This is a genomic window from Plantactinospora sp. B5E13 (assembly GCF_039871775.1).
GTDB lineage: Bacteria > Actinomycetota > Actinomycetes > Mycobacteriales > Micromonosporaceae > Plantactinospora.
Genome location: NZ_JBDPLT010000031.1, coordinates 1 through 87,781, shown reverse-complemented (window position 1 = coordinate 87,781; position 87,781 = coordinate 1). Strand labels below are relative to the sequence as shown.

Sequence of the window (87,781 nt, the reverse complement as noted above, 5' to 3'; positions counted from 1 at the left end):
GCCCTACCTGGCACCGCGACGCACCGGCGTTCCGGAGATTCTTCCGGATCCGCCTCAGCGGAGGTAGACCGCCGGGGTCGGCGGGGCGGACATGCCGTTGCCGATGAAGAAGCTCGGGTGCGGCGGCTGGTTGTAGGCGGTGTTCTGCCAGGCGATCGCCACCCGGTACATCGGGTCGTGCATCAGGGTGTGGATCCGGACGTCCGTCGGGTTCGGCGTGCTGTAGATCCGCAACGCCCGGTTGTCGCTGGTCCGCCAGACCACCTCCTCGCGCCAGTCACCGAGGAGGTCGGCCGAGAGCGCCGGGGTGGCCTTGGTGCCGTTGTTCGACGCCACCCCGCTGCCGGTGAGCAGTCGGGTGTCACCACTCGTGCCGTACTTGTCGATCCGGGTCTGGTCGAGCAGCTCGCGGACCGGATCGCCGTCCCACCAGATCAGGAAGTTCGCCGACGACGGCTTGCGGCCGACGTTCGTGCCGGAGGGGCTGCGTAGTCCGTCGGCCGCCGACGACCATGCCTCGGCGCCCGGGCTGCCGGCGTGGACGTCGCCGGCCACGCCCCGGCCGTTGTCCCCGGCCGGGCCGGTGGACCAGTAGACCTGTCCGGTACGGGCGTTGGCGAACCAGGACGACGGCTTCGAGGAGTCCTCGCTGACCTTGAAGTACTCCAGCCCGGCCCGGGCCGGGTCGAGGTCGCCGAGGTGCGCCGCGTCGCCGTGCCCGTGTCCGGTGTTCCACAGCGGCGCGCCGTTGTCGTCGACGGTCATCGCGCCGTACACGATCTCGTCGCGGCCGTCGGCGTCCACGTCGCCGACGGTCAGCGCGTGGTTGCCCTGGCCGGCGTACTGGGAGCCGGCCGAGTTGGAGTCGAACGTCCAGCGCCGGGTCAGGCTGCCGTTGCGGAAGTCCCAGGCGACGATGACGGACCGGGTGTAGTAGCCCCGGGCCATGATCAGCGAGGGCCGCTGGCCGTCCAGGTACGCCGTACCGGCGAGGAACCGGTCGACCCGGTTGCCGTAGTTGTCACCCCAGGAGGAGACGGTGCCCCGGGCCGGCAGGTAGTCGACGGTGGAGAGGGCGGCGCCGGTCCGGCCGTCGAACATGGTCAGGAACTCGGGCCCGGCCAGCACGTACCCGGACGAGTTGCGGTGGTCCGCCGAGGCGTTGCCGATCACCTGACCGGTGCCGGAGCGGCTGCCGTCGGCGGTCTTCATCGCCACCTCGGCGTCCCCGTCGCCGTCGTAGTCGTAGACCTGGAACTGGGTGTAGTGCGCGCCGGCCCGGATGTTGCGGCCCAGGTCGATCCGCCACAGCCGGGTGCCGGTCAGGGTGTACGCGTCGACGTAGACGTTGCCGGTGTAGCCGGACTGCGAGTTGTCCTTGGCGTTGGACGGGTCCCACTTGAGGACGATCTCGTACCGGCCGTCGCCGTCCAGGTCACCGACGGAGGCGTCGTTGGCCGAGTAGGTGTACGCCTCGCCGGAGGGGGTGGTGCCGCCGGCCGGGATCTGCAGCGGTACGTCGAGATAGCCCGAACCGAACTGCAGCGCGGGTGCCGAGGCGGCCTGTTCCGTCCCGTTCACCACCGCCCGGACGGTGTACGCGGCACCGGCCGCCGCGCCGGAGTCGAGATAGTTGGTGGCCCCGGTGATCGGGCTCGGGTTGACCCGGGTCGAGCCCCGGTAGAGGTTGAACGCCACTCCCGAGGTTTCGGTGCCGAGCAGTCGCCAGGAGACCAGGTTTCCGTTGCCGGAGCGGACGCTGACCAGTCCCCGGTCCAGCTCCTCGACCTGTTTCGCGCCGGCCGGCGGGTTCGGTGGCGGCGTGGTGACCGGTGGGGTGGTCGGCGGCGGGGTGGTCGCGGGCGGGGTGGTGGCCGGGGGCGGTACGGTCGACCCGCCGGTGGTCGGGGCGATCGTGCCGGTGCAGGTGGTGCCGTTCATCGCGAAACCGCTCGGCACCGGGTTGCTGCCGGTCCACGAGCCGTTGAAGCCGAATCCGACGCTGGTGTTGGTGCCGAGCGTGCCGTTGTAGCCGACGTTGGCGGCGGTGACCTGGGTGCCGGACTGGGTGACGGTGGCGTTCCAGGCCTGGGTGACCTGCTGCCCGGCCGGGTACGACCAGGTCACCGTCCAGCTGGTGACCGGGTCGCCGAGGTTGGTGAGGTTGACGCTGGCGCCGAAGCCGCCCTGCCACTGGTTCGTGACCTGGTAGTCGACCCGGCAGCCGGCGGCAGCGGCCGAGGCGACCACCGCGCCGAGGGCGACACTGGCGGCGAGGGTGCCGACAGTGCCGGCGGCGAGCAGGGTGGTGCGTTGTCGCGACGTGCGCATGACGGTTCCTCCGTGACGAGGCGGGGCTGCGGTGACGACGCCTGGCCGGTCGGGCCGGCCGACGGGCCGCACCGGTCCTGCCCTCGACCGGATGGCGCGTACCGCAGGCGGCGACCGTGACTGGAACAGTTCAACGGTTACCGGGGACGGGGGTGGCTCCCTTGTGACGAAAATGCTAGGACAAGCGCTTTCCCAAACACAACATCGGAGCGGGTTGATTTAAAGGTTTCAGTATCCGGCGTCCGGGGTTATCCGGTGGCTGGTCAGACCGGCGCCTGACTAGGCTCGGCCGGTGGCTCCGATCATGATCCAGGTCCGTCCGCTCGAGGTCGGCGAACTCGAGGCGGCCTGGCAACTCGGCCGTCTGGCCTTCGGCTCCGCCCCGACCCCGGCACCCAGCGCGCTAACCCCACTGGTCGGGCTGACCCGGTACGGCGCGTTCGACTCCGCCGGCCGGCTGCTCGGCAAGGCCGTCGACCTGCACCACGAACAGTGGTGGGCGGGCCGGCGGGTGACCGCCGCCGACGTCGCCGGGGTGGCGGTGGCCGCCGAGGCACGCGGGCGCGGGGTCGCCCGGGCCCTGCTGCGGACCCTGCTCGCCGACGCCCGGGAACGGGGTGCGGCGATCAGTGCCCTCTACCCGACGGTCACCGGCCCGTACCGCAGCTGTGGCTGGGAGGTGGCCGGCGCACAGCGCGCCGTCGAACTGCCCACAATCGCGCTACCGGCACACCGGCCGGCTCCGGAGCTGACCGTACGGGCCGGCGGGGCCGCCGACCTGCCGGCGGTTGCCGACCTCTACGAGCGGGTCGCCCGGCACCGCGGCGGCCTGCTCACCCGCAAGGACGTCTACGCCCCGGAGCCGTCGACCGGGCTGCCGAACGGGATCGACGGACTCACCCTGGTCGAACAGGACGGCCAACTGGTTGGGTACGCGGCCTGGGCGCGGGGCCCGGGCTACGACCGGCACGCCGTGTTCACCGTGGAGGACGTCTTCGCCACCACCGCGGCGGCGGCCCGGGAACTGGTCGGTTTCCTGGCCGGCTGGCGCAGCGTCACCCCGACCGTGCGGCTCTGGCCGCTGGCGCACGACGCGGTCGCCGCCCAGTTGCCACTGGAGCACGTCCGGGTGCGCGAGGAGCGGATCTGGATGCACCGGCCGGTCGACGTGACCCGGGCGGTCGCCGACCGGGGCTGGCGGACCGGCGTACGCGGCCGGGTCGACTTCGCGCTGACCGACGCCGACGCGCCGTGGAACTCCGGCTTCTGGCGGCTGGAGGTCGACGGTGGCGAGGCACACCTGCACCGGATCCCGGACGAGCCGGCCCTCTCCCTCGACGTACGCGGGTTCGCCCTGCTCTACACGGGTGCGGCCGACGCGTACGCGGTCGCCGAGGCCGGTCTGCTCCGTGCCGGCGGCGGTGCCGACCCGGGCCCGCTCGACCTGCTCGGCTCCGGACCGCGCGCCGAGGCGATCGACTACTTCTGACGCGGCAGGGCCCTGCCTGTGGTTGCCGTACGCGGCACCTGCGGTGACTACCTGTCGTCGGGCCCCAGCCGCCAGACCGCCACGCCTTCGATGTCCTCCAGTGGGACGAATCCCCAGCGGCGCGAGTCGAGGCTCTCCGGATGCTCACCGAGTAGTACCGTCATGCCGGCGGGCACGTGTCGGAAGCGACCGCCGACGGCGTGGACCACCGGTTCCGGGACGGTGTCGCCCGGCAGCGCCGCCAGCCGCTTGACGAGCCATGCCGACGCGGCGGATCCGGTCGGGACGGTCCGGCGCCCGCCCTCCTGATGGTGTGCGATCACGATGTTCCCCACCCGGAGTCGACGTGTTCGACGGACCAGGAGCCGGTCGCCGGGGGCCAGGCCGGGACGCATACTGTCACCCACCACCTTAATGATCATGAATTGTCGGCGTGCCGCGACCACCCCACCCACCACAATCGCCGCGACCACGGCGGCTCCGATCACCACGGCAAGCAGAAACACAGCCCTGTCGGCCATACCCGTCCTTCAATGACCTTTGCGTGACCCATGAGATCGACCCGTTGACTGCCTTGGATGTTAACGCTAACGTCCAGGATGCCCAGACAGTCGACACGGGCACCGACTGACATGTGGGACATGGGGGAAAGTCGTGAGCGCTGTGGTAGTCGCGGCAATACTGACCACCTCCGGCGCACTGGCGATATCTGTTGTCGGCAAGGTGCGCACACGATCGGCTTTCGCCGCGTTCGCTGACGCGATCACCGGTCTACGGGTGTTACCCCCACCCTGGTCCCGGCCCGCGGCCGCCGCCTCGATCGCGGCCGAGATGTTGGTGCTGGCGTTGCTCTTCTGGCCGGGCGGGGCGAGCGTGGGCCTGGCTGCCGCCGTGTTGCTGTTCGGCGCGTTCGCCCTCGTGCTGGCGCTGGCCATCCGGCGGGGAGCCACCGTCGGCTGCCACTGTTTCGGGCCGACGGGCGCGCCCGTCTCCCGGCGACACGTCATCCGCAGCGGGTTCCTCTCGGCTGTCTCGTTCGGCGCTCTCGTCGGCACCATCGCCCAACCGGCGACATCGCTCAGCAGGCTCGATCCACCGCAGCTTGTGTTGGCGTGCGTCGCGGCGGGACTCGTGGTTGCCGCGCTGGTCTGGCTCGACGATCTGGTATGGCTCCTGCGGGGGCCGACCCACGCGCGCTGACCGCGGAACTCCCGACTGCCCGCCGTTGTGCGCCCCGGCACTGAGCCAAGGAGAACCGGTGCTACTTCTCTCCGTCGTTGTTGCCGCACTGGCGGCACTCGTCCTCGTCGACCTCGTGCTGAGCGCCGCGATCATCAGGCGTCTGCGCGAGACGGAGGCGAAACTCCTCGAGATGACGACGCCACCCGCGTCGGGGCTGCCGATCGGCGCCGCCCTGCCGGAGTTCGCGTCGCCCGACGGTCAGGTCTCCCGCGCCGATGTCGCGGGCAACCCGGTTCTGGTCGGGTTCTTCTCGTCCAGCTGTCGGCACTGCCCGGCCCAGGCGGAACAGTTGGCCGACCGCGCAGAGGAGCTCGCCACCACGGGCGTCCGGGTGGTCAGCGTCCTCACCACGGGCGAGGGCCAGACCGACGAACTCGCTCCGACCCTGGGAAAGGCCGGCCTCGTCGTCACCGAGGACAGCCCGAGCACGCTCATGGCGACCTTCCAGGTGCAGGGCACCCCGTCGTTCGTGATGTTCGGGGCCGACGGACGGCTGTCGGCACGCGGCCACGACCTGGGCGAGGTATTGAACAGCCAATGAGGCGATCGGCATGGTTGCTGGGCCGCGCGTTCGGGATCTATTTCGGCGCCGCGCCCCTGGCCGCCGCCATCAGCATGGTCGTCATGGTGGTGGGCGGTCTGGCGGCGGTGGCCACCGCCTGGTCCACCCGTGCGCTCATCGACGGACTGTCCGCCGACGACAGTGCCAAGCTCTGGTTCGGCGTCGCCGGTTTCGGCCTGCTGGCGATCGTGTCGCCGGTCATCCTGCACGTCTCCCAGTACGCCCAGCGGGATGCGGAACGCCGGGTGACGATTCGCACGCAGCAGGAGTTGTTCGCCGCGGTGTCGGCGCATCCGGGTCTGAAGGAGTTGGAGGACAGCTCGTTCCATGACCGGCTGCGGCTCGCCCACGAGGCGAGTCGCTTCGCACCGACCCAACTCAACAGTCTGGTCCTGGCCGTCGGCCAGGAGACGATCACCGTGGTCGCCTTCGGTGTCACGCTGGTGCGCTGGTCTCCTCTGGTGGGCGCACTGGTGCTGCTGGCCGCCGTACCCACACTTCTCGCCCAGATCCGGCTGGCGCGGATGCGGGGGGCGATGCTGGAACGCACCGTGCCGATGATCCGCAGGCAGGCCTTCTACGCCGCACTGCTGCTCGACATGCGGGCGGCGAAGGAGATCCGGCTGTTCGGACTCGGCGCGTTCTTCCAGGGCCGGCTCCTCGACGAACTGCGGGCGGCCCAGGCGCAGGAGCGTCACCAGGACCGTCTGGCACTGTGGGTGGACAGCGTGCTGGCGGCGCTGACCGGCCTCGTGTCGCTGGTGGCGCTGACGGTCTTCGTTGTGCGCGTCGCGGACGGGCGCGGCACCGTCGGCGACCTGGTGCTCGTGATCGCGGCACTGGCCGCGCTCCAGATGTCCGCCTCGGGTCTGGTCCGCCAGATAGCGATGCTCGGCGAGACGTTCATCATGTTCGGCCACTACGTCGACATCACGGCGGTGACCCGTGAGGTGCGCAAGACCGGGCCACTACCTCCCGCGCCGCCGCTCGCGCAGGGCCTGGAGTTCGACGACGTGTGGTTCCGCTACGCGCCCGACCACGACTGGGTGTTGCGCGGTCTGACCTTACGAATTCCCCGCGGTTCCTCTCTCGCGATGGTCGGCGACAACGGCGCCGGCAAGTCCACGGTGGTGAAGCTGCTCTGCGGCTTCCACACCCCGAGCCGGGGCGTCATCCGATGGGACGGCGTCGACATCACCACCCTCGACCCGGCATCCCTGCGTGCCCGCATCGGGGCGACGTTCCAGGACTTCATGACCTATGAGCTGTCCGCCCACGACAACATCGCGATCGGAGACATCAGCGCGCGCGACGACCGTTCACGCATCCGCGCGGCGGCGGTCACCGCCGACCTGGACTCGGTGTTGTCCGGCCTCCCCCGCGGCTATGACACGATGCTGACGCGGGCCTTCAGGGACGGTGACACGGCCGATGCCGGCGTGGTGCTGTCCGGCGGCCAGTGGCAGCGTCTGGCGCTTGCCCGGGCCGTCCTGCGGGAAGGCACCGACCTGCTGATCCTCGACGAGCCGTCCTCGGGGCTCGACGTGGCGACCGAGTACGAGATCAGCCGGCGGCTGGTGTCGTTGCGCCGTACCCGCACCAGCCTGCTCATCTCCCACCGCCTCAATACCGTCCGCGGGGCCACCAGCATTGCGGTGCTGTCCGGCGGTCGCATTCTCGAGCAGGGCAGCCACGACGAGCTGATCGCATCGGGGGGCCGCTATGCCGAGTTGTTTCGCCTCCAGGCATCCGGTTATGACGACGCTCGTGCACCAGAGGTAGCGCTGTGAACGCTAACACGCTCTTACAGGTGTCGTTGCTGGGCCCGCTCGAGGTGAATGTCCGGGGGCGGCCGATGCCGATCGGCAGCTCCGGAAGACGAGCACTGCTGGTGGCGCTCGCGTTGAATCTGGGCACCGTGGTCAGCGTCCACCATCTCGTCGCCGTCATCTGGGACGGTAGCCCGCCGAGGACGGCAACCACCAAGCTGCAGGGGCATGTCTCGGCTCTGCGGCAGAGCCTGGTGCGGCTCGGTGGCCCGGACGCCGTGAACGTGCTGCAGACCCGTCCACCGGGTTACCTGCTGTGCCCACACCTCGCGTCGACCGATCTCGCACGCTTCGACGAGTTGACCCGCCGGGGCGCCAACACACGCCTCCCGGACGAGGCCGAACAGCGGGCTGCCGTACTCGACGCGGCGCTGCGGCTGTGGCGGGGAACCGCCTGCGTCGACGTCACGTCCGCCGGACTGACGGTCGAAGCCTCCGCGCTCGACGAGCGGCGGTGGCGGGCGATGGAGGACCTCGCCGAGGCGCGGCTCGTACTCGGGGACCACAACGCCGTCATCGACGCGATGGAGCCCCTGGTACGCCAGTGCCCCTACCGCGAGCGAGCCTGGGAACATCTCATCGAAGCACACATGGGGCGGGGCGACATCGCGTCGGCCCTGGCGGCCCATGACGAGCTGTGCGACCTTCTCGCCGCAGGTCTCGGCATCGTACCCGGCCAACGGATCCGCCGGCTGGTCAGCACGATTCGCGCGAGCGTCCGGCGTTAGCGCGGCGTTAGTGACACGTAAGCGAGCGATGACATCGTTGACGCACCGCCACATCGTCGGACGACGACACGAAGGAGAACGCGCAGATGGTCATCATCAACAGACTGGGCGACAAACTGCTGGCCGCTCTGCTGCCCAAGGCCAAGGCCTCCGCGTGCAACGTCTGCACCCGCGCCTATGTCGGGTGCGGTGGCCCGTTCTGCTACTACTACTACAACAAGGTGGTGGCGGGCCAGGTCCGCTGCTACGCCAACACGGCCGACTACTGCGACGCGCCGAACGTGAGCTACCGCGTCGGTTGCTGCTGATCGCCGGTCCAGCGCCGCCGGCCGGGCCCCATCCGGCCGGCGGCAGCATGTCGGGCCCGAACCGGTGCTGGTCGCGGACGGACGGTGAGCTAGTTGCTGGGCATGGTCGTTTCGCAGTGGCGGGTACGGGCGCGTCGCTCGTTGGCGTTGTTGTCGATGATCGCCGTGGCGGTGGCGGGATTCACCCTGCTCACCGGAACCGCGGTGACCTCCCGTCTGGACGCCGTCGGCACGATCGCCGCCAACTACCGCCCCGTGTACGACCTCCTGGTGCGCCCCGGCGAGGCGGTGCTGCCGCTGGAGCGGCAACGCAATCTGGTGCAGTCGGGTCAGTTGGCGGGAATGCGCGGCGGAATCTCCGTCGCGCAGTGGCGGGAAATCCAGGCGGTACGCGGTGTTTCCGTCGCGGCGCCGGTCGCCGTCATCGGATACGTGATGCGGACCGTACCCGTGACGATCGACCTCTCGGACGAACTGGACCCGACCGCGGAGCGTCAGGTGCTGCGGGTGCAGCCGACCTGGGTGACGGACGCGGGGTTGAGTCGGATCCCGGACGGGCCGGCGTATCTCTACGTCACCCGCAACCGGGTGGACGTGGTGCCGAACAGCGAACTCGACAGTGGCGGGGGGCTGCCGCCGCCGGAGGAGATCGACGCCGACGGAAAGCGGGTGGAGATCTGCCCCGTGGTCCCGTTCATCGGCGAGCGGGACGGGCTCCAACCGACGGATCCCCGGGCCCGGTCGTCGTTGACGTGCGTCGGCGGACCGGGTTCGACGGACCGGGAGGGCAAGCCGACGCGCCCGGCCGTCACCCTCGTGTGGACGGTGCCGTTCCTGATGGCCGCGGTCGACCCCGACTCGGAGGCCGCGCTGGCGGGGCTCGACCAGGCCGTCACCTCGGGGCGGTACTTCACCCCGGCGGAGGCGCCGACCACCCACCGCCTGGACGGGATGCCGTACCCGTACTCGGTGCTGCCGGTCCTGATCGCCGACCGACCGCAGGTCGACGGGACGCTCCAGGTCGACGTCGAGCGGCTGGACCCCGGCGCGGTCGAGTTGGTCCGGACCTCCGCCGACGACCAGCGGCTACGCGCCGCCCTGGGCACCGAGCCCGGCACCCCCGTGGCGCGGTGGTCGACACCGGTCGACGACCCGTACCAGGACATGGTCGACCGGATGCTGCACCCCGGCGAGCTGGGCATCGAATACGACACGGCCACGACGAACACCATGTGGCTCCACTCCTTCTGGACCGTCGGAGCGACGGACACCGTGCCGGAGGCGGACGGGTTGCGGGCCCGGCCCGCACCGTACGACCTGAGGATCTGGGGCCAGGGAGCCGACGACGGGGGATCGTCCCGGCACGTCCCGATGGAGTTCGCCGACACCAGCGTGCGGGGCGGCGTCGCCGTGCATCGCAACACCGCCCGCGGGTACGTCGTCCAGGCTGGCGAGGTCCAGATGCCTGACGTCGCGCTGGGCGCGGTGGGCACCTTCGACCCGGCCGAGGTCTCGCTCGGCGGCGCGTTGTCGGCGGTGCCCATGGACACCTATTTCAACCCGGGCGCCGACGGTGCCGACGAGGCGTCCCGGCGGGCGTTGGGCGGCCGGCGACTCGCGCCGAACGCGAACGTCACCGGTCTGCTCAGCCAACCACCGCTGCTGCTCACCTCGATCGCGGCCCTGCCGGCCATCTTCGACCCCGGCGCCTACACCACCGAACCGGCCTACCCCGAGTACCAACTGAACACCGCCGCACCGATCAGCGTGGTGCGGGTCCGGCTGGCCGGCGAGGTCGGCATCGACGCGGTCTCCCGGGAGCGGGTACGGGTGATCGCGGAGGAGATCGCCCACCGTACCGGCCTGCAGGTCGACATCACGCTGGGCTCGTCGCCCACCCCGGTCACCGTGCACTACCCCGCCGGTGACTACGGGCGACCCGATCTCGCCGTGGCCGAGCCGTGGGTGCAGAAGGGCGTCGCGGCCGTCCTCGTCCGCGCCGCCGACCGCAAGAGCGTCCTGCTGTCGATCCTGGTGCTGGCGGTGTGCGCGCTGGCGGTGCTCAACGCCAACACGGCCGCCATCCGGGCCAGACGCACCGAGTTCGGCATCCTCGCCTGCCTGGGCTGGAGCCGGCGACACCTGGCCCGACTGATGTTCACCGAGATCGCCGGAGTCGGCCTCGCCGCCGGCGTGGTCGGCACCCTGCTCGCCCTGGCCTTCGCCTCCGCCTTCGGCCTGCGCATCGCCTGGAGCCACACCCTGCTCGCCGTTCCCGCGGCCGTGGCCATCGCCCTGGTCGCCGGCGGCTGGCCGATCTGGCGTGCCGCCCGCCCCGACCCCGGTGAGACCGTCCGCCCGGCCGTGTCCGGCGCCGCCGTGCGCCTGCGGGCACCGCACCGGGTGGTCACCCTCGCCCTCGCCAACCTGGCCCGCACCCCCGGCCGCACGGTGCTCGGCGCGACGAGCCTGATGATCGGGGTCGCGGCACTGACCATGCTGCTGGCGATCACGATCGCCTTCCATGGGGCGGTCACCGGCACCCTGCTCGGTGACGCCGTCACCCTCCAGGCCCGCACCGTCGACTATCTCGCGGTGGCGGTCACGATCGTGCTGGGCGTCGTCTCCGTCGCCGACGTGCTCTACCTCAACATCTCCGAACGCGCCGCCGAGCTCGCCCTGCTCCGCGCCGTCGGCTGGACCGACGGCGTGCTCAACCGGCTGGTCGTCCTCGAGGCGATCGGCATGGGTGCCCTGGGCGGTACGCTCGGCGCCGCTGCCGGCCTCGGTGCGGCGGCGGCCTTCGCCGGTGGGGTCACCGCACCGATCGTCTGGTGTGCCGTGGCCGCCCTGGTCTCCGGCATCGCGGTAGCCGCCGTGTCGGTGGTGGTGCCGATCGTCATGCTCCGTCGGCTGCCCACCGCCCAGGTACTCGCCGACGGGTGACGGACAAGGAGCGCAGACCTGATGGAACGGACCTCACCCCCGGCGCCGGTCACGGCCACCGCGCCGCCCCCGTTGGTCAGCCTCGACGGCGTACGGAAGAGTTTTCCACTGCCCGCCGGCGCGCCGCTGGTGGCCGTCAACGACGTCAGTCTGACCCTCACCGCCGGCACCGCGGTCGCGTTGACCGGGCCGAGCGGCTCCGGCAAGTCCACACTCCTGCACCTCGTCGGGGCGATCGAAAAAGCCGACAGTGGGAGCATCGACGTCGCTGGCCAACGGGTGACCGACCTGTCGGGCCGTGCGTTGGCGGCGTACCGACGGAGCGTCGGATTCGTGTTCCAACGGTTCCACCTGCTGCCCACGCTCACCGCCCTGGACAACGTCATGGCACCGCTGATCCCGTTCCACACCGAATTCGACAAGGCCGCCCGCGCACGTGAACTGCTGGCGATGGTCGGGCTCGCCGACCGGGCCTCCGCCCTGCCGTCGCGGCTGTCCGGTGGTCAACAACAGCGGGTGGCCATCGCCCGCGCCCTCGTCAACCGACCGGCGTTGCTGCTGGCTGACGAACCCACCGGCAACCTCGACAGCCACACCGGCACGGCCATCGTCGACCTGCTGCTCGGCCTGCGCGACGAGCCGGGCACCACCCTCGTCATCGCCACCCACGACGCCGGCATCGCCGCCCGCTGCGACCGTGCCGTGCAGATGCGGGACGGGCGCCTCTCCAGTCTGGACTGATCAATGGGTGCCGTGAAAGGGCGCCAGCTCCTGCTGACCCCCTGGGTGACGGCGGCCAGGCCCGCGCCGTCAAGCGGATCTGCGCCCAGACCAGCAGCACCCGGGTGCTGATCCTCACCACCTTCGACGTCGACGAGTACGTCTACGGCGCGCTACGCGCGGGTGCGAGCGGTTTCCTTCTCAAGGACACCACCGCAGCCGACTCTCCTTGCCGCCATACGAGTGGTCGCCGCCGGCGAAGCGATCGACTACTTCTAGCGGGTCCACACCGCCAGCACGCTGCAGCCGCAGCAGACGGCCAACACCACTGCGACCTCGATGATCGATACCAGGTGGTTCGACCACATGCCGAACCTCGTCACGTCGGCGCCCTGCCCGTCGTGCACCCGGTTGCGCCACACCCCGAACCGGAAGTCCAGGATGGTCGCGGCACCCGGCTGGACCACCACACTTGTCGTCACCAGCGGCACACCGATGAAGTCGGTGAACTTGATCTGGTGCGGCCCGGCCGGGACCGGGATGTGCCAGGTGCCCGCGCCCGGGATCGGCACGTGTCGGCCGTCGACGCGCAGCTTCGCCGTCTTCGGCACCGGGACCATGTACGGCCCCCGGTTGACGGTGACAACCAGGGCGCCGGCGCCCGTCGGCAGCGCCACCGGATGCGGGTACGCGGCGGGTTTCGCGGGCTGGCCGGGGTCGGTCATGGCACAGGATCTTGACACATTGACCCTGGCGGCGGGTGCCCCTGCCTGCCCGCAGCTCAGCCGAGCGTGCAGGGCGTCCCGTTGAGGGTGAACGAGGACGGGCTGCCGGTGCCACCGGTGTGGGTGGCCACGAACCCGATGGCGATCGCGGCGCCCGGCCCGATGATGACGTGGTCGTCCAGGCCACGGGCGGTGACCTCGCCGCTGAGCGGCGAATACACCGCGTTCCAGCCGGTGGTGATCTGCTGTCCGGCAGGCAGCGGGAACTCCAGCAGCCAGGCGGTGATCGTGGTCGCGCCGGTGTTGGTGATGGTGATGCTGCTCGTGAGGTAGGTGTCCCAGGTGTAGGCCGAATAACGGACGTTGCAGGCGGCCCCGGTCGGCGGCGAACTGGTCGGCACAGCGGTGCTGGCCGACGGGGCGCCGCTGGGCGGCAGAGCCGTGCTGGGCGGCAGAGCCGTGCTGGGCGGCAGAGCCGTGCTGGGCGGCAGAGCCGTGCTGGGCGGCAGAGCCGTGCTGGGCGGCAGAGCCGTGCTGGGCAACGCCGTGCTGGCCGACACGGTGGCCGGCGCGCTGACGGCGGCCAGCATTACGGCCGCCGTGGCGACACCGAGAAGGCTGCTCTTCAGTCTCATGGGACTGCGATTCCTCCCGAAGTCGGGCCACGGCAATGCGGCGAAACGAGGAGTGCCGTTGCCGCCGACTGTCCGGTCCACCGCGCAAGCACCAACGCTAATCGATGTTGTTCGATTGTCAAGCCGCAGTACGAGCTGCGGTCGTAGAGCCGCATCCGGGCGCCATTGGTACGGACGCGTCGGGAACGTGGGCACACCGACCCGACCACGCCCCGACGATCTCACTGGCCAGCGGGCTGGCAGCAGCAGCGAGGCCGACCGGACGCGCGCCGGTCAGGGGTTGTTCAGGGCGCCGAGCCCGCCGAGCAGCGCGACGCCGCCGCAGCAGAGCACGAGGACCGCAACGAACGTGACGATCCCGACCAGGTAGTTCGACCACATGCCGAACTTCGTGATGTCGGTGCCCTGACCGTCGTGGACCCGGTTGCGCCACACCCCGAACCGGAAGTCCAGGACGCTCGCAGCACCCGGCGGGACCACCACCGCGCGGGTCGTCACCATCGGGATGCCGATGAAGTCGGTGTACCTGACCTCGTGCGGCCCGGCCGGCAGCGGGATGTGCCAGGTGCCCTCACCGCTGATCGGGACGTGTCGACCGTCGATCTGCAGCTTCGCCACCGTCGGCACCGGAATCAGGTACGGCCCCCGGTTGACCGTCACGACGAGCGCGCCGAAGCCGGCCGGCAGGGCCACCGGTTGCGGGTACGCGACCGGCGCCGAGGGGATACCGGGGCCATAGGGGTAGGTCATGGCACGAGATCCTGGCACATCCACGATGGCGACGGTGCCCCCGGCCTGGCCGGCTCAGCCCCGCCGGGTCACGTTTCCGACCGGCCGGGAACCGGGACGGCGGAGCGGCTCAGGCCGGGGCGGGGAAGTCGAACTCGCCGGCCTTCACGCCGGCGACAAAGGCGTCCCACTCGGCCCGGGTGTAGACGATGGTCCCACCGTCCGGAGCCTTGCTGTGCCGCAACGCCACCCGGCCCGAGCCGTCGACCAGCGGTCCCGCCTCGACGCAGCTCCCTCCGGCATCACTGCTGTAGGTGCTGATGTGCCAGGCCACCGCCGGCAGGGTCTCGCTCATCACAACTCCTCCGCGATCGTCGCGACCAGTTTCACCGACTCGTGCGGGTCGAGGGCGACCTTCCGCAGTCGATCGTACGCACGGCGGAACCGCTCGGACTTCGGCGCCTCGAGATAGAGCCGGCCGCCGAGGTTCTCGATGTAGGCGACCTCGGGGTAGGGCCGGGGCATGGTGAACAGCACGAACGGGCCGTTCAGCGCGGAATGCGTACCGAGACCGGTGGGGAGTACCCGGATTTCCACGTTGGACCGCCGGGCGACCTCGGCCAGGTGCCGCAACTGCGCCGCCATCACCGCGCGACCCCCCCACCGGTCGGCGCAGCGCGGCCTCCTCGACGACGGTGGAGACGGAGATGTCCCGCCGGCCCTCGAAGACCCGCTGCCGCTGCATCCGGAGGTCGATCCAGCGGGCGACCAGGTCGTCCGGCGCGTCCGGCTCCTCGACGCTCCTGATCACCGCTTCCGCGTAGGCACGGGTCTGGAACAGCCCCGGTAGCAGCAGCGGGTTGTAGGAGGAGATCCGTGCGGCCCGGGACTCCAACCACGGGAAGTCGATGAAGGAGGCGTCGACCACGTCGCCGTAGTCCTCGTCCCAGCGGTCGGTCCGCCACACCTCCTCGGCGAGACTGAGCAGTTGCTGCCGCTCCTGGGCCCGGTGAAAACCGTAGAGGTCCAGCAGGGCGTAGACGTCGTTGCGTTGGATCGGCCACTCGGCCCGCTCGTAGCGGCCGAGCGCCGACCGGTCCCGGTTCAGGTGCTCGGCCACCGTCTCCAGGGTCATGCCGCGCTCCTCGCGCAGCTCCCGGAGCCGCTGGCCGAGCCACTGTGCGCGCAGCGTACGGATGAAAGGCTTGTGCGCCATCGTCCACCTCAGCATCAGCAGAAGGAATCGGAATGGTGGGCGGGAACCCTTACTCCCGCTCCCCGGGCGCTGGAACCATCTCCAGCGCGCTACCCGGGGCCGGGCAGGGCACACCGCCGGCCAGGCGACAAGCCGGTGGGTCACGAGGTGGGACGCTCGGGTGGGCGGTGCGGCCGCCGACCCTCACAGGGCACTCGGAAAGGAGTGATGCTTCCCGAACCGACTCGACCATCTATTTACCACGCGGGGCGGAACGATGGCGACCCGGCGCGGCCCACGTCCGGGAGCGCGCTGGCTATCCGAAGCCTGCCGCGCCCTCCCGCCGCCGGGCGGCCACGAACTCGTCGATCTCCGCCTTGATCGCGGGCATCGGCCCGGACAGCGGGCCGGGGTGCTGGTCCAGGATGTACTGGGCGTTGACGATGTGCTGGCCGAACGAACGATCCCCGAGCTGGAGCTTGCTCCGGCCGATGATGTACTCGACATAGCCGAGTTCCTCGATGCGCTGTCCCTGGTCCGCGCCGGGATGGACCGGAAGGCCGACCCGGAGCAGTTGCGCGGCTTGGCGCAGGAAGTCGGCGCCGGCGTCCCGGGCCGCCTCGTCGTCCTCATTGAGCTGGGCGACCGCGTGGGTGAACGCGGTCTGGGCGAAGTTTCGGCGCTCGGGCAGGTCGAGCCGGTTGTCCCGACTCCGGTAGAACTCGAGCGCCGCCGCCTCGACCGCCAACGCCGCCGCCTCGACCGCCGGGTCCGGCTCACCGTCGACGGCGACGGCGACATCGAGCAGCCGGAACGCCCGCGCGGACAGCGCCAGGGCCCGGCCGAGCCGCTCGTCCGCGTCCCGCCCACCGATCCGCCGAATCGCCTCGACTCCGGCGAGGGCGTGCCGCCGGACCACCTCCAACGGTTCGGGTCCGGTGAACCGGTCGCCGAAGTCGGCCACCGTGCCCGCCAGGGCCACCGCGAACCGCACCTGGGCGTCCGCCGCGTCCGCCGCGAACGGTGTCGGCGGCGCGGACGCCTCCTCGGAGCAGAGCAGGTCGAACAGTTCCAGCGCGGATCCGCCGTCGGCGGCCGCGTCGACAAACCTCGACATTTCGATCAGGCACATCAACCGGTTGCCGGTGGTCATGGCGAGGGCACGGATCGCCCGGGCGTCCCCGGGCATCGCCACGTACCACTCGTCGACCACCTCCAGCGCACGGTCGAAGTACCGACATGCCGCGTCGAAGTCGTCCCGGGCGTACCTCCGGCGCCCCTCCAGGTCGAGCTCGTACGAGGTGTCGTCGATCTCGGCCCGCCGGCGCTCGGGCAGCGCCTGCCCATCGACCGCCGCGCGCAGCGCGGGGCGGGCAGCCTCGGCCGCGAGCCGGACACCCTCCCGAATCGCCCGGTCGATGCGACGGGAGCCGGCCAGTTGGCCGAGCGCCGTGTCGACCGCAGCCGTCGCCTCGACGAACCGGCCACCCCGGGCATAGTGTGCGGCCCTGAGCAGCGACGCGACCGGCCTCCACGGCCGGAACGCACGGTCGCGGCCGGCAGCCGCCTCGGCCGCCTTACCGAAATGGTCGGCGACGTCCTGCTGGCGGGGTTCGGACGAAGCCATGGTCGAGAACAGGTAGACGTACTCGGGTTGGACCAGGTCCCGCAGCTCGGCGGCGCGAAGGCCCGCGACGGAGTCGACGATGGTGTGCGGACGAATCTGGTGCAACTGGTAGAGCCGGTCCGCCGCAGGGACCTCATGCGGCGGGGGTGGTGGGTCGGGGCTGACGAGCCGGTGCGCGGTCAGGACCGCCCGGATCAGCGCCCGCTCCACCTCCGGCCGGTCGTCGAGAGCGGCCGTCCACTCTGCGGACAGCGCCGGCTCGTACGGCGGAGTGACATCGCGGCGCAGTCTCACATCAGCCTCCCGACGTAGACGCTACATCCGGTCCGCCAGGCCCTGGTCCCGGCGAGCGGACGACCGGCGGGCCGGACAGCGCGTCACGACTGCCGGAGCACCGCGCAGCCGCCGGCGGGCAGGGTCACCGGGTCGACGTACCCGCCGGTGAGCAGGTCGAGGCCCGCGACCGGCAGGGTCTGGGCGGTGTCGGTGTGGTTGAGCAGGAAGAGCCAGCTCCGCCCGTCGGCGGACCGACGCCGGACCGCCTCCACCCCGTCCGGCGCCACCGGACAGGTCGGCGTCACCCCGGCCGCCCGGGCGACGTCGGCCGCCAGCCGCCGGTACGTGTCGTCGTCCAGCCGGGTCGAGACGTACCAGGCGACGCCGGCGCCGTACGCGTGCCGGGTCACCGCCGGTCCCCCGGCCAGCCGCCCGTCGGTGTACGTGGTCACCGCCGTCGCCCCGGCCAACTCGACCGGCTCGGACCAGAGTCGACCCGTGCCGCCGTCCGACAGGGACAGCCGGGTCGCCGGGTCGAGCGGCTGGAACTCGTCGACCCGGATGCCGAGCAGGTCCCGCAACGCGCCCGGGTGACCGCCGAGCCGGATCCGGCCGTACTCGTCGGCGACGCCGCTGAGGTAGCTGACCAGCAGGTGACCGCCACTGGCCAGGTAGTCCCGCAGCCGGGCGGCGTACCCGTCGTCGACGAGGTAGAGCATCGGCAGCACCACCAGGGCGTACCCGGAGAGGTCGTCGCCCGGCTCGACCACGTCGCAGCCGAGACCGGCCCGCCACAGCGCCCGGTAGACCGCCGCGACCTCGTCTGCGTGGTCGACCTCCGCCGACGGCAGCACACTGGCCTGCAGCGCCCACCACGAGCCGGCGTCCCGGACGACCGCGACCGACGTCGACACCGTACCGACGTCCACCTCGGCGAGCCGGTCCAGGGTTTCGCCCAGTTCGACCGTCTCCCGGAATCCCCGGCTGCGCGGGCCGGCGTGCGGCAGCAGCGCGGAGTGGAACAGTTCGGCGCCGCCCCGGGAGGCCCGCCACTGGAAGAACATCGCGCCCCGGGAGCCCCGGGCGACGTACGACAGGCTGTGCCGGAGCAGCCGCCCGGGTTCCTTGCCGTGCATCCGGCCGGGGGTCAGGATCAGGTTCGGCGCGGTCTCCATCAGCAGCCAGCCCGGACCGCCAGGGCTGTGCCGGGCCCAGCCCCGGGCCAGGTCGGCGGCGAACGCGGTCTGCTCCTCCGCGCCCGGTCCGGCCTCGGTCGGGTAGTGGTCGATCGCCACCAGGTCCAGCTCGGTCGACCAGCGGGCGTGGTCGACCGGCACCCAGCCCCCGAGTACAAAATTGGTGGTCACCGGTACGTCCGGGGTGGCGGCCCGGAGCAGGTCCCGCTGGGCGAGGTACGCGCCGAGCAGTTCGTCGGAGCCGAACCGGCGGAAGTCCAGCAGCTGGGCCGGGTTGCCGAGGTACCGGGTGGCGACCGGGGTACGGATCTGCGCCCAGTCGGAGTAGTGCTGGCTCCAGAAGCTGGTCGTCCAGGCGTCGTTCAGTGCGTCGAGTCCGCCGTACCGGGTCCGCAGCCAGCGGCGGAACGCCTCGGTGGCGTGGTCGCAGTGGCAGGTGGTGCCGTACTCGTTGTGCACGTGCCAGAGTGCCAGCGCCGGGTGGTCGGCGTACCGGGCGGCCAGCGCGGCGGTGATCTCCCCCGCCGCCCTGCGGTACGCCGGGGCGCTGACGCAGTAGGTGTCCCGGCTGCCGTGCTGCAGCCGTACGCCGTCGGCGGTGACCGGCAGCGCGTCCGGGTGGCGCAGGGAGAACCACGGCGGCGGGGAGGCGGTGGGGGTGGCCAGCGCCACCCGGATGCCGCCGGCGTGCAGCAGGTCGAGGACCCGGTCCAGCCAGTCGAAGTCGTACCGGCCGGGTTGTGGTTCGAGCCGGGACCAGGCGAAGACGCCGACGGTGACCAGGTTGACCCGGGCCCGGCGCATCAGCGCCACGTCCTCCGTCCAGACCTCCGGCGGCCACTGTTCGGGGTTGTGGTCACCGCCGTAGCAGAGCCCGTCCAGCCCTTTCGGCCACCGCATCCGGCACCCTCTCCTGTGGACTTTAGTTGGGTATCCCGTCAAAGTAGGCGGACCGGATCACCACGTCAACGGGCGACTCCGGGCCGGAAGTCCGTGATTGACAGTTTGTTGGGTTACCAAAGAAACTAATGGGGGTCGATGACCCCCGCCGGCAGCCGAGGAGACCGCATGCCGTACCGACCGCCCCTGGTCCCGCACGAGACGTTCGTCGCCGACCCGCCCGAGCTACCGGTCCGGGCCCCCGGCGAGCAGGGCCTCTCCGCGCTGACCCGGGCCGAGGTGCTCGGCACCGACCCCTCCGGCGTCACCCTCAAGGCCGGCACCTCCGACGGCGGCTCGCTCGCGGTCCGGATCACCGCCGCCGCCGAGGGCGTCATCCGGGTACGCCTCAGCGAGGACCCGCTGGCCCGGGGGCGGGCCGCCCGGGCGCTGCCGCTGGTGCACCCGGGGTCGTACCCGGCCGAGGTCCGGCTCGACGGCGACACGGTCCGGGTCGACGCCGGACCGGTCGTCGCCGAACTGCGCCTCGACCCCTGGCACCTGCGTTTCGTCGACGCCTCGGGCACCCTGCTCGTCGAGCAGAGCCGGGGCGAGCAGGACATCAGCGGCCGACTCCGCACCCTGCCGTTCGGCCGGTCGCTTGTCGACGGCGCGGTCGCCGCGTACCACGAGAGTTTCCTCGCCCCCGGCGACGAACGCTTCGTCGGCTTCGGCGAGAAGTTCACCCCGCTGGACAAGCGCGGCCAGCGGCCCCTGATGTGGAACTTCGACGCCTTCGGCAGCGAGTCCGACCGGTCACACAAGAACGTCCCGTTCTACCTGTCGAACCGGGGGTACGGGATCCTGGTCGACAGCGGACTACCGGTCGAGTTCGACGTCTGCCAGTCGACGCACAGCTGCGTACAGATCCTGGTCCCGGACGACGTGCTCGACTACTACGTACTGGCCGGCCCGACCCCGGCCGAGATCCTCGACCGGTACGACGACCTGACCAGCCGTCCCACCCTGCCCCCGAAGTGGGCCTTCGGCACCTGGCTCTCCTCCGGCTTCTTCGTCGACAGCCAGCAGCGGGTGCTGGACCGGGCCCGCCGGATCCGCGACCGGGGCATCCCCTGCGACGTACTGCACCTGGACTGCTACTGGCAGGTCGCCGGGGCCTGGTCGGACCTGCGCTGGGACGCCGAGCAGTTCCCCGACCCGGCCGGGATGCTGGCCGCCCTCGCCGAGGACGGCTTCCGGGTCTGTCTCTGGATGAACCCGTACCTGATGACCGGCAGCGCCCGGTACGCCGAGGCGGCCGAGGCCGGCTACTTCCTGCGCCGCGCCGACGGCTCGGTCTACGTCGCCGACACCTGGCACGGCACCCACCCGGCCGGCGGCATCGTCGACTTCACCAACCCGGCGGCGGTCGACTGGTTCAGCGGACTGCTCCGGCCACTGCTGGCCCAGGGGGTCAGCGTCTTCAAGACCGACTTCGCCGAGGGAGTGCCGGCCGACGCGGTGGCGTACAACGGGATGACCGGCGTCGAGCTGCACAACGTCTACAGCCTCCTGTTCAACGACGTCGTCTCGGCGGTCACCGAACAGGTCGCCGGGCACGGCATGGTCTGGGCTCGCTCGTCGTACCTGGGCGGGCAACGGCACTCGGCACAGTGGAGCGGGGACGTCAACACGACGTACCCGGCGATGGCCAGCACGCTGCGTGGCGGGCTGAGCCACGGCCTCTCCGGAGTGCCGTTCTGGAGCCACGACACCGGCGGCTTCCACGGCACCCCCACCCCCGACCTGTACGTCCGCTGGGCCCAGTTCGGCGCGCTGTCGCCGCTGATCCGGTTCCACGGTACGACCAGCCGCCTGCCCTGGGACTTCCCGGCCGAGGCCGAACGGGACGCGGTCGACGCACTCCGGCTGCGGTACCGGCTGATGCCGTACCTCTACTCGGCGGCGGTGACCGCGGCCCGGACCGGCGCGCCGATGCTGCGGGCCCTGCTGGTCGACTCCCCCGACGACCCGGCCGCGTGGCAGGCGGAGCTGGAGTACCGGCTCGGGACCGACCTGCTGGTCGCGCCGATGACCAACCCGGACGGCCGGCGGCACGTCTATCTGCCGGCCGGTGACTGGGTGGACTTCTGGTCCGGTGAGGTGCGTGCCGGCGGCCGGCATCTGCGGGTGCACCAGCCGCTGCACCGGATTCCGCTCTTCGTCCGGTACGGCGCGCTGCTGCCGGTGGCCCCGCCGGCCGACCGGGTCGGCGCCGGGCCGTTTCCCGAGGTCACCGTGCTCAGTTGGGGCGCGGTCGACGCCGAGGTGACGATCCACGACGTCGACGGCGACACGATTGTCCGGGCCCGTCGCTCCGGGGACGAGTTCCGGGTCGAGAGCGACGGGCCGTTGACGGTCAGCGGTGTCGCGTTCGCCCGGATGGACGGTGCCCGGCTCCCCGCCCGGCTGGTCTGCGACGGCGAGGTCACCACCCCCGTGCACCTCGACGGGCTGCCCACCGTGCGGGGCTGAAGGTCGGGGCGGGGTGCCCAGGTGGGGGGCGCCCCGTCCCCCTTCGCCCTGCCCGTGGCGCCGGCCGGCGCCACGGGCCGTGGGTGGATCAGGCGGCGGCGCTCGGGGTGGACTCTCGGGTGCCAGCCTCTGACACCGGGGTCTCGGCCGGTCGCGGCGGCTGCCGCAGCACCACGGCCGCGACCACGAAAGCGACAACGAGCAGGCCGGTCGCGGCGGCGAAGGCCAGTCGGTAGCCGCTGGTCAGTGCCGCCGCCGTGGACTCCCCGGCCGTACGCAGGCGCTCGGTCCGGGCCGCCGCGAGGGTGCCGAGCACCGCGACGCCGACCGCCATACCGACCTGCTGGGTCGTGTTGAACAGGCCGGAGGCGAGTCCGGCGTCGTCGGCCCGGGCGCCGGACATGCCGAGCGCGGTCAGTGCCGGCAGGGCGAGTCCGAACCCGGCGGTCAAGAGCATCGCCGGCAGGACGTCGGCCGGGTAGCTGCCGTTCACCGGCAACCGGCTGAGCAGGCCCAGTACGCCGGTCAGCAGGAGCAGCCCGGTCAACAGGACCCGCCGCTCGCCGAACCGGTTGATCAGCCGGGCGGAGACACCGAGCGAGACGGTGCCGATGACCACGGCCGCCGGCAGCATGGCGAGACCGGTCTCGGCGGCACCGTAGCCGAGGACCCGCTGCAGATAGAGGGTGAGCAGCACCTGGAAGGTGAAGCAGGCCGCGACCATCAGGATCTGCACCAGGTTGGCTCCGGCCACGCTGCGGGAGCGGAGGATCCGCAGCGGCATGAGCGGCTGCCGGGCGGTGGCCTGCCGGATCACGAACGCGGCGAGCAGGGCGAACGCGAGGGCGAGCAGGCCGAGGGTGGAGCCCGAGGTCCAACCGTGCGTCTCGGCCCGGACCACCGTCCAGATGCCCAGCACCAGGCCGGAGGTGACCAGAAGCGCGCCGGCCAGGTCGGCCCCGGCGGCCGGGCCGAGGCCACGATCCGCCGGTAGTACCGGCAGCGCGACCGCCAGCACCGCGAGTCCGATCGGCAGGTTGATGAAGAAGATCCAGTGCCAGCCGAACCCGTCGGTGATCACGCCGCCGAGGACCTGGCCGAGCATCGCGCCGGCGGCGCCGGTGAAGCTGAAGACCCCGATCGCCCGGGCCCGTTCCCGGGGCTCGGTGAAGACCGTGACCAGGATGCCGAGACTGACCGCGGTCGCCGCCGCGCTGCCGACGCCCTGGAGGAACCGGGCGGCGATCAGCAGAGCCGGGGACCCGGCGACGCCGGCCAGCAGGGAGGCGGCGGTGAAGACCACCGTGCCGACCAGGAAGACCCGTTTGCGGCCGAGCAGGTCGCCGAGGCGTCCGGCCAGCAGGAGCAGGCTGCCGAAGGCGAGCAGGTAGGCGTTCACCACCCAACTCAGGCCGGCCGGGGAGAAGCCAAGGTCGTCCTGGATCGCCGGCATCGCGACGGTGACGATGCTGCCGTCGAGGATGGTCATCAGGGTCGTCGAGGCGATGACGGCGAGGGCGAGCCAGCGGGATCGGGGCGACAAACAGGTTGGATCGGACACGACGTCCTCCTGTCGAGCGGATGCGACCGGAGGGACGCTAGCAGATCGTTTTGTTGCAGACTATCTGCTTCGGGTTCAGTTTTCCCGCTGCCGGGCCCGGCGTACCGGTTGCGGACCCTCCACCGGATCGGCCAGGTGGCCGGTCGCCAGCCGGTTCAGGGCCCGGACCAGCACCTCCCGCTCCTCGGCCGGCAACGAGTCCAGCGCCTCCCGGTGCACCCGGTCGACGATCTCCTGGCTCCGTCCGGCCACCCGGGCACCCTCCGGAGTGACCGCGACGATCCGGGCCCGGCGGTCCGTACCCGACTGGCGCCGCTGGGCCAACCCCGCCTTCTCCAACGCGTCGACCGTGACCACCATGGTGGTCTTGTCCATGTCGCCGAGTTCGGCGAGCTGGGCCTGGGTCCGCTCCTCCGGCAACGCGTGCACCAGCACACAGTGCATCCGCGCGGTCAGCCCGATCTCGGCCAGCGCCGCCGCCATCCGGGTCCGCAACACGTGGCTGGTGTGGTCCAGCAGGAACGACAGGTCCGGTTCGGTACGGGTCGGCGCCATCGCGGTCATGCCCCGAGTTTAGGCCGGCCCGGCGGGTCAGCCCTTGACCGCGCCGACGATCACGCCCTTGACGAAGTGCCGCTGCACGAACGGGTAGACCAGTACGATCGGCGCCACCGTGACCACCACCACCGCCATCTTGATCGCCAGCGTCGGCGGCATCGAGACGCCGACCGCCGTACCGGAGGTGTTCGGGGACTGGCCAGCCAGGATGAAGCTCTGCAGCACCCGCTGGCTCGGGAACTTGTTGTTGTCGTCGATGTAGAGCAGCGCGGTGAACCAGACGTTCCAGTAGCCGACCGCGTAGAAGAGCCCGACCACGGCGATCACCGCCCGGGACAGCGGGAGCATGATCCGGCCCAGGATCCGGAACTCCCCCGCCCCGTCGATCCGGGCGCTGTCCAGCAGCTCACCCGGGATGTTCTGGAAGAACGCCCGGAGCACGACCAGGTTGAAGACGCTGATCGCGCTCGGCAGGATCAGCGCCCAGAGGCTGTCCTTGAGCCCCAGCCCGGTGACCACCAGATAACTCGGCACCATGCCGGGATAGATCAGGAAGGTCAGCAGAAAGTAGAGCAGCAGGAACCGGTGCCCAACCGAATTCGGCCGGGACAGCCCGTACGCGGCCAGCACGGTCAGGACGAGGCTGACCGCCGTACCCAACACGGTGACCACGGCGCTGACCCAGAGCGCCCGGCTGATCTGTCCACCGGAGAAGATCGTCACGTACGCCGAGACGTCGATCTCCCTCGGCACCAGCACCAGTCCGCCAGCCGCGTTGATGGTCTCCCGGGACGACAGGCTGGTGACCAGGACCACCCAGAGCGGGATCAGCACCGCCAGCACCACCCCGGTCAGCACGGCGCCCCTGCTGGCCTGGCCGACCGCGCTCGGCGGCTCCTCCCAGACCGGACGCCCGGCACGCCGCCGCCCGGCACGCTCCGGCGCCCGGACCGGGTCACCCGGTGGCCGATCAGTCACCGTCATGACCGCGAGTACACCCCCCGCTCACCGATGGCGTGCGCGAACCGGTTCGCCGCCAGGATCAGCACCAGCCCGACGACGGCCTTGAACAGGCCGGCCGCCGCCCCGTAGCCGTAGTTCCCGGTGGTGATGCCCTGGTGGTAGACGAAGGTGTCCAGCACCTCGGCGGCCTGCCGGCCGACCGCGTCCCGCTGCAGCAGGAACTGCTCGAAGCCGACCGAGAGCGCGTCGCCCAGCCGCAGGATCAGCAGCAGGACGATCACCGACCGCAGGCCGGGCAGGGTGACGTGCCAGAGTCGGCGCCACCGGCCGGCGCCGTCCACCGCGGATGCCTCGTAGAGGTGCGGGTCGATGGTGGAGAGCGCGGCGAGGAACACGATCGTGCCCCAGCCGACGTCCTTCCAGACCGTTTCGGCGGTGACCAGCACGATGAAGGTGTCCGGGTTGGACATGATGTCCCACGGTTGAAAGCCGGCGTCGCGCACCGTCTGGGCGAGCAGGCCGGCGCCGCCGAGCATCTGGACGAAAAACGTCACCACCAGGACCCAGCTGAAGAAGTGCGGAAGGTAGACGACGCTCTGCACAAAGGCGCGCAGCCGGGCGGAGAGGATGCTGTTGAGCATGATCGCCAGGGCGATCGGCAGCGGGAAGTAGAAGACCAGTTGGAACCCGGTGATCGACAGCGTGTTCCAGAACGCGTCCCAGAACGCCGGGTCGCCGAAGAGCACCTCGAAGTTGCCGAACCCGATCCACGGGCTGGCCAGGAACGCCTGCAGCGGGGTGTCCCCGGCGTACGGGTTGTAGTCCAGGAACGCGACCACGTTGCCCAGGGTCGGCAGGTAGTGGAAGACCAGCAGCAGCAGGGCGGCCGGCAGCACCATGACCAGCAGCGGCCAGTCCCGGCGCAGCCGGGCCCGCAACGGTGAGCGGGTGCTCATCGTCCGGCGTCGGCCAGTGCCTTGGCCCGGAACTCCCGGGCCTCGTCACCGCCACCGCTGGTCCGCCACTCCTGGATCACCGCGTCCAGGTCGGTGAGCGGTCGACGCCCCCGCAGGATGTCGGTAATCTTGTCTTCGGTCGGGACGAGTCCGGCCTTGAACCGGGCCGGCATCTCCAGTTTCAGCCCCGACCACGGGTCCTTCTCCAGGTGTTTCACCATCTCGTTGGAGTAGGTCAGCACCTGCCGGACGAAGTTCGGCGTCTGCGGGTAGGGCTGGATCACCGGGCTCCGTCCGCTGACGAAGAAGTACTGGTTGGCGATCTCCTTGAAGCCGAGGTCGGTCTTGGCCGGGCCGGCGGCGGTACGGGTGTGGTGCTGGCCCTCCACGCCGTACTCCCGGAGGTGGAACTCGGTGGTGCCGAACGGTGCCGAACACCAGTTGATCACCCGGAGGAGTTCCTCGACCCGGGCCTTGGGCAGTCCCTTGCGGACGAAGGTGTACGAGATCGGGTCGTCGTCACCCCAGACCAGCGGATCGCCGCCGGTCGCCGAGAAGATCGGCACCGGCTGGATGTCGAAGCCCGGCGTCACCTTCTGCCACTCGGCCTGCATCGGCTGCCACATGCCGATCCCGTCCTGCTTGAAGACGATTTTGCCGCTCTGCAGCAGTTGCTTGGCGTCGGCGCCCTTGCTGGCCACCAGGTCCGGGTGGACCAGCCCCTCCCGGTAGACCCGCGCCATGAAGTCGACGGCCTGGCGGAACTCCGGAGTCTCGTACTTGAACTCCGGGGTGCCGTCCGGCCGCAACCGCCAACCGTCGTCGGTACCGGGAACCTTGTGGAACATCTGCACCATCTGGAAGATGTCGTCGAATGCCCAGACGCCCTTGTCCGGGTCGGTGACCCGCTTGCCGACCTCGAAGAGTTCGTCGATGGTCCTCGGATAGCCCAGGCCTGCCGCGTCGAGCAGGTCCTTGCGGTGGAAGAGCGCGAGCGGGAAGGGCCCGTCGGTCGGGTTCGGGATCGCCATCAGCCGCTCGTTCCAGAGCGCGTTGCGCCAGGCCCCGGTCGGGAAGGTGGCCAGCATCGGGTAGTTGCGCACCGCGTCCCCGGACAGGTACGGGGTGAGGTCCTCGAAGAGCGCGGCCACCGCGTCGGAGAACCGCGGCAGTTTGGAGACCTCCCACTCCGGTACGCAGAGCAGGTCCGGCACGTCCCGGGCGCCGAGCAGGGCGTTGAGCTTCTCCGCGTACAGGTTGCCGTCCTGGACGCTGAAGGTGACCGGCACCCCGAGCTCGGCGTTGACCGCCGCCAGGTAGGCGCTCTGGCCCACGCCGGGCGGGGCCGGACCCCAGGCCGGGGTCATCGCCCGGATCTCCTGCCCGCCACTGCTCGGCTTCTCGGTGATCGCGTCGACCAGGCTGGCCGGGAAGTCGGTGTAGCCGTCCGGCACCGGGCGTACCCCGGTGAAACTCGGCGGCGGGATCTCCGCCGCCAGCGGATGGTGGTTGGGGAGCAGGCTGGCGAGCTTGTCGAGGTTCTGGGCGCTGCTGGTGGACCGTGCCTCGCCGCCGCAGCCGGCGAGCAGGCCGCCGCCGACGGTCGCCGCCGCGCCGAGGCCGAGCAGGCCGAGCACGTTCCTACGGGTGGTGGCGACGTCCGGGCCCGTTGGTTCCACGGCGCGCTCCCTTCGGGGTACGGACGACCCGCCACTCGCCGACGGTGGCGGGTACGGTCCGATCGGGGATGGTATGGGGTAGAGTTAGTTCGTCGGGTGACTAAACAAACGTAATCGACGGCGGTCGGTGCCACAAGACATCCGGAGCGTGACGGCGGCGGGCGACCGACGACCGGGAACGCCGGGCACGCGTGGCCCGACAACCCGGGGTACGGCATGATGGGGCGCGCCGTCGGCGTTCGCGACGCACCGTGGACGGCGCCGTCGCGTGGGGAGCGGGGCTGATTGTGATCACGACACAGCGCGGGCCACAGCCGGCCGACCTCACCGACGTACGGGCCACCAACCTCGCCGTCGTGCTGCGTTTCGTGCGCGCCAACGCGCCCTGCTCGCGCGCCGACATCGCCGCCTCGACCGGGCTGAACAAGGCCACCGTCTCCAGCCTGGTCGCCGAACTCATCGACCGCCGCCTGGTCCGGGAGACCGGACTCGCCGAGAACCGGATCGGTCGCCCGGCGACCATGCTGGTGGTCGACGGCGCGCCGTACGCGGCGATCGGCATCGAGGTGAGTCTCGACGAACTGACCGTGGTCGCCGTCGACCTCGCCGGCACCGAACTGCTCTCCTGGCGACGCGCCTTCGACGGCTCGTCCGCATCCCCCGGTCGGGCGGTCAGCGCGATCGCCGCGCTCGCCGGTCGTGCGGTCAACCGGGTCACCGGGCAGGACCGACAGGTCCTCGGTCTCACCGTCGCGGTCCCCGGACTGGTGGACGGCACCGGTACGGTCCGGCTCGCCACCACCCTCGGTTGGCGCGACCTGCCGCTCGGCGCCGAGCTGCGGCGTACCCTGCGCAACCCGGCCTACGAGGTGGCGGTGGAGAACGACGCCAACCTCGCCGCGCTGGCCGAATACCGGCACGGCCCGTACGCCGGCACCGCCAACCTGGTCCACCTGACCGGCGGCGCGGGTCTCGGCGCGGGCGTGATCGTCGACGGACACCTGCTCCGCGGCGGGCGCGGTTTCGCCGGCGAGCTGGGGCACGTACCGGTCGATCCGACGGGCCCGGTCTGCCCGTGCGGGCGACGCGGCTGCCTGGAGGTGGTGGCCGGGATCCCGGCGATGATCCGCCGGGCCCTGCCGGACACCACCGAGGACGGTCCGGTCGCCGACTTCGCCCCCGAGGTGGACCGGATCCGGACCCGGGCCCGTCGGGGCGACCGGACCACCCTGGAGGCGCTCGCCGAGACCGGGCGGTTCCTCGGACACGGTGTCGCGCTGCTGGCCAACCTGGTCAACCCGGAGGTGGTGCTGCTCGGCGGCTACTTCGGCACCCTGGCCCCCTGGCTGTTGCCGGCGGCCGAGGCGGAACTGGCCGCCCGTACCCTGGCGCCGGAGGCCGGCGGCACCCGGCTGCTCGCCTCCGCGCTCGGCACCGGCGCCGCCGCGGCCGGTGGCGCGGCACGCAGCCTGGAGATGGTCGACGCCGGCCGACTGCCCCGGCGCGACCCGCAGCCCGAGCGGAACGCGGAACGGAACCCGCCGGCCGGCGACGCGGCCCGCAAGGTGCCGCACCGGGCCACCACCCGGCCGGCCGGCGCCGACACCGACGGTGCCGACGCCGAGGATTCCCCCTCGCCGGCCGTCGGGCAGTCCTCGACACCCCGCGCCCGGACCGGCGCCGGCAACCACTGACCCCGGCCACCCCGCAGCTCACCTACGATGCGCAGCAACAGGGGCACCGCTTGCAACCAAAGTCATACAAACTGCTTGTAGTACAAACAGCTTGTAGTACGATCAGCTTGTGACGATCGTGGGGCGACGGGCCGAGTTGGCACAACTCACCGCGGCCTGGTCGCGCGCCAGCGCGGGCACACCCGAGCTGGCGGTGGTCTGGGGCCGGCGGCGCGTCGGCAAGACATACCTGCTGACGCACTTCGCCGAAGGCAAACGCTCGGTCTACTTCACCGCCACCCGCCAGGACACGGACGACCGCCAGCTCCGTCGCTTCGCCCAGGCCCTTCGTGAGCAACTCGGCGACGAGGTCGCCGATCTCGCACCGGCAACCTTCCCCCACTGGGAAGCGGCGCTGCGCTTCGTCGCCGGACTGGCCCGGGAGGCTCCCCTTCTGGTGGTGCTCGACGAAGCACCCAGACTGACCCACGGACACGCCGACTTCGCCGACACCGTCTCCGCCGTCTGGGAGAACCACCTTCGCGATCAACGGCTCATGCTGGTGCTCACCGGCTCGGCGGTGGCGGTGATGGAACAGATGCTCGGCCCGCAGGGCGGCCTCCACCGCCGGGCCGGCGTCGAACGACGGATGGACCCGTTTCCGCTCATCGACGCACGGGCATTTCAGCCAGACCTGCCGCCTGCGGACTTCATCCAGGCGTACGCCGCGTGTGGCGGCTACCCGCTGCACCTGACCCGCTGGTCCCCGGAGCGCTCGGTGGCGGAGAACCTCCACGAGCTGGCGTTCACGCCCGGCGGGTTACTGCTACGCGACGCGCCCGACATCCTCTCCGAAGACCTGGACTGGCGTGGCGGGTACGAACGGGTCCTGACCGCCATGGCCGGTGGTGCGAGGCGGCGGTCCAAGATCGCGGGCCGGGCCCAGCAGCGCATCGACTACACCCTGGACCGGCTACGCCGCGCCGGATACGTACGCGTCGTACGCGCGTTGGGCACCGGCGGCTCCACCGATCCGCTCTACGAAATCGCCGACGACTACCTGGCGTACTGGTTCCGGGTGCTGCGTGACGACGCAGACCTGATCGACGGCGGCCAGGGCACGGCCTTGCAACAACGCACCCTGGGTCGTTGGCAGACCCATCTCGCCCGCGTCTTCGAGGCAGCCGCCCGCGAGCACGTACAACGCCTGGTGGCGGCTGGCGCGCTACCGACCGACACCATCGTCGGCCGTTGGTGGAAGGACGAGACCGTCGAGATCGACGTGCTCGGGCTCGCAGACGACGGCCCGGTACTCGTCGGAGAGTGCCGCTGGCAGAGCAAGCCACTGACGCAACGCGACCTGATCGATCTGCGCCGACGAGCAGCACACCTGTCCCCGCCCAGTCGAGTCGGGCTCGCCTTCGCGTTCTGGTCCCGGGGTGACGCGGACGAGACATTGGCCGGCCACCCCGACGTCCGGACGTTCACCCCGGCCGACATCCTCGCCGCGCCCTAGAAATCGCCGAGACGCGCGACGCCGACAGACGGATCGATGTTGGCGAAAGTCTTGACCGGTACGACGGCGGGTGGAAACCTCGAACTGCTCCGCCGCGACGTGTGGGAAAGCGTTATCCACGGCGGAGTTTTCCACCGGCTCCGTCGAAGCGCTTCGAGCGGCGATGCCGGCAGCGCTCCGCCGGTTCGGCAGCGGCCCCGCACCCGCACCGCACGGCCCGCGCCACACAGCCCGCACCGCACCCCGCACCGCACACCCCCGCCCGCCCCCGGGGCCGAGCCGCCGGGGACACCAGCCGGAATCAAGGTGATCACCATGAGCGAAAGGACGTACCTCGACCCCGACCGGCCACTCGACGTACGGGTCGACGACCTGCTGGGTCAGCTCACCCTCGACGAACGGATCGCCCTGCTGCACCAGTACCAGGCGCCGGTCCCCCGACTCGGGCTGCCCGCGTTCCGGACCGGGACGGAGGCGCTGCACGGGCTCGCCTGGCTCGGCCCGGCCACCGTCTTCCCGCAGGCGGTCGGACTCGGCAGCACCTGGAACCCGGAACTGCTCCGGGCCGTCGGCGCCGCCGTCGGCGACGAGGTACGCGGCCTGCACGCCAAGGACCCGACCCGGGTCGGCCTCAACGTCTGGGCGCCGGTGGTCAACCCGCTGCGCGACCCGCGCTGGGGCCGCAACGAGGAGGGCTACGCCGAAGACCCCTGGCTCACCGGCGTACTCGGCACGGCGTACGCCCGGGGGCTGCGCGGCGACCACCCGGTGTACCTGCGTACCGCCCCGACGCTCAAGCACTTCCTCGGCTACAACAACGAGACCGACCGGTGCACCAGCTCCAGCAACCTGCCGCCCCGAGTGCTGCACGAGTACGAACTGCCGGCCTTCCGGACCCCGATCACGGCCGGGGCGGCCGTCGCGGTGATGGCCTCGTACAACCTGGTGAACGGACGCCCGGCACACCTCAGTCCACTGATCAACAACGAGCTGCGCCGGTGGACCGACGACGAGGTCATGGTGGTCGGCGACGCCAGCGCGGTCTCCAACATCGCCGGCGCGCAGCACTTCCTCCCCGACCATCCGAGCGGGTACGCGGCGGCGTTGCGGGCCGGGATCGACAGCTTCACCGAGGACGACAGCGACCCGGCGCCGACCGTGGCCCGGATCGGCGAGGCGCTACGCCGGGGACTGCTCGACGAGTCCGACGTGGAGACCGCGGTCCGGCGGCTGCTGACCATCCGGTTCCGGCTCGGCGAGTTCGACCCACCGGAACGGAACCCGTACACCGCGGTCACCACCGACGTGATCAACTGTCCGGCGCACCAGGAACTGGCCCGGACCGCCGCCCGACAATCCATCGTGCTGCTGCGCAACACCGACGCCGTACCCGGTGCCGGGCCGCTGCTGCCGCTCGACCCGGGCCGGCTGCGCCGGGTGGCCGTACTCGGCCCGTTGGCGGACACCCTCCACGAGGACTGGTACAGCGGCACCCTGCCGTACGCGGTCACCGCCCGCGACGGGCTGGCCGCCCGGTTGGCCGACGCGACCGTCACCCACCACACCGGCGCGGACCGGGTGGTGCTGCGGACCGCCGACGGAGCCGTCCGGGCCACCGACCATCCCGACGGCGGTCCACTGCGGTGCAGCGCACCCGTCCGGACGGCGGCGACGTCCGCCGAGCCGGGGACGGTACCGGCGGACGCGCTGTTCGAGGTCTTCGACTGGGGACAGGACATCGTGGCGCTCCGCGCGCTGGCCAACCAGCGACACGTCGGCGCCGACGAGACCGGCCTGCTGGTCAACGACCGGCCCGGCCCCGGCGGCTGGGTGGTCCGGGAGACGTTCCGGATTGTCGGCCGCCCCGGCGGGGACAGCGTGCTACACCACCTGGCCAGCGACCGGTACGTCCGGGTCGACTCCGACGGTGTGCTGCGGGCCGACGCGGTCGGGGCCGCCGACGGCACCGGCTTCACCGTCGAACTGGTCGCCGACGGGGCGGCCGGGGCGGCCACCCTGGCGGCGGAGGCCGACGTCGCGGTGGTGGTGCTCGGCAACCATCCGATGGTCTGCGGCCGGGAGACCGAGGACCGCGCCGACCTGGCCCTGCCGCCCGGACAGGAGTCCCTGCTGCGGGCGGTACGGGCGGCGAATCCCCGTACCGTGCTGGTGGTCAGCAGCAGTTACCCGTACGCGTTGACCTGGGCCGACGAGCAGGTGCCGGCGATCTGCTGGTCGGCCCACGGCGGTCAGGAGTACGGGGCGGCGCTGGCCGCCGTGCTCTGCGGCGACGCCGACCCGGGGGGCCGGTTGACCCAGACCTGGTATCGCGACGCGACCGAGCTGCCCGACCTGTTCGACTACGACGTGATAGCCACCGACACGACCTATCTCTACCATCGGGGCACCCCGCTCTACCCGTTCGGCCACGGGCTGAGTTACGCCCGGTTCGCCTACGCTGATCTGCGGCTGAGCGCGGACGAGGTGGACGCGGCCGGAGAGATCGAGGTCAGTGTGCGGGTGACCAACGTCGGCACCCGGCCGGGCGACGAGGTGGTGCAGCTCTACACCCGACAGCGCCGTTCCCGGGTCAAGCAACCACTGCGCCAGCTGCGCGGCTTCGCCCGGGTGAGTCTCGCCCCGGGCGAGCAGACCACGGTACGGCTTCCGCTGCGCGCCGCCGACCTGGTCCACTGGGACGTGGTCCGGGGCCGGTACGTGGTGGAGGACGCCCGACACACCGTCGCGGTCGGCCGGTCCAGCACCGATCTCGTGCTGACCGGCACCCTGACCGTGCACGGCGAACCGGCCCGGCCCCGACAGCCGCTCGACGCACCGCTGCGGGCGGTCGACCACGACGAGTACGCCGGCACCGCGTCGCTGCCGGACGGCCCGGACGACGCCGCCGTCGTCGCCCGGGAGGCCGGTGGCTGGATCCGGTTCTCCGACGTCGACTTCGGCGCCGGGGTGACCGGGGTGACCGCCCGGGTCGGCGGCCGGGACCTGCCCGCAAGCGGCACCGAACTTCTGCTCCGGCTCGACGACCCGGTCCAGGGACCGATCGTCGGCACCATCCCCGTCGCACCGGACGCCGATCGCCAGGACGCCGCCGGCAGCGGCACCGACACCCGCGGCGACCACGTCGGCGGTGACGAGGGCGGAGGCGGAGGGTTGACCCGGGAGGTGACCGGGACCTGGTGTGCCGAGGTGACCGGGGTTCGGGACCTGTACCTGTTCTTCACCGCCGCCGGCGTCACCGTGAGTCGGCTGACCTTCTCCGGTGGGCCGGACGGTGCCCGGTCCGGGGCAAGCACGGGAGGCGCCTAGTGTCCGAGTCGTCCCACTCCACGCCACGCCCCGGGTCCGTACCCCGGCAGTCGGCCCGGCCTGCGGGGCCGGCCGGCAAGCGGGCGGACATGGTGACCATCGCGGACGTGGCCCGGCACGCCGGGGTGGCGGTGAGCACCGTGTCGTACGTGCTCAGCGGCAAACGGGCGATCTCCGCCTCGACCCGGGAACGGGTGCTGTCCAGCGTCCGGGTCCTCGGCTACCACCCGAACGCCGGGGCGCGGGCGTTGGCCAGCCGCCGGGCCAACGTGATCGCCCTGGTGCTGCCGCTGCGTTCCGGGATGCACCTGCCGGTGCTGATGCAGTTCGCCACCGCCGTGGTGACCACGGCACGCCGGTTCGACCACGACGTCCTGCTGATGACGGCGGACGAGGGGCCGACCGGGCTGCGCCGGATCGCGGCGAGCGCGATGGTGGACGGCATCGTGCTGATGGACGTGGAGATGCACGATGTCCGGGTGCCGCTGCTGCGTGACCTGGAACGGCCGAGCGTGCTGATCGGCTTTCCCGCCGAGTCGGCCGGGCTGACCTGTGTCGACCTGGACTTCTACCGGGCCGGTCAGGTCTGCGTCGAGCACCTGGCCGGTCTCGGGCACCGCCGGATCGCGCTGCTCGGCGCGCCGGCCGTGGTCTACGACCGGGACACCGGCTTCGCGCACCGGACCCGGGCCGGATTCACGGACGCGGCCGCCCGGCACGGTGTCGAGGCGGTCGCCCAGCCGTGTGAGGAGCACTTCGAGGCGGTGCACCGGGAACTGGCCGGACTGCTGGAGCGGCATCCGGACCTCTCCGGCCTGGTGGTGCACAACGAGGCGGCGGTCGGTCAGGTGCTCGCCGCGCTGCCGCTGCTCGGCAGGCGGGTGCCGGACGACGTCTCGGTGGTGGCGATCTGCCCGGACGAGGTCGCCGACCGGGCGAACCCGGCGCTGACCTCGGTACTGATCCCGGCCGAGGAGGTGGGCCGGCAGGCGGTGACGCTGCTGATGCGCAAACTGGCGGACGAGCCGGTGCCGGACGCGACCCTGCTCGGTCCCCGGCTGACGCTGCGGGCCAGCACCGCACGGGCCCGCACCGCACCGCCGCCGACCGTCTCGGGTCCGCCAGCAGCCGGCGAACCCGCCCGCGCCGGATCGAACCGACCTTGATCCGGGTTCGGGGTTCCTGATCGACTCTGGTCATGACCATCCACATGACGCCGGAGGAGTTCCGCCGGCACGGGCACGCCGTCGTCGACTGGATCGCCGACTACTGGACGACGCTCGGCCAGCGTCCGGTGACGCCCGGGGATCCGCCGGGCACGGTTGCCGCCCGGCTGCCGGCCGGTCCACCCGAGCGGGGCGAGGCGTTCGACCGGATCCTGGCCGACCTGGACACGGTGATCACCCCGCACGTCACCCACTGGCAGCATCCCCGGTTCTTCGGCTACTTCCCGGCCAACACCTCCGGGCCGAGCGTCCTCGGCGACCTGGTCGCCGCCGGGCTCGGGGTGCAGGGCATGCTCTGGGCCACCGGTCCGGCCTGCACCGAGGTCGAGACGGTGATGCTGGACTGGCTCGCCGAACTGCTCGACCTGCCGGCCCGGTTCCGGTCCACCGGCACCGGCGGCGGGGTGATCCAGGACTCGGCGTCCTCGGCGACCCTGGTGGCCACCCTCGTCGCGCTGCACCGGGCCAGCCGGGGGCGGTGGCGTGGCCACGGGCTCGACCGGCGGTACCGGGTCTACACCTCCGGCCAGGGCCACTCGTCGATCGAGAAGGCCGCCCGGATCGCCGGCCTCGGCGACGCCGGGATCCGGACCGTCGACGTCGACCCGGAGACGCTGGCGATGGACCCGGCGGCGCTGCGCGCCGCGCTCGAGGCGGACCTGGCCGCCGGGGTGGTACCGGCCGCGGTCGTCGCCACCATCGGCACCACCTCCACCACCGCGGTCGACCCGCTGCCCGAGATCGGCGCGCTCTGCCAGGAGTACGGCGTCTGGCTGCACGTCGACGCCGCGTACGCCGGGGCGGCCGCGGTCTGCCCCGAACTGCGCTGGTCGCACGCCGGACTGGAGTACGCCGACTCGTACTGCTTCGACCCGCACAAGTGGCTGCTCACCGGCTTCGACTGTGACGCGTTCTGGGTCGCCGACCGGGGTGAACTGGTCGAGGCGCTGACCGTGATGCCGGAGTTCCTGCGCAACGCGGCGACCGAGTCCGGTGCGGTGGTCGACTACCGGGACTGGCAGGTGCCGCTGGGGCGGCGGTTCCGGGCCCTGAAACTGTGGTTCGTGCTCCGCTGGTACGGCGTCGAGGGACTGCGGGCGCACATCCGCTCGGGGGTGGCGCTGGCCGCCCGCTTCGCCGACCGGGTACGCGCCGACGACCGGTTCGAACTGGTGGCCCCGCACCCGTTCTCGCTGGTCTGTTTCCGGCTCCGGGCCGACGACGACGCCAACGCCGAGCTGCTGCGCCGGGTCAACGCCGACGGTGCGGCGTACCTGACCCACACCCGGGTCCACGGCCGGTACACGCTGCGGCTGGCGGTCGGCTCGCCGTACTCCGGGGAGGAGGACCTGACGCGGACCTGGCGGCTGATCACCGAGGCGGTGCCGGCCGGTCCGGCCTGATCCGGCCTGATCCGGCCTGATCCGGCCGCCGGGCGGCGGGCGGCGGGCGGCGGTCGGGACGCCGGTCGATCGGGGCGCCGGCTCCGGACGTTCCAGGTCGCCGGGGAATCAAAAGTCACATTCCGGGAAGCCCACGCCCCATGCCGGGTTTCCTGCCGTCGGTACCGTGGCCGCTCCTGCCGAGCGTCGCGGTGTTCGTCGTCGGCGGCGTGATCACCATCGTCGGCAGCATCCGGCTGGTCGCGCTCGGCGACGCCCTCGCCGACCGGACCGGCTGGGGCGAGGCGGTCTTCGGGGTGGTCTTCTTCGGCGTGGCCACCGGGCTGTCCGGAATCGTGATGACCGCGGTCACCGCCTCGACCGGGCATCCGGGACTCGGCTACAGCAACGCGGTCGGCGGCATCGCCGCCCAGACCACCGCGGTCGCGGTCGCCGACGCGTTCTACCGCCGGGTCAACCTCGAACACGCCGCCGCGTCGCTGTCGAACCTGCTCTTCGGCTGCCTGCTGGTGGCACTGCTGGCGCTGGCCCTGCTCGGCAGCTTCACCCCCGACGTCACCGTGTGGGGGATCCACCCCGTCTCCGTCGTACTCGTCGCGTGTTACCTCGGCGGGCTCCGGCTGATCCGTACCGCAGGCACCCAGCCGATGTGGAATCCGGTCGGCACCACCGAAACCCGGCCGGACGTGCCGCAGGAGCACGGCGTGCTCGACCGGCAGGCCACCTCCGTGCTCTGGACCCGGTTCGCGCTGGTCGGGATCTTCGTCGCGGTCAGCGGCTGGGCCGTCTCGCTGGCCGCCGAGAGTCTCGTGGAGACCACCGGCCTCTCCACCGGGTTCACCGGCGGTGTGCTGCTCGGGATCGTCAACGGGCTGCCGGAGACGGTCACCGCGATCGCCGCCGTACGGCAGGGCGCGGTGACCCTCGCGGTCGCCGCGGTACTCGGCGGCAACATCCTGGACGTGATCACCCTGGTCGTCGGCGACGTCGCCTACCGGCAGGGCTCGATCTACCACGCGGCCAGCACCGACGACCTGCTGATCACCACGGTCGGGCTGTTCATGACCACCACCCTGCTCGGCGGCCTGCTGGTCCGGCAGGCGTGCGGCTGGGGCCGACTCGGCTTCGAGGGGATCATCCTGGTCGCCAGCTACCTGGGGATGACGGTGCTGCTGGCAATCTGACCCGGAGCGGCCGACCCCACCTCCGGCGGGGCCGGCCGCGACACCGTCAGCCCGGGCCTCAGGCCCGCAGCGCGACGATCAGCCACTCCCAGGCCGGCACCACCGAGGGGAACGGCGGCCGGCCGTGCAGTACGCCCATCAGCTGCCAGTACCGCTCGACCCGCCGGTCGGTGAAGGTCGCCAGCTCGTCGGCGGCCCGGAGCCGCTCCTCCTCCGACATCCCGGTGCCGACGATCAGGTCCCGGACCTGGCGGCCCTGCGCCGATTCGGGGGCGACGCCGTCGCGCAGCGCGGCACCGGCGTGCTCGGCGACCAGGGCCGGGTCGAACGACGGTGCTCCGCCGCCGCTCGTCGCGCCCGCCACCGCCATCTGCCGGGCCCGCAACTGGAAGTCGGGGTCGCCAACCAGTTCGGCGAGTTCCAGCCAGGCATCCACCTGCTCGGTGGTCGGTTCGGCGGGCAACTCGGCCGGCAACTGCCGCATCGCGTGGGCGATACCGGCCCCGGGCGCCTCCGGGTCGATCCCCTCGAAGGCGCGGTCGACGAACTCGTCGATCATCCGCTGCCGCTCCGCGGCGGAGAGTCGGGCCAGTCTGTTCATCAGTGTCATCTCCTCGGTTGTGCTGTTCCGTTCGGCGATCGACCGCAGCACGGCCCGACGCAGCTGCAGCGTCCGGATCTCGGTGTCCAGGGCCTGGGCGTGCGCCCGGGCCACGTCCGCCACCGAACTCTGCCGGGCCAGGATCCGCCGTACGGTGTCCAGGTCCAGCCCGAGCTCGCGCAGCGTCCGGACCAGGTCGAGGCGGGCCACCGCCTCGGCGTCGTAGAGCCGGTAGCCGCCCGTCGACCGGCCGGTCGGCGGGATGACGCCACTGTCCGACCAGAACCGGATGGTCCGGACCGGCAGGCCGGTGCGTCGGGCGAGCTGTCCGATGGTGAACAGCTCGGTGCGGTCGTTCACGGAACGAGGATCAACCTTCCAGCCGCTGGAGACTCAAGTCCGATTCTGCGCGGCCGGCCCGGACGACGCCCTGGGGCGTCAGGTCCAGGCGCTGGGGTCCGCGGCGAGGTCACGGACCCGGTCCGGCAGCTTGCCGCCGGCCACATCGGCGATGGTGACCAGCTCGAGGATCTCCCGCTCGCTGGCCCGCAACGCGATCCAGACCTCCTGCAGGGCGCGCGCCGCGCCGTGGTACCCGAGGTCCTCCGGGCGCTGGCCACGGATGTTCGCCAGCGGGCCGTCGATGACCCGGATGACCTCGGCGAGCGAGATCTCCGTCGCCGGGCGGGCCAGCCAGTAGCCGCCCTCCGGGCCGCGCTGGGCGTGCACGATGCCGCCCCGACGCAACTGCAGCAGGATGCTCTCCAGGAACTTCGGCGGAATTTCCTGGGCCCGGGCGATCTGTTCGGCGGTCACCGGGCTGGGCCGACCGACCGGCCCACCGCCCCGGCCGGATTCACCGGGGCGGGTCGGGCCGTTGCCCGCTCCGCGGCCGGCAGACAGGGCCCTATCCTCCGAACCCGGGCCGCCGTCGGCACCGGAACCGGGGCGCGGTTCCGGGCCGAACCCGCTCGACTCGGCGTGTGCGGCGAGTTCGGCGACGGCGCGGAGGGCGTAGTCGACCCTGGCGGAGAGACGCATGTCGGACAGGTTAGCCGGCCCGTCCGGACGTCCCGGCGGAGGCTCAGCCGCCGACCCGGCGCAGCAGCCCCTCCTGTACGGCGCTGGCGATCTGCCGGCCGTCGACGGTGAACATCCGTCCGGTGGCGAGACCCCGCCCGCCGGAGGCCGACGGGCTCCAGCAGTCGTAGAGGAACCACTCGTCGGCCCGGAACGGGCGGTGGAACCAGAGCGCGTGGTCGAGGCTGGCGCCGACCACGCCACCGGGCCCCCACACCTCACCGTGCACCGACAGCACCGAGTCGAGCAGTGTCATGTCGGAGGCGAAGGTGAGCGCGCAGGCGTGCAGCAGCGGGTCGTCGGGCAGCTTGCCGTCGATCCGCATCCAGACCCGCTGGTGCGGGTCGGCCGGCCGGTCACCGGGCCGGACCCAGCCGGGCTCGCCGACGTACCGGACGTCGATCGGGCGCGGGACGGTGGCCCAGATGCCGAGCCGTTCCGGGTACCGGGCGAGCCGGTCGGCCATGGTCGGCACCGCCTCCGGCGGCGGTACGTCCAGCGGGGCCGGGGCATGGTGGTCGAGGCCCTCCTCCTCCCGGTGGAAGGAGGCGGACATGAAGAAGATCGGCTTGCCGTGCTGGTAGGCGACCGACCGACGGACCGAGAAGGAGCGGCCGTCCCGGATGTTCTCGACCTGGTACTCGATCGGCTCGGCGGGGTCGCCGGGCCGGACGAAGTAGCCGTGCAGGGAGTGCACGAACCGGTCCGACCCGACCGTCCGGCCGGCGGCGACCAGCGCCTGCCCGGCGACCTGGCCGCCGTACACCCGTTGCGGTCCGACCGGCGGGCTGAGCCCGAGGAACGTCGTCTCGCCGAGTTGGCGCAGGTCGAGCAGGTCGAGGAGCTGGTCGACCGCCGCCTGGCCGACGACCAGCTCCCCGGCGCCGCCCGAGGTCACCGCAGCGCCTGGGCCGCCGTCGCCGCGTCGACCAGCGAACCGAGCTGGTGCACCCGCAACGTGTTGGTGGAGCCGGGGGTGCCGACCGGGCTGCCGGCGACGATCACCACGAGGTCGCCGGGGTTGGCCCGGTTGAGCCCGAGCATCGCCTGGTCGACCTGACGGAACATGTCGTCGGTGTGCTGGACGAACGGCATCAGGAAGGTCTCCACGCCCCAGGAGAGGGCGAGCAGGTCGCGTACCTCCGGCACCGGGGTGAAGGCGAGCAGCGGCAGGTCGCAGTGCAGCCGAGAGAGCCGCCGGACGGTGTCGCCGGTCTGGGTGAACGCCACCAGGGCCTTGGCGCCGATCGCCTTGGCGATCTGGGAGGCGGCGACGGTCAGCGCGCCACCGTGGGTACGTGGGTCGTGCTGGAGCCGGGGCACCGCGATCGAGCCGGCCTCGGTGGTGGTGACGATCCGGCCCATCGTGCTGACGGTGAGGATCGGGTACTTGCCGACGCTGGTCTCGCCGGAGAGCATCACCGCGTCGGCGCCGTCCAGGACGGCGTTGGCGACGTCGGAGGCCTCGGCGCGGGTCGGCCGGGAGTTCTCGATCATCGAGTCGAGCATCTGGGTGGCGACGATGACCGGCTTGGCGTTCTCCCGGCAGAGCTGCACGGCGCGCTTCTGCACCAGCGGAACCTGGTCCAGCGGCAGTTCGACGCCGAGGTCGCCACGGGCCACCATGATGCCGTCGAAGGCGTTGACGATCGCCTCCAGGTGGGTCACCGCCTCGGGCTTCTCCACCTTCGCCATCACCGGCCGGTGGATGCCGACCTCCTGCATGATGTTGTGCGCGAGCTTGATGTCGTCGGGCGAGCGGACGAACGACATGGCGACCATGTCGACGCCGAGCCGGAGCGCGAACCGCAGGTCCTCGGTGTCCTTCTCCGACATCGCCGGGACGCTGACCGCGACGTTCGGCAGCGAGACGCCCTTGTTGTTGGAGACCGGGCCGCCCTCGGTGACCAGCACCCGGATGTCGCTGCCCTCGACCTCGACGACCTCGACCGCGACCCGGCCGTCGTCGATCAGCAGCCGGTCGCCCGGCTTCACCTCGAACGGCAGCTTCTCGTAGGTGCAGGAGACCCGGTCCCGGGTGCCGAGGATGTCCTCACCGGTGATCACCACGGAGTCGCCGGTACGCCACTCGTGCGGGCCGTCGGCGAAACGGCCGAGCCGGATCTTGGGGCCCTGCAGGTCGCCGAGGATCGCCACGGCGCGGCCGGTGGTCCGGGCGGCCTCGCGGACCAGGTTGAACACCTTCTCGTGGTCGGCCTGGTTGCCGTGGCTGAAGTTGAGCCTGGCTACGTCCATGCCCGCCTCGACCAGACCGCGGATGCGCTCCGGGGAGGAGGTCGCGGGGCCCAACGTACAAACGATCTTTGCGCGGCGTGTCACGGCCATCAGGCAATTCTCTCTCTCGGATCGGCCCGCCAGACCCAACGGATGCGGGAACAGTTGCGCAACGTCACGCGGCTGGCAGGTGACCGGCGGGTGCGTCACACCGGGACGTTGGTTGGCGGGCATCGGCGACCGCGCGGCGCCGAGCCTACTCCCGCCGTGCCCGGCACGTTCCCCGGGCCGACGGTGGTCCGGAGTCGCACCCGGGCCTCCCCGGCGTCCGAGAAGCCAGTGTACGCCGCCGTCGCAGGGTTCACCGCCACGTGATCTTGCTGTTACCGGCCCGAGACGGTTCCCCCCGAGAGTGGGTCCACATCGATGATCAAGATCGGGGTGACCTGGTCGAATGATCAACGCCGGCCCATCCCGCACCCGAACCTCGCGAGGAGCACGCCATGGCACCAACCCCACCCACCGACGCCGAACTGGACACGATGATCCGGGCCCGACTCGCCAGCCTCGGCATCGACCTCGACCAGTTGCCACCCGGCACCGCCGCCGACCCGGAGACCGGATCCCCGGGGCGGGACTCCGTCCTCGCCTCGCTGCGCGCCTTCGTCCGGGGCACCGTCGGCACGCTCGCCGCGCACCAGCTGCCGGCCCCGCCCGGAACCGACCCGGCGACCGCGAAGGCACTGTCCCAGCAACCGGCGCCGATGCTCTACCCGTCGATCAGCACCGAATGGCGGAGGGCATGACCGAGCGCAGCGAGGTCATCAACAAACTCAGTCACGCAGGTCATGACGACGACGAGCGCAGCGAGGAGACGGCATGACCGAGCGCAGCGAGGTCATCAACAAACCCAGTCACCCAGGTCATGACGACGACGAGCGCAGCGAGGAGACGGCATGACCGAGTTGGCTGAACCCCTGGACCGTGGTGTCGACCGTCGGGCGTTCCTGGCCCGGACCGCCGCACTGGCCGGCGCCGCCAGCATCGGCGGCGCACTGACCCTGCCGTCCGCCGCGTCGGCGACCCCGGGTGGCGGCCCGGCACACCACCCGCACCCGGGCGGCATCCCGGGACTGGACCGGCCCGACGCGTACGTCCGACCCCGGCCGGAGGCGCTGGCCGACCCCACCGAGCTGACCATCGCCGAGGCGGCCTGGCTGATCCGGGCCGGCAAGCTCCGACCGGAGGAGCTGGTCGAGGCGTACCTCGACCGGATCGGCGGCTACGAGTCGACGTACCAGGCGTTCAACGTCGTGCTCGCGGACGCCGCGCTCGCCGCGGCCCGGACCGCCGCCCGGCGTCCCCGCTCCGGCCCGCTGCACGGCATCCCGCTGGCGATCAAGGACAACTACTGGACGGCGGGCGTGCCGACCACCGCCAACTCCTACCTGTTCCGCGACTTCGTGCCGCCGTACGACGCGACGGCGGTGGCCCGGCTCAAGGCGGCCGGGGCGATCGTGCTGGGCAAGACCCAGATGGGGCCGCTGGCCACCACCCGGGCCACCACGCCGGACGGGGTGGTCACCACGGTGAACGCCTGGACGCCGACGAACCCGGGCACCGACCCCGGCGGCTCGTCCACCGGCACCGCCACCGCGGTCGCCGGTCGACTCGCCACCGCCGGCACCGGCACCCAGACCGGCGGCTCGATCACCGCACCCTCGAACGCGCAGAACCTGACCGGGCTCAAGCCGACCATGGGCCGGGTCTCGCTGCACGGCATCATCCCGCTCAGCTACACCCGGGACCATCCGGGACCGCTGGCCCGAGACGCCAGGGACGCGGCGATCATGTTGACCGCGATGGCCGGCGAGGACCCGGCCGATCCGCGCAGCCAAGGCCTGCCGCCGGTGCCGCACCTGATCGACGCGGCCACCCCGGTGTACGCCGGCAAGCGCGTCAAGCTGCGCTGGAAGACCCGGATCGGGGTGCTGCCCGGATACGCCGACGGCAGCTCGGCGAGCGCCCTGGCCCGGCGGGCGTTCCTCGCCGAACTGGCGGCGATGCCGAACGCGACCGTGGTCGACGTGCCGCTGCCGGAGGACTGGGACCTGCTCGGCGGCAACACCTTCAACAACGTACGGCTGCCGGAGCGGACCGAGCCGTTCCTGCCGTACCTGCGGACCGACCTGCGCGGCTTCGGGGTGTCGGTGACCAGTTGGCTGCAGGGCGCGCTGATGGGCGGACCGGAGTTCATCACCGGGCAGCGGGCCAAGCTGCTCTTCCTGGAACGGGTCCTCGACCAGCTCTTCGACGCCTGTGACGTGGTGGTGCAGACCGGTCCGGTGCCGTTCGACATCCTCGGCCTGCCGGAGATCGGCTTCCCGATCGGGTTCACCGCCGCCGGGGTGCCGATCGGCACGATCCTCGGCGGTCTGCCGTACGGCGAGGACCGGTTGTTGTCGGTGGTGGCCGCGTACCAGGCGGTGACGGACTGGCACCGGCGGCGGCCGCCGAACCCGCCGGCCGTGGCGGCGGACGCCCGGGCCGCCCGCGGCACGATGCGGGCGACCGCACCCGACCCGGGACGGGGCCGGCTCACCGCCGAGCAGGTCGCCGAACTGACCGAGTAGGAGTGTGTACCCGGCCGGCGGTGGGTCGGAGGGCCCCGCCTACCGCCGGCCCACGCCGGTCCGGGTCGCCTGGCGCGTTCCGTCAGCCGAGCCGGCCGACGATCGCCGCCAGGTCCTCCGGCCTGGACAGGAACGGTGCGTGCGAGGAGTCCAGCGTCACGACCGTGGTGGGATTCTCCGGGAAGGCGGCGTCGGCCTCTGCGACGAGAACCCGCTGGAGGGCCGGGCGGATCGCCATGTCCCGGGTGCAGACGACGTACGTGCGGGGAACGGAGCCCCAGCCGTCGCGGGTCAGCCGGGTGGTGTCGCCCATCATGCTGGCGGGGGCGTCCGGGGTCAGCAGGGCCAGGGCGGCGTCGGCGACGACCGGGGCGACGTCGCCGTAGAACGCGGCGCGGAGCTGCCGACGATAGGCGGGGTCGTTCGAGGCAAGGTCGAGCCGCAACGCCCCGGTCACGGCGGGATCACCTCGCAGGGCGGGCAGGACCAGCGCGTCCGCGTTCTCCGGCAGCGCGAAGTACCGGTCGGCCGCCCGGTCCGAGGCGGGCATGATCGCGGCGAGGTACACCGCGTGCGCGACCAGCTCGGGAACCTGCTGCGCCGCCCGGGTGAGGACGACACCGCCCATGCTGTGTGCCACCACGGTGACCCGGCCACCCCGACCGAGCATTCTGATCTGGGAGATCAGCAGCTCGGCGGCCTGGTCGAGGTCCACGTCCGCCACCGGCGAGACCTCGGTGGCCAGCTCCTCCGGGTCGAAGGGGCGCACGGTCAGACACTCGGGCCGACGGGCCCGCAACCCGTGCCCGGCCATGTCGACCGCCAGCGTCGGGCGGCCGTACCGCACGAGGTGGGCAATGACCTCGGTCCAGCACCAGGCACCGTGCCAGGAGCCGTGCAGGAACAGGATCGGGGTCGGGTGGGCAGACATGCCGCTCCTTCCGGTGGGTTGCGGGCTCCGGCACCTGGACGGTGTGCATTCCGCCGTCGTACCCGACCGCGCGCAACACGCGCCTCCTCCCGGGCCCAACCACCCGATGATACTGATCCATACCAATGGAAGGCCGCCTTGACGTCCATCGATATCGGTCATACCGTCGCCGGGGGTCCGACGGACCGGCGGAGGGACGGGGCGATGCGTGCGCGTGCCTGGGCGGCGACGGTGCTGGCCGTCGTACTGGTCAGCGGCGGTGGGTGTGAGACGGAGCCGGTGGCCGCGCCTCCCACCGGGACCAGCGGCGACGGCCCGGCCATCTACCTCGACCGGTCATACTCGGCCCGGGAGCGGGCGGTCGACCTGGTCTCCCGGATGACGCTTGCGGAGAAGGCCACCCAGCTGGTCAGCAGCCAGTCGGTGGCGATCCCCCGGCTCGGCGTCGAGGCGTACGGCTGGTGGAACGAGGCGGCACACGGGGTGGCCCGGGAGGGGACGCTGCACAACGCCAACCCGCCGATCCTGACCAACACCACGTCGTACCCGGTAAACCTGTCGCTCGGCGCCACCTGGAACCCGGACCTCGTCTACCGGGAGGCGACCGCCATCTCCGACGAGGCCCGGGAGGTGGTCCGGGACAACCGCCTCGACCTGAACTTCTACTCCCCCACCATCAACCTGGCCCGCGACCCGCGCTGGGGCCGCAACGACGAGGCGTTCAGCGAGGATCCGCTGCTCACCGCCGCGCTGGCGGCGCAGTTCGTGAACGGGATGGAGGGCAAGGACCGGACCGGCCGGCTCCTGCCGGAAGGTGGTGGTTATCTGAAGACCAGCACCACCCTCAAGCACTACGCGGCGAACAACAGTGAGTTCGACCGGCTGACCGGCACCGCCGACATGGACGACCGGACCCTGCGCGAGTACTACACCGCCCAGTTCCGGGAGGTGGTCGAACGCAGTTCGCCGGCCTCCATCATGACCTCGTACAACCGGGTCAACGGGTGGCCGACCACCGCCAGCGGCTACCTGATGACCGAACTGGCCCGGCAGACGTTCGGCTTCACCGGCTTCTTCACCTCCGACTGCGACTCGATCCGGGAGATCCAGCACGGCCACCACTGGCAGCCGCCCGGCCATCCGGCCCCGCTGGACCACATCGAACGGCACGCGTACGCGAACTCGGCCGGGCTGGACCTGAACTGTCAGCAGGGCTACCACGACCAGTGGAGCTACGCGAACACCATCCCCACCGCGATCGCGCGTGGCATCACCACCCCGACCGGCCGCTACACCGAGGCGGACGTCGACAACGCCCTGGTCCGGCTGCTGACCACCCGGATCCGGTTGGGCGAGTTCGACCCGGCCGAGCAGGTGCCGTGGGTGACCACGGCCCGCGCCCGGGTGCCGCACGCCAGTTGGACGAACTCGGACGCCAACCGGGCGGTGACCCAGACCCGGCAGCGGCTGGCCCTGGCCCGGGAGGTCGCCGGGGAGAGCATCGTGCTGCTGAGGAACGAGCCGGCCCGCTCCGGCCGCGCCGGCCCCGGAGCCCTGCTGCCGTTGCGGGTGCCGGCGTCCGGGGCGTACCGGGTGGCGGTGGTCGGGCACTACGCCAACCCGCCCAGCATGTACCTCGGCGGCTACTCCAGCATCCAGGCCAGTGCCGGTCAGGCCAATCAGGTCAACGGCTTCCAGGGCATCCGGGCGGCGGTCCGGGCGGTGAACCCGGACGCGGTCGTCGACTTCCTGCCCGGGGTCACCTCCGACACGCTCGCCGAGGTCGACCCGGCGTCGGTCGAGGCGGCCGCCGGCTACGACGCGGTGATCGTCTACGCCGGTACGGACGAACGGCACGCCCGGGAGGACGTGGACCGGGGCACGCTGGCCCTGCCGGGCGCCCAGGCGGAGCTGATCCGACAGGTGGCGGCCCGGAACCACAACACGGTCGTCTACCTGGAGACCGCCGGACAGGTCGACGTCGAGGGGTTCGCGGCCGAGGTGCCGGCAATCCTGTGGAGTTCGTACAACGGGCAGCGCAAGGGCGAGGCGCTCGCCGACGTCCTACTCGGAAACCGCAACCCGAGCGGCCGGCTGCCGTTCACCTGGTACCGGGACGCGGGGCAACTGCCGGCGATCGACGACTACCGGATCCGGGCCGCCGCCGACGGGTCACACCCGGGGCGGACGTACCTGTACTTCGACGGCGAGGTGTCGTACCCGTTCGGTCACGGCCTCGGCTACACCCGCTTCGACTACTCCCGACCGCGGGTCGACCGCCGGTCCGTGGACGCCGACGGCACACTGCGGGTCAGCGTCGACGTCACCAACACCGGGCGGGTGCCGGGTGCCGAGGTGGTCCAGCTCTACCTGGGTACGCCGTCGGCGCCGGCCGCGTCGGAACGCCCCGGCGAGCGGCTGCGCGGCTTCGAGAAGATCTCGCTGCGGCCGAGGCAGACCCGGCGGGTCACCTTCAGCGTCAAGGTGCCCGACCTCGCCTTCTTCGAGGAGGGACAGGGCCGGTACGTGGTCGACCCGGGGACGTACACGGTCCGGGTCGGCGGCTCGGCCGCGGAGAGCGACCCGCGCCGGCAGGCCCGGGTGACGGTCCGGGGCAGTCTGCGTCCGACGCTGTCGGTGGTCACCGTCGACGCGCCGGCCCTGCTCGCCCCGGGGACCGTGGTGGTACCCGAGCTGACTATCGCGCTCAGCGACGACCGCCGGTACGGCCACCGGACCGAAGGCGCCAGCACCCCGTTGCCGGCCGGCGCCACGGTCCGGTACCACAGCAACCGTCCGGAGGTGGTGGCGGTGGACCCTGCCGGGGTCATCCGTACCCGGGCGACCGGCGTCGCCACCGTCACCGCGACCGTCAGTTTCCAGGGCGTGACCCGGTCGACAGAGTTCGTGGTAGGGGTGCGCTGACGTCGACGGACGACGCCGTCACCACAGAGGACACATCGACATTGTCACCGCCTTAACAACTTTTCGACGGGCAGCTTGCATTCACCGCCGTCAACTGTGAACATGCCCGCATGCACGGGGTGGAAAATGATCTAGAAGAGTGGGAACGACGCCAACGGGCCCGATTCACCGAGGCCCAGGACGCGCTCGCGAGATGGCGGGCGAGAATGCATTCCAAGATCGAGGAAATCGAGGGAAGGGAAGCGGCAAGAACGGTTCCGGACCGCGACGAGATACCCGAGGACGCACCGCCGGCCTACCGACGGGTGCAGGAAAAGATCGACCGCGGCGAACTGGACTGGTCGGTTGTCCTCACCGGAGAAACCGAAGACGACGACGCCCGCGCCGTGCACCTGTGGATGGAGCCACGGCTGCGACAGGTACGCGAGGTGTTCGCACTGGCCGCCGAGGGCCTTCCGATCGACGAGGCTGTCGCCCGTGCCGCGCCCGACCCGACCCGACGGGACGGTCAGCGATGACCGTCCTCGTCGAGACCAGCTACCTGCGCGGCTACGCGGCGCAGATCGAAGGCAACCATGGCGGCGCCCTCGCCACGATGGAACGCTACTGCGCCGAACACTGCACCCGTACCGACGGGCTGAACGGTCTGCTCCTGGGCACCCGCAACGCGGTGGGAATCCAGGCGTGGTCGTACGCCGGCATCTTCGAGGGAGCCCGACGCGAGCTCCTGCGGACCGCCGTCGACCTGAGGTTCGCCGCCGGCAGCTACGACCGTTCCGACGCCGCCTCGGCGGAGCGGATCTGGGTCAGCGGTCGGGCCGGTCAGCAGGCGGGCGCATACCGCGAGCAGGATGTGCGGACTGTTGGAGCCGGTTTCTCCGCAGGGGCGAGCGTCAACCTCGCCGTGCCGCGCCAGCGCAACGAGACGGAGGATGTCCGCCACTCCATCGACGAACTGCTCTACGGAGTCAGTGGCCTGGTCGAACGGTTCACCGGGTACGACCTGCTGGCAAAGGTGACACCCTTCCTGATCGGCGACTGGGGCACCATCCGGTCGATCGCCGACGCCTACGGCGAACTGGAGGGCGGCTTCAAGGAGGTCAGCCAGGACCTCGCCGACGGCATGAACGTGCTGTCGGGTCACTGGGACAGCGGTCCGGGCGGGGCCGCCGCGGCTTTTGACTACCACATTCGCAAGCGGTGGGTGCCGGCCCTGGACGCGGCGGCCCGGATGGCGAACGCCTCGGAGCAGAACTTCCAACTGCTGGCGCAGATGTACGAGTACGCGCTCACCGCACTGCTGGCCGTGGTCAACTTCTACTGCCTGCGGATCAAGCGGGCGTTGCAGGCACTGCGTACCGTCTCATCGTTTCGGGAATACCTGCTTGAACTCTACGACCTGGTCAAGGAACTGTACGGTCTGATCACAGACCTGGCCGACGTGGTCATCGAGCAGACGCTGATGTTCAAGGAGGGCGTCGAACAGGTCGTCGCCATCGGACGGCAGCTTGTCGATTTCATCCAGGACGACTTCGAAGTCTTCCGGTCGGCGTGAGGGAGGTCGGCACATGAAGGTCATCGGACCGGACGGCCGCGAGTGGAAGGTGTTCCGGCGTCGAGTGGCATGGCGCCCACACGGACTGGACCAACTGATCCGGCTGGAGAGCTTCGCCCGACCCGGGTTCGGGGATCCGATCACCGCCCTCGTCCGGACGCTGGCGGTGCTGCTGGCCCTGCCGTTCCTGCTGGTCTTTCTGGTCGACTCGGTGGTGATGCTGCTGGTTACCCCGTTCGCCCACCTGGCCCGGCGCAGCGGCAGCCGCCCGTGGCCGGTGGTGGCCCGCAGCTGGAAGCTTCCCGAATACCGGGGCAGTGCCGACACTGCGGCCGCCGCCGACCACCTGGTCTTCCGGGTCCGGGAGGAGATCATCCACTACGGCGACCCGAGGTCGCTCACCCCGCCACCCGGCCGGGAGGTGAATCTCTCGACCGAGCCGGAGAACAATCTTCCCGGTTGGGCCCGCGCCTCCCAGGAGGCGCTCGGACGGTTGGTCGACCCCCAGCGTCCACCGCCCTCCCAGCCCGGCTATCCACCACCGACCCAGCCCGGCTATCCACCACCGACCCACCCTGGCCATCCACCGCCCCCGCACGACCCGCGGTACGGCGGCCGTTGACGTCAGACGCTCGGACCCGTCCGCCGGTGACCGTCACCGGCGGACGGGTCCGCTCGTTGCACGTCCCACATCAGGTCGGTCCCGCAGACCGAACGGCCGAGGTTGCTCCAGCCGAAGTGCGGAGATGGCCACAGCCCCGGTCGTCCGGGGTCGACGCCGATCGCCAGCGGCCACGGAGGCGAGGACCCGGGATGACCTACGAGGACGTACGGAGCGCCGACCTGCCCGCGGCCGACCGGTTCGCCTGGTGGCAGGAACTGGCCGTCAAATCGATGATGAAGTCGGTCGTCACCTGCGAACACGAGGCCGACTTCCAGGTCTCGGCCCGTTCGGTCCAGCTCGGCGGCGTCACCGTGTCGAGGTTTACCTACTCCGCCCTCCGCTACTTCCGCAGCCGGAGGATGATCCGGCAGGCCGATCCCGAGCACCTCGTGCTGGGACTCGCCCTGTCCGGGCGGCTCGGCATGACGGTCGACCGGACCGAGCAGGTGGCGGAACCGGGGGCGATTCTGCTCTACGACACGTCCCAGCCGGTCCACGGCTGGACGGCGGGGGCACCCGACGGGCCTGCCACCCAACTACTGGTACAGCTACCCCGGACGCTGCTGCCGCTGCGTACCCACGAGATCGGTCGGCTGGCCGGAACCCCACTGCCCGGGCGGGAGGGCATCGGCGCCCTCACCGGCGGTTACCTGGCCGGGCTCGTCGCACACGCGGAGCGGTACCGCCCGGCGGACGCCGCCCGGCTCCGCACGGTGACCCTGGACCTGCTCACCGCCCTATTCGCCCACCACCTCGACACCGGCACCGCCGTACCGTCGGAGACACGTCACGAGGTCCTGCAGGTCCGGATCCACGAGTTCGTCGAACGGCGGCTCGGCGATCCGGGACTCTCGCCGGCCATGTTCGCCGCCGCCCACCACATCTCCCTGCGTCAGTTGCACAAACTCTTTCACCAGCAGGGACTGACCGTCGCCGGCTGGATCCGGCAGCGTCGGCTGGAGGACTGCCGGGATGCGCTCGCCGACCCCGCACAGCGGTCCCGACCGGCGCACGTCATCGCCCGACGGTACGGCTTCACCAGTTACGCCCACTTCAGCCGACTCTTCACCGCCCGGTACGGCCACTCGCCGAGCGACTACCGGCGGACCATGTCGACGGAGGCCGCTGCCGGGGCGGAGCGCGCCGGAGGGTCGGCGGACACGGCGGTGCACGGATCGTCATGACCATGCGTCGCGGGTCAACGATTCGTCGACTCCCGGGCGGCCATGCTGGCCCGGGGCAAGGCAGGCCCGCGCATCCGTACCGGAGCGGGCCGTGGACCGGGCGGATGATCCCATCCATCCGCCCGGTTCGGGTCACGGATGCTTCCCGTCACGGTGATAAGCGGAGCGGAGCACCGCGACGGGCCCGGACCTGTCGAGGAAGGTTCAGGGTCCGGTCCGGGTGGTGCGGGCAGAAGCTCCCGGCCGGACCCGGACCGGGACCGGCCGGAGGGTGCCGCCCGCCCGCTGGGACGGGTCGCGACCCCGAGCCGACGACGTACGGGCCCGGCTGGGCGCGGCGGCCGGGCCGGCGACCCGGCTCGCGGCGGTCTGCACCGGCGCCTTCGTGCTGGCCCGGACCGGCTGGCTCGCCGGCCATCCGGCGACCACCCACTGGCGGCACGCGGACCGGCTGCGGGCGGAGTTTCCCGAGATCGAGGTACGGCCGGACGAGATCCACGTCCGCAGCGGACGGTTCGCCACCAGTGCCGGGGTCACCGCCGGCATCGACCTCGCGCTCGCCCTGGTCGAGGAGGACCACGGTCCCGACCTGGCCCGGGAGGTGGCCCGGGAACTCATGGTCTTCATGCAACGGCCGGGCGGACAGTCCCAGTTCTCCGTACGGCAGGATCTGCCACCGAGCCGTGACCAGCGGCTGCGCCGGGTCGTCGACCGGATCACCGCCGACCCGGCCCGGGCGTACCCAATCGAGGAGATGGCGCGCGACGCGACGGTGACCCCACGTCACCTGCGCCGACTGTTCCAGCAGGAGTTCGGGTTCACCCCGGCGCGCTACCTGGAGCTGGCCCGGGTGGAGGCGGCCCGGGCGCTGCTGGAGCGGGGCGGCACGGTGACCGAAGTGGCCCGGCACAGCGGTTTCGGCAGCGACGAGACGCTACGACGGATCTTCACCGCGTCGTACGGCGTCCCGCCGTCGGTCTACCAGCGCCGGTTCCGGACCACGACCGCCGCTGCCCGGTAACCCCCGGGCCGCCCGGTCAGCGGGCCAGCAGGGCGCGCAGTTCCGCGACCACCTCGGCGGGCGCCTCCTCGGCCATGAAGTGGCCGCAGGAAACGGTCCGGTGTTCGAGGTCCGCCGCCCACGCCCGCCACAGTCCGACCGCGTCGTAGCCGAGCGCGGCGCCCCAGTCCTGCTGCAGCACGGTCACCGGCATGGCCAGCCGGTTCCCGGCCGCCCGGTCGGCCTCGTCGTGGGTCACGTCGATGCCGGCCGAGGCCCGGTAGTCGGCGACGATCGACGGCACCGCCGCCCGGGACGCCCGCAGGTACGCGGCCCTGACGTCGGCGGGGATCGCCTCCGGGTTCCGGGTCCAGACGTCGAGGAAGTGGCCGAAGAAGGCGTCCGCGCTGGCACTGATCAACTGCTCCGGCAGGCCGGGCGGCTGGGCCATCAGGTAGAGGTGGAAGCCGACGGCCGCGGTGGTGCCGTGCAACACGTCCCACATGTCGAGGGTCGGCAGCACGTCGAGGCTGGCCAGGTGGGTGATCGCGGCCGGGTGGTCGAGACCGGCCCGGATCGCGACCAGGGCACCCCGGTCGTGCCCGGCCAGGGCGAACCGTTCGTGGCCGAGCGCCGCCGCCAGCGCCACGACGTCGGCGGCCATGGTCCGCTTGGCGTACGCGGTCCCGTCCGGGTCGGCGGGCTTGTCACTGGCGCCGTAGCCGCGCAGGTCGGGCACGATCACCGTGTGGTCGGCGGCGAGGTCGGCGGCGACGTGCCGCCACATGAGGTGGGTCTGGGGGAAACCGTGCAGCAGCACGATCGGGCTGCCGGCGCCACCGACGGCGACGTTCAGCCGTACGCGATCGGCGACGGTGACGTGCCGGTACTCGAATCCGTTGATCCTGGGTTCCACGGACGGGCCTTCCTGTCGGGCGGATTGACCGGTTCGCGGGCAGGTGGCCCGGACCGGTCGGACGTCACCGAGCCTCTCCCGCACCGGTGAGCGGTGGATGAGCACCGGATGAGTGCAGCCGACCGGGTCGGCGGATCCGGACGGGAACGACGGGTGACGGCCGAACCCGGCCGACGGGGCGCCGACTACCGTGGGTGGCATGCAGGGGCGGGAAACGGCACCGAGGGTCACCTTCGCCGTACTCGGACCCGTGTCGGCCGCCACCGACTCCGGTCCCGTCCCGCTCGGCGGTCCCCGGCACCGCGCGGTCCTGGCCCGGCTGTTGATCGCCCGGGGTCGGGTCGTACCGGTGGACCGGCTGGTCGCCGACCTGTGGGCGGAGCCGCCGGACGGCGCGGTGGCGGCGATCCGTACCTTCGTCGCCGACCTGCGCCGGGCCCTGGAACCGGACCGGCCGCCCCGGCAGCCGGCCCGGCTGCTGGTCACCGCCGCACCGGGGTACGCGGTACGGCCGGAACCGGACGCGGTGGACGCCTGGCGCTTCGAGGCGGCGGTGGCCGGAGCCGGCCGGCTGCTCGCCGAGGGTCGGGCGGAACCGGCGCTGGAGCGGCTGACCGGGGCGCTCGCCCTCTGGCAGGGGCCCGCCTACGCCGGGTACGCCGAGCAGGGCTGGGCGGTCGGGGAGGTCAACCGGCTGGACGAGCTGCGACTGCTGGCGGTGGAGCGACGGGCCGAGGCCCTGCTGGCGCTGGGCCGGGCCGCCGAGGCCACCCCCGACCTGCGGGCCCACCTGGAGAGCCGCCCGCTGCGGGAGGACGCCTGGCACCTGCTGGCCACCGCGCTCTACTGGTCGGGCCGGCAGGGTGAGGCGCTCGCCGCGCTCCGCCGGGCCCGGGAGATCCTGGTGGCCGAACTCGGCGTGGACCCGTCACCCCGGCTCCGGCAGCTGGAGGCCGACCTTCTCGCCCAGGCCCCGCACCTGTCCCCCGAGTTCGGCACAGCCCCGGCGGCACCGGCTCTGGCGGCGGCTGCGCCGGCAGCGGCGGCGGCTCCGGCGGCGGCTGCGGCGGCGGCAGCGGCGGCGGCTCCGGCGGCGGCTGCGGCGGCGGCTGCGCCGGCAGCGGCGGAGGCGACGGATGTTTGTCGGCCGGGAGGCGGAACTGACCCGGCTGGTGGAGGCCGCCGACGAGGTCGTCCGGCGGCGCGAGCCGGCGCTCGTGCTGATCTCCGGGGACGCGGGCGCCGGCAAGACCGCGCTCGCCGAGGCGTTGACCGCGACGCTGGCCACCGACGGCTGGGCAACCGCCTGGGGCCGGATTCCGGAGTACGACGGGGCCCCGCCCGGCTGGCCGTGGCGGCAGATCACCGACGCACTCCCGCCCGGGGCACCGACCGCACCGGCCGTCCACCCGACCGGGCCGGGCCCGGAACCGGAGCGGCAGCCAGCGGCGGAACCGGAGCGGCAGCCGGGCCCGGATCCCGGGCTCGTCGCCGATCCGGCCGTTGCCCGGTTCCGGCTGCGCCGGGCGGTGGTGGGCCGACTGTCGACGGTGGCCGGACACCAACCGGCGCTACTGGTCGTCGACGACCTGCACCGGGCCGACCCGGACACCCTGGACCTGCTGACCGCGCTGCTCGCCGAACCGGAACCGGTCACCGGGCCGGTACTGCTGGTCGGGACGTACCGGGCCACCGAGATCACGCCGGAGCTGACCGTGGCACTGGCCCGGTTGGCGCGTACCGAGCCGCTCCGGATCTATCTGGGCGGACTGGCCGAGCCGGCCACCGGCGCACTCGCCGGCGCCGTCATCGGTCGGGGCCTCGATCCGGCCACCGTACGGCTCGTCCAGTGGCGCAGCGGCGGAAACCCGTTCTTCGTCCGCGAACTGGCCCGGCTGCTCGCTGCCGAGGGCGCGGCGGCCCTGGAGACGGTGCCGGCAGGGGTACGCGACGTCATCCGGCACCGGTTGGGCCGACTGTCCGAGCCGGCCCGGACGGTGCTGCGGTGGGCGGCGGTACTCGGCCGGGACGTCGACCCGGAACTGCTGGCCGCACTCGCCGCCGGAGCCGGGGCGGAGGAACTGACCGAGGCACTGCTGCTGGACGCCCTGGACGAGGCGGTACGGGCCGGTTTCCTCACCGGGGAGGAGGCCGACGGCCGGCTGCGGTTCAGCCACGTCCTGGTCCGGGACACGCTCTACGCCGACCTGTCCACGCCGCGTCGGGCCCGCTGGCACACCGTCGTCGCCGAAACCCTCGAACAGTTGCGTCCGGACGACGTGGCCGCCCTGGCGCACCACTACGGCCGGGCGACGGGCCGGGCCGCGGCGGTTCGGGCCGCGTACCACGCCGGGGCCGCCGCCGCGCGGGCCGAACGCCGTACCCGGCCGCACGAGGCGGCCCGGCTGTGGCGGGACGCGGTCGCCGCGTACGACCGGTCCGGGCAGGGTGCCGCACCGGGCCGGCTGGCCGCGACGATGGGGCTCGGCCGTACCCTCGCGGTCACCGGTCGGCTCACCGAGGCCCGCCGGCACCGGGCCGAGGCGATCGCCCTCGCCGAACGGCTCGACGACGCCGCGCTCACCGCGGAGGTGCTCGCCGCGTTCGAGGTGCCGGCGAGCTGGACCCGCAACGACGACGAGCGGCTCTCGGCGCGGATCGTCCGGCTCGCCGAACGGGCGCTGGGCACGCTTCCGGACGGGTACGTGGCGCAACGCAGCCGGCTGCTGAGCACCCTGGCGCTGGAACTGCGGGGCACGACCGGCGACCGGGGACGCCGGGCGGCGTACCAGGCAGAGGAGTCCGCCCGGCGGGCCGGCGACCCGGAGCTGCTGGCCTTCGCGCTCAACGCCCGGTTCATGCACAGTTTCGCGCGGACCGGCCTCGCCGCCGACCGGGCCGCGATCGGCGCCGAACTGGTCGAGGTCGCCGCCCGGCACGGGCTGGTCACCTTCGAGGTCCTCGGTCACCTCGTCGGCGTGCAGGCGTACGCCGCACTCGCCGACTTCGGTCCGGCCGACGCACACGCGGCCGCCGCCGACCGGCTCGCCGCCCGCTACGACCTGCCGCTGGTCGGCGTCCTGACCCGCTGGTACGGGGGCCTTCGGTTGGCCGTCGCCGGCCGGGTCGGCGAGGCGGAGGCGACCTACCGGGCGGTGGCCGCCGCCCAGGCGACGAGCGGGATGCCGGGCATGTCCCGGGGCCTGCTGCCGCTGGCGCTGCTCTCCCTCCGGCTGTCAGGGCACGACCTGCCGCAGGACCGGCCGCCGACGCTGCCGGAGGACGCGGACTGGGGTCCGGAGGAGCCGTGGGTACGACCGCTGCTGCTGCTCGCCGCCGGTCGACGTACCGAGGCGGCCGACGCGCTGCGGTCGCTGCCGGAATCGCCACACGACCTGCTCCGGGAGGCGCGGCTCGTGCTCGCCCTCCGGACGGCGCTGACCCTCGACGACCACGTCGTGCTGCGACGGGTGCACACTGAACTGCTGCCGGCTGTCGACGAGCTGGCCGGGGCGGGCAGTGGGGTGTTCAGCTTCGGACCGGTGGCCGGTTATCTGGCCGGGTCGGCGGCCGCGCTGGGCCGGCCCGAGGAGGCCGCCGAGCACCGGCGCACCGCCGCCACGGTGGCCGCCCGGGCCGGCGGCAGCAACCAGCGCCGATCCGCTCAGGCCGATAGCGGCGACCAGCGCCGCTGACCCGCCCGGGGCAGCGGCGGAGGTCAGCGCCGAGCTGCCCGGGCCGGATGGGTCCGCAGCCAGTCGAGGACCTCGACGGCGTGCCGGTCGGGGGCGGGCACCGGAGAGAAGACGTGCTCGACCCGACCGTCGGCGACGATCAGGGTCGCCCGCCCGTACAGGGTGAGTCCGCCGACCTCGAAGGTCGGCAGCCGCAGTGCGTCGCGGACCGCGAACTCGGGATCGGCCAGCATCGTGAACGGCAGGCGCAGCCGCGAGACGAGTTCGGACTGGTAGTGCCGGGGTTGGGAGGAGAGTCCGTAGACCCGGGCGGCGCCGGCGGCGCGCAGTTCGTCGTGGTGGTCGCGGAACCCGCACGCCTCGGCGGTGCAGCCGCGGGCCCCGGGGATGGTGTCGTAGCCCTCCGGCAGGTCGACGCCGGGCCGGCCGGTGAGCGGGTAGACGTACAGGACGGTGCGGCCGGGACCGAACGTGGCCAGGTCGACGGTGCTGCCGTCGGTGGCGGGCAGGGTGACGGCCGGTAGTCGTACCCCGACCAGCCGGCTGATCTCCGGGCCACCGTCGCCCCGGGTCGGCGGGTCACACCGGACCGTGGGGCCGGCGGAACCCCGCTCGGTGACCGCGAACGGGGCGCTGTCCGGGATCAGCCGGCCGGCGGCCCGGGCCAGGTGGGCGGCGAGCGCGTCGCGCCGCCGGGTCAGCTGGCTGATCCGCTCGGCGAGCTGGTCGATCGCGTGCCGGTACGCGGCCAGCGACGCCGGACACTCGTCGGCCGACCCGTGCCCGCTGGCCAGACACTCGACGAACGGTCGGGTCTCCTCGACCGAGAGCCCGAGCGCGGTCAGTTCCCGGATCTCCCGCACCTGCCGGACCGCCGCCGGGTCGTAGTCCCGGTAGCCGTTCGGCGAGCGGGTCGGCACGACCAGGCCGACCCGCTCGTAGTACCGCAGCGCCCGGATCGTGACCCCGGCCTGCTCTGCCACCTCTCCCGCTCGCATGTTCCGACGGTAAACCCGTACCCCGGGGTCCGGGTCAAGCGTCGATCCGGGTCGGCGATATTGATCATCGCGGAGGCGATGCCCGCGTCGTGAGCGGAAACACGCCACCGCCCTTAATCAAACGAACTAGTCTGTTCGATTAAGGGCGGCGATCGGGAGGCGACGATGGCGACGAAGATCAGGAAGACCAACACCGAGGAACGGATCCTCGGTACGGCCGCCCGGCTGTTCTACGCCCACGGGCTGCGCGGCGTCGGTATCGACCAGGTGATCGCCGAGTCCGGGGTGGCGAAGTCGACCCTCTACGTGCACTTCCGAACCAGGGAGGAGCTGGTGGCCGCGTACCTGCGGCGCACCGACGAATCCTGGCGGGCCCAGTTGCGGGCGGCGGCGGAACGCGCCGGTGCCCGGCCGGCGGACCAGCTGGTCGGCCTCTTCGACGCCCTGCTGGACGCCTTCGACCGGCACGGGTTCTTCGGGTGTCCCTTCGTCAGCGCGGCGGTCGAGGCACCGCTCGACTCCCAGGCCCGGGCGATCACGGTCCGGCACACCGAACGCCGACAGGAGTGGCTGACCGAGCTGGCCACCGGGGCCGGCGCCACCGAACCGGCCGCGCTCGCCCGCCGGATCGGTCTCCTGATCGACGGCGCGCTCACCTCCGGCCGGCTGCTGCAGGACCGCAGCGTGGTCGACGAGGCCAAGGCCGCCGCCCGGTCACTACTCGACCGGCACCTGGCCTGACAGTTTCCCGTTCACGACCGAAAGACGAGGTGGCGCCATGCGCGCCGTACTGCTCAACGAGTTCGACGGCCCGCTGACCGTGGCCGAGATCCCGACGCCCGTACCCGGCCCGGGTGAGGTGCTGGTGCGGGTGGCGGCGAGCGGGGTCAACCCGCTGGACACCAAGATCCGGGCGGGGAGGGCCGCCCACGCCCGGAGTCGGCCGCCGGCCGTACTCGGCATGGACCTGGCCGGCGTCGTGGTGGAGGTCGGCCCGGAGGTCACCGCCTTCGGCCCCGGCGACCGGGTGTACGGCCTCACCGGTGGCGTCGGCGACCTGCAGGGCTCGCTCGCCGAGTACGCGGCCGTGGACGCCCGACTGCTCGCCCACGTACCCGGAGCACTGAGCCTGCGGGAGGCGGCGGCGCTGCCGCTGGCCGCGATCACCAGCTGGGAGGCGCTGGTGGACCGGGCCCGGGTCGGCGCCGGCCAGCGGGTGCTGGTCCACGGCGGCGCCGGCGGTGTCGGACAGGCCGGCGTCCAGCTCGCCCGCGCCCGGGGCGCCGAGGTCTTCGCCACCGGGTCGGCCCGGAGCCTGGAGACGATCCGGCGACTCGGGGCGACCCCGATCGACTACACCAGCACCCCGGTCGAGCGGTACGTCGACGAGCACACCGACGGCGAGGGCTTCGACGTCGTCTTCGACACCGTCGGCGGCGCCACCCTCGACCAGTCCTTCGTCGCGGTCCGGACCTACACCGGGCACGTGGTCAGCGCGCTCGGCTGGGGCACACACAGCCTCGCCCCGCTGTCGTTCCGGGGTGCCACCTACTCCGGAGTCTTCACCCTGATGCCGATGCTGACCGGGGTCGGCCGGGAGCACCACGGCGAGATCCTGCGCGAGGTGGGCGACCTCGCCGACAACGGCCAGCTGCGTCCGGTACTCGACTCCCGACGGTTCACCCTGGACACCGTCGCGGACGCGCACGCGGTGGTGGAGCAGGGCGCCGCGACCGGCAAGATCGTGGTCGACGTCGACCACACCCTCGACGCCTGATCGCCGCCGTCGTCGGCCCGGCCGTTCCGGAGAACCCGGCCGCCCGGGCGCTGGGCGGCTACTGGTCCCGGCACGGGGTACGTGATGGGCGCCGCCCAGAGCGAGGACAGCTTCCAGGCCGTACGCGAACTGACCCTGGGTTACCTGGTGCCGATTCGGCGGACCGGCGAGATCGCCCGTACACCTGCCGCTCAACCACCTCGGCCGTCTGCTCCGGCCCACCACCGAGCAGGGCTGACACCGCCAGCGGGCGACGTGCGAGCCTCTGCGGCTATCGCCGCCCGTCGGCACGCCACGAACGCCTCGGCGTCGCACCGCGGTCAGGGGTCGTTGTTCACCGTCCGGGCCGGTTGCCGCGCGGGACGACCAGTCCGGTCTCGTAGGCGACGACGACCGCCTGTGTCCTGTCCCGCAGACCGAGTTTGCCCAACAGGCGACTGACATGGGTTTTTATGGTCTCGTCGCTGACCACGAGTCGCTCGGCGATCTCCGGGTTGGACAGGCCTTCGGCCATGAGCCGCAGCACGTCGGTCTCCCGCGGGGTGAGCGTGTCGAGCGGGGCGGGGTGTTGGGGCGGTCGCGGGCGCAGACGCGCGAACTCGCCGATGAGTCGTCGGGTCACCTTCGGCGCGAGGAGTGCTTCACCGGCCGCGACGACCCGGATGGCGTCGAAGAGCCGTTCGGCGGTGACGTCCTTGAGAAGGAAGCCACTCGCTCCGGCGCCGAGTGCGTCGTAGACGTGTTCGTCGAGGTCGAACGTGGTGAGGATGAGGATCCGGGGGCCGTCGGCGGCGGCGATGTGCCGGGTGGCCGCGATGCCGTCCATCACCGGCATGCGGATGTCCATGAGCACTACGTCGGGTCGCTGTTCCCGGCAGACCCGTACCGTCTCGGCGCCGTCGGCGGCGCTGCCGACGACGGTGAGGTCCGGCTGCGTGTCGAGGAGCATGACGAAGCCGGCCCGGACGACCTCGTCGTCGTCGGCGACGACGACTCGCACGGCGCGGCTCATCGGTCCGTCACGGATTCGCTGGTTCCGACGAGGGTTCGGGCGCGCCGGTGGTGGTCGGGCTCGGCCGGGACGGGCGCCGCCTCCTCGGGGAGGGGCAGTACCGCGTTGACCAGGAAGCCGCCACCCGGTGCGGCGCCGGTCCACAGCTCGCCACGCAGGGTGGCGACCCGCTCGCGCATGCCGAGCAGCCCGTGTCCGGTACCCGAGCGCCGCCCGGGGACCGGCCCTGGGCCGTTGTCGCGGACCCGTACGCGCAGGACGTCGCTCGTGTATGCCAGCTCGACGTCGACCGCGGCGCCGGGAGCATGCCGGCGGGCGTTGGTCAACGCCTCCTGCACGATCCGGTACGTGGTGAGCTGCACGCCGGGATCGAGCGGGACGATGTGGCCGGAGACGAGCAGCCGTACGCCCGCCCCGGTCGATTCGCGTGCCTCGTCGAGCAACTCGGTGAGCTGCCGTAGGCCGGGCTGCGGCGTGCGGTACGGCTCGATCACGCCGGCCTCCTCGTCGTCGCGCAGGACCCCGAGGAGTCGACGCATCTCGGTGAGCGCGGCCCGCGCCGTGTCGCCGATCGCGAGGAGGCGCTTCGCCCCCTCCGGCGGCAGGCCCGGCGTGGCCAGTCGGGCTGCCTCCGCCTGCACCGCGATCTTCGAGATGTGGTGGGCCACGACGTCGTGCAACTCGCGGGCGATCCGGGCGCGTTCGCCCCGCGCCGCGTACGCGAGCAGGGTCTTGGCCATCGCCTCGCGGGACTCGTCGCGGGCCGTCACCACTGCACGGGTGCGTACCGCGGCACCAGCGCCGGCCGTCCCGACGGCGACCGCCGCGATGACGAGCGCAGAGATCCGCCCGTCCCGGCCACCACCGGGCGGGCCCAGGATCGCGTAGACCACGAACGGCAAGACGAACCAGCCTGCCACGGTCACCCGGCGGCTTCGCCCCAGCACGTAGAGCGCGGCGATCTCGGCGACGAGCGCCGCGATCGGCGGCCGGGGGTACAACGCGAGCATGAGCGACGCTGCTGCTGTCGTCGCGGTGACGGCCCATACCGGCTGGGTCGGCAGCAGCGCCACCGGCGCGGTGGCGCAGAGGGCGAGGAGCAACGCCGCCGGCAGCAGGGCATCGGAGACCACGCCGGGCAGCACGGTCTCTGCCATCGCGGTGAACCCGAGCACCGCCGCGGCGACCGCTGGCAGCTCGGGCAGGCCGGTGACGCGTCCGACGATCCGTCCGACTGCGGCCGGCCAGCGGTGAGCACGCCCCTCCATCCGGCCATTGTCCCGGCATCGCCGGTCCGGCGCGTCCCCCGACGCCCGTCCCCCGTGCGGGGGACTCCGTCGCCGCGACGTCCCCCGGAGCCCTGCGGCAAAGTCGGTTCCGCAGCGGGACGACCGGCCGTCACCGGCCGCCTAGCGTCGCTACCATGACTGAATCTCCCGCACGCGGCGCTCGCGTGACGATCGAGGTGCGCGGGCTGCGCAAACGGTACGGCTCAAAGGTGGCCGTCGACGACCTGTCGTTCACTGTCGAGCCCGGCATGGTGACCGGATTCGTCGGGCCGAACGGCGCCGGCAAGTCCACCACGATGCGAATCGTTCTCGGGCTCGACGCTGCCGATGCCGGCACCGCACTGGTCGGCGGCCGGCCGTACCGGACCCTCGCCCGGCCGCTGCGCACGGTTGGCGCGCTCCTCGACGCCTCTGCGGTTCACCCGGGTCGCAGCGCCCGCAACCATCTGCTCTGGCTCGCCCAGTCCAACGCGATCCCACGCCGCCGCGTCGACGAGGTCCTCGACCTCGCCGGCCTCACCACGGTCGCGAAGCGGACGGTCGGCGGATTCTCACTCGGTATGCGGCAGCGGCTCGGCATCGCCGCCGCACTGCTCGGGGACCCGGCGGTGATCATATTCGACGAGCCGCTCAACGGCCTGGACATCGAGGGCATCCAGTGGATCCGCGGCTTGCTGCGATCCCTGGCCGACGACGGTCGGGCGGTCCTGATCTCCAGTCACCTGATGAGTGAACTGGAGGACAGCGCCGACCACCTGCTCGTCATCGGCCGCGGCCGGCTCCTGGCCGATACGACTGTCCGGGAACTGGTCACGACCGCATCCGGGGACCGGGTGGCTGTCCGTACAGGCATGCGTACGGAGGCGATGACGGCCCTCGCCGACACGGGCGCGCTGGCCACCATCACCGACGGGGAGACGGTGACCGTGGCCGGCCTGTCCATCGAGCGCGTCGTCGAGTTGCTCACCCGGCGCGGCGTGACGTTCACCGGGGTGTCCGCGCACCGGGCCTCCCTCGAAGAGGCGTACATGGAACTGACCCGCGACGCGGTCGAGTTCGGCACCGCCGGGCGCGGGGGGCGGGCCGCCCGATGACCGCCACCGCACACCGCGCCGCCGACACACTGCCGGACGTCGACCGCCCCAGCTTCGCCCGGCTCATGCTGTCGGAGTGGACGAAGCTGCGTACGGTCCGCCGCTGGACCGTCGCCCTGCTGGCGGCACCCGTGTTAATCATCCTCGTCGGCGTCCTGACCGCGTCGAGCAGCCAACCCGGAGCCCTCGACTCGCCCCTCGTCGGCCCGGACGGCACCTGGGTGCAGGACCGGTTCCATTTCGTCCACCGTCCCCTCACCGGCGACGGCACGGTGACGACCCGGATCGCCTCGACGACGCTGGAGTTCAGCGTGCCGCCGGAGGATGGCGGCGACGCACGGGCCAGGGACGTGGAGCGGACCGTGTGGTCCAAAGCCGGGCTGATGATCAAGGATGGACTGCGGCCGGGCGCGCGCTACGCCGCGGTGATGGTAACCCCCGGCCGCGGCGTCCGGCTGCAGTCGAACTTCACGACCGACATCGCCGGCCCGGCTGCCGGCGCGCCGACCTGGCTCAGGCTCACCCGCGCCGGTTCGACGATCAGCGCCTTCCAGTCGGCGGACGGACTCTCCTGGGATCCGGTCGGCACCGTCACCGTCCCGGGCCTGCCGCAGACCGTCGAGGTCGGGCCCTTCGTCGCCTCACCAACCGCGACCCTGCTGGCGCAGCGACAGTTCGGCAGCATCCGCCTCGGCCAGTACCCGACCACGACCCGGGCGGTGTTCGAACGGCCGACGCTGGAGCCGGCCGGGGCCCCGGGCACCGGGTCCGGTGAGCCGTCGGACGGCTGGCAGGACGACGAGGTCGACGACTCAGCGGTTCAGGCCGGCACGCCACCGGCACCTGACCGGGCGGGCGGCAAGGGGCCACAGGCCGCACCGCCCCCAGCCGTCTGGGCGGGCGACCGCCTCACGCTGGTCGGCGTCGGCGACATCGCGCCACGAACGCCCGGCGAGGACGTGATCAAGCAGAACCTGACCGGCGGGTACGCCGGGCTGATGGCGATCGTCGCGGTGGCGGTCCTGTTCGTCACCGCCGAGTACCGGCGAGGCATGCTCCGCACCACGTTCGCGGCAAGCCCCGGACGGCGGCGGGTACTGGCGGCCAAGGCACTGGTCGTCGGCGCGGTCGCGTTCGTCATCGGGTTCACGGCCAGCGTCGCCGTGCTGCTCATCACTCAGCCGATCATGCGCGACAACGGCTTCCTGCCCCCCGTCTACCCGGACTGGTCACTGACCGACCCCACGGTGTCGCGCGCCATTGTCGGCACCGCCGCCGTGCTGGCCGCGATCGCGGTGTTCAGCCTGGCCCTCGGCACGGTACTGCGACGCGCCGCCGGCACGGTCGCCGCCGTCATCGTACTCATCGTCCTGCCGCAGCTCCTCGCCAGCGGCCTGCCACCAGTGGCCGGGCAGTGGCTGATGCGGCTCACCCCCGCCGCCGGGTTCACGATCCAGCAGACAATCCCGCGGTACGACCATGTGCCCCGGATCTGCGTGCCCGAAAACGGCTGCGTCTACGACCAGCCGTGGGCCGGGTTCGCGGTCATCTGCGCCTACGCACTGGTCACGATGGCCGTCGCGCTGTGGGCAGTGCAGCGCAGGGACGCGTGAGCGCCGTGCACGCCATCCATGCGGAGTGGACAAAACTACGGACCGTCGCCAGTACGCCCTGGCTCCTCTTCGCCGCCGTCGCCGTCACCGTCGGCATCAGCGCGATGGTCACGGCCGGTGCCAGCAGCCGAACCTGCCCGACCCCGTCGATATGCCTGGACGACCTGCCGAGGCTCGGCCTCACCGGCGCCCAGTACGGGCAGATCTTCGTCGTCGTGCTCGCCGTCCTGGTGATGAGTGAGGAGTACACCACGCGTTCAATCACCATGTCCCTGGCCGCGGTACCACGTCGATGGCGGCTGTACCTGAGCAAGGCGGCCATCCTCACCGGCGTGGTGGTCGTCGTCGGTTCACTCGGCGTCCTCGGCGCGTTGCTCGCCGTCCGGCGTCTCCTGCCCGGCACCGCGCTCAGCGCCGCCAACAGCGACCAGAGCCTGTCGCTCGCCGACGGGCCGACACTGCGCGCCGGGTATGGCACCGTGCTCTACCTCGCCCTGGTGGCGCTGTTGAGCTATGGCGTCGCCGCGATACTACGCGACACGGCCGGGTCGATCGCCACGATGCTCCTCCTGCTGTACGTCGCACCGATCCTGACCTCGATCATCACCGACCCTGCGTGGCTGAAGCGGATCGAACAGTTCTCGCCGATGTTGGCCGGCCTCAAAATCCAGGCGACGACGGCACTGGACACGCTGGTGATCGGACCGTGGCAGGGCCTGGGCGTCCTCGCCCTGTGGGCAGCCGGCGCCCTCCTCGCCGGCCTGCTCTCACTTCAACTCCGCGACGTGTGACCCCCGTCCTCGTGGTCGGTCGCCACGACCAATCACGAGATCCTCATCGGACGTCGCGCTTGGATTCCCGAGCGCTCAGCCGTACGCGACCGAGCCAGTCACCGAATCCCGAGACAGGAACGGAGGGAGTTCGGGTGACCGATTCAGGACATGCCCGGCGACGGGCCCGGCCGGCCGGAAGACCACGATGAAACCGACGTATGACCGGACGGGACGCCCCACCGCCGTGGTCGGCTGCCCGCGTCAGGTGTTCGGCGCGGCGAAAGCGGAGATTGGGCGGCGGCTAAGGCGCCCCTCTCGACGGGCATCCGCCGCCGTCCCCTGGGCGGATGGCTGCGGATCAGGGTTCCGGCGGAACCCCTCGGCGACAGGGTCCGATCAAGGTCGTCCCCTACGACGCGCGCTGGCCGATCAGCTTCGCCGAGCAGCAGATCCGGATCGAGGCGGCCCTCGGAAACCGACTTGTCGGTCGGGTCGAGCACGTCGGCAGTACCTCGATTCCCGGCCTGGCCGCCAAGCCGATCGTCGACATGCTCGCCCGCCGAATACGCACAGCTCAAGGCCGAGCTCGCGGCGGCAGACGACGAGGATCGACCGAGGTACCGGTCCGGCAAGGCGCCGTTCATCGAGGATGTGCTGCGACGGCTGGAGTCACCTGCCGACCTGCGACCTCGGTAGCGGCCGATAATCGCTCGCGCCGTACTCGACGATGGAAGCGTGGAAAACGGCGGGGGGATGGCGTGAGCAAGACGGTGTCGGTCGACTTCGGCGGGCGTTGGTTCTGGGCGTACGACGTCAGCGTCGGGATCCTGCTCCTGGAGGCCATCCAGGTGGCCACGGAGACGCCACCCGGGCAGCGGCCGCCGAACGTGGACGCCGTGTTGGCGGACCTGCGGACCCAGGTGCAGGTCGGCGCCAGTTTTGCCTTCCCGCTGGACCCCGACGAGTGGGACAGCCGGCAACGGGCCTTCGCCCGCGCGATCATCGCGGAGGCGGGACGCCGACTGCGCGGGTACCGGACGATCACGTCGACGGAGGCCGCCGAACGGTACGTGATCGACGGTGAGCCGTACTTCGTGCGTGGACACAAGCGGATCGACTGCGAGGTGGTCGCCGACCTCGCCGAGGCGATCGAGGCGCTGATCGAGGACCGACTGCCGCCGGTGCCCGTACCTGGTCGGCACTGGTTCTTCGGCGTGCCGGACGGGCCGCGCACCCTGTAAGGAACTGAGCATCGACTCAGCCCCAACCCACCCGAGCAGGCAGTACGACGACATCCGGCCCGTACCGGTCCAGAGTGGAGGTTTATCGGGCGGGCGGTTGTCGGGTTGTCGACCGATGCCTGTCGTGGTGCGCCGCCGGCCCGGAGAGTGCTCCGATCGGAGGTGGACGATGGGGCAGCCGGCCGGCGAGACCGTCATGATCCGCGACTGGTTCAGCGTGCCCCGGGTGCCCGCCGCGACCCGGGCCGCGGTGTACGGGACCCGTACCCAGGATCCCCGGGTCGAGTTCGTGGCCCTGACCGTCAAGTACTGGGTGGACGCGGGCGCGACCAGGTCGATGACCCGGACCCGGGTGCTGGCGGCGATGAACGACCGGATCACCCCGGACAACGTCTGGGACCTGGTCTCCATGCTCGGCAAACTCGGGCTGGCCGAGACGTTCTTCGACCTGGCCGGCACCGACGTCGACCGCGACGGCGCGTTCCGGCGGTTCCTGCTCGGCCTCGACCCGGTGCTGCTGGACGCGATGCGCCACTACGCGGCCTGGAACGGCATCAACCCGAAACTCTTCCTGGACGGCTTCGCGGTCGGCGTCGCCGAGTCGTTCGCGACCGTGCTGGTCGACCTCGGCAAACTGGTGCAGCTGATCGGCCGGCTGCAGCAGGAACAGTTCGCCACCCTGATCGTGCTGACCGTCGACCCCCGGGCCGGCGTACACCGGCTCGCCGAGCAGGTCACCGTGGTCCGGGAGGCGTTCGGCGGGATCGTCGCCGCCCTCGACCCGGCGACGGTCCCGGACCGGGTCGCGGCGCTGTGGCGGGGTTGGGAGGACGAGTTCGGCCGGCACCTGGCCAACCTCGACCCGTTCGCCGCCGGACGGCAACTCGGCCGGATCGCCGGCGACCTGTTCCAGATCCTGACCGGGCTGGTCCAGCTCGCCCGGCTGCTCGGCGGGGTCGCGGTCCGGGCGGCCCTGCGCTACGCCCCGCTGCTGCTGGCCGGGGTACGCGGCACCGCCGCACAACTGCGCCTGGTGACCGGGCAGCTCGCCGCCCTGCTGGTGGCGATCGGGCGTACGGTGATAGCCGGCACGCCCCGGGTCGGGATGGCGGTGCTGCGTACCCTCTTCCCGCCCGAGGTCCTCGGCCCGCTGGTCCGGCAGGGTCAGGCGCTGATGGCCGACGCCGAACTGATCCTGACCATGATCACCCAGTCGGCGCACGCCGAGGCGTTCGCTGGTACTGCTGCCGGTACCCGGTTCGGCATGCTGGTCAGCGAGAACGGCAAACCGGTGTTGATGGCGAGCATGTCCGAGACTGTATCGTCAGCCGGCCGGCAGGCGACCCGGGCCGAACTGAACGAGGCCCTCGACGCGGTCCTGGCCCGGCTCGACGACGTGTTCCGCAAGGTCAAGCCACCGAAGGTGGCACGCGACGTCCGGCCGGCCGCGGTCCGGGCCGCGATCGCCGCGCAACTCGAACAACGGCTGAGCACCATCTTCAACCGGACGCTGCAGACCGTGGCGTACCAGGAGTTCCGGAAACTGCGCCAGGCTGGGCAGGCGCAGCCGTGGCGACTCGGGCAGAAGGTGCACGAGCGGATGGCCCGGGAGGTCGCCGCGCTGCTCGGCGAGTCGCCGGGGCTGCGGGCGTACGCCGAGAAGAGTCTCGGCACGGTCGTCGACGCCGTACGGGCGGCGAACCCGGAACTGGTCCCGGTGCTCAAGGGCGCGGACGGCGTTCACCGGCTTCTACGCGACCTCGCACGAGATGACGTACCGGGGGTTGTCCGCTCTGTTCAAGACTCCACTCTGAGAGGAACTCGATGGGAAAAGTCGTCGTCGCGAACGCCGACACCGACACGCTCGGCTTCAGCACCGCACACTCCGACCAGTACGTCTACTCCAACTACTTCGTGCCGGTGCTGCTCACCTTCGACGACGGCCAGACGCCGATCCTGCCGTTCTACGTCAAGCAGGCGCTGGTCGAGGCGACCCGCTACGGCACCATCGACGACGGCCGGCTGGCGCACCTGCTCAAGGAACTGAACGAAGGTCTGGTCGGCCAACGCGACCTGGACCAGGCCCACGAGTCGCTGCCCGGCGTCGACTCGGGGATGATCCGCGGCGAGCCGCCGGCGCGGCGGCAGAGCCTGCTCGGCGACCAGGCGGCCGAGTTCGTCGCCGGGCTGCTGCAGTCCGACATCGGCATCGCGTTACTCGACCGGACCCGGATCCGCCCGGTCGGTTTCGCGCTCGGCGAGCACGTGTACGCGCTGGCCCTGGCCCCCGCCGGGGAGGCGGTGCTGGAGCAGCGGACTTACACCAAACGGGAGCTGACCCTCGAGGAACAGAACGAGACCGAGCAGCAGACCGACGTCGAACTGACCAGCGCGTTGGCGACCGAACTACAGGAGGGCTTCGAGCGGCAGAAGTCGCTGACCGACACCTGGGGGCTGAACGCCAGCCACACCGGCCAGTACACCAGCCCGACCGGCCCGTGGGGCACCTTCAATGCCAGCCACACCATCGGTTTCACCACGAGTGTCACCGAGGCGAGTCAGGAGAGCAGCCGGCGGGCGGTCAAGGACAGCCAGACCGCCACCTCGAAGGTCGCGGCCCGCTACCGTACCCAGCACCGGACCGACTTCAAGCTGGTCACCGAGACCGGCATGGAGACGACGTCGAAGCGGACCGTCCGCAACCCGAACCGGGTCACCCCGATCACCCTGCACTACTTCAAGGTGCTGCAACGCCTCGAATTGGCCCACGAACGGTACGGCGCCCGGATCTGCTGGGCACCGACGATCAAGGACCCGGCGCTCGCCTTCGCCAGGAAGATCGCCGACGGGCGGCAGCGGATCCGGGACAACGCCCTGGCCGCGCTGCCGCCGGTGCCGACCAGGCCGGAACGGCCACCGGCCCCGGGGATGCCGCCCAGCGTCGAGACCCGGGTCTTCCACTCCCCCGTCGTCACCCTCGACAAGTGGGGCATCGTCGGCGACATGAGCGCCGACTACGACATCGACATCCCGTACGACAGCGACTGGGTGTGGGACGGCGACATCGCGTTCATCAAGCAGAACCTCAACCTGATCACCCGGCGCCCGCCGGAGAATATCGCCGCCGACACCGCCGGCATGCCGATCGCCACCTCCGCCGACGGCCAGCCGGTGCTGCGGGTCCGGGTGCACGTCGGGGCCGGCATGTGGATCGCCGGCCCCGGCGCCAACCTCCAGGTGGCGGCGAACTTCCGGCGTACGCTCAGCAACAACAACCAGGTCGCCGACGACACCGCCCACAACGCCCTGGTCGCGCAGTACGTGACCGAGCTGCAGGACTGGCAGGCGAAGCGGGACGAGGCGCTGGAGGCGGCGGCGGTCGCGGCCGACGAGTTCGAGGCGCGGCTGCGGGCCGGCTTCTCCCCGGTCAACGAGATGGTCTCGCAGATCGTCGCCCAGCACTTCCCGGCGAGTGTCCGGGACGAGGCGTGGGAGATCGACTTCTGGCACCGGGTCTTCGACTGGGAACGCGCCTCGTTCGTCTCGTACCCCGGGTGGTGGTCGGCCGGCGACGCCCGCGCCCCGGAACGCGACCCCGGCGACTTCCTCAACGCCAGCTGGGCCAAGCTCTATCTGCCGGTCCGCGCCGGTATGGAACTGACCGCGCTGCGCTGGATCTTCGGCAAGGTGGTGGCGACCCGGCTCCCGTTCACCGTCGAGGAGCGGCTCGCCGCGTTCGTGGAGGAACTGAACACCTTCCGGACCGGCACGCTCGGCACCCCGGACGAGATGCCGGAGCTGAAGGAGGAGTGCCAGCCGGCGCCGGAGAAGGTCTACTGCCTGGCGAAGTGGACCGAGCTGATGCCGACCGACGGCACCCACCTGGAGGTGGTGCAGGGCGTCACCACCTCCGCCGACGCGGTGACGGCGAAGGAGATCAGCGACGCGGAGGAGCTGCGCGCGGCGCTGCTCGATGGTGAGCGGGAGACGAACCGGCTCAAGACCAGGGCGTACGACCAGATGACCGGGACGGCCGACGTCGACGTACACGTCGGTGCGCCTGCGACGAACGGCGACCGCACGCCCTGACCGCGGACCGTGGGCGGCGCCGGTTGTTGCGGGCGCCGCCTCTTTGCTCCTCGTCGTGTCCCGGAGACCGGGTACGGCTATCCGTGGTAGGCCAGGTTCAGCGTCAGCGCGGCCACCGCGGTAGCGAGGAACACGACCCCTCCGACCAGCTGACGGGACCCCACCCGCAGGTGCGTGATCAGGGCGCCAATGAAGTACAACACCAGCCCGACGGCGGCGAGTACGCCCAGCAGCGGCACGACAAACCCGGCGAGAAGCCCCAACGCGCCCGCCGCCAACAACAGGCCGAGCACCGGCAGCCACGACCGGGGTACGCCCTTCATGTCCGCCTGGGCCTTCGGATAGTCGTGACCGATCAGGTAGGTGAACGAGGTGATGCCGTTGAGAAGCGCGGCGAGGATGGTGACCGTGACGTAAGCGGCGAACATGGCACTCCTCTGATCGTTTGCTCCGAGGACGGGCCAGCCCTGCGGGATGCGACGACCAGAGGCTGTGAGCTGAGGCACAGGCGGTGGTACCGCCCGGGCGACGGGATTGTCGACGACGTCCGATCCAGCGCGCCCTGTCGGGTCTTCTGCACGCGAGTGGTGTCGACGTCGAGGACGGTGCCGGCGGCGCTGGTCGGCGCGATGTCCGGCACCGGGATCCCGTGCTGGTCGACGAGGATGGAGTGCGCCTCGCCGGGGGCGAAAGCGTGACGCGGGCCACGTCAGCCCCATGTCACGAACGGAAGGGCAGCTTGCGTCTGGTGGTCGTCCGCACGGCGGGAACGACCGACACGAAAGAGACAGCAGAGCGATGAACGCGACAACAACGCAGCAGCATAAGGTTCTGGTCCTGGGCGCCGGCTACGCCGGGCTCTCCGCCGCGATCCAGCTCGCGGCCCGCACCAGGAAGCGCGGGAACGTGCAAGTGACGCTGGTCAACCCCTACGACACCTTCACCGAGCGGCTCCGACTGCACATGACTGCCACCGGCCAGGAGACGGCCGAGATGAACATTCCGGAACTGCTGGACGGCACCGGCGCCGGCTTCGTCCGCGGCTGGGTCACCGCCGTGGACGCCGAGGCGAAGACCGTCCGGATCGACGACGACCGGGTCCTGCGCTACGACACCCTGGTCTACGGCCTGGGCAGCATCGCGGACACCATCGCGGTCCCCGGCGTGGACGACCACGCCTACACCCTCAACAGCCCGGAAGACGCCGCCCTCCTCGCCGACCGGCTGACCCGGCTCGACGGCGGGACCGTCGTGGTCGGCGGCAGCGGCCTCACCGGCATCGAGGCCGCCGCGGAGATCGCCGAACAGCACCCGCAGCTCCAGGCGGTGCTGCTGGGCCGGCAGGAGCCGGGCGCGAGCATGCACCCGAAGGCCAAGGCCTACCTGGACGCGGCGCTCGCCCGGCTCGGCGTGCGGGTCCGCAGCGGCGTCGAGGTGACCAAGGTACTGCCGGACAGCGTCGTCCTCGCGGACGGCTCCAACATCCCGGCGGCCGCGGTGCTGTGGACCAGCGGCACCCGCGTCTCGCCGCTGGCCGCCGCCGCGGGCCTGACCGTCGACGAACGCGGCCGCGTGATCACCGACAGCGCGCTGCGCTCGGTCTCCCACCCGGACGTCTACGCCGTGGGCGACGCGGCGGCGATCCGTCAGAGCTACGGCGTGATGCACGGGACCTGCCAGGGCGGCATGCCCACCGGCGTGCACGCGGCCCTGACGATCCTACGGGTGCTGGCCGGCAAGGAACCCAAGCCCTTCCGCTTCGGCTACTACCACACACCCGTCAGCCTGGGCCGGAACGACGCCGTCGTACAGTTCACCCACCCCGACGACAGCCCACGCCGGATCGTGCTGACCGGCAAGCGGGCCGCGAAGTACAAGGAGACAGTCACCGCCGCACCGTGGTCGACCTTCGCCCGCATGAAGAAGATGCCCGCCTCGGGCGCGTTCTGGCCGCACGGCGGCCGCTACACCCGGATCCGGAGCTCCAAGTGACCCAACCGCAGCAGACCGACCCCGACCAACTCGCCTTCCAGCAATACCGCACCCTGCTCTTCTCCGTCGCCTACCGCATCCTCGGCACCGCCGCCGACGCCGAAGACCTGGTCCAGGACGCCTGGCTCAAGTGGTCGGCGGCCGACCGTTCCGAGGTCGCCGACCCCAAGGCCTACCTGACCCGGATCGTCTCCAACCTGGCGATGGAGCGGCTTCGTTCGACCCGCCACCAGCGCGAGACCTACGTCGGGCCATGGCTGCCCGAGCCGATCCTCACCGGCCCGGACACCGCCGACGGCGTCGCCACGGCAGACTCGGTCTCCATGGCCCTGCTGGTCGTACTGGAGACGCTGAGCCCCCTGGAACGCGCGGTCTTCGTACTGAAGGAGGTCTTCGCCTTCAACTACGCGGAGATCGCGGAGGCGGTGGAACGCTCGGAGACGGCGGTCCGGCAGGCCGCGCACCGCGCCCGCGAACACGTCCAGGCCCGCCGGCCCCGCTTCACCGCCGACCGCGCCCGCCAACGCGACGTCACCGAACGCTTCTTCGCGGCGGCGACGGGCGGCGACATCAACACCCTCATGGAGTTACTCTCCCCGGACGTGACGCTGTGGACCGACGGCGGCGGCAAGGTCCGCCAGGCCCTCAAGCCGGTCGTCGGCCTGGATACCGTGGCCCGTTGGTTCGCCGCGCTCGGCACCGTGACCTACCAGGGCATCGAGCCCGGGCAGATGCGGGCAGAGCTCACCTGGATCAACGGCGGCCCGGGCATGGTCTTCCGCGGCCCGGACCGCGTGGTCGCCACGCTGACCTTCGACTTCGATCCGGAGGGCCGCATCTCGACCATCCACAACGTGGCCAACCCCGACAAGCTCCACGCCGTCGCCGACGGAACTCAGCACGAACTCTCGTGAGCTGCCCGATCGTTGTCGACACCCTCCAAAATCCCCGTGAGCGTCCGGGCCGCTGCCCCAGCACAGCCAAGATGCGGAAGGCTGTGGCCGTCGTGAACCACCTCTGCTGATCGGCCTTCCTGCCTTGCCTGTTGCCGCCACGCGCCCGATAGTCCTGTCCTGACCACCGCCGAGCGGTACCGGTCGAAGAAGGCGGCCTGGGACCACAAGACCGAGCATCGGGCCAGGTACGGGCGCAGATCGTGCTCCACGCGGCTCGGGGCTGCCCCCGCTACGTCCTACCCCTCCGGCTCCCAGGCGCGGAGCAGGTCGAGCAGCCCGGCGTCTCCGTCAACCTGCAGGGACTCGGCCTGGATACGGTCGTACAGGTAAAGGACCAACTCACTGGCCGTGCCGTGGACGGAGGCGCCGGCCGCGTCCGAGTCCTCGCCGGTCGCGGCAGTGGGCGCGGGGATGCGGGTGACGCGTGCGCCGTCGCCGTCGACCGTGAGGCGCCAGGAGCGGCTCTCGGCGGCGTGGAAGTCGAAGGCCGTGGGCTTGTGCGGCCAGGCGCTCTGCGTTGCACAGACGGTGAACAGGAACTCCTCCACACCGTCGAGTGCCACCTCGACCGGCAGCGGCTGCGGGGCGCCCCCGGTGAGCTGGACATCGTACGTGTGCACCGCGGTCTCCTGGACCCGGTGCCGGGCGACACCACCGGAGGTTTGCGGTGACTGCGACGCAGGCCACCACGTCCAGCAACCGCTGCCCGGTCCTGCCTCGCGCAGGGCGTTCAGCAGGAGCTGCGTCGACGCGGCCAGCCAGGCCAGCAGGGCCTCCCGCTCCTGCGGCACCTCCAGAGCGGCCCGCGCGGCGGCGGCCTCGGCCGGGGGACCGTCGGCAGGCCCCGCGCCGACGATGGCGGCCCAGAACCGGTCTCCCCCACCCAGGTGCTTCACCAGATCGAACAGCGTCCACCCGGGGCAGGTCGCCACCTGTGCGTCGAGACTGGGCGCGGCGGCGACCGCAGTACGGAAGGCGGTCGACCGTTCATCAATCAGTCGCAGCAGGTCAGGGAACTCAAGATCTTCTTTCACGCCGGATGTCTATCACCGGCTCCGGTAATAGGACAGCGAGTTTCACAGTCGCCGCCGGTTGGCTGTCGCGGACGTCGTCCTCGCCTCCCACCGCTCGGATGACGAGCTGCGCGCTGCTGCGGGGCGTGTCAACCAAGGGGTCACCCCCGCGTGGGCCGGAGCAGGACCGGATCGAGACTGGTACGGGTTCAGTCGAGGAATCACCGCTAGGTGAACGAGGCGATGCCGTTGAAGACGGCGGCAAGAATGGTGACCGTGACGTACGCGGCGAGCATGGCGCTCCTTTGATCGTTTGCTCCAGGGATGAGCCAGCACTGTGAAACGAGACAGGCTGAGCTGTGACCTGAGCACATACCTCGGTTCGTGAATGGCACCGGATCGTCAGCGTCACCCACGGTCCGCTCACGCCAGTCGCCGACGAACCGTGCGTGGGATCCGTGCCACCATCACCAGATGAATCCGGCCCAGCGACGATCCGACCTGGTCTACCTCGTCGTGGTCTATGACAACTGGCGGGCGCGTAACCGGCCGGCGCAACAGTGGACGGAGGAGAGACTTCGGAACGGCATGACCCGGGTCGGCTCGGAGTGGACCGGCAGACTCGACATCGCCTGGTTCACGGCGGAACTCACCAAGGTCAGGGCGCTACCGGGCGAGTACCCGTCCGGGTCGTACGAACGATGGCGACGGCACGGACTGCCGGCCTGGGCAGCTCTCGCCGCCGGGATACGGCCGACGACCACCGATTGGCTTCGCCACCGTCGGGCATGGTGGCGGCTCTGGCGGTACTGCCGCTGTGGCCTCCGCTGGCCGTGTCCGGACTCGATCGAACACGTGCCCATGCCCTACCAACCGCCGCCCGTGCTGCCGCTGACCCGCCGGGAGTATCGGGCTGCGGTCCGCGCCAACTCGCACGTCGAGCTGACCGAGCAGGAACGGGCCGAGATCCGCGCCCTGACGCCGGACGCACCGCCTCCGGCAAGCTGGTCACGGCCGACCAATGATCGGGCCGGCTGGGACGCGGGCAGCCAGCCGTATCTGACAAACGGCCGCCCGAACACCTTCAGGCAGGGACGAAAGCACCGCGCCGGATGCGGTCAACGGGTATGACCGATGATCGGACCTCAGGAGCGCTGGCATCGGCACCTGCAGCGGAAACATGCGCGGGTTGCCGAACATCAACCGACCACGTCGTACGCCTGTCACGCCTGCGCGGCTCCCCGGCCATGCCGGGAGGCCCGCCTGGCGCTCCTGGCCTCCTTTCGCGGTAACCCGATCGGGTTGATGGTCTACCTCGGCGCGCACCCTGCCCGTGCGCTGCAAGAACTCCCCGGCACCCACCCTGCGCTGATCGCCGTCCAGATCCTGTACTGAATCCCCCGCCGCCACTGACCCGCCTCATCACCCCCAAGCCCGCCCCGGACCGCCTCCCCCGGGTCCGGGGCGGGCGACTCGTGCTGGGGAGTCTGACCCAGCCGCCCTCGTCCATACAGACAAGCCGTGGGACGAGCTGTTCGTGCGGATCAGCTTCCGCGTTACCACCGGCACCCACCCCTCCGTCCCTCCCACCTCCCCGGCCCTTCGCGTCGACGCACGCCGCGATTCCACAGTCAGCTGCGCCGGCTCAAGGAGTGGACAGGCTCACCGTCGGCAGCTTTCCGGCTCGCCTCGGCCCACGGTCGGGTGTTTCGCGTACGACTGGACGCGCGCTGACCGCCGACGGGCCCTCACCCTGCTCCGGAGGACCGGCGACCGGTACAACGAGGCGGACACGCAGCGCAACCTCGGCGACCTCCACGAGTCGACCGGGGACAACCTCGCCAGCGGCGGGGCCTGGCCAGGCAGCGCTGCACACCCAGGAAGAGCTCCGCCACCCCCGAGGCCGAGGAGGCCCGGGAGCGGCTGCGGCGGCTGGACGGCAGCCGCGCCGGGCCACGGGCCGGCGCGGCTGCCGTCTGGCTCTCTGCTCCGCTACACCCACCACAGGTTGGTGCAGAACGTGTAGCTGGGGTCGCCGTACTTCTCGACGCACGCGTCGAACGTCGCACCTGTTTGGTCCACGCCAAACATCGGCGACCAGCGGGTTTGACCTGCCTCGACGGGCAGCACCATCGCCGAACTGTTTCCGTCGGTGTGGTGCCGCCGCATGACGAGTTTGATGGTGTCGCCGGTGCCCGCCTGATAGGTCAGCCGCGCGTAGAAGGCGTGGCAACCGGTCGCACGGATCAGCACCAGGCGCTCACTGCCCCGAGTCACGTCCAGCACCTCGTCGCCACCGCTGGTGTCGCAGTCGGTGACGTCGGGCCACTGACCGTCGCAGGCCGCCGCCCAACACTGGCCCATTCGCCAGTACTGGGCCGCGCTCTCGTTGCAGCCCCACAGCTGAAGGTCGACGCCCTGGGCGAAGTTGCTGTTCGGTACGTCGACGCAAAGGTCCTGGGCGTCGTACGGCTTCAGCAGGTAGTACTCGTAACGCAACCGGGTGATGAGCCAGCGTTGGTTGGCGCTGCCGTCGCAGGCCTGCACCGACACCGAGGAGCCCCATCCGGTGCCGTTGCGGCCGAGGCACAGCCACCGGTCGTAGCCGGGGTGCAGGAACTGCCCGCCCTCGGCAGCCGCCTCCTGGAACCAGATCTGGTTGGACCCGCCGTGGTCGCCGTACAGCTGCGCGGCGGCGCCGTGCCCACCTGAGTAACTGGCGTCCACCACCAGGTTGTAGTCGCCACCGCTGTGGAAGGTCCACTTCGCCCAACTGCTCGGCATGCTCGGATCGAGCGGCGGCGCGGCCATGGCGCCGGTCGCCGGTACGACCACCGCCGCCACGGTCGCGACAAGGGCCGCGGCCGCCAGGGCCAGCGCTCGACGGAATCTCTGCACCGTCAGTTCCTCCTTAGCAGACGTAGAACGTCATGGGTGTGTTGGATGGTGATGCGGAGAGGACGGGAATGGTCAGGTACCGGTCCCCGATGGTCGTCGTGGTTCCGCTCGCGGAGTAGGTGCCGCTGGTCAGGTTGCAGGCGGTGTACATGGCCCCGAGCAGCCTGCCTTCGGCGCCGTTCTCCGTGGCGGGAATCATCTTCAGCCGGGTGCTGCTCTCGGAGTTGAACCCGTCGTAGAAGTCCCACGCGCCGCCGAGTTCGCTGCTGTAGAACGGGTATTCGTCGCATTCGTGGTCGGGTAGCGGATGGTCGCTGCGTGGCACCGGGCAGGGGCTGGTCTGCTTGTACGGGTTCCGGTCCATCCAGTCCCGGGGCAGGATGGCTTCCTTGATTCCGCTGCTGACGAAGTTGAGCTGCACCCAGGTCGGCATCCGGGCCAGCGCGTCATCGTCGTTCTCCGCCGCGCCCAGCGCGTCCCTTGTTGTGACCAGCAGCATCGGGTCGGCCATGCACGGATCGCCGACGACGCCGCCGCGCGCCGTGTAGTCCAGGCACCGCTCGGCGATGTCGAGGGCCTGCTCCGGCGTGACCTCCCAGCGGCCGTTGTCCGGGGTACGGGTGGCGACGTAGTCGAGGATCCGGCGCTGGACCGCCGCCGCGCTGCTCACCCCGCGCAACTGGATGCTGACCAGGTCGGCCAGTTCCCGGTGCCCGGCCAGGGTCGGGTGGTAGCTGGCCCGGCACGGGGTCTCCCGGCCGATGCCGCTGTCGCAGCTGATGATGCCGCCGTTGGTCCAGGGCACCGTCCAGTTGTCGCAGGCCCAGTGACTGATTCCCTCCCGCCACCGTTGGGTGGTGTTGAGGAACCGGATGTCGGCGCCCTCTGCCCGCACCTGGGTCACGGCGTGCGCGATGGTGGCGTTGAGCAGGTCGGCGAGGGTGTTGAGGAAGTACATCTCGTCGGCGAGCAGGCCGACGCACGACGACGAGCCGGGCCGGTCGCCGAAGAGCTGCGGGTAGCCGAGCACCAGGATCTGTGCGTTGGGTGCCTTGGCGTGCACGGCCCGGTAGACCGCCAGCAGGTGCTCGCCGAGCTGGTCGCGTAGCAGTTTCTTCTCGTACACCCGCAGGGCCTCCGGATCGACCACTCCGGTGTCCCGGGTCAGCTTGTGTGAGGCGGAGTAGCAGGGGTCGAGGGCCGCCACGCAACTGCGGATCACCTCGGCGAAGCGCACGTCGTTGCCGCCGATGGTGAGCGTGACCAGAGTGGTTTCCTGGTCGAGGTACCCCTGGTCCACCTGCGGAATTTCGCCGTTGTAGCTGTACGGGTAGCCGAAGTCGCCGGCCGGTCCCCAGTCGGTGTGCCCGGCCTGGTCGTCGGCGGTCGGCGGGTCGTTGTACGCGTCGGTGGTGACGTTGGTGGTCATCGCCCCGGAACAGGCGAGAAGGGCGAACGAGGCGGTCCCGTCGGCGGCCTCCTGCGCGATGGTCCTGGTCTGGCCTGGTGCCCGTATCAGGCTGGGGTAGGCGCCGCTCGCGGACCGGTGGCAGGCGTTGGTCTGCCCGGTGGACCGGACGAAGTCGGTGTTGGGCAGGTACGGCGGGAGCCCTTCGCCGGACGAGTACGAGTCGCCCAGTGCGACGTACACGGCGGACGGCTTGGGGGCGGGGATGAAGGCGACCGCGTCGAAGACGATGGTGTGGCTGCCGACGCCGTCGGCCGTGTGGGTGCTCAGGGTCACCGACGGGGTGCCGTTCACCGGGAACACCCCGAGGTCGACCCAGGTGTGTGCCTGCCAGGCCTGGTTGACCACCCGGTACCGGCGGCGGCCGTCGCCGAGGTCGATGTCGTAACGGGCCTGCCCGGTCCACGCGCCCGTGTCGGGAACGAACACCTTGATCCGCACCCAGCCGTTGAGCGTACGGTCGAGGCGCCAGGTGCCGGTGACCTTGAGTTTGGTCTCCGCGCCCGCCGGCACGTAGTTGGGTCCCCGGGTGAAACCGGAGTAGAAGTGCCCACCGAACCCGGCACCGAACTGGTGGAAGTCGACCTTTGATGGATAGTGACCGGTGCCGTCGGCGGCGAAGGTCAGCCCGAACGTGCCGGCGTTGGTCCAGAACCGGGGGCAGTTGGGCCGGATCGAGGGCACCCCGTCGGGCAGGTTGTCGACGATCAGCGCCGTGCTGGGCAGGCCGGTGGCGTCGCACCTCGGCGGGTACGACGTGCCGTCGTCCTGGTAGGCATAGCCCGGGTCGAACCGGAGCAGCTCGTAGCCACAGCTCTGCGGACAGTCGGGCTTCCACACCGCCGACTGGTGGTACCAGCATCGAAGGTCGTACTTGCCGGCGGCGTTCCGGTTCGCACACGGTCCGGCCGGCTCGTTCTTGACGTCCTCGTCGTCCGGCTGGATCTTGGCGCCCGGAACGCAGTTGTTGCTGCTGTCGCAGAACAGGTTCACCGGCGGCTTGACGTTGGAGCGGTTGATCGGTCCGTTGATGTCGCCGCCGTTCCAGATCGCCGGTCGGAACGCCGCGACCAGGACGTCGGGCGCCTCTGGCAGTTCGATGGGGTGGCCGGCGAAGCCGAGGACCTTCTCCTGGTACGGCCAGTACTGGGGCCGCGCGGCGTCCGCCATGGTCCGGTCGAGGAAGGGATCGCGGTTGGCGGGATAGTGCGGGTTGGCGGGGTTGTTCAGCCACCCGACGCCCCAGGGCGAGCCGTCACCGCGATCCGGGTGGAAGCCGGAGTTGTACGCCCAAAGCGCGAAAAACCAGTTCTCGATGTACCGGGGATCACCGTTGTTGATCACCATGCCGGCCGCCCGGGTCTGGTTCCACTTCGTCTGGAGTATCTGCAGCCCGGCAGCGATGTTCGCGGCGAAGTCGAGGGCGATCGCGCGCTGCGAGTCGTACGGCAGGGAGTCGGGTTCGCCGCGCCGCATCCGGTCGGTCACCTGCATCACGCCGTACCCGCAGTCCGCGTCCGCCCAGTTGATGTCCCAGTCGTCTGCGGAGGTGTCGTTGTAGATGTCGCGTCCGTAGAAGTTGCCGATCAACGGATTGGCGGTGACTCCCGGGAGCGCCCGTCCGGTGGCCTGCCAGAGGTTGGACTCCTGGGCGGCGATGCCGAGCATGACCTGGGCCGGCACGTACCCGCCACCGCTGAGGGCCAGCGGCGGGAAGAGGCCCTGGGGCGTGTAGGCCGGCATGCCGAGGTTCTTCCAGTTGGCCTCCCGCTGCACCGTCAGCACGTTGCGTACGGCCTGGTCGATCGCCCACTCGACCTGCCGTGGCTTGGGCTGCAGGGCCTGGTTGCGCGGGTCGTTGCGGGGCACCGAGCAGGTGCGCTCCGCCTCGACCGGATCGGTCGGGGAGCCGGTCGCGGCGGTCGCGGCGGACCCACCGGAAGGGGCGGACGAGGTCGGTGCCGCAGGGCCGCCCCTCGCCGGAGCCGGGCCACTCGTGGGATGCACCGTGAAGGAGAGTTCCTGGCCCGTCGCCCGTACCCGCATCCGGATGTCGACCGGCCGACGGAGCCGCCGCGACTCCGTCTCCGTCTGCGGGGTCGCCCGCCCCGACCAGAGCACCGAGGTCAGTGCGGTGTCGCCGCGGGTCGAGACGGACGACCCCTTCGGCACGGCCAGCCCGACCGGTCCGCCCGTACCGCCGTGCCAGCTTGTGGTCCCGGTGACGTACACCTGCCCGGTCGCGTCCCTGGTCAGGTCCAGGTCGGTCAGCCCGCCGCGGGCCACGGTACGGGGTTCGGCCGCGCGGCTGGTCGACGTTCCGGTCATGCCCACGTGGTCCACGAACGCCTGGTCGCCGCTTCGGTCGAGATAGCTGACGCCGTCCCGCGCGACCATGACCCGGAAGGGGACGGCACGGGTACGGGCCAGCGTGGCGCGGCGACCGTCGTCGGTGATCCGGACCAACCGGTGCCGGTCGGCGGCGACGATCGTCGAGCCCACCGGGACCGCCGAGGTCACCTGCCCGTCGAGCACGATCGGACGAGCCACCGTACGCCCACGGGCGGCGTCCACCCTGATGATCCGGGTGCGGGCGGCGTCGTCACCGGCTGCCTGGGTATAGACGGCGGTCTCGCCGGCGCCACAGCCCGGGCTGTAGTACGCGAGCGTCGACAGCACCGGTAGCCGGGTCACCGCCCCCGTCTGGAGATCCACCACGGCCGTGAACGCTCCTCGGGAGAAGAGCGCGCCGCTGTTCGTGAACGTCCGCGGGGCGTACGCGACGGCGAGCCGCCGGCCGGAGCCGGTCACGCACGCGTTGCCGATCCACTGGTCCGCGTCGAAGCCCGGCTCGACCAGCGTGGCAGCGGTCCGCCAGGCGTACCCGTCCCGGGCGTCCGCGACGAGGACGTGCAGCCCCGCAGCGTCTCCGGAGACGACCCAGGCACGGTCCGCCGAACTCCGCCACCCCTTGCCGAGCAGACGGTCACGCTGGCTGGCAACGACGCTGGCTCCGCTCTCCTCCACGGCAGCCAGAGCCAGCGACTCGGGCGGGGCGACCGGCGCCCCGGCAGCGGGTGCCGGCCCTACCAGGGTGACGACGAGCAGCGCGGCCAGAGCAGCCGCGACGGAACATCCCAACCGCATGGATACCCTCCGAGGGAGGCGCCGAAGTCGATCGATTTTCATGCGACCGACACGACGAATTCCAGGTATTCACCTGTTCGGATTTGTTCGGAACAGTTCGGCGGCGGCGGGGGACGTCGCTTCTACACGACGGCAGCTCCATGCCCGGTCGTCCGTGACGGAAGGAGCGCTCTTCGACCTGCTCACCGGCCGGCTGCCCTTCGAGGGCGCCACCACCCTGGCCACACTGCGCCACCAGGTGTCCGCTCCCCCGCCGCGTCCCGCCGAGACACGGCCGGAGATTCCCGCGACGCTCGACGACCTGGTGCACGCACTGTTGGCGCCGCGCCCGGACGATCGGCCGGCCAACGCCGCCGAGGTCTACGCCGTACTGGCTCCGCTCTGCACGGACCTGCCGCCGATCCCCGGGGTGCTCCGGGACCCCACCGGTGCGGTGCGGGCGTATTCGGCGATCGTCGAGCGGGTGCCGGCGCAGGCCCACCCCGGGGCGCCACCGGTCGCCGAGCAGACCGGGACCGACCCGGAGCGGGCCGTACGACACGCGGAACAGTTGCACGCCACCGGGGAGCACCGGGTCGCCGCCCGACCGAGGCGACGGCTGACCGAGGAGCGGGCCCGGCAGTACGGCGACGACGACTCCCTGGTGTTCGACTACCAACGACGGGCCGCGCGGGCACACGTGGCGCTTGGCGAGCACAGCCGGGCTCTGCGGCAGCTCACCACACTGCCGCAGAGCCGGTTGCGGACCGACGGACCGGACGGCCCGGCGGTGCTCGACCTGCGAGCCGAGATCGTCCGGCTCAGCACGCGAGAGTCGACGCCACCCCCGCCTCCACTTCCGAGACAGCCACCGGACGCGGATACGTAACTGAACATCCGGGGCAGCAGCGCGGCCTTCTGCTCCGGGAAGCGGCCACCTCCGTACCGAAAGATCTGGGCACAGTTCTGCCCGCGCGTCTCGGTGGTCAGCGCCCGTACGGCGAGCGGCGAATACATGGTGCGGTGCTTCAACCAGGCCGCCTCCTCGCCGTGCCGGTCGAAGCCACGGCCGGTCGCCGCGTGCCCGAAAACGTCGTGGACCGCGCGGAACATGTCGTTCTCCCCGTCGCTGAGGTACGGGTGCGGGTTTCCGCTGGCCGCGCTGGCCCAGACCTTCAGCCGGCGCCGCCGCACGTCATCGAGCATCGACTCGACGTCCTGGTACGGGTCCTCGTCGACAAACCGCACCGAAACACCCAGGCCACCGAACTCGGGTCGACCGACCAGCAGGTGGTACTGCTGGACGGTCTCCCGACAGAACGCGGCGTACGCGGGGAAGGCCCGCTCGTCGCGGACCGGCGCGGCCACGTAGGCGTCGGCGATGGCGGCGCCGATCACCGGGTCACGGCGCACTCGTGCGTACGCGTGTGGTGGCACGGTGGCGGCGGCCCCGGGCGCGTAGCGCCGCGCGCCGGCGCAGACGTACCCGACCGGTGTGAAGCTTGGCGATGGTGCGGTGGACGGCTCGGGTACGAGCAAGGTTGTTCATGGTCCTCCTTCGGTTGTCGGGGTGGATCTGGTCGGTCAGCGGGCGGGGTCCGGGTCCCCGGTCTGCTTCGGCAACTGCCCCTCGCCGGAGGCGGCGGCCTGCTGCTCGCGACGGAGCAGTTCACCGAGCATCCGGATCTCGGAGACCCGACGGTCCTGACAGAACTTGGCGATCTTTCCGATGGTGGTGCTGTGCCCACGACGTGGCATCAGGTCCTCCAGGAGGGGCTGTGAATCGGGATGACAGCATCGTAGCGCGCGTGAACCATGTACACAAGCTCGCTTGTCATGCTAGGGTTCACGCCGTGACAGACGAGCTGAGTCTCGCCCCGGGCGACACCACCCTGACCGCCAGCGGAATCGCCCGCCTGGCCAACGTCGGCAGGGCGGCGGTGAGCAACTGGCGACGCCGGTACGCCGACTTTCCGACACCGGTCGGCGGCAGCCCGGCCAGCCCGCTGTTCGACGCCCGGGCGGTGGAACAGTGGCTGCGCCGCCACGGCCGGCTGCACCAGGCCAGCACCGAAGAGTTGGCTTGGCGTCACATCGAGAGCCACCAGCCGGCGGCGCAGATCAGCGACCTGCTCGGTATCGCCGGCGCGCACCTGCTCGCCCGCGCCGACCAGCTCACTCGCAGCGACCAGCCGGAAGCCGCCGACGACGGACTGCCGACGCCGAAACAGCTGATCAGCCGACTGTGCGCGCTCGACCCGGAACTGGCCACGATGGTGAGCGCCCTGCTGCCGAAGCAGTGGACCGCGCAGCTCAGCGCCCTGCTCGGCACACTCGACCAACTCGCGACAGAGCAGGACGCGGAGACCGCCTTCGAATACCTGCACAGCAGGTACGTCTCCTCCGCCCAGTCGCTGTCCGGCCTCGCCGGCACCCCGGACCCGGTCGCCGAGGTGATGCTGACCCTCGCCGGCACCGGCGCCCGTACCTTCGACTTCGCCAGCGGCACCGGATCGATCCTCCGGATGGCCGCCGACCAGGCCGTGCAAGCCGGCCGGGTCACCCGGTGCCACGCCCAGGAGATCAACCCGCAGTACGCCCTGCTCACCCTGCTGCGGCTGTGGTTCGTACACCTACGGGCCCGGCGCGTCGGACTCGACGCGGAGCCACCCGTCGTCCACGTCGGAGACAGCCTGCTCGCCGACGCCCTGCCGGACCTGCGGGCCGACGTCGTCGTCGCGAACTTCCCGTTCGGCATCCACGACTGGGGTCACGACCGGCTGGCCTACGACCCCCGCTGGGTCTACGGGCTGCCGCCGCGCACCGAGCCGGAACTCGCCTGGGTGCAGCACGCCCTGGCTCACCTCGCCCCCGGCGCCACCGCTGTCGTACTCATGCCGCCGGCCGCCGCATCCCGCCCGGCCGGCCGCCGCATCCGCGCGGAACTGATCCGCCGCGGCACGTTGCGCGCGGTCATCGCCCTGCCCGCCGGCCTGATGCCACCGAGCGGGGTCGGACTCCAGGTCTGGGTCCTCGGCCAGCCGGATCCGCAGCAGCCGCACACCGGAGACCTGCTCGTGGTCGACACCACCGCCGCGCCGGCCGACCGACCGCTCGCCGGGGTCGTCGGTGACGCCTGGCGTGCCTACCGGTCGGACAACTACCAGGAACTGCCCGGCGTCCACCGCACCGTGCCCGCCATCGAGGTACTCGACGACCAGGTCGACCTGACCCCGCAACGCCACCTGCCGCAGGCCCACGACCTCACCGTCGACCCGGCCCAGGTCATCGCCAGGATCAAGGACTTCGACCAGCTGCTCGACCAGCTACGGCACGTCCTGCCCGCGGTGCAACAGGTCCAGGACGCGCCACTGCGGGACGCCCCGCAGGCCGACATCGCCGACCTCGTACGCTCCGGCAGCATCTCCGTCCAGCGTGCGCTGTCGCGCGGCAGCCGCGCCACCGGCGCCAGCGCCGACACCGCCGTACTGACCGGGTCCGACATCCTCTCCGGCGGTCCGGCCAGCGGCCGGACGACCCGCGCCGCCGACGACGAGCCAGGACCACGCGTACGCCCCGGCGACATCCTCGTCCCCGTCATCGGCAACAAGATCAGCGCTCGGGTCGCCACTCCGGAACAGGTCGGCGCCGAACTCGGCCCCGGCGCACAACTGATCCGCGTCGACCCGACCCGTTTCGACCCGTGGTTCGTCGCCGGGGTCATCTCCCGTACGGACAATGCGCGGATAGCCGGCCGATCCTCGATCATCGCCAGCGGCACCCTACGGATCGACGTCAAGCGACTCACCATCCCCGTGCTGCCGTTGACGCAACAGCAGGCGTACGGGCAGGCCTTCCGCCAGCTCGTCGAGTTCCGCACCATCCTGGACAGAGCGGCCTCGACCGGAGCCGTACTGGCCCGGGACATCAGCGACGGCCTGACGATGGGCTCCCTCGGCCTCTCCTCCTGATCCAGCTGCGGATCCATACACGAACCGGGCGGATCGCTGTCGTCGAGGTGGCGGCCGGTCGGTGCACTACGCTCGATTGAGCGTCAGCAACCCGTTACGCTGCACCCAGCTTGACGTTGTTCTGAGACAGCCACCCTGGGAGAGATCTTGCGAAGCAAAGTGATCAAATTCGGCGAGTTTGATCTTTAGCGCCGCAGGTCAGGAAGCCTGCTCCCCGCGCACGCGGGGGTGATCCCGTGATCGTTCGGCCGCGGCGCAGGTCGACGCCCTGCTCCCCGCGCACGCGGGGGTGATCCCGCCTCTATCGCCGGGTTTGTCGCCGACTCCTGAAAGCTGAACCCCAGGGGTTCCGGGAAATTTGATCCCTTTCAGTGGTTTTGAGGGGGTGTTGAAGGTGGAGGACTGGGCTGAGATCCGCCGGTTGCATCGAGCCGAGGGTGTGCCCTGCTTGACGTCACGTAGCCGCGCTGGCCGAGCTGTCGCCCCGCGCCCAGGTTGTGCGGCGTGCTACCGGGCTGGCGGCCACTGCAAGAAGCCGCTCTGAGCACCGTTCGATTCTGGAAAGTTGTCCCAGCCAGGCGGAAAGTCGGCTTGGCCCAGCCTTGCGTTGGTCGTGGTGTCATACTTTCCGGGCCTGATCGGGGTGAAGGCGTTTTCACACACCTGCGTCTCTCCCGCCTTAGCAAAGGTCATAAAACACCGCTTCATGGACTCATCCACTCGAAAGCCGTCACGATCGGCAGAGAGCCACACCCAGACGGTTACGGCCTCCACCGGCGCATAGGAGGTAACTCTGACGGTCATCCTCAAGTAATCACCTTTGACTTCTAGGCAGGGCATCAAACCGATCTTGTCGTCGGCGACCTTCACCGGATTGCCACCCCTGCAGCGCTTCTGGGTCGACGATTCGGCGGATTCCGCCGCCTGAGCCTCGATCCACCGATGAAGATCGGCCCGGCAGGACCCCGGAGATAGAAAGTGCCCTCTGAACTGGAAGGATAGGAGTGCTTCAGGCTTCTATCGCTCGGTTCGAGAGGGCACCTCGCAGGTGAGA

At 71.5% G+C, this 87,781-nt stretch carries 65 protein-coding genes and 3 pseudogenes; 39 read left to right on the top strand and 29 right to left on the bottom strand.

The window, feature by feature from the left end; genetic code table 11:
- Positions 1–54: 54 nt before the first annotated feature.
- Entirely contained in the window at positions 55–2,331 is a 2,277-nt protein-coding gene (locus ABGB05_RS24665; protein ID WP_347655882.1) for a cellulose binding domain-containing protein, read from the bottom strand.
- 307 nt (positions 2,332–2,638) lie between these two features.
- On the opposite strand from ABGB05_RS24665, the gene ABGB05_RS24660 reads away from it, so the two are divergent.
- Positions 2,639–3,820 (top strand): GNAT family N-acetyltransferase, encoded by a 1,182-nt coding sequence (locus ABGB05_RS24660; RefSeq protein WP_347655883.1) that lies wholly within the window; start codon positions 2,639–2,641, stop codon positions 3,818–3,820.
- 47 nt (positions 3,821–3,867) lie between these two features.
- Here the strand turns inward: ABGB05_RS24660 and ABGB05_RS24655 are convergent, their stop codons facing one another.
- Positions 3,868–4,341 carry a S26 family signal peptidase gene (locus ABGB05_RS24655; RefSeq protein WP_347655881.1) on the bottom strand — a complete coding sequence of 158 codons (474 nt, stop codon included), beginning with the start codon at positions 4,339–4,341 and terminating at the stop codon, positions 3,868–3,870.
- 133 nt (positions 4,342–4,474) lie between these two features.
- On the opposite strand from ABGB05_RS24655, the gene ABGB05_RS24650 reads away from it, so the two are divergent.
- The 8 genes and pseudogenes from ABGB05_RS24650 to ABGB05_RS24615 all read left to right on the top strand — a co-directional run.
- Positions 4,475–5,020, top strand: coding sequence for a MauE/DoxX family redox-associated membrane protein (locus ABGB05_RS24650; RefSeq protein ID WP_347655879.1), 546 nt, complete (start codon positions 4,475–4,477; stop codon positions 5,018–5,020).
- Between the two features lie 58 nt (positions 5,021–5,078).
- Positions 5,079–5,603, top strand: a complete 525-nt coding sequence (locus ABGB05_RS24645; RefSeq protein ID WP_347655878.1) for a TlpA disulfide reductase family protein — start codon at positions 5,079–5,081, stop codon at positions 5,601–5,603.
- Positions 5,600–7,414, top strand: coding sequence for an ABC transporter ATP-binding protein (locus ABGB05_RS24640; RefSeq protein WP_347655876.1), 1,815 nt, complete (start codon positions 5,600–5,602; stop codon positions 7,412–7,414). Before ABGB05_RS24645 ends, ABGB05_RS24640 begins: the two co-directional genes overlap by 4 nt.
- Before the next feature lie 20 nt (positions 7,415–7,434).
- The gene (locus tag ABGB05_RS24635) at positions 7,435–8,181 is read left to right on the top strand and encodes an AfsR/SARP family transcriptional regulator (protein ID WP_347655875.1); all 747 of its coding nucleotides are present in this window, start codon (positions 7,435–7,437) and stop codon (positions 8,179–8,181) included.
- Positions 8,182–8,267: 86 nt separating this feature from the next.
- A complete protein-coding gene (locus ABGB05_RS24630) occupies positions 8,268–8,489 on the top strand; it encodes a hypothetical protein (RefSeq protein ID WP_347655874.1) in 222 nt (73 codons plus the stop codon).
- Positions 8,490–8,591: 102 nt separating this feature from the next.
- The gene (locus ABGB05_RS24625; RefSeq protein ID WP_347655872.1) at positions 8,592–11,435 is read left to right on the top strand and encodes an ABC transporter permease; all 2,844 of its coding nucleotides are present in this window, start codon (positions 8,592–8,594) and stop codon (positions 11,433–11,435) included.
- Between the two features lie 21 nt (positions 11,436–11,456).
- Positions 11,457–12,176 carry an ABC transporter ATP-binding protein gene (locus ABGB05_RS24620; protein WP_347655870.1) on the top strand — a complete coding sequence of 240 codons (720 nt, stop codon included), beginning with the start codon at positions 11,457–11,459 and terminating at the stop codon, positions 12,174–12,176.
- Positions 12,177–12,241: 65 nt separating this feature from the next.
- Positions 12,242–12,422 (top strand): annotated as a pseudogene (locus tag ABGB05_RS24615) (response regulator); the annotation flags it as partial.
- 8 nt (positions 12,423–12,430) lie between these two features.
- Here the strand turns inward: ABGB05_RS24615 and ABGB05_RS24610 are convergent.
- The 7 genes and pseudogenes from ABGB05_RS24610 to ABGB05_RS24580 all read right to left on the bottom strand — a co-directional run bounded on the left by ABGB05_RS24610 (position 12,431) and on the right by ABGB05_RS24580 (position 19,438).
- The gene (locus ABGB05_RS24610; protein WP_347655869.1) at positions 12,431–12,880 is read right to left on the bottom strand and encodes a hypothetical protein; all 450 of its coding nucleotides are present in this window, start codon (positions 12,878–12,880) and stop codon (positions 12,431–12,433) included.
- 56 nt (positions 12,881–12,936) lie between these two features.
- Positions 12,937–13,515, bottom strand: coding sequence for a cellulose binding domain-containing protein (locus ABGB05_RS24605; protein ID WP_347655867.1), 579 nt, complete (start codon positions 13,513–13,515; stop codon positions 12,937–12,939).
- A 273-nt stretch (positions 13,516–13,788) separates the two neighbouring features.
- A complete protein-coding gene (locus tag ABGB05_RS24600) occupies positions 13,789–14,265 on the bottom strand; it encodes a hypothetical protein (RefSeq protein ID WP_347655866.1) in 477 nt (158 codons plus the stop codon).
- Between the two features lie 109 nt (positions 14,266–14,374).
- The gene (locus tag ABGB05_RS24595; RefSeq protein ID WP_347655864.1) at positions 14,375–14,599 is read right to left on the bottom strand and encodes a DUF397 domain-containing protein; all 225 of its coding nucleotides are present in this window, start codon (positions 14,597–14,599) and stop codon (positions 14,375–14,377) included.
- A pseudogene (locus tag ABGB05_RS24590) lies at positions 14,599–15,460 on the bottom strand (helix-turn-helix transcriptional regulator). Before ABGB05_RS24590 ends, ABGB05_RS24595 begins: the two are co-directional and overlap by 1 nt.
- Before the next feature lie 295 nt (positions 15,461–15,755).
- Entirely contained in the window at positions 15,756–17,360 is a 1,605-nt protein-coding gene (locus ABGB05_RS24585; RefSeq protein ID WP_347655863.1) for a hypothetical protein, read from the bottom strand.
- Between the two features lie 83 nt (positions 17,361–17,443).
- The gene (locus tag ABGB05_RS24580) at positions 17,444–19,438 is read right to left on the bottom strand and encodes a beta-galactosidase (RefSeq protein ID WP_347655861.1); all 1,995 of its coding nucleotides are present in this window, start codon (positions 19,436–19,438) and stop codon (positions 17,444–17,446) included.
- 168 nt (positions 19,439–19,606) lie between these two features.
- Between ABGB05_RS24580 and ABGB05_RS24575 the strand changes: the two genes are divergently transcribed.
- On the top strand, positions 19,607–21,952 hold the full coding sequence (locus ABGB05_RS24575) for a TIM-barrel domain-containing protein (RefSeq protein WP_347655860.1): 2,346 nt from the start codon (positions 19,607–19,609) through the stop codon (positions 21,950–21,952).
- Between the two features lie 88 nt (positions 21,953–22,040).
- Here ABGB05_RS24575 and ABGB05_RS24570 read toward each other — a convergent pair whose 3' ends face one another.
- The 5 genes from ABGB05_RS24570 to ABGB05_RS24550 form a co-directional block, all read right to left on the bottom strand.
- Positions 22,041–23,513, bottom strand: coding sequence for an MFS transporter (locus tag ABGB05_RS24570; protein ID WP_347655859.1), 1,473 nt, complete (start codon positions 23,511–23,513; stop codon positions 22,041–22,043).
- Between the two features lie 75 nt (positions 23,514–23,588).
- The gene (locus ABGB05_RS24565) at positions 23,589–24,077 is read right to left on the bottom strand and encodes a MarR family winged helix-turn-helix transcriptional regulator (protein ID WP_347655858.1); all 489 of its coding nucleotides are present in this window, start codon (positions 24,075–24,077) and stop codon (positions 23,589–23,591) included.
- A gap of 27 nt (positions 24,078–24,104) precedes the next feature.
- Complete coding sequence (locus ABGB05_RS24560; RefSeq protein ID WP_347655857.1) at positions 24,105–25,055, bottom strand: carbohydrate ABC transporter permease; 951 nt, start codon at positions 25,053–25,055, stop codon at positions 24,105–24,107.
- Positions 25,052–25,990 (bottom strand): ABC transporter permease subunit, encoded by a 939-nt coding sequence (locus tag ABGB05_RS24555; protein WP_347655856.1) that lies wholly within the window; start codon positions 25,988–25,990, stop codon positions 25,052–25,054. The genes ABGB05_RS24560 and ABGB05_RS24555 overlap by 4 nt, the downstream gene beginning before the upstream one ends.
- Positions 25,987–27,669 (bottom strand): extracellular solute-binding protein, encoded by a 1,683-nt coding sequence (locus tag ABGB05_RS24550; RefSeq protein ID WP_347655855.1) that lies wholly within the window; start codon positions 27,667–27,669, stop codon positions 25,987–25,989. Before ABGB05_RS24550 ends, ABGB05_RS24555 begins: the two co-directional genes overlap by 4 nt.
- 287 nt (positions 27,670–27,956) lie before the next feature.
- Here ABGB05_RS24550 and ABGB05_RS24545 point away from each other — a divergent pair, with 287 nt between their 5' ends.
- The 6 genes from ABGB05_RS24545 to ABGB05_RS24520 all read left to right on the top strand — a co-directional run bounded on the left by ABGB05_RS24545 (position 27,957) and on the right by ABGB05_RS24520 (position 37,998).
- Complete coding sequence (locus ABGB05_RS24545) at positions 27,957–29,363, top strand: ROK family transcriptional regulator (protein WP_347655854.1); 1,407 nt, start codon at positions 27,957–27,959, stop codon at positions 29,361–29,363.
- A gap of 109 nt (positions 29,364–29,472) precedes the next feature.
- A complete protein-coding gene (locus tag ABGB05_RS24540) occupies positions 29,473–30,858 on the top strand; it encodes a DUF234 domain-containing protein (protein WP_347655852.1) in 1,386 nt (461 codons plus the stop codon).
- Between the two features lie 315 nt (positions 30,859–31,173).
- Complete coding sequence (locus ABGB05_RS24535) at positions 31,174–34,185, top strand: glycoside hydrolase family 3 C-terminal domain-containing protein (protein WP_347655851.1); 3,012 nt, start codon at positions 31,174–31,176, stop codon at positions 34,183–34,185.
- A gap of 89 nt (positions 34,186–34,274) precedes the next feature.
- Positions 34,275–35,351, top strand: a complete 1,077-nt coding sequence (locus ABGB05_RS24530; protein WP_347655850.1) for a LacI family DNA-binding transcriptional regulator — start codon at positions 34,275–34,277, stop codon at positions 35,349–35,351.
- A 32-nt stretch (positions 35,352–35,383) separates the two neighbouring features.
- Positions 35,384–36,814 (top strand): pyridoxal-dependent decarboxylase, encoded by a 1,431-nt coding sequence (locus tag ABGB05_RS24525; protein ID WP_347655849.1) that lies wholly within the window; start codon positions 35,384–35,386, stop codon positions 36,812–36,814.
- 140 nt (positions 36,815–36,954) lie between these two features.
- Positions 36,955–37,998 (top strand): cation transporter, encoded by a 1,044-nt coding sequence (locus ABGB05_RS24520; protein ID WP_347655848.1) that lies wholly within the window; start codon positions 36,955–36,957, stop codon positions 37,996–37,998.
- 58 nt (positions 37,999–38,056) lie between these two features.
- Here ABGB05_RS24520 and ABGB05_RS24515 read toward each other — a convergent pair whose 3' ends face one another.
- From ABGB05_RS24515 to pyk, 4 genes are all read right to left on the bottom strand, one after another.
- Positions 38,057–38,959 (bottom strand): MerR family transcriptional regulator, encoded by a 903-nt coding sequence (locus tag ABGB05_RS24515; RefSeq protein ID WP_347655847.1) that lies wholly within the window; start codon positions 38,957–38,959, stop codon positions 38,057–38,059.
- Positions 38,960–39,037: 78 nt separating this feature from the next.
- Positions 39,038–39,640, bottom strand: coding sequence for an Rrf2 family transcriptional regulator (locus ABGB05_RS24510; protein ID WP_347655846.1), 603 nt, complete (start codon positions 39,638–39,640; stop codon positions 39,038–39,040).
- A 43-nt stretch (positions 39,641–39,683) separates the two neighbouring features.
- Positions 39,684–40,577, bottom strand: a complete 894-nt coding sequence (locus ABGB05_RS24505) for an acyl-CoA thioesterase II (protein WP_347655844.1) — start codon at positions 40,575–40,577, stop codon at positions 39,684–39,686.
- Positions 40,574–42,025, bottom strand: coding sequence for a pyruvate kinase (pyk, locus tag ABGB05_RS24500; protein WP_347655843.1), 1,452 nt, complete (start codon positions 42,023–42,025; stop codon positions 40,574–40,576). Before pyk ends, ABGB05_RS24505 begins: the two co-directional genes overlap by 4 nt.
- Positions 42,026–42,417: 392 nt before the next feature.
- Here pyk and ABGB05_RS24495 point away from each other — a divergent pair, with 392 nt between their 5' ends.
- Together ABGB05_RS24495 and ABGB05_RS24490 are read left to right on the top strand one after the other, a co-directional pair.
- Positions 42,418–42,720 carry a hypothetical protein gene (locus ABGB05_RS24495; RefSeq protein WP_347655841.1) on the top strand — a complete coding sequence of 101 codons (303 nt, stop codon included), beginning with the start codon at positions 42,418–42,420 and terminating at the stop codon, positions 42,718–42,720.
- A gap of 150 nt (positions 42,721–42,870) precedes the next feature.
- Positions 42,871–44,547, top strand: a complete 1,677-nt coding sequence (locus ABGB05_RS24490) for an amidase (RefSeq protein WP_347655840.1) — start codon at positions 42,871–42,873, stop codon at positions 44,545–44,547.
- An 82-nt stretch (positions 44,548–44,629) separates the two neighbouring features.
- Here ABGB05_RS24490 and ABGB05_RS24485 read toward each other — a convergent pair whose 3' ends face one another.
- A complete protein-coding gene (locus tag ABGB05_RS24485) occupies positions 44,630–45,478 on the bottom strand; it encodes an alpha/beta fold hydrolase (protein WP_347655838.1) in 849 nt (282 codons plus the stop codon).
- 204 nt (positions 45,479–45,682) lie between these two features.
- Between ABGB05_RS24485 and ABGB05_RS24480 the strand changes: the two genes are divergently transcribed.
- The 6 genes from ABGB05_RS24480 to ABGB05_RS24455 all read left to right on the top strand — a co-directional run bounded on the left by ABGB05_RS24480 (position 45,683) and on the right by ABGB05_RS24455 (position 52,827).
- A complete protein-coding gene (locus tag ABGB05_RS24480; RefSeq protein ID WP_347655837.1) occupies positions 45,683–48,403 on the top strand; it encodes a glycoside hydrolase family 3 C-terminal domain-containing protein in 2,721 nt (906 codons plus the stop codon).
- Between the two features lie 110 nt (positions 48,404–48,513).
- Positions 48,514–48,921: a hypothetical protein gene (locus tag ABGB05_RS24475; RefSeq protein ID WP_347655835.1), complete on the top strand. Its 408-nt coding sequence runs from the start codon at positions 48,514–48,516 to the stop codon at positions 48,919–48,921.
- Positions 48,918–49,958 (top strand): hypothetical protein, encoded by a 1,041-nt coding sequence (locus tag ABGB05_RS24470; RefSeq protein ID WP_347655834.1) that lies wholly within the window; start codon positions 48,918–48,920, stop codon positions 49,956–49,958. Before ABGB05_RS24475 ends, ABGB05_RS24470 begins: the two co-directional genes overlap by 4 nt.
- A 13-nt stretch (positions 49,959–49,971) precedes the next feature.
- Positions 49,972–50,580 carry a hypothetical protein gene (locus tag ABGB05_RS24465; protein ID WP_347655833.1) on the top strand — a complete coding sequence of 203 codons (609 nt, stop codon included), beginning with the start codon at positions 49,972–49,974 and terminating at the stop codon, positions 50,578–50,580.
- A gap of 191 nt (positions 50,581–50,771) precedes the next feature.
- A complete protein-coding gene (locus tag ABGB05_RS24460; protein ID WP_347655831.1) occupies positions 50,772–51,806 on the top strand; it encodes a helix-turn-helix domain-containing protein in 1,035 nt (344 codons plus the stop codon).
- A 223-nt stretch (positions 51,807–52,029) separates the two neighbouring features.
- Entirely contained in the window at positions 52,030–52,827 is a 798-nt protein-coding gene (locus tag ABGB05_RS24455) for a helix-turn-helix domain-containing protein (protein WP_347655830.1), read from the top strand.
- Positions 52,828–52,843: 16 nt separating this feature from the next.
- Here ABGB05_RS24455 and ABGB05_RS24450 read toward each other — a convergent pair whose 3' ends face one another.
- A complete protein-coding gene (locus ABGB05_RS24450; RefSeq protein ID WP_347655828.1) occupies positions 52,844–53,722 on the bottom strand; it encodes an alpha/beta hydrolase in 879 nt (292 codons plus the stop codon).
- Between the two features lie 199 nt (positions 53,723–53,921).
- Here ABGB05_RS24450 and ABGB05_RS24445 point away from each other — a divergent pair.
- Together ABGB05_RS24445 and ABGB05_RS24440 are read left to right on the top strand one after the other, a co-directional pair.
- A pseudogene (locus tag ABGB05_RS24445) lies at positions 53,922–54,626 on the top strand (BTAD domain-containing putative transcriptional regulator); the annotation flags it as partial.
- Positions 54,627–54,858: 232 nt separating this feature from the next.
- Positions 54,859–57,417, top strand: a complete 2,559-nt coding sequence (locus ABGB05_RS24440) for an AAA family ATPase (protein WP_347655826.1) — start codon at positions 54,859–54,861, stop codon at positions 57,415–57,417.
- Positions 57,418–57,440: 23 nt separating this feature from the next.
- Here ABGB05_RS24440 and ABGB05_RS24435 read toward each other — a convergent pair whose 3' ends face one another.
- A complete protein-coding gene (locus ABGB05_RS24435; RefSeq protein ID WP_347655825.1) occupies positions 57,441–58,415 on the bottom strand; it encodes a MerR family transcriptional regulator in 975 nt (324 codons plus the stop codon).
- 165 nt (positions 58,416–58,580) lie between these two features.
- Here ABGB05_RS24435 and ABGB05_RS24430 point away from each other — a divergent pair, with 165 nt between their 5' ends.
- Together ABGB05_RS24430 and ABGB05_RS24425 are read left to right on the top strand one after the other, a co-directional pair.
- Positions 58,581–59,156 carry a TetR/AcrR family transcriptional regulator gene (locus tag ABGB05_RS24430; RefSeq protein WP_347655823.1) on the top strand — a complete coding sequence of 192 codons (576 nt, stop codon included), beginning with the start codon at positions 58,581–58,583 and terminating at the stop codon, positions 59,154–59,156.
- A gap of 37 nt (positions 59,157–59,193) precedes the next feature.
- Complete coding sequence (locus ABGB05_RS24425) at positions 59,194–60,192, top strand: zinc-dependent alcohol dehydrogenase family protein (RefSeq protein WP_347655822.1); 999 nt, start codon at positions 59,194–59,196, stop codon at positions 60,190–60,192.
- 334 nt (positions 60,193–60,526) lie between these two features.
- On the opposite strand, the gene ABGB05_RS24420 is transcribed toward ABGB05_RS24425, so the two are convergent.
- Together ABGB05_RS24420 and ABGB05_RS24415 are read right to left on the bottom strand one after the other, a co-directional pair.
- Complete coding sequence (locus ABGB05_RS24420; protein WP_347655821.1) at positions 60,527–61,204, bottom strand: response regulator transcription factor; 678 nt, start codon at positions 61,202–61,204, stop codon at positions 60,527–60,529.
- Complete coding sequence (locus tag ABGB05_RS24415; protein WP_347655819.1) at positions 61,201–62,472, bottom strand: sensor histidine kinase; 1,272 nt, start codon at positions 62,470–62,472, stop codon at positions 61,201–61,203. Before ABGB05_RS24415 ends, ABGB05_RS24420 begins: the two co-directional genes overlap by 4 nt.
- A gap of 155 nt (positions 62,473–62,627) precedes the next feature.
- Here ABGB05_RS24415 and ABGB05_RS24410 point away from each other — a divergent pair, with 155 nt between their 5' ends.
- The 5 genes from ABGB05_RS24410 to ABGB05_RS24390 all read left to right on the top strand — a co-directional run bounded on the left by ABGB05_RS24410 (position 62,628) and on the right by ABGB05_RS24390 (position 69,261).
- Positions 62,628–63,587: an ATP-binding cassette domain-containing protein gene (locus tag ABGB05_RS24410; protein WP_347655818.1), complete on the top strand. Its 960-nt coding sequence runs from the start codon at positions 62,628–62,630 to the stop codon at positions 63,585–63,587.
- Positions 63,584–65,200: a hypothetical protein gene (locus ABGB05_RS24405; protein ID WP_347655817.1), complete on the top strand. Its 1,617-nt coding sequence runs from the start codon at positions 63,584–63,586 to the stop codon at positions 65,198–65,200. Before ABGB05_RS24410 ends, ABGB05_RS24405 begins: the two co-directional genes overlap by 4 nt.
- On the top strand, positions 65,197–65,991 hold the full coding sequence (locus tag ABGB05_RS24400; RefSeq protein ID WP_347655816.1) for an ABC transporter permease: 795 nt from the start codon (positions 65,197–65,199) through the stop codon (positions 65,989–65,991). The genes ABGB05_RS24405 and ABGB05_RS24400 overlap by 4 nt, the downstream gene beginning before the upstream one ends.
- 740 nt (positions 65,992–66,731) lie before the next feature.
- The gene (locus ABGB05_RS24395; protein WP_347655815.1) at positions 66,732–67,214 is read left to right on the top strand and encodes a hypothetical protein; all 483 of its coding nucleotides are present in this window, start codon (positions 66,732–66,734) and stop codon (positions 67,212–67,214) included.
- A gap of 169 nt (positions 67,215–67,383) precedes the next feature.
- On the top strand, positions 67,384–69,261 hold the full coding sequence (locus ABGB05_RS24390) for a hypothetical protein (RefSeq protein ID WP_347655814.1): 1,878 nt from the start codon (positions 67,384–67,386) through the stop codon (positions 69,259–69,261).
- 2,119 nt (positions 69,262–71,380) lie between these two features.
- Here the strand turns inward: ABGB05_RS24390 and ABGB05_RS24385 are convergent.
- On the bottom strand, positions 71,381–71,731 hold the full coding sequence (locus tag ABGB05_RS24385; protein WP_347655813.1) for a DoxX family protein: 351 nt from the start codon (positions 71,729–71,731) through the stop codon (positions 71,381–71,383).
- Between the two features lie 370 nt (positions 71,732–72,101).
- Between ABGB05_RS24385 and ABGB05_RS24380 the strand changes: the two genes are divergently transcribed.
- Both ABGB05_RS24380 and ABGB05_RS24375 read left to right on the top strand, forming a co-directional pair.
- The gene (locus tag ABGB05_RS24380; protein ID WP_347655812.1) at positions 72,102–73,295 is read left to right on the top strand and encodes an FAD-dependent oxidoreductase; all 1,194 of its coding nucleotides are present in this window, start codon (positions 72,102–72,104) and stop codon (positions 73,293–73,295) included.
- Positions 73,292–74,209, top strand: coding sequence for an RNA polymerase sigma-70 factor (locus ABGB05_RS24375; protein WP_347655811.1), 918 nt, complete (start codon positions 73,292–73,294; stop codon positions 74,207–74,209). Before ABGB05_RS24380 ends, ABGB05_RS24375 begins: the two co-directional genes overlap by 4 nt.
- A gap of 278 nt (positions 74,210–74,487) precedes the next feature.
- Here ABGB05_RS24375 and ABGB05_RS24370 read toward each other — a convergent pair whose 3' ends face one another.
- Entirely contained in the window at positions 74,488–75,285 is a 798-nt protein-coding gene (locus tag ABGB05_RS24370; RefSeq protein WP_347655810.1) for a maleylpyruvate isomerase family mycothiol-dependent enzyme, read from the bottom strand.
- 453 nt (positions 75,286–75,738) lie between these two features.
- On the opposite strand from ABGB05_RS24370, the gene ABGB05_RS24365 reads away from it, so the two are divergent.
- Together ABGB05_RS24365 and ABGB05_RS24360 are read left to right on the top strand one after the other, a co-directional pair.
- Positions 75,739–76,395 carry a hypothetical protein gene (locus tag ABGB05_RS24365; RefSeq protein ID WP_347655808.1) on the top strand — a complete coding sequence of 219 codons (657 nt, stop codon included), beginning with the start codon at positions 75,739–75,741 and terminating at the stop codon, positions 76,393–76,395.
- Positions 76,396–76,398: 3 nt separating this feature from the next.
- The gene (locus ABGB05_RS24360) at positions 76,399–76,659 is read left to right on the top strand and encodes a hypothetical protein (RefSeq protein ID WP_347655807.1); all 261 of its coding nucleotides are present in this window, start codon (positions 76,399–76,401) and stop codon (positions 76,657–76,659) included.
- A gap of 597 nt (positions 76,660–77,256) precedes the next feature.
- On the opposite strand, the gene ABGB05_RS24355 is transcribed toward ABGB05_RS24360, so the two are convergent.
- Together ABGB05_RS24355 and ABGB05_RS24350 are read right to left on the bottom strand one after the other, a co-directional pair.
- Positions 77,257–78,162: an RICIN domain-containing protein gene (locus ABGB05_RS24355; RefSeq protein ID WP_347655806.1), complete on the bottom strand. Its 906-nt coding sequence runs from the start codon at positions 78,160–78,162 to the stop codon at positions 77,257–77,259.
- Positions 78,163–78,175: 13 nt separating this feature from the next.
- Positions 78,176–82,777 carry a hypothetical protein gene (locus ABGB05_RS24350; protein ID WP_347655804.1) on the bottom strand — a complete coding sequence of 1,534 codons (4,602 nt, stop codon included), beginning with the start codon at positions 82,775–82,777 and terminating at the stop codon, positions 78,176–78,178.
- 154 nt (positions 82,778–82,931) lie between these two features.
- Between ABGB05_RS24350 and ABGB05_RS24345 the strand changes: the two genes are divergently transcribed.
- Positions 82,932–83,645 (top strand): hypothetical protein, encoded by a 714-nt coding sequence (locus ABGB05_RS24345; RefSeq protein ID WP_347655803.1) that lies wholly within the window; start codon positions 82,932–82,934, stop codon positions 83,643–83,645.
- 695 nt (positions 83,646–84,340) lie between these two features.
- On the opposite strand, the gene ABGB05_RS24340 is transcribed toward ABGB05_RS24345, so the two are convergent.
- The gene (locus ABGB05_RS24340; protein ID WP_347655802.1) at positions 84,341–84,514 is read right to left on the bottom strand and encodes a hypothetical protein; all 174 of its coding nucleotides are present in this window, start codon (positions 84,512–84,514) and stop codon (positions 84,341–84,343) included.
- A gap of 95 nt (positions 84,515–84,609) precedes the next feature.
- On the opposite strand from ABGB05_RS24340, the gene ABGB05_RS24335 reads away from it, so the two are divergent.
- Positions 84,610–86,727 carry an N-6 DNA methylase gene (locus tag ABGB05_RS24335; RefSeq protein ID WP_347655800.1) on the top strand — a complete coding sequence of 706 codons (2,118 nt, stop codon included), beginning with the start codon at positions 84,610–84,612 and terminating at the stop codon, positions 86,725–86,727.
- Between the two features lie 507 nt (positions 86,728–87,234).
- On the opposite strand, the gene ABGB05_RS24330 is transcribed toward ABGB05_RS24335, so the two are convergent.
- On the bottom strand, positions 87,235–87,597 hold the full coding sequence (locus tag ABGB05_RS24330; protein ID WP_347655799.1) for a hypothetical protein: 363 nt from the start codon (positions 87,595–87,597) through the stop codon (positions 87,235–87,237).
- Positions 87,598–87,781: the final 184 nt, after the last annotated feature.

Bases quoted from the DNA above. Each gene is read 5' to 3' on its own strand.
- ABGB05_RS24665 (WP_347655882.1), bottom strand. From the start codon at position 2,331: ATGCGCACGTCGCGACAACGCACCACCCTGCTCGCCGCCGGCACTGTC.
- ABGB05_RS24655 (WP_347655881.1), bottom strand. From the start codon at position 4,341: ATGGCCGACAGGGCTGTGTTTCTGCTTGCCGTGGTGATCGGAGCCGCC.
- ABGB05_RS24640 (WP_347655876.1), top strand. From the start codon at position 5,600: ATGAGGCGATCGGCATGGTTGCTGGGCCGCGCGTTCGGGATCTATTTC.
- ABGB05_RS24630 (WP_347655874.1), top strand. From the start codon at position 8,268: ATGGTCATCATCAACAGACTGGGCGACAAACTGCTGGCCGCTCTGCTG.
- ABGB05_RS24625 (WP_347655872.1), top strand. From the start codon at position 8,592: ATGGTCGTTTCGCAGTGGCGGGTACGGGCGCGTCGCTCGTTGGCGTTG.
- ABGB05_RS24620 (WP_347655870.1), top strand. From the start codon at position 11,457: ATGGAACGGACCTCACCCCCGGCGCCGGTCACGGCCACCGCGCCGCCC.
- ABGB05_RS24610 (WP_347655869.1), bottom strand. From the start codon at position 12,880: ATGACCGACCCCGGCCAGCCCGCGAAACCCGCCGCGTACCCGCATCCG.
- ABGB05_RS24605 (WP_347655867.1), bottom strand. From the start codon at position 13,515: ATGAGACTGAAGAGCAGCCTTCTCGGTGTCGCCACGGCGGCCGTAATG.
- ABGB05_RS24600 (WP_347655866.1), bottom strand. From the start codon at position 14,265: ATGACCTACCCCTATGGCCCCGGTATCCCCTCGGCGCCGGTCGCGTAC.
- ABGB05_RS24595 (WP_347655864.1), bottom strand. From the start codon at position 14,599: ATGAGCGAGACCCTGCCGGCGGTGGCCTGGCACATCAGCACCTACAGC.
- ABGB05_RS24580 (WP_347655861.1), bottom strand. From the start codon at position 19,438: ATGCGGTGGCCGAAAGGGCTGGACGGGCTCTGCTACGGCGGTGACCAC.
- ABGB05_RS24575 (WP_347655860.1), top strand. From the start codon at position 19,607: ATGCCGTACCGACCGCCCCTGGTCCCGCACGAGACGTTCGTCGCCGAC.
- ABGB05_RS24565 (WP_347655858.1), bottom strand. From the start codon at position 24,077: ATGACCGCGATGGCGCCGACCCGTACCGAACCGGACCTGTCGTTCCTG.
- ABGB05_RS24560 (WP_347655857.1), bottom strand. From the start codon at position 25,055: ATGACGGTGACTGATCGGCCACCGGGTGACCCGGTCCGGGCGCCGGAG.
- ABGB05_RS24555 (WP_347655856.1), bottom strand. From the start codon at position 25,990: ATGAGCACCCGCTCACCGTTGCGGGCCCGGCTGCGCCGGGACTGGCCG.
- ABGB05_RS24535 (WP_347655851.1), top strand. From the start codon at position 31,174: ATGAGCGAAAGGACGTACCTCGACCCCGACCGGCCACTCGACGTACGG.
- ABGB05_RS24530 (WP_347655850.1), top strand. From the start codon at position 34,275: ATGGTGACCATCGCGGACGTGGCCCGGCACGCCGGGGTGGCGGTGAGC.
- ABGB05_RS24525 (WP_347655849.1), top strand. From the start codon at position 35,384: ATGACCATCCACATGACGCCGGAGGAGTTCCGCCGGCACGGGCACGCC.
- ABGB05_RS24520 (WP_347655848.1), top strand. From the start codon at position 36,955: ATGCCGGGTTTCCTGCCGTCGGTACCGTGGCCGCTCCTGCCGAGCGTC.
- ABGB05_RS24510 (WP_347655846.1), bottom strand. From the start codon at position 39,640: ATGCGTCTCTCCGCCAGGGTCGACTACGCCCTCCGCGCCGTCGCCGAA.
- pyk (WP_347655843.1), bottom strand. From the start codon at position 42,025: ATGGCCGTGACACGCCGCGCAAAGATCGTTTGTACGTTGGGCCCCGCG.
- ABGB05_RS24495 (WP_347655841.1), top strand. From the start codon at position 42,418: ATGGCACCAACCCCACCCACCGACGCCGAACTGGACACGATGATCCGG.
- ABGB05_RS24490 (WP_347655840.1), top strand. From the start codon at position 42,871: ATGACCGAGTTGGCTGAACCCCTGGACCGTGGTGTCGACCGTCGGGCG.
- ABGB05_RS24485 (WP_347655838.1), bottom strand. From the start codon at position 45,478: ATGTCTGCCCACCCGACCCCGATCCTGTTCCTGCACGGCTCCTGGCAC.
- ABGB05_RS24480 (WP_347655837.1), top strand. From the start codon at position 45,683: ATGCGTGCGCGTGCCTGGGCGGCGACGGTGCTGGCCGTCGTACTGGTC.
- ABGB05_RS24475 (WP_347655835.1), top strand. From the start codon at position 48,514: ATGCACGGGGTGGAAAATGATCTAGAAGAGTGGGAACGACGCCAACGG.
- ABGB05_RS24470 (WP_347655834.1), top strand. From the start codon at position 48,918: ATGACCGTCCTCGTCGAGACCAGCTACCTGCGCGGCTACGCGGCGCAG.
- ABGB05_RS24465 (WP_347655833.1), top strand. From the start codon at position 49,972: ATGAAGGTCATCGGACCGGACGGCCGCGAGTGGAAGGTGTTCCGGCGT.
- ABGB05_RS24460 (WP_347655831.1), top strand. From the start codon at position 50,772: ATGACCTACGAGGACGTACGGAGCGCCGACCTGCCCGCGGCCGACCGG.
- ABGB05_RS24440 (WP_347655826.1), top strand. From the start codon at position 54,859: ATGTTTGTCGGCCGGGAGGCGGAACTGACCCGGCTGGTGGAGGCCGCC.
- ABGB05_RS24435 (WP_347655825.1), bottom strand. From the start codon at position 58,415: ATGCGAGCGGGAGAGGTGGCAGAGCAGGCCGGGGTCACGATCCGGGCG.
- ABGB05_RS24430 (WP_347655823.1), top strand. From the start codon at position 58,581: ATGGCGACGAAGATCAGGAAGACCAACACCGAGGAACGGATCCTCGGT.
- ABGB05_RS24425 (WP_347655822.1), top strand. From the start codon at position 59,194: ATGCGCGCCGTACTGCTCAACGAGTTCGACGGCCCGCTGACCGTGGCC.
- ABGB05_RS24420 (WP_347655821.1), bottom strand. From the start codon at position 61,204: ATGAGCCGCGCCGTGCGAGTCGTCGTCGCCGACGACGACGAGGTCGTC.
- ABGB05_RS24415 (WP_347655819.1), bottom strand. From the start codon at position 62,472: ATGGAGGGGCGTGCTCACCGCTGGCCGGCCGCAGTCGGACGGATCGTC.
- ABGB05_RS24410 (WP_347655818.1), top strand. From the start codon at position 62,628: ATGACTGAATCTCCCGCACGCGGCGCTCGCGTGACGATCGAGGTGCGC.
- ABGB05_RS24405 (WP_347655817.1), top strand. From the start codon at position 63,584: ATGACCGCCACCGCACACCGCGCCGCCGACACACTGCCGGACGTCGAC.
- ABGB05_RS24390 (WP_347655814.1), top strand. From the start codon at position 67,384: ATGGGGCAGCCGGCCGGCGAGACCGTCATGATCCGCGACTGGTTCAGC.
- ABGB05_RS24385 (WP_347655813.1), bottom strand. From the start codon at position 71,731: ATGTTCGCCGCTTACGTCACGGTCACCATCCTCGCCGCGCTTCTCAAC.
- ABGB05_RS24380 (WP_347655812.1), top strand. From the start codon at position 72,102: ATGAACGCGACAACAACGCAGCAGCATAAGGTTCTGGTCCTGGGCGCC.
- ABGB05_RS24365 (WP_347655808.1), top strand. From the start codon at position 75,739: ATGAATCCGGCCCAGCGACGATCCGACCTGGTCTACCTCGTCGTGGTC.
- ABGB05_RS24360 (WP_347655807.1), top strand. From the start codon at position 76,399: ATGATCGGACCTCAGGAGCGCTGGCATCGGCACCTGCAGCGGAAACAT.
- ABGB05_RS24350 (WP_347655804.1), bottom strand. From the start codon at position 82,777: ATGCGGTTGGGATGTTCCGTCGCGGCTGCTCTGGCCGCGCTGCTCGTC.
- ABGB05_RS24340 (WP_347655802.1), bottom strand. From the start codon at position 84,514: ATGCCACGTCGTGGGCACAGCACCACCATCGGAAAGATCGCCAAGTTC.